Here is a 114,056-nt window from a genome sequence, read left to right as displayed (position 1 = left end):
CGGCGATCCGTCCTCGGCGCTGCTCGAGGTTCTCGACCCCGAGCAGAACGGGACCTTCAACGACCACTATCTCGAGGTCGACTACGATCTGTCCAACGTAATGTTCATCACCACCGCGAATACGCTCAATATTCCGGGGCCCCTGATGGACCGCATGGAGATCATCCGGATCGCGGGCTACACCGAGAACGAGAAGGTCGAGATCTCGCGCAAGCACCTGATCCCGAACGCGGTGTCCAAGCATGGCCTGGACTCCAAGGAGTTCTCGATCGACGACGAGGCGCTGCTGCTTCTGATCCGCCGCTACACCCGCGAAGCGGGCGTGCGTAACCTGGAGCGTGAGCTCTCTACACTGGCCCGCAAGGCGGTGAAGGAGCTGATGATCTCCAAGAAGAAGTCGGTCAAGGTCACCGAGAAGACTCTGGAAGAGTTGCTCGGCGTGCCGAAGTACCGCTTCGGCGAGATCGAGAGCGAGCCGCAGGTCGGTATCGTCACCGGCCTTGCCTGGACCGATGTCGGCGGCGAGCTGCTGACGATCGAAGGCGTCATGATGCCCGGCAAGGGCAAGATGACGGTCACGGGCAATCTGCGCGACGTCATGAAGGAGTCGATCTCCGCGGCGGCGTCCTACGTCCGCTCGCGAGCGATCAACTACGGCGTCGAGCCGCCGCTGTTCGACAAGCGCGACATCCACGTGCACGTGCCGGAAGGGGCGACGCCGAAGGATGGCCCGTCCGCAGGTGTTGCGATGGCCACCGCGATCATCTCGGTCATGACCGGCATCCCGGTCCGCCATGATGTCGCGATGACCGGCGAGATCACGCTGCGCGGCCGCGTGCTGCCGATCGGCGGCCTCAAGGAGAAGCTGCTGGCTGCGGCCCGCGGCGGCATCAAGACGGTGCTGATCCCCGAGGACAACGCCAAGGATCTCACGGAGATTTCCGATGCGATCAAGGGCGGCATGGAGATCATCCCGGTCTCGCGCCTCGATGACGTCGTCGCCAAGGCGCTGGTGAAGAAGCCTACGCCGATCGTCTGGGAAGAGGACACCAAGGTGACGGTAAAGCCGGACGGCGATGAAGCCGCCGGCGGCCTGACCGCTCACTGAGATCGCAGCTCGAAAATGATGATAAAACGGCGCCTTCGGGCGCCGTTTTTGTTTGGGGAAGGGGAGGAGGCAATGCACGTCGATGGGCAATGCCATTGCGGGAAGGTCGCGTTCGAGGCCGAGGTCGATCCGGAGGCAGTCTCGGTCTGTCACTGCACCGATTGCCAGACGCTGACCGGCTCGCCGTTCCGCGTGACGGCCATCTGCACCAAGGCCGATGTCCGCCTGACCCGTGGCTCGCCCAAAATCTACGGCAAGCGCGGCGACAACGGCCGGATGCGCTTTCAGCATTTCTGTGCCGATTGCGGTTCCCCGCTGTTCACCAGCGGCGAGGGCGACCAGGCCGACGATTGGGGCATCCGCTGGGGCTCGATCCGCCAGCGCCATGCGCTGCGGCCGGTGAGGCAGATCTGGTGCCAATCGGCAGCGGTGTGGATCGACGCCGTGCCGCTGCTGCCGGGGCGGCCGCAGGATTGAAGTTGGCTGGCCGAGCCCGCCTTCGCCGTTGGGCTTCGGCGCGGCAACCTTCGATCGCTTCGCGCTTACGACCTTGCTGTGCTGGCTTGCCGAGCCGTAGCTCGCGAAGCGAGCGAAGGCTGGTGGGCGGTCACGGATTCGAACCGCGGACCCTCTCGGTGTAAACGAGATGCTCTAACCAGCTGAGCTAACCGCCCAATGGCGCCTCTTTAGCGCCCCGGCGGGGGCCGAAGCAAGGGCCGAGCGCGCCCGACCCGGCTGCAATTGCCGGCCCGGTGAGAGCTTTCATGCCGGACACGGCCAACCCTGCAGCAGGTCCGCTGCAGGGCAATCTTTCTCGCAGCGCGATCTCGACGTAAGGCCGAGGAGCCAGCGATCATGCTGCGGGTGTCAGGCTGTCTTGGTGAACATGGTCAGGACACCGTCCACGATGTTGATCGCGACGACTTGTGCCGAGCTCAAGCCCTTGGCCTTGAGCACGGAGGCGGCCTGCGGTGTGGCGTCGATGGACTGCCGAAGCGACTGGATGTCCGTCTCGCTCGTATGCGCCACGAGTTCATCGACCTTCGCGCGCACGGCCGGCTGCAGTTCCTTGACGTCCACAACCTGTATGCTCCGGATCACCGTGCTGGATTGCGTCGACGATTGCTCCGTGTCGGATTGCGATGATGCGCCCTGTGCCTGCACCAGGGCAGGTGTTCCCAGCGAGAGAGCTGCAACGATGACGGATGCCGTGAAGCTGCGCATGGTCATGCCTTTTCCAGTTTGAGGAAGCGCGAACCTAGCGCGGAAATCTGGTTGGCATCTGATTCCGATGTGGCCGTTCGGTGAAACAATGCGGCCGCAATGCGCGCGGATGAGACGCTTGCGTCGGGTCCGGAGCCCAAAGCGCAACTCTGTTCCAGACTTTCATATTGACCGAATGCAGAAAGCAAAAGCCCCGGACGAACCGGAGCTTTGCCTTAGCGACGACCAGCAGTGGGGTGATCAGTACTTCGCCACGACGGGGCCGCCGCCCCAGTTGAAGCGATAGACCAGCTGGCTGCGAACGGCATGAACCCATTTCTCGGAATCGATCGACGCTCCAACGGACAGACCCGTTGCCGTGTCGCGGACGGCGTTCGTTGCGGTGTCGAATTCAGAGAACCGATATTCGGTCTTCCAGAACAAGCCCGGCACGATCTTCAGCGCGTGTTCTTCGCCGGCGCCGATGAACCAGCCCCTGTAGGTACGCTTGTCCATGAACACGCCGCTTGGTCTTCCGAACGGCGCAGCGTTGAGGGTGAAATCGGTACGGTCAAAGCTGGCTTCGGTATAGCCGACTGAGAAATAGGTCAGGAGGCTCGGGGTCGCCAGCCAGCCGAGCCGGCCGCCGCCCGCCCAGGCCGAGCTCATCTTCTCTTCACCCACGATCCCGAAGCGAGGCGGGCTGAGCTGGCCCTTGAGGCTGCCGATATCGTAGTCGCCGAATGCGCCGACGACGAAGGCCGCGCCCGCTGCCGCAAACTGGTAGTCGCAGCCGCCCTGCACAGTCCCGAAGAAGCCGCGGCCTCCGGTTGTTGCTGTATCGCTGAAGCGGGTTCTGGTGGGCCCATCGATGTAGGTCGTGCTGTCCTGATTCCAGAGCCCATAGCCTCCGCCGCCGCCGACGTGGCAGCCGGTCCAATTCGTGAGCGGCGTGGGGGCCGGAGGCGCCTTCAGATAGGCAGGGGACGTCACATCGGCGGCGGGGCCGCTCGAATTGAAGCGGTAGACCAACTCGCTGCGGACAGTGTGGACGTACTTCTTCGAATCCTCGGAAAAGCCGATCGGCAATCCGCTCGCCGTATCCCGGATCGGATTTGTGCCGACATTGAAGTCGGAGAAGCGGTATTCCGTTTTCCAGAAGAGACCCGGCAGGAAGCCCAGCGCATATTCGGCGCCGGAGCCGATGAACCAGCCATCGTAGGTTCGCTTGTCCTGATAGAGGCCGGCCGCAACTCCGAAGGGCGGAAAGTTCAGATTGAAGTTCGTGCGGTCGAAAGTCGCTTCGGTGTAACCCGCCGAGACATAGGTCAGCAGGCTAGGCGTCGCCAGCCAGCCGAGCCGGCCGCCGACCGCCCAGGCCGAGCTCATTTTCTCGTCGCCAACCATCGAGAAGCCGGAGGGAGTGAGCCGCCCGGTTAGACTGGCGAAATCATAATCACCGAAGGCGCCGATCACGAAGCGCTCGCTGGCCGCCGCAAACTGATAGTCGCATCCCGCCTGTACCGTCCCGAAGTACCCGCGGCCACCGGTGGTGATCGTATCGGCATTCTGAAAGCGGGGCGGACCGTCGACAAAAGTCGAATTTTCCTGATTCCACATGCCGTAGCCGCCGCCGCCCGCGACATAGCAGCCGGTCCAGTTGACGAAAGCTGCGGCGACAGCCGGTGGCTTGGCGTATTTGCGCGGAAGGTCGGCTGCCAATGCTGATCCGGAAAACGTCACCAATGCCACGAGAGCGGGCGCAACCTGCTTCATTCCAAACATTCCCATTCCACCAGACCGCGGCCAAGCGACCCCTCGCCAAGCCACAATCGACTCCTCGGACAAACATACGAAGTTTGATTCAGAATGCTATTGCAGGAAGGCTACAATCGCGGAAAGTGTGCGGCTCGCCTGTGCATATCCAGCCGCGAGCCGGGCTTTTCGCGACACCGCGTTTCTGGTGTCGGTCTCGTGGGAGCAGAGGGTGCGAGCCTTGGCCCTTCGAAGGGACCGGATGGCGTCCAGCAGAACCTCTTTGCTAGCAGAGGGTTCTGACGTTCGACGCGTGCAGTCCAGGGCTGCGGACATCGACAGCTTTCCGAAAGTCAGTCTCTGATCGGACGCGGCCCGGACGGGCCGGTACGCGCCGACGCGGCAATCCGTCGCGCGACCTCCAAGGCGCTCTCACACGTGCCTGACGTTAGGGCGCCCGCTTTTCGACCGAACAAGCTTCTATGATAGAGCAAGAATAGATGATGGAGCCTTGAATGGAACGACCCGCCGGGCACGCAGAGAACGCTGACCAGATCGCCTATTGGAACGGGCCGAGCGGGCAGCGCTGGGCCGATCGCCACGCGGCGCAGGAGAAGCTGCTCGGCCCTATTGCCGACGTGTTGATCGACCGCGCCAAGCCGAAGCCGGGCGAGCGCGTTCTGGATGTCGGCTGTGGCTCCGGCGCGACGACGTTTGCCTTCGCAAAGGCGGTGGCGCCCGATGGCTTCGCGCTCGGCCTCGACGTCTCCGAGCCGATGCTGGCGCAGGCGCGGGCGCTCGCGCCGAAGGGCCTGCCGCTCGACTTCGTGCTGGCGGATGCGACCGTTTATCCGTTCGAACCGGCGAGCTTCGATCTGCTCGCTTCACGCTTCGGCGTGATGTTCTTTGCCGATCCGATCGCGTCCTTCGCCAATCTGCGTCGCGCGCTGAAGCCGGCCGGCCGGCTCGCCTTCGCCTGCTGGCGGGAGCCGAAGGAAAATCCGTGGGCGATGGCGCCGCTGATGGCGGTCTACAAGCACGTGCCCAAGATGCCGCCGGTTGGGCCGGAGGAGCCGGGCCCGTTCGCCTTTGCTTCGGAAGAGCGCGTCATGCGCATCCTGAAAGGCGCAGGATTCGCGGACGTCGCGATGGAGCCGCACAATCTGGCGATGGACATTGCTATCGGCGGCGGGCTCGAGGCCGCCGTCGACGGCTCGCTCCAGATCGGTCCCGCCAGCCGTGCACTCCAGGGCCATCCGCCCGAGACTTATGAAGCTGCCAAGGCTTCGATCCGCGAGGCGCTCGCGCCGTTCCTGAAGGAGCAGAGCGTGGCGCTCCAGGGCGCGATCTGGATCGTGACGGCGAAGGCGGGGTAGGGCGCAGCGCTCTCCACCGTCATTGCGAGCGAAGCGAAGCAATCCAGAATCCCTCCGCGGAGACAATCTAGATTGCTTCGTCGCAACGGCTCCTCGCAATGACGATGCGGAGGCAGAGTCGCCTCACACCACATCATCCGGCGCGAGCGCGCAGCCGTTGTCGGGATGCGTCTCGACCTGGAGCGTGGTGTGGCCGATGCGGAAGGATGTCTTGAGGAGCTCCGTCGTCTGCATCAGGAATGCGTCGTCGCTGCCTGCGGGCATCACGAGATGGCAGGTCAGCGCCGTCTCGGTGGTCGAGATCGGCCAGACGTGGAGATCGTGAATCCCCGACACACCCGGTCGCGCCAGCAGGAACACCCTGATTGCGGCGAGGTCGGTACCCTTGGGCGCGGCCGCCATCGACATGTCGATGGAGCCGCGCAAGAGGCTGGTCGTGCTCCAGAGGATGGTGGCGCAGATGATGAGGCTGGTGATGGGATCGAGCCAGAGCCAGCCGGTCCAGATGATCAGCGCGGCCGAGACCACGACGCCGAGCGAGACCGCGGCGTCGGCGGCCATGTGCAGATACGCGCCTTCGATGTTGATGTCGTCCTTGCGTCCGCCAGCGAACAGCAGGGCGGTGAAACCGTTGATGAGGATGCCGATGCCGGCGACCACCATCACGGTGACGCCTGCGACCGGCTCCGGCTCGCGCAGGCGCAGGATCGCCTCCCAGCCGATCGCGCCGGTCGCGACCAGCAGGAACACCGCATTGGCCAGCGCCGCCAGGATGGTGGAGGCGCGAAAGCCGTAGGTGAAGCGGCCTTTGGGCGCGCGGCGGGCTGCGATCGAGGCGCCCCAGGCGATGACGAGGCCGAGCACGTCCGACAGGTTATGGCCGGCATCGGCGAGCAGGGCGGTGGAGTTGCCGACATAGCCGTAAACCGCCTCGGCGACGACGAGCGCGATGTTGAGCGTAATGCCGAGCGCGAACGCCTTGCCGAAATTGGCGGGTGCATGGACATGGCCGTGTCCATGACCATGATCGTGTGTATGGCCATGCGCATGCGAGTGGCCCGCATGATCATGGTCGTGATGACCGTGGTGGTCGTGGCTGCCCAAATCTAGCGCTCCGCAGACGCCGCCAAATCAGGGGCCATTGTAGGCGTTTCCTTCGCCACGTCACGGCGGAACAGCACGTAGAGCGCCGGCAGCACCAGCAGCGTCAGGACGGTCGAGGAGAGAATGCCGCCGATCACCACGGTTGCGAGCGGCCGCTGCACCTCGGCCCCGGCGCCGGTGGCGAGCGCCATCGGCACGAAGCCGAGCGAGGCGACGAGCGCCGTCATCAACACCGGGCGCAGCCGTGTCAGCGCGCCTTCGCGCACGGCCTCCGCGACCGAGCGTCCCTCGCTGCGCAGACGCTCGATGAAGGCGATGATGACGAGGCCATTGAGAACGGCAACGCCGGATAGCGCGATGAAGCCGACGCCGGCGCTGATGGATAGCGGAATGTCGCGCAGCAGCAGCGCCGCGACGCCGCCGGTCAGCGCCAGCGGCACGCCGGAGAACACCAGCGCCGCATCCGCCGCCGATCCCATGCCCATGAACAGCAGCAGGAACACCAAGAGCAGCGCCACCGGAACCACGATCGTCAGCCGCTTGGTGGCCGAGACCAACTGCTCGAACTGGCCGCCCCAGCCGATCCAGTAACCCGGCGGCAGCTTGACTTTCTCGGCAACGGCCGCCTCGGCCTCCGCGACGAAAGAGCCGAGGTCGCGCGCACGGACATTGGCCGTGACGACGATGCGCCGCTTGCCGTTCTCGCGGCTGATCTGGTTCGGCCCCGGCGTCGCATCGACGGTGGCGACCGACGACAACGGCACGTAGCGCATCTGGGCGAGGGGCGAGCTGGCCAGCGCCGTTCGAACGGCGCTGCCGGTTGCCGCCTCCTCGGCGGGCGGCAGCGGGATCGGGATCGCCCGGATCGCCTCGAGATTGCCGCGCAGGTGCTCCGGCAGGCGCACCACGATGTCGAAGCGGCGATCGCCTTCGAACAGCTTGCCGGCCGACTTGCCGCCGACCGCGATCTCGACGATGCCCTGCACCTCGGCGACGCTGAGGCCGTAGCGGGCAAGCGCCTGGCGATCGAGGCGGACGGTGAGGATCGGCAAGCCGGAGACCTGCTCGATCTTGACGTCGCTGGCGCCGCGGATGCCGCGGATCGCGGCCTCCACCTGCTTGGCGGCGCCTTGCAGGATGTCGAGATCGTCGCCGAAGATCTTGACGCCGACATCGGTGCGGACGCCGGAGATCAGCTCGTTGACGCGGAACTGGATCGGCTGGGAGATTTCGTAGGCGCTGCCGGGAATCTCGTCTGCAGCATGCTCGATGGCCTCGACCACCTCCGATTTCGACTTGCCCGGATCGGGCCATTCGGCGCGCGGCTTCAGCATGACGTAGCCATCGGTCTGCGCCGGCGACATCGGGTCGGTGGCGATCTCCGCGGTGCCGATGCGGGTGAAGAACTCCTTCACCTCCGGAATCTGCATGATGCGCTTTTCCAGCGCCTTCTGCAGGTCCAGCGACTGCGTGAGGCTGGTACCTGGAATCCGGATCGAGGCCAGCGCGACGTCGCCTTCGTCGAGACTCGGAATGAACTCGCCGCCCATGCGCGAGGCGGCGATGCCGCTCGCGGTCACGATGAGCACGGCGGACAGGGCGACGGCGAGCCGGTTATCGATGGCAAAGCGGAGCAGGGGGAGGTAGGCGCGCTTCGCCGCGCGCATGAACAGGTTTTCGTGCTCGGACACCTTCCCGGTGACGAAGATGGCGACGGCCGCCGGCACGAAGGTGATGGAGAACAGCACGGCCGCGCCCAGCGCCATCAGCACCGTCAGCGCCATCGGCGTGAACATCTTGCCCTCGACGCCGGTCAGCGTCAGCACGGGCAAATAGACCACGGCGATGATCAGCGTTCCGAACAGGCTCGGCTTGATCACCTCGCTCGACCCGCGCAGGATCGCGCGCAGCCGTTCGGGCGTCGTCAGCAGCCCGCCTTTCTCGCGCTGAGCCACCGCCAGCATGCGCAGGCAGTTCTCGACGATGATCACGGCGCCGTCGACGATGATGCCGAAGTCGATCGCCCCCAAGCTCATCAGGTTGGCGCTGACCTTGGTCTCGACCATGCCGGTGATCGTCAACGCCATGGACAGCGGAATGACGCAGGCCGTGACCAGCGCGGCGCGGAAGTTGCCGAGGATCAGGAACAGCACGGCGACCACCAGCGCCGCGCCTTCCAGCAGGTTGTTCCGGACGGTGCGGATGGTGGCTTCGACGAGATCGGTGCGGTCGTAGACGGTCCGCGTCACGACGCCCTCGGGCAGCGATTTGGTGATGTCCTCCAGACGGGCTGCGACGCGGCGGGCCACGGTACGGCTGTTCTCGCCGATCAGCAGCATGGCGGTGCCGAGCACGGTCTCCTCGCCGTTCCAGGTCGCAGCGCCCGTGCGCAAATCGCGCCCCTCGGTGACAGCAGCGACGTCCCTGATCCTGACCGGATTGCCGCCGCGCGAGCCGATGACGATGTCCTGGATTTCGCTGACAGTGCCGACCTGGCCCGGCGAGCGAACCAGATATTGCTCGCCGTTGCGCTCGATATAGCCGGCCCCGACATTGGCGTTGTTGGCGGCGAGCGCGGTCATCACGTCGCGGAAGCCGAGCCGGTAGGCCATCAGCTTGCCGGGATCCGGCAGCACGTGGAATTGCCGCTCGAAGCCGCCGATCGTGTTGACTTCGATCACGCCCGGCACGTTGCGAAGCTGCGGTCGGATGATCCAGTCCTGCGCGGTGCGCAAGTCGGTCAGCGAATAGTCGCGGTCGCCCTGCGTCTTCGCGCCCGCCTTGGCCTCGACGGTGTACATGAAGATTTCGCCGAGGCCGGTCGAGATGGGACTCATCGCGACCTCGACACCCGCCGGCAGCTGGTCTTTCACCTGCTGGATGCGCTCGCCGACGAGCTGCCGGGCGAAGTAGATGTCGGTGCCGTCCTTGAAGACGACCGTGACCTGGCTGAGGCCGTAGCGCGACAGCGAGCGGGTGTAGTCGAGCTTTGGCAAGCCGCCCATCGCAGTCTCGACCGGGAAGGTGATGCGTTGCTCGGTCTCGAGCGGCGAATAGCCGGGAGCGCGGGTGTTGATCTGGACCTGGACGTTGGTGATATCAGGCACGGCGTCGATCGGCAGGCGCTGGAAATTCCAGGCGCCAAAGGCGACGGCGCCGAGCGCGAGGACGAGGACCAGCCAGCGCTGCTGCAGCGAGACGGCGATGAGACGCTCAATCATGCTCGGCCTCACCCTTGCCCATCTCCGCCTTCACGACGAAGCTGTTCTCCGCGACGTAATGCTCGCCGGCCGAAAGCCCGGCCTTGATCTCGACATGGCGCGGATCGGAATCGCCTGTTTCGACCGGGCGCGCCTCGATCTTGTCGCCGTCCTCGCGCACGAACACGATGGTCTTGTTCTCCAGCGTCTGGATCGCGCTGCGGCGCACGGCAACCGCGACATTGCGCGCTGCGAGGATCAGCCGCGCCGTGACGAACAGGCCGGGCCGCAGCCGTCCGTCCGGATTTGGCAGCACCACGCGCGCCAGCGCGGTCTGGGTCTCGCTCGAGCCGATCGGTGCCATGTAGGAGATCGTGCCCTTGATCTCGCCGCGGCCGTCGTCGGGATCGATCAGGACCTCGTCGTTGAGGCGGACGCGGCGGAGGTCCTGCCGGTAGATCGACAGGTCGACCCAGATGGTGGAGAGGTCGGCGACCACGAAGGCCGGCTTCTGCTCGGAGGCGTATTCGCCGAGCGAGATCTGCCGCTCGATGATGGTGCCGGCAATCGGCGCCTTCAGCTCGTAGACGGTGAGGCTCTGGTTGCTCTCGATCGCGGCGAGCAGGTCGTCCTTGCCGACCTTGTCGCCGATCCGCTTCTGGATGGATTTGGCGAGGCCCGGAAAGCGCGGCGTCACCTGCACCACGGCTTCCTGGTTGGCGCGCAGGATGCCGTTGAAGGCGAGCGTGTCGGTCAACGTGGCGCTCGCGGCTTCCGCCAGCGTGACGCCCGCGGCCGCCAGCTTGACGTCGGAGATGCGGATGCGGTCGGCGCCGTGCTCGTCCTGCTCGACGCGATCGTTCGGCTTCTTATGTTCGGAATGCTCGGCGTGTTCGCCGTGCTCGGTGTGCGCGAGCTTGTCTGCTGCGAGCAGGGAATAGCCGTAAGCGCCTAGCGCGGCGGCGACGATGGCTACAAGGATGGTGGAGGACGTCTTCATCGCGCGCTCTCCCGGGCCAGCGTAAAGGGATTGCCGACAAGGCCTTCGATGATGGCCACGCCGGCGTGGAAATTCTGCAGCGCCTCCTGCTCGCGCAGCCGCGCCTGGGTGACGCTGGCCTGGGCGTCGAGCACTTCGAGCAGGGTGAAGCGGCCCTGGCCATAGCCTTGCGAAATCGCCTCGGACGCTTCGACGGCCTTGGGAATTGCGGTCTCGCGCAGCACCGCGAGCTCGCGCAGCGATCCCTGCAGCGAGTCATAGGCGCGGCCGGCGATCACGATCAGCGCGTTGCGGTTGGCCTCGCGCTCGGCTTTGGTCTTGGCGAGGCTTTCCTGGGCCGAGAGGATGTTACCCTGGTTCTGGTCGAAGACGGGGATCGGCACGGAGACGGTCAGCCGCGCCGCATCGTCGCCCGTTTCGTTGAAGTGGCGCCAGCCGGCCGCGATCCGCACGTCCGGATAGGGCCTGAGCCGCGCCAGTAGCAGCTCGGCATTACGCTGGGCGTAGACTGCGGTCCAGCGCACCAGCTGCGGATTGGCGTCGATGGCGGCAACCACGGCCTGGAACGCCGGCGGCCGCCCGGTGGTGTCGAGCCGACCGGACACCTCGCCGAATTTGGCGGCGGGATCGCCCATCAGCACCGCAAGCTCGCGCCGAGCGCTCGCCAGCGTCGCCTTGAAGCGCTCGCGGTCCGCCTTCACCAGGGCGGAGGCGACCTCGGCGCGGCCGGTCTCGGCCGGCGAGGAGGCACCGGCCTCGACACGGCGGCGCAGAAGCGGCGTCAGGCGGTCGATCGCGGCGATCTGCTCGTCGAGGATCTGGATGCGCCGCTGCGCGCCGAGCACGCTGAGAAAGGCGATCGCGGTCTCCGACAGCACCTCCAGCCTGATCGCCTTGCGCTGGATCGCGGCGACCTCGACGCCGGCTGCGCCTGCGGCAATCCGCGCCTCGCGCTTGCCGAACAGCTCGAAGGCCTGGCTGATCTGGAGCGTGGTCTCCGCCGAGCGCGTTCCGCGATATCTGCCGGAGCCGAATGAATCGTCCTGTTCGTAGGACAGTTCCGGATTGAGCAGGGCGCCCGCCTGGATATGCTGGCCGGTGGCGATGCCGACGTCGCGCTCGGCTGCCGTCAGGCGCGGGCTCGCCGCCAGCGCGCGCGACAGCGCGCTTCGCATCGTTAAAGTCTGGGCGTGAGCCGGTGCAAGCGCCGATGCTGCAATCAGCCACGCTGCCGCGCACGCGAGGCGCGCGGCCATTCCCCTGCAAAACATAAAATCGACCTGTGAAGGATGAACCTAATGGGCGCGCCGCGCCCGACCAATCCGTTCAGGCAATAGGTCTGGGAGGGGGAGAGTCGGTATCGGGCACAATTCCGGCGAGGCGGGGGGCCTGTTGCGGGCTCGGTGCCGACACGAGCGCGATCGCCGCGGTCGATGGTGCCGGCTGTGCCACGGTCAGCGAAAAGCAGCCGTGGCAATGATGTCCGCCGATGGTCTTGTGGTCGTCATGGCCGGTAGCGCCATCGAGGACCGCGGCGATCTCCGAACCGCCGCGGGGCGTGGTGACGTCGATGTCGTGCGCGCCGTGCAGAGCGCCCGCGAGCAGATAGACCGCCGCGATCAGCACGGACAGCAGCCCGCGCGGAAAACGCGAGCGGCGGGATCCTGAGGGCTGACGGTTTGCGAGCACGAGTTCACTCTGGTTGCAGTCTGTGCCCGGCCTAGCATGGGTGCGGGAACAGTGTCGACCCGCAACATTGTTACGTCCCTGGAACAATTGCCGCAGCAGTGCATGCACTGCCAGCGCCTCTCACTGGCGGATAATGACGTGCCGATGCGGCGCCATGGTTTCGAACGCGGGGGCCGGAGCGTCGCTGCCATCGTCACCTTCCATGGTGATGACCGCCCGAGAGCTCGCTTCCATCGCCCGTTCCAGCCATTTGATGGCTTCGTCGATCCATTGGTCGTGGTGCTCGGGGTCGGCGAGGGCCTTCTCCCGGAATGCATTCGCCTGATGCAGGCACGCCGTTCTGCGGTCCACGCGCCTCTCCTGATCCGGAGGTTCCGCCCCGATCGCATCATTGATGATACCGGATCCGGCGTCGTTAACATACGACAGGAGGAAACCTGCCGGCCGCAACGCGGAAAGGCCCCAGCCGGACGAGCCGGCTGAGGCCTCATGTGCTCACAATCTCTATCCCTAGGACTTGGACAGACAACCCGCATCCTCCAAGTTCGTTCCATACGATCTGTCCAATTTGGAACGTTCCTCATACCTCGCGATTAGCGAGAGAAGAAACTGAGGAGGACGGACAATGGACGGACTGATTTATCTGATCGGCTTGATCGTCGTCATCATGGCGATCCTGTCGTTCTTCGGCCTGCGCTGAGAGCGCCGCGATGACGGTCGAGACTCTGATGCGGGAAGAGGTCATGGAAGGCGGCTTGGCAGTTGAGGCGCCTCGAACCATCCAGTGGAGCTCGGTGTTCGCGGGCGCGCTTGCTGCGAGTGCAATGTCGTTCATCCTGATCGGTTTTGGTGTCGCGGTCGGCCTCGGTGTCAGTTCGGCCTCGCCGAGCTGGCGCGATGCGTCGGCGGCGCTGGCGCTACTCTCCGGGCTCTATCTGATCATCCAGGCGATCGTCAGTTTTGGATTTGGCGGTTACGTCGCCGGCCGGACCACCCGGTCCGAGCCCGCGCTCGCAACGATCGAGGATGACGGCGAGCGGCGGGACGGGCTTCACGGGTTGACCGCCTGGGCGCTGGCAGTCCTGGCCGGCGCCGCGCTGCTGGCCCTTCTCGGCGCTGCCGCGATCGACCGTTCCCCGATGCGCAGCTCGGCGAGCAACACCTCGGCCGCCGAGCCCCTGTTGAGCTATGAGCTCGACAAGCTGTTCCGCGCGCCGCGCCGCGCTCCGAACACCGACCTAAGGGAAGCGCGCGCCGAAGCCGGACGTATCCTGATGACGTCGTCCAGCCACAGCGGCGTCGCCGCCGATGACCGGACGTACCTCGTGCAGCAGGTCGCCGCGGTCACGGGACTGGCGGCCCCCGACGCCGAAAAGCGCGTTGACGCCCTGATCGCAGACGCGAAGACGGCGATCAACCGCGCGCGGCGCAACTCGATCATCGTGGCGTTCTCGGTCGCAGCCGCGACCCTGATCGGCGCCGCAGTGGCCTGGGCCGCGGCGGTTGCCGGCGGACGCCATCGCGATGGAGAGCCGTTGCCGAACTGGATGGCGAGCGCCAACCGCTTCCACCGCAACCCGCGCGCAATGCCGGTGCCGTAGGCCCCTCAACCAAATGGAAATGGCCGGGCGCAAGCCCGGCCATATTCGACGTCTTCAGGAAGCGTCAGGCCTTCTCTTCCCAGATCATCGCCAGATGTACGATGGTCTGCACCGCCTTCTCCATGTCCTGCCGGCTGACCCATTCGAGCCGCGAATGGAACGCGTGCTCGCCGGCAAAGATGTTGGGGCAGGGCAGGCCCATGAAGGACAGGCGCGAGCCGTCGGTGCCGCCGCGGATCGCGGTGCGCATCGGGCGCAGGCCGGCGCGGCGGATCGCCTCGATGGCGTATTCGAGCACGTGCGGGTGACGATCGATCACCTGCTTCATGTTGCGGTACTGCTCCTCGACCTCGAACGTGTAGGTCGAGCGCGGGTAGTCCTTCATCACGTCCTTGACGATGCCCTCGAGCAGCGCCTCCTTCTCCTTCAGCCCTTCCTCGGTGAAATCGCGGACGATGAAGGAGAGCGTCGCCTGTTCGAGCGCGCCGTCGATGCCGATCGGATGCAGAAAACCCTGCTTGCCCGAGGTGGTCTCGGGCGAGCAGCCCTCCTTCGGCAGACGCTCGACGATGGCCGCGGCGATCTTGATGGCGTGCTCCATTTTGCCCTTGGCGTAGCCGGGATGGGCGCTGACGCCGTTGATGGTGATGGTGGCGCCGTCGGCCGAGAAGGTCTCGTCCTCGACGCAGCCGGCGCTCTCGCCGTCCATGGTGTAGCCGAAATCGGCACCCAGCTTGTTCAGGTCGACATTGTCGACGCCGCGGCCGATCTCCTCGTCCGGCGTGAACAGGATCTTGATGGTGCCGTGCTTCACGTCGGGATTGTTGATGAAGAAATGCGCGGCATCCATGATCTCGGCGATGCCGGCCTTGTTGTCGGCGCCTAATAGCGTCGTGCCGTCGGTGGTGATGATGTCGTTGCCGATCTGGTTCTTCAGCGCAGGGTGCTCATTGAAGCGGATCACCTGGCTGGTGTCGCCGGGCAGGACGATGTCGCCGCCGCGATAGTTCTTCACGATTTGCGGCTTGACGTCCTTGCCGGTGACGTCGGGCGAGGTGTCCATGTGCGAGCAGAAGCAGATCACCGGCACCTTCTTGTCGGTGTTGGCCGGGATCGTTCCGTAGACGTAGCCGTAATCGTCGAGATGCGCGTCCACAACGCCCATGGCCTTCAGCTCGGCAGCGAGCACGCGGCCGAGATCCTTCTGCTTCTCGGTCGACGGCGAGCTGGGGGATGCCGGATCGGACTGGGTGTCGATGGTGACGTAGCGCAGGAAGCGCTCGGTCACGGTATGCGAAAAGGAGAGGGAGGACATTCTGGTCAAACCGCCGGGTGTTCTTGAAGCTGGCGGTATATCAGAAAAGCGGGCCGTGATGCGGCCGCAACGGGCTCGGGGGCGGGCTTTAGCGGCCTCAGATCGCTTCCTTCAGTTCCTTCACCGGGCGGAACGCGACCTTCCTGGTGGCCTTGATGTGGATCGCTTCGCCGGTGGAAGGATTACGGCCGGTGCGGGCGGCGCGCTTGCGGACCTGGAGGATGCCGAGGCCGACGATGCGGACCCGGTCGCCCTTCTTGAGGTGCTTGGTGATCAGATCGACCATGTCGGTCAGCACGGCCTCGGCATGCTTTTTGGAGACATCCTGGCGCTCGGCAATGTCGGCGGCGAGGTGCTTGAGCGTGATCGTGGCGGGCGCGGCCGCCTTCTTCGCCGAATCCTTCTTAGCCGGATCCTTCTTAGCCATGTCTGGCCTCCTCGATCTTGCAGGTCGTCCAGAAGGGAGATGGCCCCTGACCCGCAAGTTCCCGGAGGCGTAGACGATTCGGGACCGGACTGACTACGCCCCCGGCGTTACCGAGGGCCGCGTTCGTGTGTGCCAGCAGTGGAATCCGCTGGTTTGAGCTGTGGATGCAACATCCTTGACTTCACCAGATCGGGCCTTTAAGTCCCCCCTCGTTCCGCAGACATTGCGTGTCACGCGGGAGTAGCTCAGTTGGTTAGAGCGCCGGCCTGTCACGCCGGAGGTCGCGGGTTCGAGCCCCGTCTCTCGCGCCATTTTTGGCAAATAGATCAAATAGTTGCTGTCGCGGCCAAAAGCGCCGCTTGGACTGCCGTTTCATCCCGATCGCTTCCTCCCCGCCAGAATTCGTCTATTTCGGCTTGGACTCCTCGATATGCGCGAGGATGCGCCGTGCGTCGGTGCTGCCGGCCTGCGCTGCCTTGGCCAGGAGCCGCCTGGCCGCGGCAAGGTCCCGTCGGCCGCCGATTCCGTTGGCGTTGCACCGGGCGAGATTGACCAGAGCTTCGAGTCCGCCCATCGCGGCGCCCCTCTGGTACAGCGCCCGAGCCAACTTCAGGTCTCGCCTGGCTCCCAGTCCCTTCTCGGCAAGCTCCCCCATCCTGTTGATGGCCGTCGCATCGCCGAGCTCGGCGGCCCGCTGGTACAACGCATAGGCCTTTGCGGGATCGCTGGCCGCGCCGATTCCACGCTCCTGCTGTAGGCCGAGGCTGACGAGTGCTGGCGCAATCTTCTTCTCGGCGGCCATCTCATAGTAGAAGCGCGAGCGGGCGGGATCCTTCTCGACGCCGTTGCCGTTCTCATACATCAATCCGAGCTCGTAGAGCGCGCGTGCGTTGCCGAGCTCGGATGCCGCCTTGTAGCTCGCCACCGCTCCTCCGTAATCGCGCATGGCGAACAATGAACGCCCGAGCTGGTAGTGCAGGCGGTCCACCCCTGGAGACCGCTTGACCGCCTCCGCGCACGCCGCAACCGCGCCCGCCGCCTTTGTATCGTCGCGCGTCTCGCCTTGGTCGGCGCGTCCCCTCAAATCCGCGAGCCCGGCAACGGCGTTGTCGCAGTGCTGCATGACGGCGGTATCGTCCTGGACGACTTGCTTGACGGGATGGAGATAGATCTTGTCCTTGGAAAGCTGACCATACATGTAGGGCGTCTGCTTCCGGTGCGTTGCCTGCCGAACCTCGTCGCGAACGTTGCGAAACACAAAGTTGATCTCGAGGTCGGCCTGCCGGAGGTATTTCAGCAGCGCCGCAGCGAAAGGGCTGTTGCGGCCTTCGCCTTCTTCCGCGGTCCGCCCCGGCTCCGCCGGAAAGAACACGAGCGTGTTGCGGATCGGTGCGCTTCCGGCTGAGGTCAGGGAAGAGCTGCTGCGGCGGCCATTCGGTATCGCAGGGAACGGGTTCTCCCGCATGGCATCCAGGATCACCAGACCCAGCCTGCGAGCCCGCCCTGCGGCAGCGGTCACCGCAGCCAGGGGAACGGTCTCTGCGTTGGCCGATTCAGGTGTGGCGAGATGCGCATCGACGGGGATCAGGTAACTGCCGACACCGGCAGCTGCACTGTATCCGGCAAAATAGAAGACCGCGATGTCCGCAGCGGCGGACTTCTCGGTGAAGGCGACGAGCCCCGCGCGCAGATCGTCGAGGGTCGTGTTCTTGCGCAGATCGACGTCGAAGCCGAGGCCGGCGAGACCCGCGGCAATGTCCTCGGCATCATTGACGGGAGAGCCGAGCGGCGGCGCGTTCGCGTAGCTCGCGTTTCCAATGACCAAGGCGACACGGCGGTTGGAAGCTTCTGCTTCGGCGTCGAAGAGAAGCCCGATGGCAATGAACAGTGCCAGCCAGCGCAAGATGGAGTTGCGTCCCTTAGTCGATGCCCGAACGGAGCTGCCGCCTCATCCAGTCGCGGTCGGTGAGAAAATCGAGGCCGAGCAGACCATAGTCGACGCGCAGAAACCCGTCCACTCCAGACGACACCGCCGCGGGAGTCTGCCGCGCGACCTCCTGCGCCATCACGCCGACATAGAACCTCGCATCGCCCTTGTATCGATAGCGATAGAGGCGGAGGCCAGTATCGGTCCAGCCGAGTGCCGTAATGTCCTCCTTGAGGCGGATGTCCGATGGAATGGTGACGCGGCTCGCGGCATTCGAAGCGGCAGTCGAGGCCGCTCTGCTGGCCGCGCTTGATGCAGCGCTCGAGGCTGATCGGCTGGCAGCGTTCGACGCTGCGGCTGATGCCGCCTGCGATGCCGCCCGGCTTGCTGCGCTCGACGCGGCATTGCTGACCGCAGTCGAAACGGCATTGCTGACCACGTTGCCGACGACGTTGCTGACGACGCCGCTGACCACATTGCCGACATTCTGGTTCACGCGTGCAACCACTCGCCGATATTCGCGATTGCGAACCTTTTCCTCTTCCGAGCGGGTGTAGGCGGAAACCAGCAGCCCGCGCCTGCGCGCCTCGGTCACCGCGTTGATCATGCATCCCTTGGGATTGCCCTTGGACCGGCAAAGCTGGAATTGAAGCTGGACGTAGTCGGGGTATTTTTTGATGGATCTGGCGCACGCCCCGGAATCGCCGTCGAAGCAGGCGTTCACGTCGCTGTCGTGCGCTGATTGCAGCATCAGCTCGGTGGAATTGACCGGTCGCAGGGCAAGGTCGCTGCCCGGCGGCAGGCGGTTATGGCGCGAGCTCGGATAGCGCTCGGCAAACCGGCCAACCACGCTCTTGTCGCGTGATTCCTTCAGGACATCCCATGCCTTCTCGACTGCCTCCGAATTGCCGGTGGTCGTCTCGGCCGAGGCGAGCTGATAGCTCGCCGGTGGCGGACCGGGCATGTCGATCTGCCCGGTGGCTTGGCCCGGCTTAGCCGACTTCTCGAGCGAAGCCAGCGCGACCCGGGCGCTCTCGACATGCTCGCCAAACGGATAGAGATCCAAATAGGCGCGGTAGGCCGCGAGCGACTTCTGTCGCTCGACGATCTTCCAGGCGTTCGTTTCAGCCGTCTGCAACTGCGCAATGCGCTGGTCGATTTCGGCCGTATGCGCGCTCGCCGGGAATTGCTGGGCGAAACGGCGCAAGGTCGCGATCTCGTTGGTCGAGCGGACGAACTCCCAGGCGAGCTGCTCGGCATCTGCTCCACCATCGCCGTTTGCGACGGCAGCGTCGCCGTTGAGATAGATGTCGCCCTTCGGCAGCGTCCCGTAGATTGCCGGCTCTTGTGTCCCGGTCTCCTTCCAGACTTCGTCGTGCACGATCCGGAAGAGATAGTTGATCTCGAGTTGCGGCGTTTCGACATGGCGCAGGAGCGAGCCGGAGTAGGGGCTATTCCGCCCGGCCCCGTCGCTCGCCGTCGTGCCGGCAGCGGCCGCAAAGGCAACGAGCACGTTGTCGCTCACCTCGACAGGGGCAAGACCGCGCGTGTCGGCCGCGAAAGGCGTCGGGGAACGGGATGTGCCGGACACTGGCGCGGCCGCCTTGGATGGCCGCGACGACAGCGCGCGTCCCGCGGCGGCGACCTTCGTCGTTTCGAACGGGTCGTTGCGGCAGGCGTCGAGAACCACGAGGCCGATGATCTTCGGCATCACGGAGATATCGATCAGGGTCTCGAGATTGATCGCCTCGGCATAGACATCGATCTCGGACTTGATTTCGGCATCGACCGGAATCAGCCAGTTCTTTCCGTCCATTTCGACGCCATGGCCTGCGAAGAAGATCACCGCCTTGTCGGCCGTCTTCGCCGCATTGCCGAATTCGATGAGGGCCTGCCGGAAATGATTGTAGTCGAGGTCGGCGAGGTGTCTGACGGAATATCCCAGACGACCCAGCGACGTCGCCATGTCGGCGGCGTCGTTGGCCGGGTTGATGAGATTTGGGACCTTGCGATAGTTGCTGTTGCCGACAACGAGCGCGATCCTGTCTCCGGCGGCCGCCTGCAGTATTGTCGAAACGAGCATCGACAATGCTACGCAGCTGAGAACGGCGATCCGGCGTGCCAGATCCTGCAACGTGAAGAGGGGACGCGAGCTTGCGAGAACGAAAATCCCGAAATGGGCAGGCATCGGCAGAAACTCAGAAAATGAAAAATCGCAGAAACGGGCTAAGGCGGCTTGTTCGTGGATTTTACATCAAGGGATGCTGGATGACGACATCAAAGGCCTCCGTGTTCAGGATTTCGTGAACCGGGAGTGGCGATGCTTCGACCAAGAGGCTGCACATCGCGAGCGGTGAAACCAGTCGCGCTGCGCTGGTGTTGATGGCGCAGGCGGCCGAGGCCGGCGACATCTTCGGAGACTGCGGATGACCAGGACAGTCAAGTTCGCCCGTGCGCCGATTCTGGCCCTGCCGCTGCTCGTCGCTTTGTGCAGCGTGGCCCGCTGCAATGATCCGGCCGAGTCGTCACGCGACTCCATCATCCAGAACGTTCGAGAGGACGTGCGGCGGCACATTCGGGCACGGGAAGCAGGCAAGCCTAAGAAAAGTCCGGAGCTGAGCCAGACGGCAACGCAGCGTGGTGCCACGAAGAAGCGAAACCGCTCGACGGTGGAGTAGTGGGATATCGGCGCGCGCCCTGCGTTGGGTTGCTTCTCGTATCCGGGCGTGTTGCTCGGCGTGCAGCGCGGCCTGGGAAAGTGTTGCAAATGAGCATCAGCTGGGCGCGCTTGATGGAGCCGAACCCCCAATTCAGCCAATCAGGTGAAGACGCCGCGGGTGCTTTGCAAATAAATTCGGCGCCTGAAGCTTGCGGGAATTTACCTCCCGCCAAGGCTCGGGGCTGAACCAGCAGGGGGCTGATCGAATACTATGAGGGCAGGAATTTTCCGCCGCGGCTTTGTCGTGGCCGTACCTTTTTTGCTTAGTCTGTTTGCGACGCGACCGGTCTCCGCACAGGAGGTCAATGTTCCGCAGCAAGTCATCAACAACACCGTTCAGAACATCATCCAGAACGTCCGCGACCAGATTCAGCATCGCAGGGTCGTTACTCCTCCTGGAATGCTGCGCTTCAGCGGCGAGGAGTCGGATTTCGACCGTCGTGATCCGTTCGCCGCAAGGGGTGTCAGCAATCCGTTCGGTGCCCTGGCCTACGCCAAGGCTCCGGCACTTGCAGCGCCGCCCCCGGCGACCTGGCTTTACGGCGCGAACCTCGTCGGCAGTGGCGACAGTGCGCAATCGAGCGGGGTCCAGGTCAGCGTTGCGACGGTGACCGGCGCAGTCGATGTGACCAAGATCGGTATCTTCACTGCAACCGACGCGCTGACCTTCATCGGGACTGGCTCCCATTCGTGGGCGCACACCTTCACGAATGGTGGACTGACGACCGATGGTTCAATTCCATCGACTTCCGGCACCCTGTCGTATCTCAACGGCGGTTTCTCGACTGACTTCACCGCGCTTGCGAGCTGGACTCGCACCACATCCAATCTTCCCCTTGCCGCGACCGCGGACGGCAGCGGCATCGCCTATACCTGGAACGGCCAATACCGGTTCGACTTCCCCTATACCGTGTGGTTCGAGCCGACGGTCGGCGTAACCTATTCGGAGGGCTATACCGCCAATTTCGGCAGCAAGACGGGCGATTCAACCGAATTTCACGGTGGCATGCGCGCCGGCTTCGAGACGGACTGGCTGGGCTTTAAGATCCAGCCGTCGATCTCGGGTCAGTACTACAGGATCGTCGACGCGAGCGGCGCCGGCGCCGTTGGAGGTGCGGTCCCCGTTGCGGCCGGCGTGATCGGTACCAATGGTCTTCGCGGTTCCGCAAAGGTCAACGTGCTCTGGACGCCGCAGCTGTCGTCCTACCTCGAAGTTCATGGCAGCAGCATCACCTTGCCGGACCCCCTGCTGCCTGGGGTTGGTGGATTCGGAACCTCGATCGCGGGTACTCAGGCCGGCCTTCGCTATACCTGGTAGAGTGATCTCGAAGACGGATGCCCGCCGTGCCCGGCGGGCATCTTCTTGCGCTCCTCTCGCGCCTGGCGGAGGCAACATCCCCCGCGGCGCCGTCGCATGGGTGAAACCGAACGAAAAGGCCGCCTGAAGGCGGCCGTTTGGTATCAAACCGGACCTTTTCGGTTCTTCAGCGAATCTCGGACGTGCCCGCGCTGGTCACCACCACCGGCTTGCCGGCCTTGATGACTTGGGTGGACTGGGCGGTCTGGCTGTAATCGGCATGGGTGCGGGCCGCAATCCCGAAGCCGGCCACGGCAATGCCGGCCACCAGCGCCACCACCACGATCTTCAGGTGGGTCGCACGATCAGCAGAATGAATTGAGTGGTTCATCTGAGCCTCTCGACGGGCTTTGCCGTCGTCTACGGGCTCATCTTCTAAGCGCCGTCTGTTTCCGGATGGTTTCGCGGGTTCCGCAAAATGGTTTCATCTCGCCCGGCCGGCAAGTTTCATTCGGACGGCCGCGCTGGGCTGGTCTGGGGCGCCGTTTGGCCGCCTGATCGTCTTTCGGTGATCGCCGCCGAAGCCCGCTGATGTTGCAGCAACATACGGAAATATTGGAGCATTTCTAAGAGTCCTTCTAAGAAGCATTCAATTAGGGAATTCCCGCGCCCTCACATAAGCGTCATCGCGAGCGCATGCCGTTCCGGGGACAGGCGGCATGACGCATCGAAACATGCAGCTTTGGGGTGGCGCGTTGAACAGTCTTGGAATGCTGCGGTCGGCCGTGTTGGCGACCGCATCCGCTTGGGTTTTGATGCCTCAGGCATCGCTTGCACAATCTTCCGCGCAGAGTGGCGCGCAGAACATTCCGCCGGTGACGGTCACGGCGCCGGAAGCGCGCCGCCGCACCGCGGCGACGCCTCAGCGCCGCGCGACGCGGATCTCGGCGCAGACCCCTGCCTCGAACAGGCCGCAGCCACGGCGCGACGTCGGCTTCGTCGAGACGCCGCGCGGGCCGGTGAATGGCTATGTCGCCGGCCGCAGCTCGTCGGGCACCAAGACCAACACGCCGATCATGGAGACGCCGCAGGCGGTGTCCGTCATCGGTGCCGAGCAGATCCGCGACCAGAAGCCGAACAAGCTCGACGAGGTTCTGCGCTACACCGCCGGCGTGCGGGCAGGGACTTTCGGTACGGACACGCGCAACGATTGGTGGCTGATCCGCGGCTTCAAGTCCGAGGACATTGGGCTGTTCCTCGACGGCATGCAGCTGTTCTACACGTCCTATGCGAGCTGGAAGCTGCAGACGCCCAACATGGAGCGTGTGGAGGTGCTGCGCGGTCCGTCGGCGGTGCTGTATGGCGGATCGAGCCCGAGCGGCATCGTCAACGTCATCAGCAAGATGCCGCCGGCCGAACCGATCCGTTACATCGAGACCGGCGTCAACAATTTCGGCAACGCCTATGTCAGCTTCGACATGGGCGGTCCGGTTGCGACCAGTCCTGATAACGGCAAGCTGTTCGCGCGCGTGGTCGGCCAGGTCCAGAACGGCGGCACGCAGGTCAACTTTATATCTGACAACAACTACTTCATCGCGCCGTCCGTCACGTGGAAGCCCGATGCCGACACGACCTTCACGGTGCTGGCGTCGGCCTCGAAGCAGGATACCCGCGGCATCAACTTCCTGCCCTATCAGGGCACGGTGACCAGCGCGCCGTTCGGCAAGATCCCGACCAGCTTCTTCGTCGGCGATCCCAGTGTCGATAAGTTCACGCGCGAGCAGGAGATGCTCGGCTACCAGTTCGAGCGTCATCTCACCGACGATGTGACGTTCCGTCAGAACGCGCGCTTTGCGCATGTCGACATCACCTATCGCGGCTATGTCGGCAACGGCTGGGACAACATCAACACGGCGACGATGGGCCGCTATAACTGGTATGCGAAAAACACCGCGAATCAGGCCAATCTCGACAACCAGCTGGAGTATCGTTTCAACACCGGCGCCGTCAGGCACACGATGCTGTTCGGTGTCGATCTGCGGGGCTATCAAATCGACGATTACCAGGCCTTCGGGTTCGGTGTGCCCTCGATCAACGTCTTCAATCCGGCCTACGGAGGAGCTGAGGTTCCGCTACCCGGCTCGCCGTTCCGCAACTTCCTCATCACGCAGAAACAGGCTGGTACTTACGTTCAGGACCAGATGAAGCTCGGCAATTTCACGCTGGTGCTGAGCGGCCGCAATGACTGGGTCGAGACGACGCAGGAAGCCCGGGACACCGGCGCCACCGTCGCCAGCCGCGACGACAGCAGGTTCAGCGGCCGCGCCGGGTTGATCTACAATTTCGACAACGGCATCTCGCCTTACGTCTCCTATTCAACGAGCTACAATCCAATCATCGGCCTTAATGCGTCGAACCAGCTTTTCCTGCCGGAGACCGGTAAGCAGGCCGAAATCGGCGTGAAGGTCGCGCCGGTCGGATTCGACGGCTATTTCACCGTTTCGGCGTTCGACCTTGTCCGTCAGAATGTCCCGACAACGGTGCCGGGCAGCGTTCCGCTCCTGCAGAACCAGACTGGCGAGGTGACCTCGCGCGGCATCGAGCTCGAGGCGGTGGCCAATGCCACGAAGGAGCTGAAGTTCATCGGTGCCTTCACGGCCTATAATCTCTTTGTGAGCAAGGATCTCGATCCGACGCTCGTCGGCAAGACGCCGACCAACACGCCCGAACTCCTGGTGTCCGGCTGGGCCGACTACACCTTCAAGGACGGACCGCTCGCGGGCTTCGGCTTCGGCGGCGGCGTACGTTACATCGGCTCGTCCTGGGCCGATCCCGCCAACACGCTCGAGGTTCCCGCGGTCGTGCTCGGCGATCTCGCGCTCCACTATGAATGGCAGAACTGGCGGACGGCGCTGAACGTGATCAACCTGACCGACAAGATCTATGTCGCAAGCTGCGCGTCGTCCACGTCCTGCTTCTACGGCGACCGTCGGCGCGTCACCGCCAGCGTCTCCTACAAATGGTGAGGACAGGCGAGGGCAGGGCCGGAAGGCTCTGGGACGAAGCGCAACCGATCGTGACGTTCGCTCGGCTCCACCTGGGCGTCCGCTGATCTGCGGTTACGATGAGCTCGCGGGCCATGCCCCCCGGCCCAAAGCTCATCCGGGCGCGGCGCGAGCGACCGGCAGGTCGCCGCCGCGCCCGCGACCGGCTTGGAGCCAATCGCGGGCACATTCGCCGGACGAGCCCTGGTCCTGTGATGACGCATGGCTCCTCCGATTACTCTGAGCTGTGGACAGGTCTTTCCTGCACCTGAGGCGGCCGCACCAGCATGGGTGTCCTGGCCGCGCCGATCGGCAAATCGGTCGCCGCGATAACGGGGGGAAGTTGCCCCTGCGGCGCTGCGCTGCCGCACCAAAAACCGGAGCATTCGGTCGATTAGCGCGCAGCGAATAGCTGGCTCGGCCCGAGCGCCGCAATCTCAGAACGGCTGACCTGCGAGACCGTGGCAGCCCTTGCTGGGTGGGGCGATCTGCTCCATACCAGCCGCGGGGTGATTCCGGGATTTTCACCGTTCTGGGGGCGGCAAAGGGCCTGAAAAGAGCGTGTCTTGCGCCCATTGGTGCACTGCGCTAAGGCTCAGAATAATTCCAAATCGGACGAATCCGTGGCTGTCCCGAGGCTGCGGGAAAAGGGCTCGCCAATGAGCGGCATTCTGCAGAACTATCTTCCACTCGTCGTCTTTATAGGGGTAGCGGGCCTGATCGGCCTCGTGCTGCTGATCGCGCCGTTCATCGTGGCGTTCCAGCAGCCGGATCCCGAAAAGCTGTCGGCCTATGAGTGCGGCTTCAACGCCTTCGACGACGCCCGCATGAAGTTCGACGTCCGCTTCTATCTCGTCGCCATCCTCTTCATCATCTTCGATCTCGAGGTGGCGTTTCTGTTTCCCTGGGCGGTGGCGTTCGGCAAGCTTGGCGCGACCGGCTTCTGGTCCATGGTGGTGTTCCTCGCCGTGCTGACGGTCGGGTTCGCCTATGAATGGAAGAAAGGGGCCCTCGAATGGGATTGAACCCGTCTACACAGTCCGCAGGTCCGGTGATCGCACCGGCCCCGAAGGGCATTCTGGATCCTTCGACCGGCAAGCCGGTCGGGGCCAATGATCCGTTCTTCCTCGAGGTCAATTCCGAGCTGTCCGACAAGGGCTTCTTCGTGGCCGCGACCGACGACCTCATCACCTGGGCGCGTACCGGCTCTTTGATGTGGATGACCTTCGGTCTCGCCTGCTGCGCGGTCGAGATGATGCAGGTCTCGATGCCGCGCTACGACGTCGAGCGCTTCGGCTTCGCCCCGCGTGCCTCGCCGCGTCAGTCCGACGTGATGATCGTGGCGGGAACGCTGACCAACAAGATGGCGCCGGCGCTGCGCAAGGTCTACGACCAGATGCCCGAGCCGCGCTACGTCATCTCGATGGGCTCCTGCGCCAATGGCGGCGGCTACTATCACTATTCCTACTCGGTCGTGCGCGGCTGCGACCGCATCGTGCCGATCGACATCTACGTGCCGGGCTGCCCGCCCACGGCGGAGGCGCTGCTCTACGGCGTGCTGCTGCTGCAGAAGAAGATCCGGCGCACCGGCACCATCGAACGCTAAGGTTTTACGTCATGGACGACGCCAAGCTCGACGCCCTGGGGCAGACGATCGTTAGCGCGCTTCCGGGCGCCGCGACCGGTCACTCGTTGGCCTTCAACCAGCTCACCGTGGACGTCGAGGCCGCCAGGATCGTCGAGGTGGTCAAGTACCTCCGCGATGACCCGAACTGCCGGTTCGTCAACATCACCGACATCACGGCGGTGGACTACCCGGATCGCGAGAAGCGCTTCGACGTCATCTATCACTTCCTGTCGCCGACCTTGAACGCGCGCATCCGGCTCAAGGCGCAAGCCGACGAGACCACGCAGGTGCCCTCGCTGATCGACGTCTTCCCCGGCGCGGACTGGTTCGAGCGCGAAGCCTACGACCTCTACGGCGTGTTCTTCGTCGGCCATCCCGACATGCGCCGCATCCTCACCGACTACGGCTTCGAGGGCCATCCGCTGCGCAAGGATTTCCCGCTCACCGGCTTCGTCGAGGTCCGCTACGACGACCAGGAGAAGCGGGTGGTGTACGAGCCGGTCCGGCTCAACCAGGAATTCCGCAAGTTCGACTTTTTGTCTCCTTGGGAAGGTGCCGACTATCCGGTGCTTCCGGGCGATGAAAAAGCGGGGCCGAAGGTCTGATCATGAACGAGCAACCGCAGAATCTTCGTAACTTCACGATCAACTTTGGTCCGCAGCATCCTGCGGCGCACGGCGTGCTGCGCCTCGTGCTGGAGCTGGACGGCGAAGTGGTAGAGCGCGTCGATCCGCATATCGGCCTGCTTCACCGCGGCACCGAGAAGCTGATCGAGCAGAAGACGTACTTGCAGGCGATCCCTTATTTCGACCGGCTCGACTACGTCGCGCCGATGAATCAGGAGCACGCCTTCTGCCTCGCCGCCGAAAAGCTGCTCGGCATCGAGGTGCCGCGCCGCGGCCAGCTGATCCGCGTGCTCTATTGCGAGATCGGCCGCATCCTCTCGCATCTGCTCAACGTCACCACGCAGGCGATGGACGTCGGCGCGCTGACCCCGCCGCTGTGGGGCTTCGAAGAGCGCGAGAAGCTGATGGTGTTCTACGAGCGCGCCTCGGGCAGCCGCATGCATGCGGCCTATTTCCGTATCGGCGGCGTGCACCAGGACCTGCCGCAGAAGCTGGTCGACGACATCGAGGCCTGGTGCGATCCGTTCCTCAAGGTTGTGGACGATCTCGACCGTCTGCTCACCGCCAATCGCATCTTCAAGCAGCGCAACGTCGACATCGGCGTGGTGCCGCTCAAGGAAGCCTGGGAATGGGGTTTCTCGGGTGTGATGGTGCGCGGCTCGGGCGCGGCCTGGGACTTGCGCAAGTCGCAGCCCTATGAGTGCTACGCCGAGATGGATTTCGACATTCCGATCGGCAAGAACGGCGACTGCTACGATCGCTATTTGATCCGCATGGAAGAGATGCGCCAGTCCGTGCACATCATGAAACAGTGCATCCAGAAGCTGAACGCGCCTGACGGCAAGGGCCCGGTCGTCGTCGAAGACAACAAGGTCGCGCCGCCGCGCCGTGGCGAGATGAAGCGCTCGATGGAAGCGCTGATCCACCACTTCAAGCTCTACACCGAAGGCGTCCACGTGCCGGCCGGCGAGGTCTATGCTGCGGTCGAGGCGCCCAAGGGCGAGTTCGGCGTCTATCTCGTCGCCGACGGCACCAACAAGCCCTACAAGTGCAAGATCCGCGCGCCGGGCTTTGCGCATCTGCAGGCCATGGACCACATCTGCCGCGGCCATCTGCTGGCCGACGTGTCGGCGATCCTAGGATCGCTCGACATCGTGTTCGGAGAGGTCGATCGGTGATGGCGCAGGCGCCAATCCAGTTTGACCGTGCCTCGGGGGCCCTTGAAGGGGCCAACCTGTGGGAGCGGACGGCTGCCTTGGCGCTGGTGACGGGATCGAAGATCTCTTCGCACTTCTCGCATATGGGCTACATCGCCTGCGCGAATTTGCTGCGCAAGACGCTACCCGAGCGCAACATCGCGATCAGGCTCAATCCCGACGCGGTGTTCGAATTCCCTTACGGCGACGGCTATTGGAGCAAGCTGCTCAACCGCTCCTACATTTACGAGGACGAGCTCGAGCTCTTGTTCGCCGATTCCATCGACGTCGACTACACGCTGCTCGATTGCGGCGCCAATTACGGTTATTGGTCGGTGCTGGTCTCGAGCAAGCCGTTCGGCGCGCACAAGGCGATCGCGATCGAGCCGTCGGGCCAGAACTATTCGAAGCTCGCCAACAATGCCCGCATCAACGCTGGCCGCTTCGAGACCATGAAATGCGCCATCGGCGCGGCGCGCGGCACCGCGCGTCTGTCGGGCACCAAGCACGAAGCCTTCAGCATCGCCGGCGATCAGTCGGCGGGCGGCGAAGAGGTGCCGGTGATCGCGCTCGACAATTTGATCGAGGACGGCAAGGTTGCGGCCACCGGCAAGTACCTGATCAAGCTCGACGTCGAAGGCGTCGAGATCGAGGCGATCAAGGGCGGCGTCCGCCTGCTGCAGACCGACAGCGTCATCATGTGCGAGGAGCACGGCAGCGACCGCTCGCACGCCGTGTCGCGCTTCATCCTCGAACAGACCCCGCTGAAGCTGATCGTGTTCGATCCGCGCAGCAACCGCATGGAAACCGTGACCGAGCTGTCGATCCTCGACCGCATCAAGGTCTCGACCCACGTCGGCTACAACGTTTTCGGCACCGCAAGCGCATTCTGGCAGGACAGGATCGAGGCCATGAACGCCAAGAACCTGGGTACCAAAAATCTGAATGCCAAGAATCTGAATGCCAAGACCGCGCGCCGCATGCAGTGAGAGATTGAAGAGATGTCCGTTCGCCGATTAGCACCGAAGGAAGTCCAACCCGCGAGCTTTGCGTTCACGGAGGAGAACCTCGCATTCGCCCGGCAGCAGATCGCGAAATATCCCGAAGGCCGTCAGGCCTCCGCCGTCATCGCCATCCTCTGGCGCGCGCAGGAGCAGAACGAGGGCTGGGTGTCGGAGGCCGCGATCCGCGTCATCGCCGACATGCTCGACATGCCCTATATCCGCGTGCTGGAGGTCGCGACCTTCTACACCATGTTCCAGCTCGCCCCCGTCGGCAAGAAGGCCCACGTCCAGGTCTGCGGCACCACCCCGTGCCGGCTGCGCGGCGCCGAGGATCTGATCCACGTCTGCGAGCACCGCATCCATCACGAGCCCTTCCATCTCTCCAAGGACGGCAATTTCAGCTGGGAGGAGGTGGAGTGCCTGGGCGCCTGCGTGAACGCGCCGATGGTGCTGATCGGCAAGGACACCTATGAGGACCTGACCAAGGAAAGCTTCGGCAAGGTGCTCGATGGCTTCGCTTCGGGCAATCCGCCCAAGCCCGGTCCGCAGAACGGCCGCCAATTCTCGGCGCCGATCACCGGACCGACCACGCTCAAGGAGATCACCTGATGCGTGATCTCGCCATAACCGGAGGGACCGCGGCCGTGAAGAAATGGGGCTTCGTCGCCATGCACGCCGCGATCGCGGCTGCCTTCATGTTCCTGCTGCAGCGTTACTTCATGAACGCCTCGCAGGAGACCAGTCTGCTCTGGGCGCTGTTCTTCGCCGTCAGCGCCGCCGGACTTGCCTACAAGCAGTCCATTCGTTGATCGGAAAGCACTGATATGCTCGAGGACAAGGACCGCATCTTCAAGAACCTCTACGGCCTCCATGATTGGGGGCTGGAGGGTGCGCGGCGTCGTGGCGCCTGGGACGGCACCAAGAACATCATCGACAAGGGCCGCGACTGGATCATCAACGAGATGAAGGCCTCAGGGCTCCGCGGCCGCGGCGGCGCAGGCTTCCCGACCGGTCTCAAATGGTCCTTCATGCCGAAGGAGTCCACCGACGGCCGTCCCAGCTATCTCGTCGTCAACGCCGACGAATCCGAGCCCGGCACCTGCAAGGACCGCGAGATCATGCGGCATGATCCGCATCTGTTGGTCGAGGGCTGCCTGATCGCGAGCTTCGCGATGAACGCGCATGCCTGCTACATCTATGTCCGCGGCGAGTTCATCCGCGAGCGCGAGCGCCTTCAGGCCGCGATCGACCAGGCCTATGAAGCCAAGCTGATCGGCAAGGACAATCTCAACGGCTGGCCGTTCGACCTCTACGTCGCCCACGGCGCCGGCGCCTATATCTGCGGCGAGGAGACCGCGCTGCTCGAAAGCCTCGAAGGCAAGAAGGGTCAGCCGCGGCTGAAGCCGCCGTTCCCGGCGAATGTCGGTCTGTTCGGCTGCCCGACCACCGTCAACAACGTCGAATCCATCGCCGTTGCGCCCGATATCCTGCGCCGCGGCGCGGCGTGGTTCGCCGGCATCGGCCGCCCGAACAATGTCGGCACCAAGCTGTTCTGCATCTCCGGCCATGTCGAGCGGCCCTGCAACGTCGAAGAGGCCATGGGCATCCCGTTCCGTGAGCTGATCGAGAAGCATTGCGGCGGCATTCGCGGCGGCTGGGACAACCTCAAGGCCGTGATCCCCGGCGGCTCGTCGGTGCGCATGGTGCCGGCCGAGCAGATCATCGACACGCCGATGGATTTCGATAGCCTGAGCAAGCTGCGCTCGGGCCTCGGCACCGCCGCGGTGATCGTGATGGACAAGTCGACCGACCTGATCCGTGCGATCGCCCGCATCTCCTATTTCTACAAGCACGAGAGCTGCGGCCAGTGCACGCCGTGCCGCGAGGGCACGGGCTGGATGTGGCGCGTCCTGACCCGCATGGCCGAAGGCCGTGCCCACAAGCGCGAGATCGACATGCTGCTCGAGGTCACCAAGCAGGTCGAGGGCCACACCATCTGCGCGCTCGGCGACGCCGCCGCCTGGCCGATCCAGGGCCTGATCACGCACTTCCGCCACGAGATCGAAGCGCGCATCGACCAATATTCGCACAAGGCCGATGTCGATGACATCGGGGTCCGCGATCCCGTGAACATGGTCGCGGCGGAGTAAGAGACATGACCAAGCTCATCATCGACGGCAAAGAGATCGATGTCCCCGCCGAGTACACGCTGCTTCAGGCGTGCGAGGCGGCCGGCGCCGAGATTCCGCGCTTCTGCTATCACGAGCGGCTGTCGATCGCCGGCAATTGCCGGATGTGTCTCGTCGAGGTGAAGGGCGGCCCGAAGCCGGTCGCGAGCTGCGCCTGGGGCGTGCGCGACTGCCGTCCGGGCCCCAAGGGCGAGCCGCCCGAGATTTCGACGCGTTCGCCGATGGTGAAGAAGGCACGCGAAGGCGTGATGGAATTCCTTCTGATCAACCATCCGCTGGATTGCCCGATCTGCGACCAGGGCGGCGAGTGCGACCTGCAGGACCAGGCGATGGGCTATGGTGTCGACACCAGCCGCTTCGCCGAGAACAAGCGCGCGGTCGAGGACAAATATCTCGGCGCGCTGGTCAAGACCTCCATGAACCGCTGCATCCAGTGCACGCGCTGCGTCCGCTTCTCGGCGGAAGTCGCCGGCGCGCCCGAGATGGGCGCCACCGGCCGCGGCGAGGACATGGAGATCACGACCTATCTGGAGCACGCGCTGACGTCCGAATTGCAGGGCAACCTCGTCGACATCTGCCCGGTCGGCGCGCTGACCTCGAAGCCCTATGCCTTCGCGGCGCGCCCGTGGGAGCTCGGCAAGACCCAGTCGATCGACGTCATGGACGGCGTCGGTTCTGCGATCCGCGTCGACACCCGCGGCCGCGAGGTGATGAGGATCCTGCCGCGCATCAACGAGGCCGTGAACGAGGAGTGGATCTCCGACAAGACCCGGCACGTGGTCGATGGCCTCCGCACCCAGCGTCTCGACCGGCCCTATATCCGCGAGGCCGGCAAGCTGCGCGCAGCGAGCTGGACCGAAGCCTTCGCTGCGATCGCCGCCAAGGCGGCGCGCACCGACGGCAAGCGCATCGGCGCGATCGCAGGCGATCTCGCCGGCGTTGAGGAGATGTTCGCGCTGAAGGACCTGCTCGGCAAATACGGTTCGAGCAATCTGGCGGTGCAGGGCGGCGACGCCTTCGATCCCGCGCTCGGCCGCGGCTCCTACATCTTCAATCCGACGCTCGCCGGCGTCGAGCAGGCGGACGCGCTGCTCATCATCGGCGCGAACCCGCGGAAAGAGGCGGCCGTGTTCAACGCCCGCATCCGCAAGCGTTGGCGCGCCGGCGGCTTCAAGGTCGGCGTGATCGGTGCCAAGGCCGACCTGACCTATGATTTCGACCACCTCGGTGCCGGTACCGAGACGCTGGCCGAGCTCGCGGCCGGCAAGCATTCCTTCATGGACGTGCTGAAGAACGCTGAGAATCCGATCATCCTGGTCGGTGCGGGCGCGGCCGCCCGTCACGACGGCGCCGCCATTCTCGCCGCCAGCGCCAAGCTCGCGCTCGATGTCGGCGCAGTCAAGGACGGCTGGAATGGTTTTGGCGTGCTGCACGAGACCGCCTCGCGCGTCGGCGCGCTGGATATCGGCTTTGCCGCAACCGGCGGCGGCCTCAACGCCGCGCAGATGACGACGTTCGGCACGCTCGACCTGCTATTCCTGCTCGGGGCCGACGAGATCAAGGCGCCGGACGGCACCTTCGTCGTCTATATCGGCACCCATGGCGATCGCGGCGCACATCGCGCCGACGTCATCCTGCCGGCGGCCGCCTACACCGAGAAGTCCGCGATCTACGTCAACACCGAAGGCCGCGTGCAGATGACGGGCCGCGCCGCGTTCCCGCCGGGCGAGGCCCGCGAGGACTGGGCGATCATCCGCGCACTGTCGGAAGCGCTCGGCAAGAAGCTCGGCTATGACTCGCTTCAAGCCCTGCGCCAGGCGGCGTTCAAGGCCGTGCCGCATCTGATCCGTCTCGACCAGATCGAGGCCGGCTCGGCCGACCAGATCAAGAAGCTGGCGGGGAAGGGCGGCTCGCCCGAGAAGGCGCCGTTCAAGCCTCTGGTCGAGGACTTCTATTTGACCAACCCAATCGCGCGTGCGTCCGCCGTGATGGCGGAATGCTCGCGCCTCGCCTCCGGGCAGATGCTGACCGCAGCGGAGTGAGCGTGATCTGATGGAATTCTTCGAAAGCGCATTCTGGACCGGGTTCCTCTGGCCGCTGATCATCATGGTCGCGCAGAGCGTCCTCGTGCTCGTCGTCCTGCTGGTCGCGATCGCCTACATCCTGCTCGCCGACCGCAAGATCTGGGCGGCGGTGCAGATCCGGCGCGGCCCGAACGTCGTCGGCCCGTGGGGCCTGCTGCAATCCTTCGCCGACCTGCTCAAGTTCGTGCTGAAGGAGCCGATCATCCCGGCCGGCGCCAACAAGGGCGTGTTTCTGCTGGCGCCGCTGGTATCGTGCGTGCTCGCACTCGCCGCCTGGGCCGTGATCCCGACCAATCTCGGCTGGGTGATCGCCGACATCAATGTCGGCGTCCTCTTCATCTTCGCGATCTCGTCGCTGTCGATCTACGGCATCATCATGGCCGGCTGGTCGTCGAACTCGAAGTATCCGTTCCTCGCCGCGCTGCGCTCGGCCGCGCAGATGGTGTCGTACGAAGTCTCGATCGGCTTCGTCATCATCACCGTGCTGCTCTGCGCCGGCACGCTGAACCTGACGGCGGTGGTCGAGGCCCAGCACGCGCGCGGTCTCGCCAGCCTGATCGGGCTGCCGCAGCTGACGATCCTGAATTGGTACGTCTGGCCGTTGTTCCCGATGTTCGTGGTGTTCTACGTCTCGGCGCTGGCGGAAACCAACCGTCCGCCCTTCGACCTCGTCGAAGCCGAATCCGAGCTCGTCGCCGGCTTCATGGTCGAGTACGGCTCGACGCCGTACCTCTTGTTCATGCTCGGTGAGTATGTCGCAATCGTCACGATGTGCGCGCTGGCGACGATCCTGTTCCTCGGAGGCTGGCTGCCGCCGGTGGACCTGCCGCCCTTCAACTGGGTGCCGGGGATCATCTGGTTCTCGCTGAAACTGTTCTTCATGTTCTTCCTGTTCGCGATGGCGAAGGCGATCGTGCCGCGCTACCGCTACGATCAATTGATGCGCCTCGGCTGGAAGGTGTTCCTGCCGCTGTCGCTGGCGATGGTGATCGTGGTGGCCGGCGTGCTGCATTTCGCCGGCATCGCGCCGAAGTGAGGGCCGTCATGGGTATCAACGTCAACGCCACTGCACGCTCGCTTCTGCTGTCGGAATTCGTCTCGGCGTTCTTCCTCGCCATGCGTTATTTCTTTCAGCCGAAGCCGACGCTGAACTATCCGTTCGAGAAGGGCCCGATCTCGCCCCGCTTCCGCGGCGAGCACGCGCTGCGCCGCTATCCGAACGGCGAAGAGCGCTGCATTGCCTGCAAGCTGTGCGAGGCGGTCTGCCCGGCGCAGGCCATCACCATCGAGGCCGGCCCGCGCCGCAACGACGGCACCCGCCGCACCGTGCGCTACGACATCGACATGGTGAAGTGCATCTATTGCGGCCTCTGCCAGGAGGCCTGTCCGGTCGATGCCATCGTTGAAGGCCCGAACTTCGAGTTCGCGACCGAGACCCGCGAGGAGCTCTATTATGACAAGGCCAAGCTGCTCGCCAACGGCGACCGCTGGGAACGCGAGATCGCCAAGGCGATCGAGCTCGACGCGCCGTACCGGTGAGGTGAGGGCATGATCCTTCCCGCACTGTTCTTTTATCTCTTCGCCGGCGTCTGCGTCGCCTCGGCCGTGATGGTGATTGTCTCGCGCAATCCCGTGCACTCCGTGCTGTACCTGATCCTGGCCTTCGTCAACGCCTCCGGCCTGTTCGTGCTGATGGGCGCCGAGTTCCTCGGCATGATGCTGATCGTCGTCTATGTCGGCGCGGTCGCGGTGCTGTTCCTGTTCGTGATCATGATGCTCGATGTCGACTTCCTCGAGCTGCGCGAGGGCTTCATCGAGTACCTGCCGGTCGGCCTCGTGATCGGCGGCATCTTCATGTTCGAGTTGCTGCTCACCGTCGGCTTCTGGGTCATCAATCCCGGCGTCTCCAAGACGATCACGGCAGCGATCCCGGCCAACGTCAGCAACACCGAGGCGCTCGGTCTCGTGCTCTATACGAAGTACATCCACTACTTCCAGCTCTCGGGCATGGTGCTCCTGGTCGCCATGATCGGCGCCATCGTGCTGACGCTGCGCCACAAGGAGAAGGTCAAGCGGCAGGACATCAACGTTCAGAACGCGCGCACGCCCGACATCGCGATGGCGGTGCGCAAGGTGGCGCCGGGGCAGGGGCTCTCGGACGCGGATGCGGCGGAGTGGGTGAAATGACGATCGGGCTCGGACACTATCTGGCGGTCGGCGCGATCCTGTTCACGCTCGGCATCCTCGGCATCTTCCTGAACCGCAAGAACATCATCGTCATCCTGATGTCGATCGAGCTGATCCTGCTCTCGGTCAACATCAACCTCGTGGCGTTCTCGAGCTTCCTCGGCGACATCGTCGGCCAGGTCTTCGCGCTGCTGGTGCTGACGGTCGCGGCTGCCGAAGCTGCGATCGGTCTCGCCATCCTGGTGGTCTATTTCCGCAATCGCGGCTCGATCGCGGTTGAGGACGTCAATCTGATGAAGGGCTGAGCGCATGATCCGGAAAAGTGGGTACCGGTTTTCCGACCAGATCATGCGGAAAGAGTAAGTCATGGTTCAGGCAATTGTCTTTCTGCCTCTGCTGGGCGCCATTCTGGCTGGCCTGATCGCGCTGTTCGGCGCGCATGCCCGCAACCCCTCGGGCGACGAGCTCGATCATCACGGCGGCCACGGCCATGGCGCGCATGCCCATGCGTCCGACAAGATCAACGAGGATGCCTCCGTCATCCACGAGAGCCATCACGACGACGCTCACGATGATCACGGCCATGGCCCGACCGAGCCGCCGGCGGCGGGCTCGCGCGCGGCCGAGCTGATCACCACCGGGCTGCTGTTCGTCTCGGCAGCCTTGTCCTGGATGACGCTGGTCGACGTCGGCTTCATGCATCACGACTACAGGATCCAGTTGCTGCCCTGGATCTTCTCCGGCGATCTCCAGGTCTGGTGGACGCTGCGCGTCGATACGCTCACCGCCGTAATGCTGGTGGTGGTGACGACCGTGTCCTCGCTCGTGCACCTCTATTCCATCGGCTACATGGACGAGGACCCGAACCGGCCGCGCTTCTTCGGGTATCTCTCGCTGTTCACCTTCGCCATGCTGATGCTGGTGACGGCCGACAATCTGGTGCAGCTGTTCTTCGGCTGGGAAGGCGTGGGTCTCGCCAGCTATCTGCTGATCGGCTTCTGGTACCAGAAGCCCTCGGCCAACGCTGCCGCCATCAAGGCCTTCGTGGTCAACCGCGTCGGCGACTTCGGCTTCGCGCTCGGTATCTTCGCGGTCTTCATGCTGGTCGGCTCGACCGATTTCGAGACCATCTTCCACGCCGCGCCCGGCCTCACCGGCAAGACAATCAACTTCCTCGGCTGGCATGCCGACGCGCTGACCCTGACCTGTCTGCTGCTGTTCATGGGCGCGATGGGCAAGTCGGCGCAGTTCCTGCTGCACACCTGGTTGCCGGACGCAATGGAAGGTCCGACCCCGGTCTCGGCGCTGATCCACGCCGCGACCATGGTCACTGCCGGCGTCTTCATGGTGGCGCGCCTGTCGCCGCTGTTCGAGCTCGCCCCGAACGCGCAGGCCGTCGTGATGTTCTTCGGCGCCACCACCGCGTTTTTCGCGGCGACCATCGGCCTCGTCCAGAACGACATCAAGCGCATCGTCGCCTATTCGACCTGTTCGCAGCTCGGCTACATGTTCGTGGCGATGGGAGCAGGCGCCTATTCGGTCGGCATGTTCCATTTGTTCACGCATGCCTTCTTCAAGGCGCTGCTGTTCTTGGGCTCCGGCTCGGTGATCTACGCGATGCACCACGAGCAGGACATCCGCAACATGGGCGGCCTCTGGAAGAAGATTCCCTACACCTATGCGGTGATGGTGGTCGGCACGCTGGCGCTGACCGGCTTCCCGCTCACCGCCGGCTACTTCTCCAAGGACGCGATCATCGAGTCCGCCTACGCCTCCCACAATCCGTTCGCCGTGTACGGCTTCCTGATGACGATCGTCGCCGCCGGCCTGACCTCGTTCTACTCCTGGCGCCTGATCTTCAAGACCTTCCACGGCGAGCCGCATGACGAGCATCATTACGAGGCCGCGCATGAGGCTCCGCTCTGGATCCTGATCCCGATCGGCGTGCTCGCGGTCGGCTCGTTCGTCGCGGGCCTGCCGTTCAAGGAGCTGTTCGCCGGCCACGGGGTCGAGGAGTTCTTCCGCGAGTCCGTGAAGATGAACCCGCACATCATCGAGGAGATGCACCACATCCCTCAGACCATCGCCTTCCTGCCGACGGTGATGATGGTGCTGGGCTTCCTCGTCTCGTACCTGTTCTACATCCGCCGGCCCTACCTGCCGGTCGAGCTCGCGAACACGCAGCCGATGCTGTACCAGTTCCTGCTCAACAAATGGTACTTCGACGAGCTGTACGACATCATCTTCGTCCGTCCGGCGAAGTGGATCGGCTACCAGCTCTGGAAGAAGGGCGACGGCTTCATCATCGACGGCTTCGGCCCCGACGGCGTCTCGGCCCGCGTGCTGGACGTCACCCGCAACGTCGTCAAGATCCAGACCGGCTATCTCTATCACTATGCATTCGCCATGCTGATCGGCGCTGCCGGCCTGATCACCTGGTTCATGTTCGGCTTTGGAGGCCAGTAAATGACAACCTGGCCCATTCTTTCGGTCACGACGTTCCTGCCCCTGGTCGGCGCGCTGATCGTCTATCTGAGCCGCGGTGACGACGAGGCGGCGCGGCGCAATTCGCGCTGGATCGCGCTCTGGACCACGCTGATCACCTTCGCGGTGTCGGTGATCCTGGTCATGCGCTTCGACCCCAGCAACCCCGACTTCCAGTTCGTCGAGAAGGCGAACTGGCTCGCCACCGGCATCACCTACCACATGGGCGTCGACGGCATCTCGCTGCCGCTCGTGATCCTCACCACCGCCGTGATGCCGTTCTGCATCGTCGCGAGCTGGAAGGCGATCACCAACCGCGTCCGCGAATACATGATGGCGTTCCTGATTCTGGAAACGCTCATGATCGGCACCTTCTCGGCGCTCGATCTCGTGCTGTTCTACCTGTTCTTCGAGGGCGGCCTGATCCCGATGTTCCTGATCATCGGCGTCTGGGGCGGTCCGCGCCGGGTCTATGCCTCGTTCAAGTTCTTCCTCTACACGCTGCTCGGCTCGGTCCTGATGCTGCTCGCCATCATGGCGCTGTATTGGAACGGCGGCACCACCGACATCCCGACCCTGATGCACACCGCCGTGCCGCGGTCGTTGCAGACCTGGGCGTGGCTCGCCTTCTTCGCCTCCTTTGCGGTGAAGATGCCGATGTGGCCGGTGCACACCTGGCTTCCGGACGCGCACGTCGAAGCGCCGACTGCGGGCTCCGTGGTCCTGGCCGCGATCCTCCTGAAGATGGGCGGCTACGGCTTCCTGCGCTTCTCGCTGCCGATGTTCCCGCTGGCCTCGCACGACTTCGCGCCGCTGGTGTTCACGCTCTCGGCCATCGCCATCATCTACACCTCGCTGGTGGCGCTGATGCAGGAGGACATGAAGAAGCTGATCGCGTACTCCTCGGTCGCGCATATGGGCTTCGTCACCATGGGCATCTTCGCCGGCACCATGCAGGGCGTCGCCGGCGGCGTGTTCCAGATGATCTCGCACGGCATCGTCTCCGGCGCGCTGTTCCTCTGCGTCGGCGTCGTCTACGACCGCCTGCACACCCGCGAGATCGCGGCCTATGGCGGCCTCGTCAACCGGATGCCGCTCTATGCGATGACCTTCATGGTGTTCACCATGGCCAATGTCGGTCTGCCCGGCACGAGCGGCTTCGTCGGCGAGTTCATGACGCTGCTCGGCACCTTCAAGGTCTCGATCCCGACCGCGTTCTTCGCCAGCTTCGGCGTGATCCTCTCGGCGGCCTATGCACTATGGCTCTATCGCAAGGTCGTGTTCGGAGCGCTGGTCAAGCCGCAGCTGGCGAGCATGAAGGATCTCACCTTGCGGGAGTGCGTCATTCTATTCCCGATGATCGCGCTGACGATCCTGTTCGGCGTCTATCCGAAGCCGGTGCTCGACATGTCGGCCGCTTCGGTCCAGCAACTCGTCAACAATTACAATACCGCCGTGACGGCCGTGAAGGCCGCCGCACTGCTCCAGTGATCGGGCAGGTCAGGATATCGCCATGAGCTTTTCGACTGCAGGTTATCAACTGGCGCCGGTGCTGCCCGAGCTCGTGCTCGCGGTCGGCGCGATGGCGCTTCTGATGCTCGGCGCCTATCGCGGGCAGGAGACGACCAAAACCGTCACCTCTCTGGCGGTGGTGCTTCTGATCGTGGTCGGTGCGCTCGTCTACATGCAGCCCGCGGGCAAACAGGTGACGTTCGGTGGCAGCTTTATCGTCGACGACTTCGCCCGCTTCATGAAGATCCTGGCCCTGATCGGCTCGGCCGTGACGCTGATCCTGTCGACCGAGTTCCTGTCCGACCCCTCGCGCCGGATTTTCGAATACGCCATCCTCGTGCTGCTCTCGACGCTCGGCATGATGGTGCTGATCTCGGCCGGCGACCTGATCTCGCTCTATCTCGGCCTCGAATTGATGTCGCTGGCGCTCTACGTCGTGGCGGCCTCGAACCGCGACAACGCCAAGTCGACCGAAGCCGGCCTGAAGTACTTCGTGCTCGGCGCGCTGTCCTCGGGCATGCTGCTGTACGGCGCCTCGCTGGTCTATGGCTTCACCGGCACGGTGAGCTTCACCGGCATCGCCGCGGCCGCGACGGTCTCGAATGTCGGCCTGGTGTTCGGCCTCGTCTTCCTGCTCGTCGGCCTCTGCTTCAAGGTCTCGGCCGTGCCGTTCCACATGTGGACGCCTGACGTCTACGAGGGCGCGCCGACCCCGGTCACCGCCTTCTTCGCGTCGGCGCCGAAGGTCGCCGCGCTCGCAGTCTTCACCCGCGTGACGCTCACCGCATTCCCCGGCATCGTCTCGCAATGGCAGCAGATCCTGGTGTTCGTGTCGATCGCCTCGATGGCGCTCGGCTCCTTCGCCGCGATCGGCCAGAGCAACATCAAGCGCCTGATGGCCTATTCGTCGATCGGTCACATGGGCTTTGCGCTGGTCGGCCTTGCCTCCGGCACGGTGGAAGGCGCGCAGGGCGTGTTGATGTACATCGTGATCTATGTCGCGATGACGCTCGGCTCGTTCTCGATCATTCTCGCCATGAAGCGCAACGGCCAGGCTGTGGAGCAGATCAGCGATTTCGCCGGCCTGTCGCGCACCAATCCGCTGCTCGCCTTCATGTTCGCGATGCTGCTGTTCTCGCTCGCCGGCATTCCGCCGCTCGCCGGCTTCTTCGCCAAATGGTACGTCTTCGTCGCCGCCATCAAGGCGAACCTGTTCACGCTCGCCGTCATCGGCGTGCTGACCAGCGTGGTCGGCGCCTACTATTATCTCGCGATCGTCAAGACGATGTATTTCGACGAGCCGGCCGGCCGGGTCGATCCGGTGCGCATCGAGGTGCGGACGGTGCTGGCGGTCGCTGGCCTGTTCAATCTGCTGTTTGCGCTGTTCGCGGGGCCCGTGGTGAGCGTCGCCTCCGCCGCGGCAAAGTCGTTGTTCTAGGATGACCTTCGCGCTCGGTCCTCGCGCATCGGCTGCGGGCTACAGGCTCGCGGCGTTCGAACGGACCGGCTCGACCAATACCGAGGCGATCGAACACGCCAGGGCCGGCGAGCGCGGCCCGATGTGGTTCGTCACGTCCGAGCAGACCGCCGGCCGCGGCCGGCGCCAGCGCGCCTGGATCGCGCCGCGCGGCAATCTCGCCGCCAGCATCCTCGAAGTTATGGACGTCGCCCCCGCCGTCGCCGCCACGCTCGGCTTTGCCGCAGGGCTGGCCGAGGAGGCGGCGCTGGAGAAGGTGAGCCTCGAGGCCGCGCTCCGTCTCGGCGAGGGCCGGCCCCACTACGCCCTGAAATGGCCGAATGACGTGCTTGCCGGCGGCAAGAAGCTGGTCGGCATTGGCCTCGAGGCCGAGGCCGTCGGTGGCGGCCTTGCCGTCGTGGTCGGCATCGGGACCAATGTGGTCGCCGCGCCCGAGGGCACCCCGACGCCCGCGGTGTCGCTGGCCGCCCTCGGCGTCCAGATCAGCGCCGAGGAGCTATTCATGGCGCTGTCGGATGCCTGGGTCGAGTTCCGCGGCATCTGGGACAATGGCCGCGGCTTTGCCGAGATCCGCAGGCTCTGGCTGGAGCGCGCCGCCGGCCTCGGCGAAAAGGTTGCCATCCACACGGGAACCATGACGCTGGAAGGTATTTTCGACACGATCGACGACACCGGCTGCCTGATCGTCCGCACCGCGGAGGGCCGCCTCGTTCAGGTGGCGGCCGGCGAGGTGTTCTTCGGGCCCGTCGCCTCGGTGGGAGCAGCGTGATGGCAAGGCCGGACGAATTGGTGTTTGCGCCGCTCGGCGGCGTCGGCGAGATCGGCATGAACCTGTCGATCTACGGCCTCGGCAACCGTCACCAGCGCGCCTGGCTTGCGGTCGATCTCGGCGTCTCCTTCGGCGATGAGGAGCATCTGCCCGGCATCGACCTGATCATGCCCGACACCTCCTTCCTGGAGAAGGAGCGCAAGAACCTGATGGGCCTCGTGCTGACCCACGCCCATGAGGATCATTTCGGCGCCATCATCGACCTCTGGCCGAAGCTGAAATGCCCGATCTACGCCACCAGGTTCAGCGCCGCGCTGTTCGAGGCCAAATGCGCCGCCGAGCGCAACGCGCCCGAGATTCCGGTCACCGTGGTGCCTTCAGGCGGCCGTGTCGATATCGGTCCGTTCAACGTCGAGTTCATTCCGGTCGCGCATTCCATTCCGGAAGCGCATGCGCTGGCGATCCACACCGACGCCGGCATCGTGCTGCACACCGGCGACTGGAAGATCGACCCGACCCCGACGCTTGGAGCCGGGACCGACGAGAAGCGGCTGCGCGAATTGGGCGAGCAGGGCGTGCTCGCCTTGATCGGCGATTCCACCAATGCCGTGCGCGACGGCCGTTCGCCCTCCGAGGCCGAGGTCGCCCGAACCATCATCGACCTCGTCAAATCCGCCAAGGGCCGTGTCGCGGTGACGACGTTCGCCTCCAACGTCGCCCGCGTCAAAGCGGTGGCTGACGCCGCGAGGGCCGCCGACCGCGAGGTCGTCGTGGTCGGCCGCGCCATGGAGCGCGTGGTGCAGGTCGCGCGCGAGACCGGCTATCTCGAGGGCGTGCAGAACTTCCGCTCGCCCGAGGTCTACGGCCACCTGCCGCAGGACAAGGTGCTGGCGCTGTGCACGGGCAGCCAGGGCGAGCCGCGCGCCGCGCTGGCCCGCATTGCCAACGACGACCATCCTGAAATCACGCTGAACCGCGGCGACAGCGTCATCTTCTCCTCGCGCACCATTCCCGGCAACGAGAAGGCGGTCGGCTCGATCATCAACAATCTGGTGCTGCAGGGCGTCGAGGTCATCACCGACCGCGACGCGCTGGTCCACGTCTCCGGCCATCCCCGCCGTGACGAGCTGCGCGATATGATCTCCTGGGTGAAGCCGCAGATCCTGATCCCGGTCCACGGCGAGGCCCTGCACCTGCATGAGCACGCTAAGCTCGCCCGCGCCGCCGGCGTGCCGCGCGTGCTGGTCTGCCGCAATGGCGACCTCGTCAAGCTCGGCCCCGGCGATCCCGGCATCGTCGGCGAGGTGCCATCGGGGCGTCTCTACAAGGACGGCACGATCCTGGAAGACTCCAAGTCCCGTGCCGTCGTGGAGCGGCGCCGCATGGGCTTTTCCGGCTGCGCCTTCGTCGCCATCGCCATGACCGCGCAGGGTGAGCTCGCCGGTGATCCCGAGCTCGATCTGGTCGGCATCCCCGAGAAGAACAGGGCGGGCGAGGCCTTCGACGACATCGTCTTCGATGCCGTGATGTCGACCATCGAAGGCCTGCCGAGGGCGCGCCGGCGCGATCCGGACGCCTTGGCCGAGTCGGTGCGACGCGCTGTCCGGGCCGTGATCAACGAACATTGGGGCAAAAAGCCCCCCTGTCTGGTACATGTACTGACGGTTTAGGGAGGGGAACATGTTGGGCCGGCTCAACCATGTCGCGATCGCGACCAAGGACGCGGTCAAGGCCGCGAAGATCTACGGTGCGGCCTTCGGCGCCCAGATTTCCGAGGCCGTGCCGCTGCCCGAGCACGGCGTCACCACCGTGTTCGCGACCCTGCCCAACACCAAGATCGAGTTCATCGAGCCGCTCGGCGAGGCCTCGCCGATCGCGAAGTTCATCGAGCGCAATCCCGACGGCGGCATCCATCACGTCTGCTACGAGGTCGTCGACATCATCGCCTCGCGCGACACGCTGGTGAAGGAGGGCGCGAGGGTGCTCGGCGACGGCGTGCCGAAGATCGGCGCCCACGGCAAGCCGGTGCTGTTCCTGCACCCCAAGGATTTTTCCGGCGCCCTCGTCGAGATCGAGCAGGCATAGGGCCGCGTCATGGCCATCCAGATTTCAACCTGGCTCGCGATCTATTTCGTGCTCTGGTGGGTCATGCTGTTCGTGACGCTGCCGTTCGGCGTGCGCAGCCAGCACGAGGACGGTGTTGGCGCGCCCGGCACCGACCCCGGTGCTCCCATCCTCACCCGCATGGGGCACAAGCTGATCTGGACCACGATCATCTCGGCAATCGTGTTCGGCATTGGCCTTGCGGCCTATCATGCCGGCTATCTCTCGATCGAGCGCCTGTCGAAGATGATGGGAATGCCGTTTTAAGTTTTGATTGGCGTTGTTATGGGGTCACAAATGACATTTCAGCGTATCGTCATTGCGCTTCTGGTGCTGATCGTCGCAGGGCTCGGCGCCATCGGCTATTTCGAATGGCGGATGGCGGCGCAGGTGCGCACCCTGAAGGCGTTCGTCGAGGGCTATGTCTTCAACGAGGCCGTGCTGGCCTGCGAGCAGGCCAAAAGCTCCACGCCGTTCAAGTGGAACGGCGGCAAGAGCACCTCGGTGATCGGCCTGAATTCGGTCAAGACGGACAAATACACGGTCAGCGCCAGCTACACGCTGGTCGCGGATAGCGTCTATTGCGACTACGATCCGATCAAGAGAAAGGCCGACATCGGCTCCAGCTTCCTGGAGCGGGAGACTTTCTAGCTAGATCGCGCGGCGCTGCCGGCCGGCGAAGAGACCGTAAACGAACAGCACGATGATCGCGCCGACCACGGCACCGATCAGGCCCGCACCCTCGCCAGGGCGATACCAGCCCAGCGCTTGCCCAAGATACGAAGCGACGAAGGCGCCGACGATGCCGAGGATGGTCGTCAGGATGAACCCTGAAGGTTCGTTGTCGCCCGGCATGATGAACTTGGCGATCACGCCGGCGAGAAAGCCAATGATGATGGTCCAGAGAATGCTCATTAGTACACCTTTTCTGAGTTGAGCCGTTGCAGCTAGGCGTTGGGCAGACGTCCATCCGGCGTGTATTTGTCGATGGCTGTCGGAAGCTCGCGGGATAGCCGTGTGATGATCTCCTCCTGGGAAAGCCCGGTCTGCTGCGCGAGCTTCTCAAGGACGTCGCTGCCGATGGCCTGCTGGAGCTCCGGCGGGGAGATCTCCTTGTTGGGGCCCGGCTTCACCCATGAATCGGCGATCTCGCCCTGCCCATTCTGGTTGAATCTCTCGAGGAGCTCGCCAATCCCGCCGTTCAGCAGGCCCCCGATCCCGCCCGCGCCGAGCATGCCGCCGAGCACGCCTCCGAGCGGTTGCTGGCCGCCCGCGGACGAGCCGGCGCCGGCGCCTTTCAGCAGCTCCGCCAGCTTGTCGCGGTTCTGATATCCGGCGATGGCCAGCATCGCCAGCAGGGCAGTCATGGATGGCATTCCGCGGCTCATCGCTAGCTCCTTTTAGAAGGTCAGAAACCCAAAACCGTCTCAGCTTGCTTGGGTTCCTCAATCGCCCAATCGGAGCTCGCGACCAAGCGTCCCAGCTTGGCCGCCACCAAAGCACCGGGTGGCAGACAACGTACATTGTGGCTACGATCCGATGAAAAGAATGGCCGGATCGGCTCGAGCTTGCCAGCATCGAGAGTAGCGATCCGGCCCAGACATGGGATGGGATCGCAATGACCGGGGACCGGGCAGGGGACTATCGGATTTTGCACGAGGCGGACTTGCGGGACTATCTCGCGGGCTTGCCTGATATCGCCGCGCTCCTTGGCGGCGAGGCGTCCTCCTGGGCGATCACCGAGGTGGGCGACGGCAACCTCAACCTCGTCTTCATCGTCAAGGGCGCACGCGGCGGCATCGCCGTGAAGCAGGCGCTGCCTTACGTCCGCCTCGTCGGCGAGAGCTGGCCCCTGCCGCTGTCGCGCGCCCATTACGAATATCTGGCGCTGTCGCGCCAGGCCCAGCTCGCGCCCGGCCTGGTGCCGGCCGTGCTGCATCACAACGAGGCGCTGGCGCTGACGGTGATGGAGCTGCTCGAGCCCCACATCATCATGCGAAAGGGCCTGGTCGCGGCAACGCGCTATCCGCGTTTCGTCGACGATATCACCACCTTCATGGCGCAGACGCTGTTCTTCACCTCCGACCTCGCGCTGTCAGCGGCCGAGAAGAAGGAGGCCATCGCGGCCTTTGCCTGCAACCATGCGCTCTGCAAGATCACCGAGGACCTGATCTTCACCGATCCCTACCGCATCGCCGAGCAGAACCGCTGGACCGCGCCCCATCTCGACGGCCTCGCCGCGAACCTGCGCGAGGACTTGGAGCTGCATGTCGCGGTCTCCCGGCTGAAGCTGAAATTCATGGCGAGCCCGGAAGCGCTGATCCATGGCGACCTCCACACCGGCTCGATCATGGTCACGGACGGCCAGACCCGGGTGATCGATCCGGAATTCGCATTCTATGGTCCGATGGGCTTCGACATCGGCGCCGTGCTGGCCAATCTCCTGATGGCCTATTTCGCTTCCGCCGGCCACGAGCGCGCGCCGGGCGAACGGGCGGCATTCGAGGCCTGGGTGCTGGAGACGGTCGAGCAGGTCTGGACCGAGTTCGCCCGAAAGTTCCTCGATCTCTGGCGGGCGGGAGGCACCGGCGATGCCTATCCGGTCTCGCTTTTCGCCGGCGAGCAGGGTGCCGTGCGGCTGGAAGCCGAGCGAAAAAGTTACGTGCAACGCCTGTTCGCCGACGCTGTCGGCTTCGCAGCCGCAAAAATCATCCGCCGCATCTTCGGCCTCGCCCACAACATCGATTTCGAGCTGATCGAGGACCCGCGCACGCGGGCGGTCAGCGAAGCCCGTGCCGTGCGGCTGGCGAGGGCGATGATGGTGGAGACGGCGTCGTTCCGGACCATCGCGGATGTGACGAATGCCGCGCGAAAACTGCGGGACTGGATGCCGGAATTGTCGGGCTGAACCGGCCTCATGAGGAGCCCGCCCACGCTCCGTGATTGCGAGATGAGAGATCGTCCCCGGAACGTTAGTAAAGCCGCATCGGCAGCAGGACGCCGTCCGCGCCGGCCAGCAAACCCCAGGTCTCGTTGGCCGCGACCTCGAACTCCCGGCTCGCTGCCGCTCCGCCGTCCACCTTGAGGGTGACCTTGTACCTGCCGGGCGGCAGATCGAGCTTCTGGCTGTCCGGCAATTCGCCTGCGGCACCGTCAGAGTTCGCCAGTTCTTCGCCGGCGTGCGCCGCCAGATTGACGGCCTGGTCGGCGACGGTGATCACCGCCGCTTCATCCGTCTTGTTGCCGAGCATCAGCCTCACTTGCCCGGGCTTCGGCAGGAGGCCGACGGTCGCCGAGGCGAGCTTGCGCCTCGACAGCTCGGCAATTGTCTTGTCGTCCTGACGTGAGAGCCGGAGCAGGACCGGTCCCTCTCTCGTCAGGAACGTGATCACGGCCCGGTCCGGCTCTTCGACGGCACCTTCTTTCTCCGTCCAGCCACGCTTGCCGAGTGCGTCGCGATAGAAGCCGAGCACAGAAGCGAAATCGCGCGGCGTCTCGGCGTAGATCGACTGGATCTGCGGCGAATCTTTCGCCGTCGCGAGGGCCCAGCCTTCGGGCAGCGGCAGGCCGGTATGCTCGGAGAGCTTGGCTTCGAAACGTGCTCCCGCACCGCGTGCCATCATCCCGACGGGGATGCTGAGCAGTCGTTCGACGAAATTGTGCAGAGTGTCATGGCTCCGGACCGCCCACCAGCTCTGGTCGACATTGTCGTTCGCGCCGGAGGTGCGACTCCAGCCTAATCGGATAGCGTCTGTCGCGCTGTCTCCACCGAGGCCGGCCGCGACCGGGCGCGCCAGCACGGCCGTAGTGGCGACCAGACCCGTGGCGAGCAGGGCACCTAGCGTTCGGCGATGCATTTTTGCGCCGTCCCTTGGGGCTCAGATAATGATCCTGAGCTTGGTCGCGTCGATCAGGAAAAATGTTCATCGATCCTGGTCGTCGATGACGCACCGCGTCAATGCCCCGCCGAAAGACTGCCTCAGGAACCGGCATCATTTGCCGTCAAAACGAAGCTTGCTTTCGGCAGGCGACGAATGATCAAATCACTCATCGGAATACGCCTGCGTCGGGGGGACACATGATGTTCAAGACCATCGCGATCGTTGCCGGTTTGGGACTGGCGCTCGCCGCCACAGCCGAGGCGCAGACACCGCGCAAGGGCGGAACCATCCGCATGACGGCGCCCTACGGCTCGAGCTTCACCAGCCTCGACATTCACACCACGCAGCGCGCCCAGGACGAGATCTACGCCAAGGCCCTGCACCGTTCGCTCTACATCTGGAATTCGGCGGAAGGAAAGCCAGTGCTGGAGCTCGCCAAGGAGGACGTGGTCTCGGGCGGAGGCCTCGTTCACACCTTCAAGCTGCGCGACGACGCCTATTTCCACAGCGGCCGCAAGATGACGGCCGACGACATCATCTGGTCCTACAACCGCATCATGGACGGCAGCAAAGCCTATCCCGGCGCGCGTTACGTCCGCGTCATCGAGGGCGCGGCAGCAGTGGAGAAGGGCCAGGCCAAGGAGATCTCCGGCCTGAAGAAGATCGACGACTTTACCATCGAGATGAAGCTGACCGAGAAGGTTGATCCCGGCTTCTACTTCTTCACCGCGCTGACCTCGATCTATCCCGCCGACGAGGCCGCCAAGGAAAGCTTCATCCAGAAGCCGATCGGTCTCGGTCCGTTCAAGTTCGTGGAGCACGTGCCGGGATCGCGCATCGTCCTGGAGCGCTGGGACCGGTTCTACAAGCCCGGCAAGCCCTATGCCGACAAGATCGTGGTGTCGGTGATGGGCGAAGCCGCGGCGCGCGACGTCGCCTTCCGCAACAAGGAGATCGACACCTCGGTGTTGGGACCTGCGCAGTACGTCGCCTACCAATCCGACGCCGACCTCAAGGGCACCATCGTCGAGGTCGCCGAGGTGTTCACGCGCTACATGGGCATGAATCCCGCGGTCAAGCCGTTCTCCGACAAGCGCGTGAGGCAGGCGATCAATTACGCCATCGATACCGATTTGATCATCAACAAGCTGGTCAAGGGCAAGGCCTACCGCGCCACCAGCTGGCTGCCGCTGACCTCGCCGGCCTACGACAAGGCGATGAAGCCTTACCCCTTCGATCCCGCCAAGGCCAAGCAATTGCTCACCGAGGCGGGCTACGCATCCGGCTTCGAGTTCGAATGGACCACCAGCCAGAATGAAAGCTGGGGCCTGCCGATCGTCTCGGCCGTCATTCCGATGCTGGACAAGGTCGGGATCAAGGCCAAGGTCAAGCAGGTCGAAACCGCGGTGCTGGCGGAGGTGGTCCGCACCGGCGATTACCAGGCCTTCATCTACTCCCAGGCGAGCGGCCCGGATCCTCAGGCCGCGCTCAAATGCTTCCATTCGGCGACGCCGCAGGCGGCCTGTAACTACACGACCTACAAAAATCCCGACTTCGACAAGATCCTCGATGAAGCCGGACAGGCCGACGATCCCACAAAGCGCATCCAGTTGCTGCAGAAGGCCAATGCGCTGCTCTACGAGGAGGCGCCGGTCTGGTTCTTCAACTACAACAAGGCGGTCATGGCGGTGCAGCCCTGGCTGAAGGGAATTCAGCTCAACGCGACGGAGCTGACCCACCAGAACGTCGAGGACCTCTGGGTCGACGAGACCTCGCCCGCGAAGTGACACGCGCGCTCCCTCCAGCGCGACGGGCGAGGGAGGGAGCCGGGAAAAGTTGAGATGCTCGCGTTCCTGATCCGCCGCGTCCTGCAGACCATTCCGACCGTGCTCGCCGTGGTGCTGCTGGTGTTCGTGCTGTTCAGCGTCGTTCCCGGCAGCATCGTCTCGAGCATGAGCGACGACAGCGATCCGCAAGTCGAGCTGCGCATGAAGAAGCAGCTCGGCCTCGATCAGCCCGTCTATATGCGTTTCGGCACCTATATCGCTGGGCTCGCGACCGGCGATTTCGGAACCTCGTTCCGGACCCGTGAGCCTGTCACGACCATGATCGCCAAGCGGGCCTGGCCGACGCTGCAGCTGATCTTCGCATCCATGGCATTGGCGATACTGCTCGGCGTGCCGCTCGGCTTCGTGGCGGCCTTGCGGCCGGGCAGCCTCGTCGACACCGTCTCGATGATGCTGGCGGTGTCCGGCCTGTCATTGGCCAAGTTCTGGCTCGGGCTGCTCTTGATGTACCTGTTCGCGCTCAAGCTCGGCTGGCTGCCGAGTTTCGGCTACGGTGACGGCAGCCTCAAATACCTGATCCTGCCCGCCGTGACGCTTGGCGTCTCGCCGATGGCGCTGCTGGCGCGGACGACGCGCGCCGCGGTGCTCGAGATCATGACCGCGGATTTCGTCCGCACCGCGCGCTCGAAGGGCATGAGCGAGACCAGGGTCGTCAAGTGGCACGTGATGCGCAACGCGCTCGTCCTCATCCTCACGACCATGGGCCTGCAGTTCGGCGCACTGATGGGGCAGGCGGTTGTGGTCGAGAAACTGTTCTCCTGGCCGGGCATCGGCTCGCTGCTGGTCGACAGCGTGCTCCAGCGCGACATTCCCGCCGTCCAGGGCTCCATCCTCGTCGTGGTGATGTTCTTTCTCGCGATCAATCTGTTGATCGACATGCTCTACGGCGTGATCGATCCCAGGATCAGATACGCATGAAGCTGCGCGCCAATCTCGTCATCGGCGGGTCGTTGTTCGCGCTGGCGATCGTGGTCGGTCTGCTCGCGCCATGGCTGGCGCACACCGATCCCGTCATGGACGCCAACCTCATGAATGCGGAGGAGCCGCCGAGCTGGACCTGGTGGTTCGGCACCGACGCGCAGGGCCGCGACATCTATTCCCGTGTCCTCTACGGCGCGCGCGTCTCGCTGACGGTCGGCATCGTCTCCCAGCTCATCAACAGCGTCATCGGCGTGGCGCTCGGCCTCAGCGCCGGCTATTTCGGCGGCTGGTGGGACGATGTCGTCAACGCCCTGACCAATCTCATGCTCGCGATCCCCTCGCTGATCTTCGCGCTCGCCATCATGGCCGTGCTCGGTCCCGGGCTGACCAGCCTCTTGATCGCGCTCGGGCTGACCAACTGGTCGTTCACTTGCCGCCTGGCACGGGCCTCGGCGCTGTCGCTGCGGAGCCAGGGCTATGTGCAGGCGGCCACCGTGCTCGGCTACGGTGATATCCGCATCATGATCACGCAGCTCCTGCCGAACATGCTGGGGCCGATCGTCGTCATCGGCACGCTGGGCATGGGCAGCGCGGTCCTGTCCGAAGCCGCATTGTCGTTCCTGGGCCTCGGCGTCCGCCCGCCCTTTCCGAGCTGGGGCAGCATGCTGTCGGAGGCGCGCGAGCAGATCACGACGGCGCCGTGGCTTTCGATTTTCCCCGGCCTTGCGATCTTCCTGACCGTGCTCGGGCTCAATCTGCTCGGCGATGGACTGCGCGACATCCTCGATCCGCAATCGCGGAGCCGGCGCACATGACAGGCAGCCCGCTGCTCGAGGTCGAGAATCTGCGCATCGATCTCGATGACGGATCGAGGCGGGTTGCGGCGGCCGAAGGCATTTCATTCCGCATCGACCGCGGCGAGACGTTCGGCCTCGTCGGCGAGTCCGGTTGCGGCAAGAGCATCACGGCGCTCGCCTTGATCGGCCTGCTGCGGCCGCCGCTGTCGATCGGCGGCGGTGTCATCCGGTTCGACGGACGGGAGATCCAGCACCTGTCCGCGGTGAGGCAACGGCAGCTGCGCGGCAATCGCATTGCCATGATCTTCCAGGAGCCGATGACGGCGCTGAACCCGGTCTCGCCGGTGGGGCGGCAGATCGCCGAGATGTTCGTGCTGCACAAGGGCAAGAGCTGGCGGGAGGCCAACCAGCTGGCTGTCGAGGCGCTCGCGAGCGTCCGCGTCCCCGCGCCGGAGCGGCGCGTGAAGGACTATCCGCACCAGCTGTCGGGCGGGATGCGCCAGCGCGTGATGATCGCGATTGCGCTAGCCTGCGGTCCGGACCTCTTGATCGCCGACGAGCCGACCACCGCGCTCGACGTCACCGTGCAGGCGGAGATCATCGAGCTGATGCGCAATCTGTGCGCCGAGCGCGGAACGGCGATCCTGATGATCAGCCACGATCTCGGCCTTGTTGCCAATGTCTGCCGCCGCGTCGCCGTCATGTATGCCGGCCGCATCGTCGAGGAGCGCGGCTCGGCCGACATCTTCCGAGCGCCCTCACATCCCTATACGCAGGGCCTCGTCGACTCACTGCCGCGGCTCGGCAGCCGTGCTGCACTCGGCCGCAGCAGGCTGAAGGAGATCGCGGGCGTCGTGCCGGCGATCACGCGCTTCCCCGATGGCTGCCGGTTCAATCCGCGTTGCGCGCAGGCGACGGATATTTGCCGAACCACCGCGCCGCAGACGGATGGGCTGGAGGCGGGCGGTTTCGTCCGGTGTCACCACCATGCATGAGCCAAAGGGGAGAGCGGATGACGATGTGATCCTCAGCGTGGAGGATCTCGCCGTTCACTTTCCGCTCGGCGGCGGCCTCCTGGGCCGCGGCCGTCGGCTGCTCCGCGCCGTCGACGGCGTCGATCTCAGGCTGAAGCGCGGCGAATGCCTCGGCCTCGTCGGCGAGTCCGGCTCGGGCAAGTCGACGGTCGCGCTCTCGATCCTCGGCCTGCTGACGCCGACGCGCGGCCGCATCGTGCTGGACGGGCAGGTCGTCACGAACCGGCAATCCGGTGACCGGAAGGCGCTCGCCCGCATCGTGCAGATCGTGTTCCAGGATCCCTACGCCTCGCTCAATCCGCGCCAGACCGTTCGCCGTACACTCGAAGATCCCCTGCGCGTGCACGGTGTGACCGCGAAAAGCGAGATCGAGGACCGCCTCGCGACGATGCTCAGGCACGTCGGCCTGCGCCCCGAGCAGGCCGACCGCTATCCGCATGAGTTCTCCGGCGGCCAGCGCCAGCGCATAGGGATCGCCCGCGCCCTGATCCTCAACCCGAAGATCGTCATCTGCGACGAGCCTGTCTCGGCGCTCGACGTCTCGATCCGCGCCCAGATCATCAACCTGCTGCTGGAGCTGAAGGAGACGCTCGGCCTGTCCTACATCATGATCAGCCATGACCTCGGCGTCGTCGAGCACATGAGCGACCGCGTCGCCGTGATGTATCTCGGCCGCATCGTCGAGAACGGCCATTGGCGCGAGATTTTCGAGCGCCCGGCACACCCGTACACGCAGGCCCTGATCGCGGCCATCCCCGATCCTCTGCGCCATGCGCCGCTGGCGACGACCGGCGGCGACCTGCCCAATCCGCTCAACCCGCCGAACGGCTGCGCCTTCAGCCCGCGCTGCCGTTACGCCGAGGCGGTGTGCCGGAGCGAGCCGGGACCGGCGCTGGGGACGCGGGCGGATGGGCATGCGGTGCGGTGCTGGCGGAGTGAGGAGATTGCGGGGCGGATGGCGTTAGTCTCGACCGAGGGCTGATGCGCCGAAGGCGCGTCTGGGCACACGCAAGGTAGCCAATCCGATCATAACAGAACAGAATGCCGGACCTCATCGGATGATGGACGAGACCGTGATGGATTCGCCGCAAGCAGGACCCTTTGCGCCGTTCGAATGGATGCTCGCTGCACGCTATCTACGTGCCCGTCGCAAAGAGGGGTTTGTCTCAGTCATCGCGGGGTTTTCGTTTCTGGGAATCTTGCTCGGGGTCGCCACGCTGATCATCGTCATGGCGGTGATGAACGGTTTTCGCACCGAACTTTTGGGCAAGATCCTCGGGTTCAACGGGCATATTGTGGCGCAGCCACTGGAGACCCCTCTGACGGACTGGAAAGATGTCGCCGAACGCATCGGCCAGGTGCAGGGTGTTCGGTTGGTGGTACCGGTTGTTGACGGCCCGGCACTGGCATCGTCGTCAAACGCTTCCGGCGTTTTGGTGCGCGGCATTCGGGCGGCGGATCTCGTTCAGCTTCCCTCGATAGCCAATGACATCAAGGAGGGCTCACTTGAACATTTTGACGAGAGCCAGGGCGTCGCCATCGGCCAGGGTCTTGCCGATCAACTCTCGGTCCATGCCGGTGACCATATCACGCTCGTTGCGCAACGCGGCGCAGTCACGCCCATGGGCATGATGCCGCGCGTCAAGAAATATCGAGTCGCGGCTGTCTTCGAGATTGGGATGTCCGAATACGACGCGGGCGTCATCTTCAGGCCGCTCGCAGAAGCGCAGGCCTTTTTCAACCGCAATCAGGACGTGACCGCGATCGAGGTTTTCACGGCCAATCCCGATCGGATCGACCTGTTTCGCAAGACGGTAGCGGAAGCGGCTGGTCGACCAATCTTCCTCGTTGACTGGTGACAGCGCAATACGACGTTCTTCAACGCGCTCGAGGTCCAACGAAATGTGATGTTCCTCATCCTCAGCCTGATCGTTTTGGTGGCCGCGCTGAACATCGTGTCCGGTCTGATCATGCTGGTGACGGACAAGGGCAGCGACATCGCGATCCTCAGGACCATGGGCGCCTCACGGGGCGCGATCATGCGGACGTTCATGATCACCGGCGCTTCGATCGGCGTGGCCGGAACGCTGGTCGGCTTCGGCGTCGGGCTTCTCGTCTGCAGGAATATCGAAGCGGTCCGGCAATTGATGTCCTGGCTGACGCGTACCGAGTTGTTCCCGCCAAAGCTTTATTTTCTGTCAGAACTGCCGGCGGAGATCGATCCCGTGGAATCCGCAGCGGTCGTGATCATGGCGCTGACCCTGTCATTCCTCGCAACGCTCTATCCATCGTGGCGAGCTGCGCGGCTCGACCCCGTCGAGGCTCTGCGACAGCGGGGCTAGTCACGGCAACGACGCGCGGAGGCTATACTAGTGACTGCGAGAGCCCCGAGCGAGTTCCTTACTTCCCCTCTAGGACGCTCCGAAGGGCCTTGAGGAGATAATCGGGCCTCCACGATTTTCCGACATTGACGGCGTCGCGCAATACTGGAGCGCGTTGGAGATCGGCGGCAACGTAGCCGCTGGCAAGAATGAACGGTACGGACATCGCCTGGAGCGCTTGCGCGACGGGGGTGACCCATTCGCCAGCGAGGTTGACGTCGAGGATGGCCGCGTCGGGCCGGTCAGCCTTGAGCAGCTTCAAAGCGCCATCAATGTCTGGGACGGGACCGATCACCTGGTATCCGGCAGCCCTCAACTGGGTGTCGAGCTCCAATGCGATGAGGTACTCATCTTCGACGACCAAGATTCGGGGAGCATCGTGCACAATGTGTCCCCGGGGGTTCAAGACTCCACAGGCGCGGTGATGTGAACCCTTAAACCGGTTGGCTCATACTTCAGTTCCACGGCGCCGCGTAAGCCCTGCACGGCGCTGAGCTCGATCAGCCTGGAGCCGAATCCGGAGCGAGTTGGCGAAGTAGCGGGTGGGCCGTTTTCCTCTCGCCAGTCGATGTGCAGGAAGGTCTTGCCCTGCTCTTCCGACGTGCGCCAGCTCAGGTGGACGAGCCCTCCAGAGTTGGAGAACGCTCCATATTTCAAAGCATTGGTGGCGAGTTCATGCAGAATGAGGCTCATCGGCACGACTTGCCGTGGGCTGAGGCGAACTGCTGGCCCGGCGATCAGCCGGTATCGCTCCGGACCGGCGGCCTTCAACGACTGCTCCACCAGAACACCCAGATCGGCTTCGGCGCTGCCGGCCAGGGCGAGGGTCTCGGCTTCGGCCACAGCTTGGAGCCGCCCCAAGAAGGCATCGCGGTACTCCTTGGCTGACCGGCCTTCCACATCGGTCTGATTGGCAAGAGAGCGAATGATCCCGAGGAGGTTCTTCATCCGATGGCGCGTTTCGGCGAGAAGAATGTCTTTTTGCGCCTCGCTGTGGCGCCTGTCGGTCACGTCCTCGAACAGGATCAAGATGCTGGTGCTGTTATTGTCGGGGTGAACGAGGCGACGCGCACTGACCAGCATTGTGCGCGGACCGATGGTCGGGAAGTCGGCTTTTACCTCGTATCCGACGACGGCGGTAGAACGGGGGATGATCTCGCCAACAAGGCGCCTGAGTTCGGGTATGTCCCACTGACCGTCGCCAAGGTTGAACAGGCTGCGCCCGACTGTGTCATCCCGAGCCACCCTGAAGGTTTCGTAGAACCCGCGATTGGCCGTAAGGACACAACCGCTCTGGTCAAGCACCAGCAACGGCTCCTCCAGGGTATCAACGATCCCTTGCGCCTGGACATGCTCGCTGCGCAGAAGCCGGTACAAGTCTTCGAGGTTCATTTCGGCCCTCACCCGAGGAGGTTTCGACTAGGCTAATATGGCGTGCGGTCGTTCACAACGGAATTGGGTTGGTCTGCTGGTGCCAGATGCTAATCTAAGGCACCCACCGAGTTCCCGCCGTTGCGGGGCGGGTTTATGAGTACGCGCCCTAGACGGTCATCGCGATTTTTCTCTTTACGGGTAGGGCGTTGAGTTGAACGGAAGTCCCGGGCCTCGGCACGCAACCTTCGGCTCCGTCAACTCCCGACGCCGCCGACCAGACGCGGGCGGTGATTTGCGAGCGGTTTCGCCGCGGGCAGGGCGCGTAGCCACACGCGAAAACTGACCACCTCCGGACAATCTGCCGTGCCTTCTGGCGCAACCAGCCAATCACCCGCGCCTGATCCCTCATCGATCCGTTCACAGCGATAGCCGGGATGGTGGCTCACGCCGCGACCGATCAAGAGGTCCACCTTTCCCTCGACGAGCTCATGCAGGCCGGCGGGCTGCAGCACGCTCAAGCCGATCTCCGCATGTGCGCTGCGAAACGCCGCAAGCTGGAGGCGGCGCAGGTCGTGACTTCCGTGCACCCCCACTTGCAGCAGCACCGTGCCTGACGGCTTCAATTGCGAGGTCGCCTCCGCAATGTGGCGAAAGCCTTCCGAGATCCCGGGCAGATACGCCCGGCCGGCCTCGGTGAGGATGAGCTGCTTATGCAGCCGCTCGAACAGCTGCACGCCGAGGCGCGCCTCCAGCGCTTTCACCTGCTGCCCCACGGCCGCGGGCGTGACGTGCAGCTCGTGCGCGGCCAGCTTGAAGCTGAGATGGCGCGCGGCGGCCTCGAAGGCGCGGAGCGCGTTGAGCGGGGGAAGGGCGTAGGTCATCGCAATTGCACTTTGACACCGATAGGCCGCGTCCTTGCAATAGATTTTCTTGCGCTGAACCGCAGCAATGATGCTTTGCGCTAGCGTGATGCCGCCGGATACGCTTGACGCGCAAAATCTGGAGAAACGTCATGTCGCCAGCTCACATCGTCAGCCACAATCCCGCAACGGTTCACCCGCCCGCCGGCGGCTACTGCATGGGCCTGGAGCTGAAGCAGCATCGCCGACTGCTGTTCATCAGCGGCCAGGTCCCTCAAAATTCCGACGGCACCGTGCCCGACGGCTTCGAGGCGCAATGCGAGCAGGCCTGGCGCAATGTCAGGGAGGTGCTGGCCGCGGCAGGTCTCGGAGTCGAGCACCTGGTCAAGGTCACCACGTTCCTGACGGACCGCAGTCAAGTCGTCGCCAACCGCGCCATTCGCCGCGCGGTGCTCGGGGAGCATCAGCCGGCGCTGACGGTCGTGGTGGTCGAGACCGTCGACAGCAAATGGCTGCTGGAGATCGAGGCGATCGCCGCGGAATGAAGCGGTCGTCGATGTTGCAATGAGCCAATCATATCAGGTGTCCAATGGCTGAGATTCATCCGTTCTACCAGACGCATCGCCGCGCGATGGAGGCCGCCATGCGCGAGCGAATAGACCTTGCCGAACCGATGCTCCGCGAGCGCGCGCATCTCTCCGATATCGACGCAATCAGGCAGCAAGTGATGGACGAATTCGAGATCGTCCTCACCCAGATGCCCTATGTCGGCGGCGCGGGAAGCCGCATGAGCGATTTCTTCATGCGCCTGACCGGCTTCATGGCCATCAGCCGGGTGCTGCGGCGCCACGGCGTGCCGGTGCCCGTGATCGGGGAGATCGAGCGGGAAACCTACAAGGCGCAACTGCTGACGATGCCCGAAGCCGAGCGTCTCGCCGCGGGGCGTCAGTTCATGTCGCCGGAAAACCAGGGCTTGATGCGTGAGCAGGCGGCAAGGAGCGTTACCCGAGCTCACCAAGCGGAGTTTCCAGAAGATTTCGTCTACGAGTTCGTCGAGCCGGGTCCGCAGGACAGCTTCGAATTCGGCATCGACTACAAGGCCTGCGGCTTCTGCAAGCTCGCGGCGCGCCGCGGCGACACCGAGATCCTGCCGACCATCTGCGGCCTCGACTTCGTCGCCTACGCCACGCGAGGCATCCGCCTGGAACGGACCCAGACGCTGGCCGGCGGCGCCAGCCACTGCAATTTCCGCTTCTCGCGATTGCCATCAAACGCGAAGGCCGAGTGCTAGGCCGTATTCCTTCTGCCGCTACATCGTCATTGCGAGCGCAGCGAAGCAATCCAGAAATGCAGCCGCGGAAAGACTCTGGATTGCTTCGCTGCGCTCGCAGTGACGGGGGTGCACCGGCCTTTCGAAGCCGGCTGCCGATGATGACATCATACCCCTGTTTTGCCCGACGGAGCAAATCGGCTTCGTAAAATCCGCAAGTTTACGACGCCCGTCGGCAAGTCATTGATTCCGTTGGCGCCGGCTACTGTGCATGGGGTTGTTTTCGCACTTTTGTCTTGCCGGCCGTCTATTCCGCCGCTTTCTCCCTCAAGCGCTGCGCATAGACGTTGATGACCAGCGCCGCCAGGAGGATCAGGCCGCGGATCAGGATCTTCAGGAAGCTGTCGATGTTGACGTGGTCGAGGCCGTTATTGAGCACACCGAGGACGAAAAGCCCGACGATGGTGTTGCCAATGCCGCCGCGGCCGCCGAAGAGGCTGGTGCCGCCGACCACGACCGCGGCGATGGAATCGAGCAGGTAGGTGTCGAACTCGTTCTGCTGCGCACTGCCGAAATGGGCGACGCCGAGCATGCCGCCGAGGCCCGAGCACACCGCCGAGATCACCATGACCGCACCGAGGATCAGCTTGACGTTGAGGCCCGAATATTCGGCCGCCTCGCGATTGCCCCCGACCATGTAGACGTAGCGGCCGAAGCGCGTGTAGGTCAGCACCAGATGGCCGCCGAGCAGCATGATGGCGGCGACGATGACGATCCAGGGGATGCCGCCGATCGAGCCGGAGCCGAGCGTCGTGATCAGGCTCGGCACCTTGTAGGCGATCTGGCCGCGCACCAGCAGCGCGGAGATGCCGGCGGCGATCTGCATCATCGCCAGCGTCATGATGAAGGAGGGGATGCCGATCACGGTCAGCCCCACCGCGTTGACGAGACCGAGCAGGGCGCAGAGCAGGAGCGACAGGATGATCGCGACGGCGCCGGGCAGGGGGATGTTGGCGATGTTGACGTAGGATTCCTGCAGCGTGAAGTAGGCGACCGCAATGCCCGTGACGTTGGCGATGCTGGCGACCGACAGGTCGATTTCGGCGCAGAGGATCACGAAGGTGAGGCCGACGGCGATGATGCCCGTCACCGACACCTGGGTCAGGATGTTGCCGAGATTGTCGAGCGTCGCGAAGGAGGGGCTGGCGAAGGCGAAGAAGGCGGTGAGGAAGATCAGCGTCAGGAACGGGGCGATGTTGCGCATCTGCGAGCGCAGGAAGGGCGCAAGGCCCCGTGCCCGTTGTCCTGTCGCCAAAGCCGTCTCGCTGCTCATGTGCTTCTCCGTCACGCCGCTTCCAGCAGGCGGTCCTTGCTGACCGGCTCGTTCTTGAATTCACGCACCAATGCGCCGCGCTTGAGCACGAGGATGCGGTCGGCCAGCGACAGCACCGTTTCCGGCTCGGTCGACAGCACGATGATCGCGAGCCCCTTCGTTCTGAGGTCGCGCACGATGTTGATGACGTCGTTCTTGGCGCCGACATCCATGCCGCGGGTCGGCTCGCACAGCACCAGCAGCTTGGGCGGATAGGTCAGCCATTTCGCCAGCGCGACCTTCTGCTGGTTGCCGCCCGAGAGCATGCCGAGATCGAGACCGACCACTGGCGGCCTGATCTGCAGCTGCTCGACCTGGCGCTTGGCGATGTCGCGCTCCTGCGCCGGCTTGAGCAGCAGCGAGGAGATGCGGTCGAGAATGCTGATCGAGATGTTCTTGTAGACCGGCTCCTGGTGGAACAGCATGTCGCGCCGGCTCTCCGGCACCAGCGCCACGCCGGCGCGGCGCGCCGCCGCCGTGCTGGCGAACGTTTTCGTCACGCCTTCGACTGCAAGCGTCCCGCCGTCCGGCTTCAGCTTGCCGAACAGGACGCGCGACAGCTCCTGCTGGCCGCAACCCATGAAGCCATAGATGCCGAGCACCTCGCCGGCGCGGGCCTCGAACGAGACGTCCTGAAGGCTGCGGGACAGCGACAGCTGATCGACCCTAAGAATCACCTTGCTGTCGCTCGGTTGCGGCAGCATCAGATCGTCGGTGTAGCTATGCTCGAGCGCCTCGCCGCCGCGGCCGATCATGGCCTCGATCAGCGCGCCCTTGCTGGTCGCGGCGCTCGCCGTCTCCGCAACCTTGCGGCCGTTGCGGAACACGGTCACCGTGTCGGACACCAGCAAGATGTCCTCGATGAAATGCGAGATGAAGACGATGGCAGTGCCTTGCTCGCGCAGCCGCCGGAGCGTTGTGAACAGGCGCTCGACCTCGGGCGGGGAGAGGGCGGAGGTCGGCTCGTCCAGGATGACGATGCGCGCGCCGGAGAACAGCACGCGCGCGATCTCGATCAACTGCTGCAGCCCGATCGGAAGGTCGCCGAGCCGTGCCATCGGATCGACGTCGATGCCGAAGCGGGCGAGCTGCTCGCCCGCCTCGCGCGCCATCCGCCGCCATTGCACGAGGCCGAAGGCGTTGGTCGGCTGGTTGCCGAGGAAGACGTTCTCCGCGACCGTCAGGTCGGGCGCGACGCTGAGCTCCTGGTGCACCATGGCGATGCCGGCGGCGTGCGCATCGCGCGCCGAGCGAAAATGCATCTCCTGGCCGTCGACGAGGAAGCGGCCGGAGAACTCGGTGTGCACGCCGGCGATGATTTTCATCAGCGTGCTCTTGCCGGCGCCGTTCTCGCCGACGAGACCATGGATCTCGCCGGGATAGAGCGCGAAGTCGACACCACGAAGCGCTTCGACGCCGCCGAAGCTCTTCGTGATGCCCTGCAGTTCCAGGATGGGCTGTTGTCCCACGCTCATGAAGGATCTGGAGGCTCAGATCAGGAAGTGATCCTGCATCCACTGCATCCCGGCCGCATTCGCCTTGGTCACGACCGGACCGTCGGTGACGACGTTCTTCGGGATGCCCTGTCCGCTCTTCTCGCCGCCGACCACGGCGGAGACGCCCGCGACGATCGCGCCGCCATGGATGCGGCAGGACGGATTGCGGACGGTCGCGAACATGCGGCCTTCGCTGACCGCCTGGATCGCCGGCGGCATGGCGTCGACCCCGCCGATCAGGATGTTGGTGCGATTGCGCGCCTTCATGATGTTGGCGGCGGCCAGCGCCATGTCGTCATTGTGGAAGAAGGCCGCATCGATCTGCGGGTATTTGGTCAGATAGGTCTCCCAGAGACGGGCGGTCTTCGAGACGTCCCAATCGGCCGGCTGGGTGTCCAGCACTTCGATGCCCGGGAATTGCTTGACGACCGAGTTGAAGCCCTTGGCGCGGCCCTGCGCACCGGTGTGGCCGAGCGCGCCCTGCGTCATGATGATCTTGCCCTTGCCGCCCATGGCGTTGCACAGCGCCTGTGTCACCGAAGCGCCCATGAACTCGTTGTCGGGAGCGAGGAAGGAATGGACGTTGATCTGATCGAGCGGCGCGATCAGCGTGTCCATGTCGATCACAGGCGTGCCGGCATCGATCATCTTCTGCACCGGCTGGGTGAGGGTGCCGATGCCGAAGGCCTGGATCGCGACGAAGTCCCATTTCTGCGAGGCCATGTTGTCGATCGCCGCGCGCTGCTTCACCGCATCGAGCTGCCCGTCGAACCAGGTCACCTCGACATTGAACAGCTTGCCCCAGAATTCCGCCGCCTGCTTGCCTTGCGCGCACCAGGTGGCCTGGAGGCCGGCGTTGGAGAACGCCGCCTTCAACGGCTTCTCGCTGCGTCCGACTGCGGCCAGTGCGGGGTTTATGCCCATGCTGCCGAGGATGGCAGCTCCGGCGCCGGCGGCCGCAGCCGCCTGAAGAAGATCGCGCCTGGTCGTCGAGAAATCTTTCGTCCCGGACATCGCTCGCTCCCATATATTTTGTCGTCGGCGCGTCATTGGTAGCGCTACCGATCTCCGAAAGTCTCTCACAAGAGTTGTTCGCACTCAATCTGCATTCAGCCGCAGCGTCGTCGCAGCCCGTGCGTTGGTGCAGCGCAAAGCGTCAGGTGGCCGCGGCGGCGAATGCGTCGATCTCGGCGAGCAATGTATCCCAGGACTGCGCGATCTCGGGCGTCCATTCATCGCCGAGCAGATCGCGGAGCGCATCCCTGATGACGGCGAAGAACGCGATGAACAGCTCGCGTGGCGTGCCATAGGCGTCGTGCGAGGCGACCTCGCACGCGATTAGCCGGAAATGCCCGCGGCGCTCGCCGGCGAAGTCGAGAATCGCCTCGATCGTCAGCGCCAGCATCGACCCCTTCACGAGGTCACCGCCGTCCGTGCGGAACATCGCCTGCGTTTCCGGATGGAGATCGAACAGACGTCGATAGACGAACGGCGTGAGGTCGGCGCAGCGCGAGGCCGCACGTTCGAAGCTGTCGTGGATGGGATGAAAGGCCGCGTTCATCGACAGTTCAGCCGCGCGGGCAAAAAAAGAGCGGGGCCCTGGCCCCGCTCAAAAATTGTGTCGACCCTATTATCCCCGATCTTAAGATTTGATCTTGATTGACGGGGCGACGCTGCGTTTTGCGCGCCAGGGGCTCCTCCCGAGACTTGGACCACCAGGCCTCGACCTCGCGGTCAGCGCCTGAGCAAGAGGGATGCTAGATCAACTTTTCTCACTTGTCATCATTTTCGGCAACGAATGTTCAAAATAGGAGCAACTGACGAAACGTTCGGGCTTCTGCCTACCTAAACATATGACAGATATAAGAAATTTGTGGATGGCCGGGCAGGTTTCCCTGCCTCAGATACCGGCCGGGCTCGGGCGTAGGGCGGTCCGGCCACAGCTTTCGAGCAATTTGCGCGGGACCAAGCGGGCGGCGGAACTGGCCTCGACTCGGCTGCGCCCGAGTGATTAGTTAGCGCACGAACGAATGGTCCGGCGGATGCGCGCACGCCTGCAAAAATTTCTGCCTCTGGTCCTGCTCGCCCTGGTGATGCAGGTGCTGGCGCCGATCGCCGCCTGTCTCGCGGCCGGCCAGGCTGCGGCCGATTCGTTCTCTGCAGGCGTCATCTGCCACAGCGCAAGTGAGCAGGGCGGCCCGGTCGACGAGACCGGGACACCGGCCGCAAAAGCTGGCGCATGTGCGCTTTGTTGCCTCGCGCACGCTGACGCCTCGCTTGACGCGCCGCCCCATGCGGCGTTCTCAACTCCCGTCCGCCCCATCGCCCGCATCGTCTGGCACGTGGCGAACGCGCCCGTCCTCGCCGCCATCGACGGTTCGAGCGCTTGGGCGCGCGCTCCCCCTCGCATTTCCTGATCCGCGAAACCTTCAGCTCCGCGCCGGCTTCGGCCGTGCCGGGATCGCTATGCACCGGCTCTCTGCCGGCATCAGGAATGACCTCATGCCTCGTACAGGCTTCTTTCGACTGCTTTCCGCACGCAAAATTCTGCTTGCCTCAGCTTCTGCCCTTGTTGTGCCATCCAACGCAATCGCGGAGGAAAACCGACGCGAGCTTCCTCCCGTCACAGTCGACGCGCCGCGGGAGAAACGGGCCTCTCCAGCCCGCGCACAGCGAACCGCCGCGCGATCAACGCGGGCCCGCGCGCCCGCAACTGCGCGTCCGCAACCGACGGCAGCTTCCGAAGGGGGCCTCGGTCCTGGTGCCCTGACGGTTCTCACCGCCCAGCAGGCACTGAGCGAGATCAACCAGACGCCGGGCGGCGTAGCGCTGGTCGCAGCGGAGGCCTACCGGAATTCGACTCCCGCCAGCACGATCAAGGATGTCCTGGACTACGTTCCCGGCGTGTTTGCGCAGCCGAAATGGGGCGACGACACCCGGCTTTCGATCCGCGGATCCGGCCTGTCGCGCAATTTCCATCTGCGCGGCGTGCAGCTTTACATGGACGGCATCCCGATCAATACGGCGGACGGCTACGGCGATTTCCAGGAGATCGACCCGACCGCCTACAAATACGTCGAGGTGTACAAGGGCGCGAACGCGCTGCAGTTCGGAGCCAATTCGCTGGGAGGCGCCGTCAACTTCGTGACGCCATCGGGACGCGACCGATTTCCGAATGGAGTCTCGCTCGACGTGGGAGCCTTCGGCTTCAGGCGACTGCAGGCCAATGCAGGAGGCGCCAACGGGCCGTGGGATGGTTTCGTCACCGCATCAACGCAGGCCACGGACGGCTTCCGCGATCACAGCTTCGGCTCGGGCAACCGCGTGAGCGGCAATGTTGGCTACCAGTTCTCGCCGGATTTCGAGACGCGATTCTATCTTAACGCCAACGAGGTGCGGCAGCGCATTCCAGGAACCGTCACCAAGGCGTCTGCCTTGACCAATCCGGAGGCCGCGGCTCCGGCGAACGTTGCGCTGGACCAGCAGCGCAACATCGACACGATCAGGCTGGCAAACAAGACGACGATCCGATTCGACGACACCAGGTTGGAGTTCGGCGCTTTCGGCGTCGACCGGCACCTCATGCATCCGATCTTCCAGTGGCTCGATTATCGCTACAAGGATTATGGCGGCTTCGCGAAGGTTACGGACGACCGCATCATCGGCGGTTACCGCAACAGGCTGGTTGCGGGCGTCAACCTGTTGAACGGCAGCATCGACAACCAGCAGTTCGCCAACATTGCCGGACAGAAGGGGGCATTGCTGTCGTCGTCGATCGATCGCTCGGAGAACACCTCGGTTTACGTGGAGGACAGCTTCTACTTTCTGCCGAATGTCGCCGCGATCGCCGGCACGCAATTCCTGCATGCGACCCGCAATCGGCAGGACCGGTTTCTCAGCGACGGCGACCAGTCGGGAGCAACCCGCTTTGATCTGTGGTCGCCGAAGGCGGGCCTGCTGTGGCAGATCGACCCGACGTGGCAGGCCTTCGCCAATGTTTCGCGGAGCGCCGAAGTGCCGAGCTTCGGCGAGAGCGCGCGCGGTCCTGGCATTCCGACGATTCCGTTCACCAGCATCCGCCCGCAGATTGCGACGACCTACGAGATCGGGACCCGCATGCGACGGCCCGACTATTCGTGGGAGTTGACCGCCTATCGCGCCGATATCCGCGATGAGCTGCTGTGCCTGTACAGCGCGTTCGGCAATTGCAACGTGACCAATGCCGACCGAACCTTCCACCAGGGCGTCGAGGCTGGGGCAGGGGCAGCAATCTTCCGCCACCTCTTCGTGACAGGAGGCGCGCCCGACAAGGTGTGGCTCAACCTCGCCTATACTTACAACGATTTTCGCTTCGACAGCGATACGGAGTTCGGCAACAACCAGCTGCCCGGCGCGCCGCGTCACTATTTGCGCGCCGAGTTGCTCTACAAGCATCCGACCGGGTTCTATGCTGGTCCGAACGTCGAATGGGTGCCGCAGGCCTATTTCGTCGACAGTATGAACACGTTGACGACGGAGCCGTATGCACTGCTCGGATTGAAAGCGGGCTTCGACAATGGCGGACCGTTCTCCGCCTATATCGAGGGTCGAAACCTCACCAACAGGACCTACATTGCCAGCGCCAGTATCATCGATCGCGCCACGGCGACGTCGGCGTTGTTCGAGCCAGGCGCCGGCCGGGCGGTCTACACCGGAATGAGATATCGATGGTAAGCGCACTGGGGCTGCCGAGACCACCACGACCGATCCAATCAGATCAAAACCGAGGGAACCAAATGAACAGGATCAAGCTATCACTTCTGGCGGCCGCCATGCTGCTCGGCACCAGCGCGGCAGTCGCAGCCGACGACGTCAAGGCCGGCGATCTCGTCATCTCGCAGGCCTGGAGCCGGGCGACGCCGGGCGGCGCCAAGGTCGCCGGCGGCTATCTGACCATCGAAAACAAGGGGAGCGCCGCCGACAGGTTGGTCAGCGTGTCCGCCGATATCGCAGGCAAGGCCGAGATTCACGAGATGGCCATGGACAACGGCGTGATGAAGATGCGCGCGCTCGACAAGGGACTGGCGATCGAGCCCGGCAAGACCGTGAAGCTCGCGCCCGGCGGCAATCATTTGATGCTTCAGGAGCTGAAGGGGCCGTTCAAGCAGGGCGACAAGGTGCCGGTGACGCTTCAGTTCGAGAAGGCCGGAAAGATCACCGTTGCGCTCGACGTCCAGGGCGTCGGCGCGCAAGCACCGGGCGGTGGGGGGCACTCGGGTCACATGGACATGAAGAAAATGCCGGATCATTCGGGAATGAAGATGAAATGAGACTGTTCTGGACTCTCGGGAGACCGAATATGTCGAAGCGATGCTGCCTGATTCTGATTGCCGCGGTCGCCGCATCACCAGTGGCGGCGCATGTCTCTCTCGAGACCAAGCACGCCACAATCGGCGCGTCCTACAAGGCGGTGTTCACCGTGCCGCATGGCTGCGCGGGCTCGCCGACGGTGAAGCTCCGCGTGCAGATTCCGGAAGGGGTCATCGCGGTGAAGCCGATGCCGAAGGCCGGCTGGACCATCGACGTCGTCGAGGGCAAATATGCGGGGGAATACGACTATCACGGCAACAAGCTCTCGTCCGGCGTCAAGGAGGTGGCGTGGTCCGGCGGTAAGCTGGCGGACAAGAACTATGACGAGTTCATCATGCAGACGGTGCTGACCGACAAGCTCAAGGCGAACACGACCTTGTACTTCCCAGTGGTTCAGGAATGCGAGACCGGCGTTCGTCGCTGGATCGAGATCCCAACCGAGGGGTCAAGCCATTCGCATGAGGGCAAGTCGCCGGCGCCTGGCGTCAAGCTCCTGCCGAAACCCTGATGCGCCTCCTCGCAGCGCTCGCGACGCTGCTCTTCGCTGCGGGCTTCGCGAGCGGTGCGCTCGCGCATGCGGCGCTGATCTCGGTCGAGCCGGCGAGCGGCAGCACGCTCGCGACCGCGCCCAAGGTGGTGGAGCTGCGGTTCAACGAACCGGTAACGCCGGGCGCGATCCGGCTGATCGACGGGACGGGCAGGGCGCGGGACGAGACGCGCGTCAGTGCGTCCGGCGACACGATTTCGATCCAGATGCCGGCGGATCTGCCTGAGGGGACCGCGGTCGTCAGCTATCGCGTGGTCTCGCAGGATGGCCATCCGATCGTGGGATCGGTGATGTTTTCAGTCGGCATGCCGTCGGAGACGAAGCCGTCCGCGAGTACTGACCATTGGTTGGCCGCGCTGATCTGGCTGGCGCGCGTTGGCCTCTATCTCGGTCTGTTCGTAGGCGTCGGCGGTGTGTGGTTTGCGCGCTGGATATCATGGTCTCTGGCCGGCATGACCGTGCCGCGCATGGCGCTCGCGGTCGGCCTTTCCAGCGCGGTGGTGTCGCTCGGTGCGCTGGGTCTCGATCTCCTCGGCCTGCCGCCGGCGGCGCTCGCGACGGCCGCGCCTTGGAAGGTCGCGGTGGCAACCAGTGCCGGCCGCGCGTTTCTAGTTGCTGCCGCCGCGATGCTGTTCGCCTTGCTGGCGCTCCGCAGCGCATGGTCTTCGCGGGCTCTTGCGATCATTGCCATGGTCGGCGTGGGCCTGTCGCTCGCCATGAGCGGGCATGCCGCAACGGCGCCGCCTCGAATGATGATGCGCCCGGCGATGTTTCTTCACGGCCTGTGCGTTGCGCTATGGATCGGCGCTCTTGCTCCGCTCGCGGCTTTGCTGTCGAAGCCGACGCCGGCAACACTCGCCGTCGTGAAGCGCTTCTCGGGCATCGCCATGCCGGCGGTCGGCGTGCTGGCATTGACGGGCCTCGCCCTTGCGATTGTTCAGCTCGAAAAAGTTTCGGCGTTGGTCGAGACCCGCTATGGCCTCATCCTCTCGATCAAGCTCGGCCTGGTTCTCATGCTGCTCGCACTTGCGGCGCTCAACCGCTTCCGCCTCACTCCGGCACTCGCCCGCGATCGTGGAGCCCAGACCATCTTCAAGCGCTCGATCCTCCTCGAATGCGTGATCGCCCTCGCCATCTTTGCCGTCGTCGCCGGCTGGCGCTTCACGCCGCCGCCGCGAACGATCATTCCGGAGACGCCGTTGGCGATCCACATCCACGGCGACAAGGCGATGTTCCAGGTGCTGGTGTCACCTGGAAAGGTCGGCAAGGACGATTTCGTGCTCCAGCTCATGACCGGCGAGGGGACGCCCCTGGCGGCCAAAGAGGTGACGTTGACCCTCAGTCTGCCCGAGCGTGGCATCGAGCCGATGGAACGGGTCGCCTTGCTCGGGCCGGATGGCTACTGGCACGTGCGCAGGGTCGAGCTGCCCTTCGCCGGCCGCTGGCGTGTGCGGATCGAGGCGCTTGTGAGCGATTTCGAGAAGATCACGCTGGCGGATGAACTCGAGGTGCCGCCGCCCTAGGCTTACCGGCTTTGCTGAGCACGGTGCTCCTGAAGTCAAACCTGAAGGCAACGGAAAAATGACAGGTATTTCGCCGCGTTAGCGGCTTTTCTTCATTCCCGTCTTGTGTTTTCGCTCCCAATCCGGTTTCACTGCAGGCGATCACTGATTCCCAGAGTATTACCATGCGGTTGTCGCGGTTCTTTCTGCCCATCCTGAAGGAAAATCCGAAAGAGGCGGAGATCGTCTCGCATCGGCTGATGCTGCGTGCCGGCATGATCCGGCAGGAGGCGGCGGGCATCTATGCCTGGCTGCCGCTCGGCTTTCGCGTGCTGAAGAAGATCGAGCAGATCGTGCGCGAGGAGCAGAATCGCTCCGGCGCGATCGAGGTCTTGATGCCGACGCTCCAGCTCGCCGACCTCTGGCGCGAGAGCGGCCGCTACGACGCCTACGGCCCGGAGATGCTGCGCATCGCCGACCGCCACAAGCGCGAGCTGCTGTACGGACCGACCAACGAGGAAATGATCACCGAGATCTTCCGCGCCTATGTGAAGTCCTACAAGAACCTGCCGCTCAATCTCTATCATATCCAATGGAAATTCCGCGACGAGCAGCGTCCGCGTTTCGGCGTGATGCGCGGCCGCGAGTTCCTGATGAAGGATGCCTATTCCTTCGACCTCAACGAGGCCGCGGCGCGCGTCGCCTACAACAAGATGTTCGTCGCATACTTGCGCACCTTCGCGCGGATGGGGCTGAAGGCGATCCCGATGCACGCCGAGACCGGCCCGATCGGCGGCGATCTCAGCCACGAGTTCATCGTGCTCGCCGAGACCGGCGAATCCGGCGTGTTCATCAATCGCGATGTGCTGGACCTGCCGGTGCCGGGCGAGGACGTGGATTATGAGAGCGACCTGACGCCGATCATCAAGCAATGGACCTCGCTCTATGCGGCGACCGAAGACGTCCACGATGCCGCGCGGTTCGAGCAGGAGGTGCCCGTGGACAAGCGGGTGAACACCCGCGGCATCGAGGTCGGCCAGATCTTCTATTTCGGCACCAAATATTCCGAGCCGATGAAGGCGCTCGTGGCGGGGCCTGATGGTGTCGACGTGCCGATCCATGGCGGCTCGTACGGCGTCGGCGTCTCGCGCCTGCTAGGTGCCATCATCGAGGCTTGCCATGACGATGCCGGCATCAAATGGCCGGAAGCGGTGGCACCGTTCCGCGTCTCGATCCTCAATCTGAAGCAGGGCGATGCGGCCGTTGATGGCGCCTGCGAGAAGCTCTATGCCGAGCTCACGGCCAAGGGCGTCGACGTGCTCTATGACGACACCGATCAACGCGCCGGTGCCAAATTCGCCGCCGCCGACCTGATCGGCATCCCCTGGCAGATCATGATCGGGCCGAAGGGGCTCGCCGACGGCAAGGTCGAGATCAAGCGGCGCAGCGACGGCGCGCGCGAGACCATGTCGCCTGCCGACGCGGTCGCAAGACTTGTGGGCTGAGAAGGCTGATCGGCTGAATATTGTTCATCGCGCGATATCGCGGCCGCCAATCCGGCCACAATTGACCCCGAATCATGGGATTATCGAGCGATGGATGAGACTATGACCGAAACCGTGCAAACCGCGCCTTTCGCGCCCTTCGAGTGGATGCTGTCGGCGCGCTATTTGCGGGCGCGCCGGAAGGAAGGATTCATCTCGGTCATCGCCGGGTTCTCCTTTCTCGGCATCATGCTCGGCGTTGCGACGCTGATCATCGTCATGGCCGTGATGAACGGCTTCCGCAAGGAGCTGCTCGACAAGATCCTGGGCCTCAACGGCCACATCCTGGTCCAGCCCCTGGAATCGCCGCTGACCGACTGGAAGGACGTTGCCGACCGCCTCAGCCAGGTCGAGGGCATCCGGCTCGCGGCGCCGGTGGTTGACGGTCAGGCGCTGGCGTCATCGCCTTGGAACGCCTCGGGCGTCCTGGTGCGCGGCATCCGCTCCGACGATCTCAACAACCTCACCTCGATCGCCAAGAACATCAAGCAGGGCTCGCTCGAGGGGTTTGACGAAGGGCAGGGCGTTGCGATCGGCCGGCGCCTCGCCGATCAGCTTTCGCTGCATGCCGGCGACAGCATCACGCTGGTGGCGCCGAAGGGCGCAGTGACGCCCATGGGAACGACGCCGCGCATAAAACCGTACAAGATCGTCGCGGTGTTCGAGATCGGTATGTCCGAATACGATCTCGGCTTCGTGTTCATGCCGCTTGCCGAGGCGCAGGCCTATTTCAACCGCAGCAACGACGTCACCTCGATCGAGGTGTTCACGACCAACCCCGACAGGATCGACGCCTTCCGCAAGGCGGTGACGGAGGCGGCGGGCCGGCCGATCTTCCTGGTCGATTGGCGGCAGCGCAACTCGACCTTCTTCAACGCGCTCCAGGTCGAACGCAACGTGATGTTCCTGATCCTGACCATGATCGTGCTGGTTGCCGCGCTCAACATCGTCTCCGGCCTGATCATGCTGGTGAAGGACAAGGGCAGCGACATCGCGATCCTGCGCACCATGGGCGCCTCGCAGGGATCGATCATGCGGATATTCCTGATCACGGGCGCTTCGATCGGCGTGGTCGGCACGCTGGTCGGCTTCTGCGTCGGCCTCGTGATCTGCGTCAACATCGAATCGATCCGGCAATTCCTCTCCTGGCTGACCTCGACCGAGCTGTTCTCGCCGGAGCTCTACTTCCTGTCGAAACTGCCCGCCGAGATCGACGTCGGCGAGACCACGGCCGTCGTCATCATGGCGCTGACGCTGTCGTTCCTGGCGACGCTCTATCCGTCGTGGCGCGCCGCGCGCCTCGATCCCGTCGAAGCGCTCCGGTACGAGTGAGGGACTGATGGAGCAGCAGCAGGGGGCAGAAGATGTACCGGTCATTTATCTCCACGAGATAAAGCGGCAGTACTTGCAGGGCGAGGTGCCGCTGACGATCCTCGACGGCGCCAAGCTGGCGCTGTGGGCCGGCCAGTCCGTCGCCCTGGTGGCGCCGTCGGGCTCGGGCAAGTCGACGCTGCTGCACATCGCGGGGCTGCTGGAAGCCCCCGATTCCGGCGAGGTCTATGTCTCGGGCGCACCGACTTCGCAACTGCCCGACATCGAGCGCACCCAGCTGCGCCGCACCGATATCGGCTTCGTCTACCAGTCGCACCGGCTGCTGCCGGAGTTCTCGGCGCTCGAGAACGTCATGCTGCCGCAGATGATCCGCGGCCTGAAGAAGTCCGAGACCGTCAAGCGTGCCAAGGAGATCCTCGGCTATCTCGGCCTCGGCGACCGCATCACCCATCGTCCGGCTGAGTTGTCCGGCGGCGAGCAGCAGCGCGTCGCCATCGCCCGTGCAGTAGCCAACGCGCCGCGCGTGCTGTTTGCGGACGAGCCGACCGGCAATCTCGACCCCGGCACCGCCGAGCACGTGTTCCAGGCCTTGATGCAGCTGGTCAAGGCGACGCGCGTGTCGATGCTGATCGCGACCCACAACATGGAGCTCGCCGGCCGCATGGACCGGCGGGTCTCGCTGTCGAACGGCCAGGTGGTCGAGCTCGACTAAAGAGCTCGAAAACAACCCCATGCACAGTAGCCAAGTGCTTGGTGAGACTTCCGAAAAAAATCGAAGACGGCGGTCCGTCGCCGCCTCACAATTCAGGGCCTGATCACCGTCAATTTGAACGGTCCGCCATTGGCGGCAGCATGCGCCACGGCTTCGTTGGCGTGGTCGAGATCGAAGGTCTCTGTCTCGTACTCTTCCAGCCGCAGCAGCCCGGCACGCACCAGTGCGATCAGGCGGCTGGCCGCATCGGGCGGATACATCCAGACGCCGTGGATGCTGATGCAGTTGCGCATGATCCAGGGGTAGGGCAGCTCGAGGCCCGGCCCGCCCGCCATGCCGACGCCACCCATCAGCACGACGCGTCCGTAAGCGCGGACCGTCATGACTGCCGCGCGCACGACAGTCGGGCTCACCGAGGGCGGCATGATGTCGAAGACGCAGTCGATCGGCCCCGGTGCGGCGCGCTTCATCGTCTCACGGTCGTCGTCCTCGTCACCCGAGAGCTTGACCGGCTTCACCCGCGCCCCGAAGCGGCGGACGAGGTCGGCGAGGATCCGTTCGTTGCGGCCCGGCGCGACCACGCAGGCTGCGCCCATCGCCAGCGCGACGGAGACGGCGGCGCTGCCGAAATTGCCGGTGGCGCCGCTCACCAGCACGGTCTCGCCCGGGCGAAGGTTTGCCGCAAGGAAGCCGCCATAGGGCACCAGCAGCGTGCCCAGCGCGCACCATTGTGTCGCCTGCTCGGACGTGATCGGGCCGAGGGGTTTGACGTTCTCGGTCGGCACCCGCATCTGCTCGGCGAAGGAGCCGTGGCGAAAGTGCTGTTGCAGGCGCATGCCGCCGGGTCCCGCGGCGGTCAGGCCCTGCAGGGCGATATCCGGCGCCGCGGCGTCATCGCGCGAGCGCACTGTCGGATCGCAGAACACCCAGTTGCCGACGGCAAGCCTGGTCGCGTCCGGACCGATCGCGCGCACGCGGCCGATGCCGCCTGGGCCTGGAATGATTGGCAGGTCGAGCGCGTAGTTGCGCGTCCCGTCGAAGACCTCGTTCATGTAGGACAGCACGCGCGTCGCGACGACGTCGACGATGACCTCGCCGGTGCCGAGCACCGGTTCGGGGACAGTCTCGATCGCCAGCGGCGAGCCGAAGGATTTGAGTACGGCAGCTTTCATGATGTTCACCTCGAGGTCGGGTGAAGTCCGTATGCGCTGCCCTGGCGGAAGTCAGGAAGGCCTGGTATTATCCTAGTATTTCATAGGCCCTCCATCGCCGGGACACCCGCCATGGTCGATCCACGCCGCGTTGAATTCGGGGACTTCCTGAGGTCCCGCCGCGAAAAGCTGTCGCCGAAGGCGGTCGGGCTTCCGGTGGGCCGGCGCCGGCGCACCGCGGGGCTGCGCCGCGAGGAGGTTGCGCAGCTCGCCGGCATCGGCGTCGACTGGTACATCCGTCTCGAGCAGGGCCGCACGGTCAGCCCGTCCGTGACCACCGTGGATGCGCTGGCCCGGGCCCTCCGTCTCAGCAAGGCCGAGCACGCCCACCTCAAGGCGCTGGCGCGCGAGCCCGCAAGGAGCCCCTTCACCCGCGAGATCGTGCCTCCGCCCATTCGTCGCATGATCGAGAGCCTGCATCAGCCGGCCTACATCACCGGCCGGCGCTGGGACGTGCTGGCCTGGAACGATGCGGCCGAGGAGGTGTTCGGGTTCGGGCGATTGCCGGAGCAGGATCGCAACACGCTGCTTCTTATGTTGACGAACAAGCAGACGCGAAAATCCTATGGCGCCGGCTGGACCGACGTAGCCAAGGCGATGGTGGCGATGTTTCGCGCCAATCACGACGTCTGGGCCGGCGATCCCGCCTTCACGGAGCTGCTGACGCGGCTGCGCGAGAGCAGTCCGGAATTCGTCGAATGGTGGGAGGCGCACGACGTTCGCAGCACCATCTCGGGCCGCAAGACCATGAACCATCCGACCAAGGGCGTGCTGCACTTCGAGCACACCAGCTTCCAGGCCAATGACGATCCCGCGTTGAAGCTCGTGATCTATACGCCGGTCTAAGCCCGCCGTTGTTGAAGACACTTGACCACCTGCATCGCGCGCTGGGCCGAGCAGGACCCGAGAGGCGTCTTGATGCTGAGCCGCCCCTCGCGCCGGGAACCGAAGGCCCCACCTACAGTTACTGTCTCATCATTGTGCAGGTGGAGCGAGGGACGTGTTCGGGGTTGACCGATGACGACAGCGACCGGGGGATCCTCGGCCGACCGCAACGCCGTCTTGGCCACCCTCGGCGATCATATTCGAGAGATCGGCAGCCCCGACGATCTCGCCTATGCGGCGGCCGAGCTGCTTGGCCGCAGCCTCAATGTCAGCCGGGCAGGTTACGGCACCGTCGACACCTCCGCCGAGACCATCACGATCGCGCGCGACTGGAATGCGCCTGGGATCTTGAGCCTGGCCGGCGTGCTGCGCTTTCGCGACTATGGCAGCTATATCGAAGACTTGAAGCGGGGCGAGACGGTCGTCTGCGCCGATGCTGAAAAGGACGCTCGCGTCGGCGACCGCGCCCGAGCTCTCGAGGCGATCTCGGCGCGCGCATTCGTCAACATGCCGATTTCCGAGCCCGATGGGGTCGTGGCGCTGCTCTACCTCAACAATGCCACGCCGCGCGAATGGACCCCGGCGGAGCTCGAGCTCATCCGCGAGGTTGCCGAACGCACCCGCACCGCCGTTGAACGTCGCCGCGCCGAGAGCGCGGTGCGCGAGAACGAAGCGCGACTCCTCTTCCTGGACGCTCTCAACAAGGAAACGGCCAAGACGCGCGATGCAGACGGCGTCATGGCAGTGACGACGCGAATGGTCGGTGAGTATCTCGGCGTCTCCAACTGCGCCTATGCCGACATGGATCCCGATCAGGACGGCTTCACCATCCGCGGGGATTGGGCTGCCCCCGGTGCGATGCACATAGTGGGGCACTACAGCCTTGCCGACTTCGGCGAGAAGGCGGTGCGAGAGCTGGGCGCCGGCCGCCCCCTCATCATCAACGACAATCTGAAGGAGATCGCCCCCGAGGAAGCCGCCACCTTCCAGCGCATCGGCATCGGTTCGACGATCTGCATGCCCTTGGTGAAGGAGGGGCGCCTGACCGCCTTGATGGCCATTCATCACCGTGGCCCGCATCTTTGGACGCCGCGCGAACTTGCCTTGCTCACCGAGGTGACGGAGCGATCATGGGCGCACATCGAGCGCGTCCGATCGGAGCAGGCGGCGCGCGAAGCTGCCGAGCGGCTCGTCCTCGCCAACAAGGCCGCCGGAATCGGCACCTGGGACTACGATCCGGTCAACGACATTCTTCGATGGGATAACCGCTGCAAGGAGGTGTTCGGTCTCTCACCGAATGCCGAGGTCAGCTATGAGGGCTCATTCCTGAAAGGCATTCATCCCGACGACAGGCAGCGCGCTCATGAGGCCGTCTCGACCGCGTTACAGCCCAATTCTCCGGGAAGCTACAACATCGAATACCGGACCGTCGGCATCGAGGATGGCGTCGAGCGCTGGATCGCCGCAACGGGCCACACGATCTTTTCTGACGGCCACGCCACGCGATTCATCGGGACCGTGCTGGATATATCCGCGCAAAAGAAGACCGAGCGTCATCTGAGGATCCTCAACGACACGGGGGCATCAGTTGCCCGCGAACGCGATCTCGAGAGGATCGTGCAGATCGTGACGGATGCCGGCGTCGAGCTGACGGGCGCCCAGTTCGGAGCCTTCTTCTACAACGTCCTGGCCGCGGACGGCGGCAGCTACATGCTGTATTCGCTGTCCGGCGTGCCGCGATCCGCTTTCGAAAACTTCCCGATGCCGCGCGCCACCGCCGTGTTCGAGCCGACCTTCAAGGGCACGGGCGTGGTGAGGTCGGACGACATCCTGCAAGACCCGCGCTATGGCAAGAATGCGCCGCGGAAAGGCATGCCCGAGGGCCATCTTCCGGTCCGGTCCTATCTGGCGGTCCCCGTGATCTCGCGCAGCGGCGAGGTGCTCGGTGGGCTTTTCTTCGGTCATGCGGAGGTCGGTCGATTCCACGAGGAGCACGAATCCGCATTGCTCGGCATTGCCGGCCATGCCGCGACGGCCATTGACAATGCCCAGCTGCTGACCAGGCTCGAAGCGCTCAATGCCGAGCTGGAGCAACGTGTCGCCGACGAGATCGCCGAGCGCATGAAGGCCGAGGAGCAATTGCGGCAATCGCAGAAGATGGAAGCCGTCGGGCAATTGACCGGGGGGATCGCCCACGACTTCAACAACATGCTGGCCGTCATCCTCGGCAGCTTGAATCTCGCCAAACGGCGGCTCGGCAAGGGCGAGCTCAACATTGACCGCTTCTTGGATAGTGCAACGGATGGTGCGAACCGTGCCGCCACGTTGACGCAAAGATTGTTGGCGTTCTCGCGGCAGCAGCCTCTTGCGCCCGAGGTCGTGGACATCAACAAGATGGTCGGTGAGATGAGTGAGCTGCTCGAGCGCTCGCTCGGCGAGCTCGTCCGTCTCGAGACGGTCCTCGCGGCTGGCCTTTGGCGCGTCAAGGCAGACCCTGCCCAGCTCGAAAGCGTTCTCGTCAATCTTGCTGTCAATGCACGCGATGCCATGCCGAAGGGTGGCAGGCTGACGATCGAAACCGCCAACGCCTCGATAGATTGGAAATATGCCCGCGAATACGCGCTGCAGCCCGGGCAGTACGTGCTCATTGCGGTGACGGACAACGGCACGGGCATTGCGGCGGACGTGCTGGGAAAGGTCTTCGATCCGTTCTTTACGACCAAGGTCGTCGGCAAGGGGACTGGGCTCGGCCTCAGCCAGGTCTACGGCTTCGTGCGGCAGTCGGGCGGCCATGTCAAAATCTATTCGGAGGTGGACGTCGGCACGACCGTGAAGATCTATCTTCCACGCTTCGCGGGCGAGGAGCCTGTCTCAACCCCGTCGCACGGCGTGCTGCATCCCGGTGCAAGTCCGCAGAGCGAGACCATCCTCGTCGTCGAGGACGACGAGCGGGTCCGCGGCATCTCGTCCGAAAGCCTGCGCGAGCTTGGCTATACCGTCGTCGAGGCCGCCAGCGCCCGGGAGGCGATCGGCAAAATCGAAGGCGGTTTCGTTCCGGATCTGCTGTTCACCGACGTCGTCATGCCCGACATGACCGGTGCCGAACTCGCGGCCGAGCTGTCGAGACGATACCCGGATCTGAAAGTGCTGTTCACCACCGGCTACACGCGCAACGCGATCGTCCATAATGGCGTGCTCGATGCCGGCAAGCATTTGCTGTCCAAGCCCTTTGCGATCGAAGACCTGGCCGCCAAGGTCCGCTCCCTGCTCGATGAGGGTTGAATGAATGTTGCGTGTTGAATCGCCCGCCCGGGGCGATGTCCGACGTCATTTCAAGGCGACGGAGCGGGCCGAGGGTTTGTGCTGACGGTCAGTTGGGGGGCGGGCGTCCAAGGGCTCTCGGGCCAATGAACTGCCTGCCAGGGAGCCGCTTTCCCAGGCGTCGTCGGCCAGGAGCTTGTCGGGCCCGGCGTCGGCAATGCGCAGGATGCCTTGAGCCGAGCCCATTGTGACGGCAGGCCCGCCAGGTCGAGCTCGAATGTCATGATGTCCGTCTTGTCGTCCGCGATCGGCGTGCTTTCGCGGACATGCAGGGAGCGGGAGGCCAGTATCGCCTTGACCATGTCGGGGTCGATGTTGCTGCGCCAGACCTCGTGCTTGCCGGTCCGCACCGGAGATCCTCCGGCCGTCTTCTCCTTGTCGGCATCCGCCGTGATCAGGATCGTGCTCTTGCCGGTGGCCGTTTCGTCGACCTCGGCCGCAAATGTCAGCGGTGCGCCCTTGCTGCTTTCGCAAGACAGGCGCAGCTCCATCGTTCGGAACGCGGAGCCGTTCGCCTTCTTGGCGGTCGCGATCTTGCGGATGAACGGCCGGGCCTCTTTCTCCAGCGACCAGTTTGTCTCAGCGAGCGGTCGCGTGTCGATGCCGAAACCGTGGAGCTCGGATCGCGTCAGCACGTGCAGGCTTTCGAATTTCACCGTCCGGATCAGCGAATCGAGCTCGCGACCAATTCCCATCGCGGCGATGAACGCGGCGCGATCGCGGTCGGCGGCAAGGAGCCGGCGGCGCCTGTATTCCGCGACTGCCGCCGGATCGGGCCGTCCGTCGAAGGCAAGCACCAGCTTGGAATTATGGACCGCTATTGCGGCGTCGGGGGCGACCTCGCGCGATGCCGCCCCCAGAAACAGGTATGCGCAGGCCGAGTTGCACATGGCGCGGGTCGTGGTGAGCTCGGCCTCGACCTCGCCGCTTGCGTTCTTGAGCTTCAGGCAGGCGGCATCCACCTGCGTGCCCGCGGCGCAGGCGGTCGCGATCGTCCGGCCGACCCTGGCAATCGCCTTGCGGCTGCGCAGCAACCGCGCGATCGCGTAAGACTGCTCGACGTTGCCGCCTGGCGAATGGAGATAGATCGGACGCTGCAGGTCCTTGACCGCGGCGAGGAAGCGGCGAATGCGCAGCGCAGCCTCCCGATCGATTTCGCCCTCGATGGCAATCCAGCGATCGCAGCCCGGGCCACATGCATCGGGTGGCCCCTTGGCGAGATAGATCGTCAGCCTGGAGGCGAAGCCGGCTTTCTCGACCGGCGTTGCTTCGGCACGCAAAGTGCCCGGAAGCAGAAGCAAGGCAAGGAGGAGCAGGATACGGACATGCATGCAGCAAGCGACCACGCACGGCGAGGAAGAGGTTCGACCCTATATGAGAAACGCCGTTATCACAACTTTTGATGGGCCGGCCGGTGCACGCTTATTTCGTTCACCGGCCACCGCCAGCAACGCATCCATGCGCGGCGTGCTATCGTCCGTCAGTCAAGATCACGTCAGACGATCGATGATTTGCAACAGTCGATCGCAGGACGCCTCAATTCGTTTGAGCGGAGACGTTGCCACGCCGAGCAAAAGTCCCGGGCGCACTGGTCCGTTCGACGCATACCAGAGCGACAGCGGCGTAGGCGCAAGTCCCATCCGTGCTGCTTCCCTGGCGATGGCCAGGTCGGGTGCTCCGTCCGCCAATTGCAGCACCGCCGCCAACCCGGCAAGCGCAATGTTCGCAGTGCGCGCGCGAAGGTACTTCAGCAATGCATCGCCTTGTGCAGCGTAAACCCGCTTCGTGCGCCGAAGATGCCGCAGATAATGGCCCTCGCGCATGAAGTCGGCCATCGCGCGCTGCACCGCCGGCCCAGGCGCGGGCGCAAGGCACGCAGCAGCTTCGGCAAATTGCGACGCCAGGGCGGCCGGTGCGACGACAAAGCCCAGCCGCAGGGCAGGCGTCACCGTCTTGCTGAAAGAGCCGATGTGAATGACGCGGCCGGCGCGGTCGAGCGATGCGAGCGCCGGCGTCGCCCGGCCCTTGAGCTGAAGCTCGCTGAGATAGTCATCCTCGATCACCCATGCCTTGCTTTGCGCTGCCCAGTCGAGCAGCCGTGAGCGCCGCACAAGCGACAATGTGGAGCCGAGCGGCGCCTGCTGGCCCGGTGTCACGACCACCAGTGCCGCATCAGGAGCATGTTTCATGCCGTAATCGACATCGATGCCGTCCGCATCAACGGGGATCGGCGCAACCGACAATCGCGCGAGCGCGAGACCCTGCCGGGTAAAGGGAAAGCCAGGGTCCTCCATCCAGGCCTTCTTCTGCTCGAGTCCGAGGACGCGGAGCGCCAAGCCAAGGCCGCCGCTGAAACCGGCAGTGACGATGATCTGGGACGGCGCGCATTCGATCCCGCGCGCCAGCGCGAGGTAGGCCGCGATCTCGCGCCGCAACGCCAGCTCGCCGCGTGGATCCGGGTAGATCGCCGGTGCGCTCACCTCCGCCCGAACTGCCTGCGCGCGCATCCGCGCCAGCAATGTCCCGGGAAGGGTCTCCTGCGCAGGCACGCCCATCTGGAAGATCGCGGGCCCCGCCGTCAGCTCCTGGTACATCTCCATGAACGAGCCGGGCGACGGGGCGCTGTCCCGCCTTACTGGGAACGGGGGCCTGTCGGCGACATGGGTTCCAGTCGCGCGGCTTGCGACGATCAGTTGGGCGGATGAGAGCTTTTCGTACGCCACCCGTACGGTGCCGCGGGCGACGCCGAGTTGGGCGGCGAGATCCTGCCAGGAGGGCAGGCGTGCGCCGGGGGCGAGAACGCCGCTTTCGATCGCGGTCCTGATCCCCTTGTGGATCTGCTCGGCCAGCGGCGTCTTTGCAGATCGATCGAGCTCCAGATGCAGCGGCCTCGTCATGCCTGCGTGGTACACGAGTTTTGTACGTTCTTGGTGCTTTTTTGTGGACCAGTGCAGGGGCACCTAAGGGGGCAAGAGGGAGGGTTCATCCCCCGATCATCAAGGAGCAGGCAGATGAGCGAACGGCTCAACTACAATCACGTCGCACCGGCAGGTATGAAGGCGCTGGGCGGTGTCTACGGCTACGTCATGCAGAGCGGACTTCCCGCGACGCTTGTCACCCTGGTCTATCTTCGCGTGTCGCAGATCAACAATTGCGCCTACTGCCTCGACATGCATACACGCGACCTGCTGAAGAGCGGCGTGAAAATCGAAAAGATCGCGCTGGTCCAGGCCTGGGCCGAGGCGGGCCATCTTTTCGACGAGCGCGAGCGTGCGGCTCTCGCATGGGCCGAGACGATCACCCGCGTCGCCGAGACCAACGTCCCGGATGAGGCCTATCAAGCCGTTCGCAAAGTCTTCAGCGAGCGCGAGCTGGTCGATCTCACGATCGCGATCAGCCTGATGAATGCGTACAATCGCATGTCGATCAGCTTTCGAAATACGCCGCAGGCCGCGCTCGAGGAGGCCGCCTGACCCGAAGGGAATCAGCCGAAACAGAAAGCAGGAACCTGAAAATGACGAGAGTGATCTCCGGCGTCAAAATTCCCGACAGCCAACTGGCTCGCGAGGCCGCCGAGCTGGTGCGCAGTTACGAAGACGAGATGTTGTTCAACCATTCCGTTCGCGTCTACGTCTTCGGCGCGATGACGGGATTGCGCCAGAAGCTGAACTTTGATTCCGAGCTTCTCTATGTCGCGGCCCTGTTTCACGACCTCGGCCTCGTCGATCACTACCATACCGCGACCAAGCGGTTTGAAGTCGACGGTGCCGATGCAGCGCGCGAGTTTCTGCGGGCACGCGGCATCGCTGATTCCCAGGCCGATCTGGTGTGGGAGGCCATCGCCCTGCACACCACGCCCGGCATTCCGCAATATATGAGACCGGAAATCGCGCTCACCAACGCAGGCGTTCTGGTGGATGTGGTGGGCATCGGGTATGATCATTACACACCGGAGCAGCGCGAGCAGGTGATCTCGGCGTTCCCGCGCGGTGACTTCAAGAACGAGTTCGTGAAGGTACAGACCTGCTCGGCGCTGAAGAAACCGCAGACGACGTTCGGGACGGTCAACTTCGACTACATCGCAGATCACGATCCGAGCTTCCAAAGGCCGAACGCGTGCACGCGGATCCGCAATGCGCCCTGGCAAAGCTGAGCAGACGCAGCGCGCTCATCGCAGGGCTATGGCATTTGAGAGCTGTTCAGCCGTTCCTGCGACCATCCTTCGAGATGTCCGCTTCAGGCGGGCTTTTCAGGTGAAAGACGGTGTGTGAGGCTGCAGCTTCCAAAAGGCACTGTCGCTGATTGGCCTCATCACGCAGACGACTCTGATCGCGTATGGGGTGTCGCTTTGTCCGGCGAAGTACGCGCGGAGGCGAGCTAGCGATTGACGCGCCCACGAATGTGATGAAAGCGAGCGAAAAGATGGCGACAATTTGGATGAGGAACTTATTCGCATTCGCCTCTATCACGCGAATGTGCGCGCGACGATGTTGCGCGCGCATGCAGCTTGTCTCGCCTCGTCAACATTGAAACTGCTGCAAAACCCCTTGTTTGATAGGGTGTCCGCGATGCTCGATTAACATTCGTTAATGAGCAAAGTCCTTTCGATCACACTGTGGCGCCGCGGCTACAGCAATTCCGTCGATCGCTGTTATGACGACCCACGGCCGGGGGGCCCACTACTGAAGAAACTGGAACGGGAATCAAATGAAGAAGAATTTGTTGCTTGCAGCTGTCAGCCTGGTCGCGCTTGGTGCGACTGCGCCGGCACTTGCGGCTGATCTCGCGGCACGGCCCTACACCAAAGCACCGCCCGCGGCGATCGCTGCGGTGTATGACTGGAGCGGCTTCTACATCGGTATCAACGGCGGCGGCGGTTCGGCTGACACGTCGTGGGATCTGGTCGGCTTCGGTCCGGAAGGCTCCCACAATTCGACCGGCGGCACCGTCGGTGGCCAGATCGGTTACCGCTTTCAGTCCGGCCAGTTCGTGTTCGGTCTCGAGGGCCAGGGCAACTGGGCCGACTTCTCGGGTGACAACATCAGCGCAATCACCGGTTTGCGGAACCGGACGCGCGTCGATGCGTTCGGTCTGATCACAGGCCAGGTTGGCTATGCCTGGAACAACGTCCTGCTCTACGCGAAGGGCGGTGCGGCGGTCGTCAGCAACAAGTACGACGTCTACAGCGTCGTGACGGGTGCGAATCTCGACCGGGCCGACGAGACCCGCTGGGGTGCCACGGTTGGCGCGGGCCTGGAGTTTGGTTTTGCTCCGAACTGGACGGTCGGCGTCGAGTACAACCACATCTTCCTCGGCGACCACAACGTCACCTTCGCCAGTGGCGCTGTCGAACGCATCGGGCAGGACATCGACATGGGTCTCGTCCGCCTGAACTACAAGTTCGGCGGCCCGATGATCGGCCGTTACTGAGACTGACCGCTCCACGTGAGTGGCTGACGAAAGCCCCGGCCTCGGCCGGGGCTTTTTTGCTGTTTGTCTTCAGCGAGTTAACCATCTCCTTTCGGCGGCTTCCGGATCGCTTGACTCCATAGAACGAAATGAGAACAATGTTCTTCATACGTTCCAACAAGGGAGCCGGCCATGTTCAGGGTTTTCGTGGAAGAAGCCGCCGCACTGGCGTCCATCACGCTGTTCGTCGGGATGATCGCGATCTGGGCCCAGGTCATTCCGCAGCTGTAGGCCGGCTTTCTCCGACCTCTTGGGGAAAAGCGGGACGACGCGCCCAAGCGGCCGCTCCGGCGTGGACTCTCAAGCTGTGAGACCCCACCATTGAGAGGCGAGTCGGCCGCGAGTGCATGATGCCTTGAGGCGCCGGAGACCGCTCCATCTCATCTGCAAGAGGCCGTCACGCGACCATGCCGAGCGCCGGATTTGTTCACCTTCACGTTCACTCGGCCTATTCGCTGCTCAAGGGCTCGATCAAGATCGCCAAGCTCGCCGAGCTTGCCAAGAAGGACCACCAGCCGGCGCTGGCGCTGACCGACACCGACAATCTGTTCGGCGCGCTGGAGTTCTCCGACAAGATGGCGAGCTCCGGCATCCAGCCGATCGTCGGCTGCGAGCTCGCCATCGATTTCGGCGATCAGGATCCCAACGCGCGCAACGCGATGGGACCCTCGCGCGTGGTGTTGCTCGCCGCGCAGGAGCGCGGTTATCGCAGCCTGATGCGGCTGAACTCGCGCGCGTTTCTGGAATCGCCGGACAGCCATGCTCCGTTCATCAAGCTCGACTGGCTCGAGGGCGAGACCGAGGGCCTGATCGCGCTGACGGGCGGGCCGGACGGGCCGATCTCACTGGCGCTCGCCGGCGGCATGGCCGAGCTCGCCGGGGCGCGGTGCGAGCGTCTGGCTGCTCTGTTCGGCGACCGTCTCTACATCGAATTGCAGCGCCACAACGCCGAGAAGGAGCGGCGCGTCGAAGGCGGCCTGATCGACATCGCCTACGCCAAGGGGCTGCCGCTGGTTGCGACCAACGAGCCATATTTCGCGACCACCGACGATTACGAAGCGCATGATGCGCTGCTCTGCATCGCCGGCGGCCGGCTGATCGCCGAGACCGACCGTGTGCAGCTGACGCCGGATCATCGCTTCAAGACGCGCGCCGAGATGGCGGTGCTGTTCGCCGACATTCCGGAGGCGCTGGCCTCGACGGTGGAGATCGCCGAGCGCTGCTCGTTCCGGCCGATGACGCGCAAGCCGATCCTGCCGTTCTTCACCGTCGGCGCCGCGGCGAGCTCGGACGCAGCCGCGGTCGAGGCGGCCGAGCTGAAGCGGCAGGCGGAGGAGGGGCTCGCCAATCGTCTGCGCGTGCACGGCCTCTCTCAGGGCACGACGGAAGAAGACTATAACAAGCGCCTGGCGTTCGAGCTCGACGTCATCATGCGCATGAAGTACGCGGGCTACTTCCTGATCGTGTCCGACTTCATCAAATGGGCCAAGGCTCACGGCATTCCGGTCGGGCCGGGCCGCGGCTCCGGCGCAGGCTCGCTGGTGGCGTGGGCGCTCACGATCACCGACCTCGACCCGATCAAGTTCGGCCTGCTGTTCGAGCGCTTCCTCAATCCGGAACGCGTCTCGATGCCGGACTTCGACATCGACTTCTGCCAGGACCGCCGCGGCGAGGTGATCAGTTACGTGCAGCAGCGCTACGGCCGCGACCAGGTCGCGCAGATCATCACCTTCGGTACGCTGCAGGCGCGCGGCGTGCTGCGCGACGTCGGCCGCGTGCTGCAGATGCCCTACGGCCAGGTCGACAAGCTGACCAAGCTGGTGCCGCAGAATCCGGCGGCGCCGGTGACGCTGGCGGCCGCGATCGAGAGCGAGCCGAAGCTGCAGGCGTTCCGCGACGAAGATCCCGTGGTGGCGCGCGCCTTCGACATCGCCCAGCGTCTCGAAGGCCTGACCCGCCACGCCTCGACCCACGCGGCCGGCATCGTGATCGGCGATCGCCCCTTGAGCGAGCTCGTGCCGCTCTACCGCGATCCCAAATCCGACATGCCGGTGACCCAGTTCAACATGAAATGGGTCGAGCCGGCGGGCCTCGTGAAGTTTGACTTCCTCGGCCTGAAGACGCTCACCGTGCTCGACGCCGCCTGCAAGCTGCTCAAGCCGCGCGGCATCGATGTCGATCTCGCCACGCTGCCGATCGACGATGCCGAGAGCTATCAGATGCTGGCGCGCGGCGACGTGGTCGGTGTGTTCCAGGTTGAAAGCCAGGGCATGCGGCGGGCGCTGATCGACATGCGCCCCGACCGTTTCGAGGACATCATCGCGCTGGTCGCGCTCTATCGGCCGGGCCCGATGGCGAACATCCCGACCTATTGCGCGCGCAAGCACGGCGACGAGGAGCCGGAATATCTGCACCCCGTGCTGGAGCCGATCCTGAAGGAGACCTTCGGCGTCATCATCTACCAGGAGCAGGTGATGCAGATCGCGCAGGTGATGTCGGGCTATTCGCTCGGCGACGCCGACCTGCTCCGCCGCGCCATGGGCAAGAAGATCCGCGCCGAGATGGACAAGCAGCGCGACATCTTCGTCGCGGGGGCGGTGAAGAACGGCGTGCCGAAGGGGCAGGCCGAGACCATCTTCGAGCTGCTCGCGAAATTCGCCGACTACGGCTTCAACAAGAGCCACGCGGCGGCCTATGCGCTGGTGTCCTACCACACCGCATACATGAAGGCGCATTATCCGGTGGAGTTCATCGCCGCGTCCATGACGCTCGATCTGAACAACACCGACAAGCTCTCCGAATTCCGCTCCGAGGCGCAGCGCCTCGGCATCAAGGTCGAGCCGCCGAACATCAACCGGTCGGGCGCGACCTTCGAGGTCGGCGAGAACACGATCTACTACGCGCTCGCCGCGCTCAAGGGCGTCGGCATCCAGGCGATCGAGCAGATCATCGCGGAGCGCACCCGGGGCGGCCTGTTCACCTCGCTCGCCGATTTCGCCGCGCGCGTCTCGCCGCGCGCGATCAACAAGCGCATCATCGAAAGTCTCGCCGCCGCCGGCGCCTTCGACACGCTGGAGCCGAACCGGGCGCGCGTCTTTGCCGGTGCGGATGCGATCCTCGCCGCCTGCCAGCGCGCGCATGAAGCTGCGACCATCGGCCAGAACGACATGTTCGGCATGTCGGCGGATGCGCCGACCATCATGCTGCCGCAGGTCGAGCCATGGCTGCCGGCCGAGCGGCTGCGCCGCGAATACGACGCGATCGGCTTCTTCCTCTCGGGACATCCGCTCGACGATTACGCGACCGTGCTGAAGCGGCTGCGGGTGCAGAGCTGGGCCGAGTTCTCGCGCGCCGTGAAGACCGGCGCCACCGCCGGCAAGGTTGCCGCGACCGTGGTCTCGCGCATGGAGCGGCGTACCAAGACCGGCAACAAGATGGGCATCATGGGGCTGTCCGATCCCACCGGCCATTTCGAGGCGGTGCTGTTCTCGGAAGGCCTTGCGCAATATCGCGACGTGCTGGAGCCGGGCGCGGCCGTGCTGCTGCAACTCGGGGCCGAGCTTCAGGGCGAGGACGTCCGCGCCCGCGTGCTGCATGCCGAGCCGCTCGATGATGCTGCGGCGAAGACGCAGAAGGGGCTGCGCATCTTCCTGCGCGACACCAAGCCGCTGGACTCGATTGCCAAGCGTCTCGCCGGGCCCGAGATGGCGGCTTCCAACGGCGGCGCGCCGAAGGTCGGCAGTCCGGGCATCGCACCGCGCGGAAACGGCGACGGCGAGGTCTCGCTGGTGCTGATGCTCGACCTCGAGACCGAGGTGGAGATGAAGCTGCCCGGCCGCTTCAAGGTCTCGCCGCAGATCGCCGGCGCGATCAAGGCGGTGGCAGGCGTCGTCGACGTGCAGCAGCTTTAGCTTCTCCGCCACGCGTTCCGGTTTTTGCAAAGTCGTCACAACTGCATCGGTTGCAACCCTGCGCTGATTCCGACTAGCATGTCCCGGGGAATGGAATGGGGCGTGTGATGCTGCGACAGGTTGCGTTGTTGCTGGCCGTTTGTGCCATGCTGACGGGGTGCGTCAGCAATCAGGTTGGGACGGACTTTGCGTCGGTGTCGAAAAAGGTTGGTCCTCCGCGCGCGGGGCACGCGCGTGTGGTGTTCCTGCAGGATAAGAGGAGCGGCCTGAGCATGGCTATTTGCGCCTGCGAGGTGAAGCTCGACGGTGCGCCGCTCGGAAAAGTCGTGGCCGGAAAATACGCCTATGCCGATCGGCCTGCCGGGCGTCACGACGTGCTGCTCACCGAGCTGATGTTTCCGGGCGAGACCAAGCGCGAGATCGTCATGGAGGCAGGCCGGACGCATTTCTACCTGATCAAGAGCAGCCCCCGGCACGATGCGGCCATGGGCGGCGCCGTGCTCGGCGGTTTGGCCGGACTTGCGGTCGTGTCCGTCGCGACGGCGGGCGAGGCCAATCTCGGTCCGGGCGAGCTCGTCGCGCTGGATGAGGCAACCGCGCGGACGAAGCTCGCGGAGCTGGAAGCCGTCGAGTAGGGCGCGCGGTACGACGACGTGCCTCTGATCGCGCTGGCGCAGGGGCTCTTTGGCGGGTTGATCTCGAATGCATGCAGGCGGACGCATGTTCGTGCAATCGTCGCGCGGAATGACCGGCCTTTCGGCTTGCAGCATAGCGCGCGGTGCAGCAATCATCGGTTGCATCAACTAACATTTGTTTTTTCTTCATATCGGCGCACCTATCTTCGCGACGCTTCATTCGTCCACTGACCCGAGGAGACGTCACATGTGCGACAAGTGTTCTGACACTCTGCATCACCAATCTCTGCGCCAAGCCTCTCTGCGCCAAGACATCGCGCCGTCGCGGCGATCGGCGATGCTGTTTGGCGCCGCCGCGTTCGGCATGACCTTCGCCGGTGGAGCTTTCGCCAGTGGCGCCTTGGCCAAGGACGCCAAGCAGCCGCCAAAGCCGCAGAACGTGCTGTCGCCCGACGCGTCGCTGAAGCGGCTGATGGAAGGCAATGGGCGCTACGTCGCCGGCGTGTCGCGACGTCACGATTTCAAGCACGAGCGCGAGGCGCTGGCCGGCGGACAGAATCCGTTCGCGGCCGTGCTGAGCTGCGCCGACTCGCGCATCGCACCGGAATATGCGTTCGATGCGGGGCGCGGCGACCTCTTCGTCTGTCGCGTCGCCGGAAATTTTGCCGGCACCGAGACCATCGCAAGCATGGAATATGCGGTGGCGGTGCTGAACACACCGCTGATCCTCGTGCTCGGCCATGATGCCTGCGGCGCGGTCGACGCGACGCTGAAGGCGATCAAGGACAATACGTCGCCGCCGGGGCACATTCCCTCGTTGGTCGATGCGATCGCGCCCGCCGCAAAGGCGGCGATGCAGCAGGGCGGGGACGTGCTCAACAAGGCGATCCGGCAGAACGTGGTCGACAACATCGCCAAGCTGAAGACGGCTGCGCCGATCCTCAATGCGGCCGCGGAGCAGGGCAAGCTGAAGGTTGTCGGCGGCATCTACCGGCTAACCACGGGCACGGTCGATCTGATCGCCCAGGGCTGAACGGGCCGAGGAGCCTTGTGCCGCAGTGCGGTCGCGAGGCTTGCAGGCCTCACGTGGAGGTTCGAGGTTTGACGTGAGGTTTGGCGTGGAGGTTTGAGTTGGGCGGCGGCGCCATGCCGCCGCCTCAATCCGCGCTTTTCGTTCAAGTGCCATTCAGCTGGCCGCGCGCCTGATATGCGGTATATGCGGTGGCTACCTCAACGACAAAAGCAGGCACAAGCCATGCGTGGGACGCTCAAAGTCTTCCTCTGCCTTCTCCTGCCGATGGCGATCCTTGCCGCAGGCGCGCCGCATCAGGCGCGTGCCCAGCAGCAGGAAAAGCGTATCGCGCTCGTGGTCGGCAATGGCGCCTACGCCAAATCGCCGCTGGCGACCACCGCGAACGATGCCGGCCTGATCGCGCAGACGCTACAGGCGGCCGGCTTCGACGTGGTCGGCGCGCGCGATCTCGACGGCGACACGCTGCGCAAGAGCTTGCGCGATTTCATCCAGAAGGCCCAGGCGTCGGGCCCGGGCACCGTCGCGATGATCTATCTTGCCGGCTACGGCGTGCAGCTCGCCGGCGAGAACTATTTCATCCCGGTCGATTCCAACATCAGCCGCGACACCGACATACCGACCGAGGCCCTGCGCATCAGCGACTATGCGCGCCAGCTCGCCTCGATTCCGCTCAAGGCCAATATCGTCGTGCTCGACGCAGCCCGTGCGCAGCCCTTCATCGAGGGCGGTCAGCCGATCGCGAGCGGTCTGGCGCTGGTCGAGCCCGAGGCGAACATGCTGATCGCCTTCAATGCCGCGCCCGGCACGGTGGCGCCGGAGGAGCCGGGGCCCTACGGCATCTATGCGCAGTCGCTCGCCGAGATGATCCGCACCGGCGGCCTGCCGCTGCCCGAGGTGTTCGACCGCGTCCGCCTGCGCGTCAACGAGGCCTCCAAGGGCGCGCAGGTGCCCTGGAACGAGCAGAAGATCTCGGCGCCATTCTCGTTCTTCGAGCGCGCGCCCGATGCGCCGCCGCCGCAGGCTGCGCCCGACCAGGTCGCCGCGATCCGCGGCAAGCCGATCCGCGATCTCGGGGTGCAGGACGCCTATGCCGCCGCGCTCGAGCGCGACACGCTGGCGGCCTATGAAGAGTTTCTCGCGGCCTATCCGAACGATCCCCTCGCCAAGCGCGTGATGGCGATCGTTGCCGCGCGCCGCGAAGCCATCACCTGGCGGCGGACCTACCGGACCGACACGCCGGAGGCCTATTGGTCGTATCTGCGCCGCTATCCGCGCGGGCCGCATGCGGCGGATGCGCGGCGCCGCCTTGCGATCCTCACCGCGCCGCCCGAGCCGCCGCCGACCTTCGCGATGATCGACTACGACGTGCCACCACCGCCGCCGGAGGAGGTGGTCTATGTCGATCGCCCGGTGCTGTATTTCAGCGATCCCGATTTCGGCTTCGCGCCGCCACCGCCGCCGCCGGTCTATTATCTGCCGCCGCCGCCGCCGGATTTCGTCGTGCTGCCGCCGCCGCTGCCCGTGGTCGGCCTGTTCGTGCTGCCGCAGCCGGTGTTCGTGCCGATCCCGGTGTTCGTGAGGCCGCCGGTCTATGTCGCGCCGCCGCCGAACAACATCATCTACCAGAACATCCACAACACCACGGTCATCAACACCGTCATCAACCGCCCGCCGGCGCCGCCGCCGGCCGCGGGGCCGGCGCTCGGATCTGGGATCGGACCTGGCAATCTGGCGCCGGCGGTTGCCGGCCGCGCCACGCCGGCAGGACCGGCCGTGCCGCAGGCGGTCGTTCAGCGCGCCGCCCTGATCCAGCAGGGCAAGGCGCCGATGCCGCCGAGCGCGACCATCCAGCCGACGGCGAGGCCAGGTATCCCGACACCAGCTCCGGCCAATGTCGCGCCTGGCACGACAGCGCCGCCGCCCGCCGGCGCCAAGCTGCCGCAGGCCAATATTGTGCCGCCGCCGGGAGCTCCCGGCAGCCCGCCAGCCGGAGCGGCGCCCGGAGCTGGGACGCCGGGAGGCACACCAAGTCCGACCGCAAACGCTCCCGCCGGCAGTGCCGCTACAACCCCGCAAGCGCTGGCTCCGACCAAGCCGCCGCCGGCCAATACGCTGCCGGTGCCGGGATCTCCGGGCAGCCCGCCGGCCGGAGCGCCGCCCGCGACGGGGACGCCCGGCGGCACGCCCAGTCCGAGCGCGAACGCTCCCGCCGGCAACGCCGCGGCAACCCCGCAAGCGCTGGCCCCGACCAAGCTGCCGCCGGCCAATACGCTGCCCGTGCCCGGCACCCCCGGCGGGCCGCCGCCGGCCAGGGCAGGGGCTGTGCCCGGGACCGTCCCACCCCCTGGCAAGCCCGCCGCGACCGCCACGGCGCCGAGCGGCAACGTTCCGCCGGCGCAGCCGAACGCGGCAACGACGCCCAATCCCCCGCCGGCTTCCGGAACCGCGGCGAGCCCGTCCGCGGCCCTGCCCAGGCCGCCGGGGACAACGACCCCGCCTGTGCCTGACCTGCGCGGCAGGCCGGGCGGGCCCCAGCCGGGCGCTTTGCCGCCGCCGAGCGCGGCCACCGGCAAGCCCGCGGCCCCGACTGCGGTCAAACCCGTGACACCTCCGCCGCCGCCTGTAGCGGCGCGGACACCGTCCGGAGTTCAGGGTCATCGGCCCGCGCCACCGCCGCCGCAGGCCGCCAGGCCCGCCGCTCCGCCGCCGCCTCCTCAGGCTCTGGCAAGGCCGACGCCGCCGCCTCCGCCGCGCGTTGCGCCACCTCCGCCGCCGCGAGCGGCGCCTCCGCCCGTGGCCGTGGCACGGCCGGCGCCGCCGCCACCTGTTGCCCGGCCGGCGCCGCCTCCGCCTCCGCCAGTAATGGCGCGGCCGGCACCACCTCCGCCGCCGGTTGCGCGGCCAGCGCCGCCGCCGCCGCCACCTCCGGTCGCCCGACCGGCGCCGCCACCTCCGGTCGCCCGACCGGCGCCGCCGCCGATGGCCGCCGCGCCGCATGCGCCGCCGCGGCCGGCCGGACCGCCACCGAAGAGCTGCCCCCCGGGCCAGCCCAGGTGTTAGGAGGCGCGAGGGGCAGGGGATGCCGGGATGCGACAGCAGCCTAGAGGCGTCCCCAAAGGCCGTTATTTCCTTGCTTCTGGCCGAAATGGCGCTATATAGCGCGCCATCTCACACGGAAACATGGCTCACAAGGCCGTCCGGTGGCAACCGGGGCGTGAACGCTCCGTTTTGCTCACACGTTTCCGGAGGAACCAACCGGAGAATTAGAACGATGGCACTGCCCGATTTCACTATGCGTCAGCTGCTCGAAGCTGGCGTGCACTTTGGTCACCAGTCTCACCGCTGGAATCCGAAAATGGCTCCGTTCATTTTCGGCACCCGCAACAACATCCACATCGTCGACCTCGCCCAGACCGTGCCGATGCTGCACCAGGCCCTCCAGGCCGTCAGCGACACGGTGGCCAAGGGCGGCCGCATCCTGTTCGTCGGCACCAAGCGCCAAGCGCAGGACGGCGTTGCCGACGCGGCCAAGCGCTGCGCGCAGTATTTCGTCAATTCGCGCTGGCTCGGCGGCACGCTGACCAACTGGAAGACGATCTCGGCTTCCATCAAGCGCCTGCGTCACCTCGACGACGTGCTCTCGGGCGGCGAAGCCAATTCCTACACGAAGAAGGAGCGCCTGACGCTGCAGCGCGAGCGCGACAAGCTCGACCGCTCGCTCGGCGGCATCAAGGACATGGGCGGTCTGCCCGACCTGATCTTCGTGATCGACACCAACAAGGAAGACATCGCGATCCAGGAAGCCCAGCGGCTCAACATCCCGGTCGCCGCGATCGTCGACACCAATTCGGACCCGAAGGGCATCACCTATGTGGTGCCGGGCAATGACGACGCCGGCCGCGCCATCTCGCTGTACTGCGATCTCGTCGCGCGTGCGGCGATCGACGGCATCTCGCGCGCGCAGGGCGATTCGGGCATCGACGTCGGCGCCTCGGCCCAGCCGGTCGCCGAAGAGCTGCCGGCGGCGTCCTCGAGCGGCTTCCAGGGCCTTGCGGGTCCCCGCGGCACTGCCGACGACCTCAAGAAGCTCCCGGGCGTGTCGGGCGCGATCGAGAAGAAGTTCAACGACCTCGGCATCTTCCACTATTGGCAGCTCGCCGAGCTCGACCACGACACCGCGCACACGATCGGCGAAGAAGTCGGTCTGCCGAGCCGTGCGGATGCCTGGGTGGCCAAGGCCAAGGCGCTGACCGCGGAAGCGGAATAGTTAAAAAGAGCGATGGGTTGGCCGGATAGGATCCGGCCACCATTTCAGTTGACGCGAATTCCTGAGATGGACCGCGGCGGGGCGATTCGATGCCGCGCCGCGGCAAACCGGCAGGCACAAAGGATTTTCAACGATGGCAACGATCACAGCTGCGATGGTCAAGGACCTGCGCGAATCGACCGGCGCGGGCATGATGGACTGCAAGGCCGCGCTCACCGAAAACGACGGCAACATGGAAGCGGCGCAGGACTGGCTGCGCAAGAAGGGCCTGTCCAAGGCCGCCAAGAAGTCGGGCCGCGTCGCCGCCGAGGGCCTGATCGGCGCGCTCACCAAGGGCACCAAGGGCGTCGTGGTCGAGGTCAACTCCGAGACCGACTTCGTTGCGCGCAACGGCCAGTTCCAGGGCCTGGTCAAGATGATCGCCCAGGTCGCGTTCGACGTCGGAGCGGACGTCGAGAAGATCAAGGCCGCCAAGGTCGGCGACGTCACGATCGAAACCGCCATCAATGATGCGATCGCCACCATCGGCGAGAACATGACGCTCCGCCGCGCCGCCGCGCTCGAGGTGAGCCAGGGCGTTGTCTCGCACTACGTCCATGGTGCCGTCATCGACGGCGCCGGCAAGATGGGCGTGATCGTGGCGCTGGAATCGCCGGGCAAGGCCGATGAGCTCGCAGCGCTCGGCCGTCAGATCGCGATGCACATTGCGGCCGCCAACCCGCTGGCGCTCGATCCGTCCGGCCTCGATCCGGCCGTGGTCAAGCGCGAGAAGGACGTACTGGCCGACAAGTACCGTCAGCAGGGCAAGCCCGAGAACGTGATCGAGAAGATCGTCGAGTCCGGCCTCAAGACCTACTACAAGGAAGTCTGCCTGCTCGAGCAGGCCTTCATCCACGACACCGGCAAGTCGGTGGCGCAGGCGGTGAAGGAGGCCGAGGGCAAGGTCGGCGGGGCTGTGAAAATCGCGGGCTTTGTGCGCTATGCTCTCGGCGAGGGAATCGAGAAGCAGGAAAGCGACTTCGCGGCCGAGGTCGCCGCGGCCAGCGGCAAGAAGTAAGCGCCGGAAGTTCCTTCCGGCGTGCCGCCGGAAGCGGCGCCCGGACAAGGAAAGTGCTCATGACTGATCCGGTCTATCGTCGCGTCGTGATCAAGCTGTCCGGCGAGTATCTCGCGGGACGGCAAGGCTTTGGCATCGATCAGCCGACCGTCGACCGGGTTGCGGACGATCTGATCGCGGCCCGCCATCTCGGCACTGAGGTCGCGGTCGTGATCGGTGGCGGCAACATGGTCCGCGGCGTCGAGGTCTCATCCCGCGGGGTGTCGCGCACCACCGGCGACACCATGGGCATGCTCGCCACCATGATGAATTGCCTCGCGCTGGAAGCGGCGATCGAGCGCAAGGGAACGCCGGCGCGGACCCTGTCGGCCTTCGTCATGCCCGAGATTTCCGAGCTGTTCACCCGCACTGCGGCACACAAATACCTGGCCGAGGGCCGCATCGTGCTGCTCGGCGGCGGGACCGGCAATCCGTTCTTCACCACCGACACGACCGCGGTACTGCGGGCCGCCGAGATCGGCGCGCAGGCGGTCCTGAAGGCGACGAATGTCGACGGGGTCTACTCGGCCGATCCGAAGCAGGATCCGACCGCGACGCGGTTCGACCGCCTGACGCATTCGCAGGCGATCGAGGGCGGTTACAAGGTGATGGATGCGACCGCCTTCGCGCTTGCCCGCGAGACATCGCTGCCTATCATCGTATTCTCGATCGCGGAGCCGGGCTCGATCGGCGCGATTCTGCGTGGCGTCGGCCACGGAACCATCGTCGCCGGCTGACGGCTCATCTGGCGCGCCGAACGGACGGTGCGGAGCGGTCGCCGGGATTTTGAAGGAGAAACGTGATGGCCACGGGTAATTTCGATCTCAACGAAGTGAAGCGTCGCATGCAGGGCGCCGTCGCCTCGCTCAAGCACGAGCTCGGCGGCCTGCGCACGGGACGCGCCTCCGCCTCGATGCTCGATCCGGTGCAGGTCGAGGCCTATGGCAGCCACATGCCGCTCAACCAGCTCGCCACCGTCAGCGTGCCGGAGCCACGGCTGATCTCGGTGCAGGTCTGGGACAAGTCGATGGTCAAGGCCGTCGAGAAGGCGATCGTCGATTCCAATCTCGGCCTGTCGCCCGCGACCGAGGGCCAGGTGCTGCGCCTGCGCATTCCCGAGCTCAACGAGGAGCGCCGCAAGGAGCTGGTGAAGGTCGCGCACAAATATGCCGAAGCCGCCAAGGTCGCCGCGCGCCATGTCCGCCGCGACGGTCTCGACGTGCTCAAGAAGCTCGAGAAGAATCACGAGATGTCGGAGGACGACCAGAAGCGTCACGCCGACGAGGTGCAGAAGGCGACCGACGGCACCATCGCCGAGATCGACCAGTTGCTGGCCGCCAAGGAAAAAGAAATCCTCACCGTTTAAGGCACCGCCTTCATGTCCAACGCCGCCGCGCCCGCAACCGAAGGACCCGACAGGTCCGAGGCGCCTGCGCATGTCGCCATCATCATGGACGGCAACGGGCGTTGGGCGGCCGCGCGCGGTCTGCCGCGTGCGGAAGGGCATCGCCGCGGCGTCGACGCGCTGCGCCGCGTGGTGCGCGCCTCGCACGAGCTCGGGATCCGCTATCTCACCATCTTCTCGTTCTCGTCGGAGAACTGGTCGCGCCCGGCGAGCGAGATCGGCGACCTGTTCGGCCTGCTGCGGCGCTTCATCCGCAACGACCTGGCGAGCCTGCATCGCGACGGCGTCAAGGTCCGCATCATCGGCGAGCGCGAGGGGCTCGAGAGCGACATCTGCGCCTTGCTGAACGAGGCCGAGGAGCTGACGCGCGACAACACGCGCCTGACGCTCGTCGTCGCCTTCAACTACGGCTCGCGGCAGGAGATCGCGAAAGCGGCGCAGAAGCTGGCCCGCGAGGTCGCGGAGGGCAGGCGGGATCCTGCCACGATCGACGCCGAGACGCTTGGCGCGCATCTCGACGCGCCCGACATCCCCGACCCCGACCTCATCATCCGCACCAGCGGCGAGCAGCGCCTGTCGAACTTCCTGATGTGGCAGGCCGCCTATAGCGAGCTCGTGTTCGTGCCGATCCATTGGCCCGACTTCGACAAGGCGGCGCTGGAAAGCGCGATCGCCGAATTTGCCAGGCGCGAGCGCCGTTTCGGCGGCCTGGTTGCGAAGACCGCCTCGTGAACGAACCCGATCCTGCATCGGCGGGCGCCAAGCCTGCCCCGAGCAATCTGGTGATGCGGGTCCTCGCAGCGCTGGTGCTGGCGCCGCTGGCCATCGCGATCGCCTATGCCGGTGGCTGGTTGTGGGCGCTTCTCGTCACCCTGGTCTCGATCGGGCTGTTCGCGGAATGGCTGATGGTGGTGGGCGCAGCATCGGCCGCGCTGACCGGGGCAGGGACGGTCGTGATCGCCATGATGGGAGCCTCCGTCGCTTTCGGCGCGCTCAAGACCTCCGTCGTCACCGGCCTCATTGGCGGTGCCATCGTGACGCTGATCGCCCGGGGCAAGTTCTTGTGGGCGGCGAGCGGGTTTGCCTATGCGGCGGCGGCGCTGCTGGCCTCGATCCTGGTGCGCAAGGATCTCGTCAACGGCTTCTCCGCGCTGATGTTCGTGCTGCTCGTGGTGTGGGCGACCGACATCGGCGGCTATTTCGCCGGACGCAGCATCGGCGGCCCGAAATTATGGCCACGCGTGAGCCCGAAAAAGACCTGGGCCGGCGCGCTCGGCGGCTTTGCGGCGAGCCTTGCGGTCGCGGCCGGCTTCGCCGCCTGCGGGATCGGAAAGCTGGTTCCGCTGCTGCTCGTCGGCGCCGTCCTGTCGGTGGTGTCGCAGCTCGGCGATCTCTTCGAATCCGCCGTGAAGCGGCGCTTCGGTGTCAAGGATTCCAGTCACTTAATTCCCGGCCATGGCGGGCTTATGGACCGCCTGGACGGTTTTGTCGCCGCCATCCTGGCGGCCTGGTTTATCGGCTTTTTCCGCCATGGTGTGCATAGCGCCGGAAGCGGTCTTATGGTTTGGTGAGGATATGAGCGCCGTTCCCTTGCGTAACAACAGGCTTGCTGCGTCCGACATTCGCAGCGTCACGGTCCTCGGTGCCACCGGCTCGATCGGCGACAGCACGATGGATCTCTTGCGCGCCTCGCCCGAGCGCTACCGTGTCGAGGCGCTGACGGCGAACGGCAATGTCGCAGCGCTCGCCAAGCTCGCCAAGGAATTCAACGCGCGCTATGTCGCGATCGCCGACACCTCCAAGCTCGCCGAGCTCAAGGCTGCGCTCGCGGGCACCAGTACCGAATGCGGCGCCGGCGAAAGCGCGGTGATCGAGGCCGGCGCGCGTCCGGCCGACTGGGTGATGGCGGCGGTCAGCGGCGCTGCCGGGCTGAAGCCGGCGCTCGCCGCGGTCGATCGCGGCGCGCATGTCGCGCTCGCCAACAAGGAGTGCCTGGTCTGCGCCGGCGACTTCTTCATGCAGCGCGCGGCAAAAGCCGGCGCCTGCATCCTGCCGGCCGATTCCGAGCACAACGCGCTGTTCCAGGCGCTAAGCTCAGGCAATCGCGACGAGCTCGTCCGCGTTATCATCACCGCCTCCGGCGGCCCGTTCCGGACCTGGAAGCCCTCAGACATCGAGCAGGCGACGCTCGAGCAGGCCCTGAAGCATCCGAACTGGAGCATGGGCCAGAAGATCACGATCGATTCGGCCTCCATGATGAACAAGGGGCTCGAGGTGATCGAGGCGTCCTATCTGTTCGCGCTCTCGCCGGACGAGATCGACGTGCTGGTTCATCCGCAGTCGATCATCCACGGCATGGTCGAGTTTTCCGACCGCTCGGTGGTGGCCCAGCTCGGTGCGCCCGACATGAGGACGCCGATCGCCCATTGCCTCGGCTGGCCCGATCGAATCAAGGGCCCGGCGGCCAAGCTCGACCTTGCCAAGATCGGCCAGCTGACCTTCGAAGCGCCGGACTTCGAGCGCTTCCCCGGACTGCGGCTGGCCTACGAATCGCTCCGGACCGGGAAGGGCGCGACCACCGTCTACAATGCCGCCAACGAGGTCGCGGTGGCCGCCTTCATCGGCGGCAAGATCCGGTTCGGGGCGATTGCCCGGCTGGTCGAGGCGACCCTCGAGGATTGGATCAAAGGCGGCAACCAGGCGCCCCTGACCTCCGCAGACGATGCAATCTCTGTTGACCATGTTGCGCGAAATAGGGCTGCCGCCCTATTGCCTCAAATTGCCTTAAAGGCATCCTAGTTGGTTCGGGACCAGGGCCTTGCGGCGCTGGGTGAGGGAATTCGATGATCGACTTTTTCGTCCATAGTTTCAATACTTTGAGCCATGGGCTCCTCGGCTACGCGGTTCCCTTCCTGTTCGTCCTGACCATTGTCGTGTTCTTCCACGAGCTCGGCCATTTCCTGGTCGCGCGCTGGGCGGGCGTACGCGTGTTAACCTTTTCGCTCGGCTTCGGCCCCGAGCTGGTCGGCTTCAACGACCGCCATGGCACCCGCTGGAAGATCTCGGCGATCCCGCTCGGCGGCTACGTCAAGTTCTTCGGCGACGAGAGCGAGGCCTCGACCCCGTCGGCCCAGACGCTGGCGGCTATGTCGGCCGAGGAGCGCGCCGGCAGCTTCCACCACAAGAAGGTTGGTCCCCGGGCGGCGATCGTCGCGGCCGGACCAATCGCCAATTTCATCCTGGGCGCGCTGATCTTCGCCGGAATGGCGCTCTATTACGGCAAGCCCAGCACGATCGCCCGGGTCGACGGTGTCGTCGCCAACGGCGCGGCGGCTGCCGCCGGCTTCAAGGTGGGCGACGTCGTCATCCAGATCGACGGCAAGCCGATCGAGAGCTTTGCCGACATGCAGCGAATCGTTGCGATGAACGCCGGTTCGGCTCTTACCTTCCAGGTGAAGCGTGACGGCGCCGTCGTCTCGCTGACCGCCACCCCGGCGCTGCTGGAGCGCAAGGACCCGTTCGGCAACAGCCACCGTCTCGGCGTTCTCGGCATCGAGCACAAGTCGCAGGCCGGGGAGGCCTCGACTACCCCGGTCGGCGTCGGCGAAGCGCTCAAGATCGGAGTCGAGCAGGTCTGGTTCATCATCACCAGCACCTTCAAGTTCCTGGGCTCGCTGTTCGTCGGCCAGGGCAATCCGAACGAGGTCAGCGGCGTCCTGGGAATCGCGAAAATGTCGGGGCAGGCGGCCAGCGCCGGGTTCCAGTTCGTGATCAATCTCTGCGCGGTGCTGTCGGTGTCGATCGGCCTTTTGAACCTGTTCCCGATCCCGCTGCTCGATGGCGGCCACCTGATGTTCTATGCGGCCGAGGTGGTCCGGGGCCGGCCTTTGTCCGAGCGGACCCAGGAAATGGGGTTCCGAATCGGGCTTGGCCTGGTGCTGATGTTGATGGTGTTTGCGACCTACAACGACATCCTGCGGATGGCAGCTTCCTGATAGGGGCTTTTTTGTGGCGTTGCTGTTGAGCAACGTCTTGGAATGAAATTGAAATTACGGCGCTTTCGGCCGTTTGCGGCGTCGGCGAAATTGGCTACAAGCGGCCTGAACTTGGGGAATCTCCGGACCGGCGTTGGGGTTGGGTCTGGCAGGGAATGATAAGGGCGCGTTGCGCGATGAAGTTTGGACTGCGACTCCGGGGGGGCTTGCTCGCGACCCTGATCTTGTTCGGCGCGCCGGTGGTTGCCCCGGTTGGGGCTGTTTTCGTGTCTTCGTCTGCGCTCGCCCAGACCGTTCAGTCGATTTCCGTCGAAGGGAATCGCCGCGTCGAGGTGGAGACGATCCGCTCCTATTTCAAGCCGGGTCCCGGCGGCCGGCTGGATCAGGCCGCCATCGACGACGGCCTCAAGGCGTTGATCGAGACCGGCCTGTTCCAGGACGTCAGGATCAACCGCGGTTCCGGCGGCCAGCTCATCGTCTCCGTGGTGGAAAACCCGGTGATCGGCCGTATCGCCTTCGAGGGCAACAAGAAGATCAAGGACGAGCAGCTCACTGCTGAAGTCCAGTCCAAGGCCCGCGGCACCTTCTCCCGCGCCATGGTGCAGTCGGACACGCTCCGTATCGCCGAAATCTATCGCCGCTCCGGCCGCTACGACGTGCGCGTCACGCCCGAGATCATCGAGCAGCCGAACAACCGCGTCGACCTGATCTTCACGGTCGAGGAGGGCGTCAAGACCGGCGTCCGGTCGATCGAGTTCGTCGGCAACAATGCCTTCTCGTCCTACCGCCTCCGCGACGTGATCAAGACGCGCGAGACGAATCTGCTGAGCTTCCTCGGCAGCGGTGACGTCTACGATCCCGATCGCGTCGAAGCCGATCGCGACCTGATCCGCCGATTCTACCTCAAGAACGGCTTCGCCGACGTGCAGGTCGTCGCGGCGCTGACCGAATACGATCCGGAGAAGAAGGGCTTCAACGTCACCTTCAAGATCGAGGAAGGTCAGCAATACCGTGTCGGCGCGGTGGATTTCCGCAGCAGCATTCCGAACTTCGATCCGAGCTCGATGCGCGCCTATTCGCGCCTCAATGTCGGCTCGCTCTACAACGTCGAATTGGTCGAGAAGTCGGTCGAGGAGATGCAGATCGAAGCCTCCCGCCGCGGCTATGCCTTTGCCGTGGTCCGGCCCGGCGGCGACCGCAACTTCGAAGCGCACACAGTGTCCGTCGTGTTCAACATCGACGAGGGCCCGCGCACCTATATCGAGCGCATCAACCTGCGCGGCAACACCCGCACGCGCGACTACGTGATCCGCCGCGAGTTCGACATCTCGGAAGGCGACGCCTACAACCGCGCGCTGGTCGACCGTGCCGAGCGGCGCCTGAAGAACCTCGACTATTTCAAGAGCGTGAAGATCACGACCGAGCCGGGCTCGTCGAGTGACCGCGTCATCCTGATCGTCGACATGGAAGAAAAGTCGACCGGCGACTTCTCGGTCTCGGGCGGTTACTCCACCACCGACGGCGCGCTGGCAGAAGTCTCGATCTCCGAACGCAACCTGCTCGGTCGCGGCCTGTTCGCCAAGGCCGCGGTGACCTATGGCCAGTATGCGCGCGGCTATTCGCTGTCGTTCGTCGAGCCGTATCTGCTCGACTACCGCGTCGCGCTCGGCCTCGACCTCTATCAGCGTGAGCAGAAGTCCAACAGCTACATCTCCTACGGCACCAAGACGCTCGGCTTCTCGCCGCGCCTCGGCTTCTCCTTGCGCGAAGATCTCTCGCTCCAGGTGCGCTACTCGATCTACCGGCAGGAGATCACGCTGCCGAGCTACTTGGCCAACTGTAACAACAACATCTTCGATCCCAACTACAATCCGAGCCCGGCCTTCATTGCGGCCGGCAACCCGCCCAGTCCCGCGAACACCTCGCCGCTTGGTTGCTACAACGATGGCGAAGCCTCGCTGCCGGTGCGCAAGGAGCTCGCCAACGGCAAGACTCTGACCTCGGCGGTCGGCTACACGCTGACCTACAACACGCTGGACAACAACAAGAACCCGACCGACGGTCTGCTCGTCGACTTCCGGCAGGACTTCGCCGGCGTCGGCGGCGATGTCTCCTATCTGAAGTCGGTCGTCGACGCGAAGTACTACACTCCGCTCGTGTCCGATATCGTCGGCCTCGTCCGCCTGCAAGGCGGCATGCTGAACAAGATCGGCAGCGATCTGCGTATGCTCGACCACTTCCAGATGGGCCCGAACCTCGTCCGCGGCTTTGCCCCGAACGGCATCGGTCCGCGCGACTTGAACCCGTTCGGCACGCAGGATGCGCTCGGCGGCACCCAATACTGGGGTGCTTCGTTCGAACTGCAGATGCCGTTCTGGTTCCTACCCAAGGAAGTGGGTCTGAAGGGCGCGGTGTATGCCGACGCCGGCGGCCTCTACGACTACAAGGGACCGACGAGCTGGACCACCACCAACGAGATCAACGCGCCGGGCTGTATCCCGTCGACCATCAATCCCTCGAGCACGGGAACCTGCACCGGTCTCGTCTATGACGACAGCAAGGTCGTCCGCTCGTCGGTCGGTGTCGGCGTGATCTGGCAGTCGCCGTTCGGACCGCTGCGCTTCGACTACGCCGTGCCGCTCAGCAAGGGCAAGTACGACCGCACGCAGGAATTCCGGTTCGGCGGCGGCACCACGTTCTAGTTCGATCAGCACGGCACGATCCCGATCACCGGAGGCGGTTTCCGAAAGGGATCGTGCCGATCCAAGACATGAGGCATGATGCGGCCTGACCGCTTCATGCCGAAGCCGGACCGCGACGGGGTGGAATGGCGCAGCCGACCTTCTTCACAAAGCCGCCTGCCGCAGCGTTGGCCGACATTGCCACGCTGACCAAGGCGCAGCTGGTCGATCCCGCGAGGGGCGGCCACGTCATCACGGGCCTTGCTTCGCTCGACGAAGCGGGCCCGATGCATCTGGCGTTCTTCGACAACCTCAAATACGCCGATCAGCTCAGGGCGACCAAGGCGGGGGCCTGTCTGGTCAGTCCGCGCTTCGAGGCCGAGGTGCCCGAACATGTGGCCGTGCTGCGGGTGGCGCAGCCATTCCGCGCCTTCGTCCGGATCGCGCGGGAATGGCACGCCGACGCGCTGCGGCCGCAATCCTGGGTCGGCAACGACGGTATCGCGCCATCGGCCATCATCGATCCCACGGCCCGGCTCGAGGACGGCGTGGTCGTCGACCCCCTGGCCGTGATCGGCCCGGACGTCGAGATCGGCAGTGGCACTGTGATTGGCGTCGGGGCGGTGATCGGTCCCGGCGTCAAGATCGGCCGGGATTGCAATGTCGGCGCCCGGACCGCTATCCAGTGCGCCCTGATCGGCAACAACGTGCTGATCCATCCCGGCTGCTCGATCGGCCAGGACGGCTACGGCTTCATCTTCTTCGGCCCGGAGGGCCATCTGAAGGTGCCGCAGACCGGGCGCGTGCTGATCCAGAACGACGTCGAGGTCGGGGCCAACACCACGATCGACCGGGGGTCCTTGCGTGACACCGTGATCGGCGAGGGGACCAAAATCGACAATCAGGTCCAGATCGGCCACAATGTGACGATCGGCCGGCACTGCCTGCTCGCGGCCCAGATCGGGCTCGCCGGCAGCCTGACCGTCGGCGACAACGTGGCGCTCGGAGCGAAGGTTGGCATCAACAATCACCTCAAGATCGGCGACGGGGCGCAGGTGACGGCGATGAGCGCGGTCAAGGACGACATCCCGCCGGGCGGCCGCTGGGGCGGGCACTTCGCCAAGCCGACCAAGCAATGGTTCAAGGAGATCATCGCGGTGGAGCGGCTGGTACGCGACAGCAAGGCCGATCCGAAGGACGAGGGACGGGAATGACGGCGGAATCACCTGTTAAGTTCGAGCTGGTGGACATCAACGCGATCCTCCAGACACTGCCGCACCGCTTTCCGATGCTGCTGATCGACCGCGTGATCAACATCCGCGCCGATTACAGCGGCATCGGCATCAAGAACGTCACCTTCAACGAGCCGGCGTTCCAGGGACATTTCCCCGAGCGTCCGGTTTATCCCGGTGTCATGATGATCGAGGCGATGGCGCAGACCGCGGGCGTGATCGGCATCAAGTCGGTCGAGGGCACCGAGAAGCCGCGGGCGGTCTATTTCCTCACCATCGACAAGTGCAAGTTTCGCAAGCCGGTGCTGCCGGGCGATACGATCGAGTATCACATGCGCTCGCTCGGCCGCCGCAAGACCATGTGGTGGTTTCACGGCGATGCAAAGGTCAACGGTCAGGTCGTTGCCGAAGCCGACGTCGGCGCCATGTTGACCGATTGAGCGGCACTGGGCTCAGGTGCAATCGTAGCGGCCGCCGGCCGCCTCCCGCCTGATCGTCCGGTTGAAGAACTGGCCCATGGAGGGCGCGACGAGGAGGCGTTCGACCGTATCGGCCGTCACGCCGCAATAGCGGTGATAGGCGCCGTTGCTCGCGACGATCAGGTCCTGCTGCGCGCGATCGTAACAGACCCGCTGAAGCACCGTGCTGCGGGTGATGTCCCGGCACTCGAATGTCCGGAGATCGACCAGGCGGTGTTCGCCGGTCTCGACCGCCTCCGACACGATCGGAGTATCCGCGAGCTGCGCCAGCAGAAGGATCAGGGCCCTGACCACGATCGTTGAAGCTCCGCATGAACCTGACGACGGGACGGGAAGGCCGCCTCATCCGGCACTTGAAACACGGCGAGATGATACGTCACTGGACAGATCGGGCATAGTCGCGCTAACCAGCCGAAAACCGAGCGACTTCAATACATAACCCGACCTTCTTGACGAGTAAGATTGGCTTGATGAGCAAGATTGATCCCACCGCGCGGATCGCGGACGGCGCCGTGATCGGCGAGGGCACCGAGATCGGACCCTATTGCATCATCGGCCCGAACGTCGTCATCGGCACGAACTGCAAGCTGATCGGGCATGTGCACATCACGGCGCAGACCACGATCGGCGACGGCTGCACCATCTATCCGTTCGCTTCGCTGGGCACGCCGCCGCAATCGCTCAGCTATCGTGGCGAGCTGACGCAGCTCAGGATCGGCGCGGGCTGCACCATCCGCGAATCCGTCACCATGAACGCGGGTACCGTCGCTGGCGGGGGCGTCACCTCGGTTGGCGACCGCGGCTATTTCATGAACTGCAGCCACGTCGGCCACGACTGCCATCTCGGCAACGACGTGATCTTCGCGACCTCGGCAACGCTCGGCGGCCATTGCGAGATCGGCGACTTCGTCTTCATCGGCGGGCTGTCCGCCGTGCATCAGTTCACCCGTATCGGACCGCAGGTCATGGTCGGCGGCGTGTGTGGCGTGCGCGACGACATCATTCCGTTCGGTCTCGTCAACGGCCAATATGCCGTGCTCGAGGGCCTCAATCTGATCGGCATGAAGCGTCGCAAGTTCACCAAGCAGCGGCTTGCCACCGTGCGCGCGTTCTACCAGAAGCTATTCCATGGCGCCGGCACCTTCGCCGAGCGGCTGGAGGCGGCGCGGCCGCTCGCGGGCGAGGACCCCGCGATCGCCGAAATTCTCGACTTCATCGGCAAGGGCAAGCGCCCGCTCTGTCTTCCCGCCATCGCGAAGTGATCTTGAAATGATCTTGGAGTGATCTTGGGATGGCCGCGGGCACGACATCGGCGGCTTTGCAGGTTTCGTCACCGGTCGGCATCGTCGCCGGCGGCGGTGCCATGCCGTTTGCGGTCGCCGAGTCGCTCGCCGCGCACGGCATCACGCCGGTGCTGTTTCCGCTGCGCGGCGCCTGCGATCCCCAGCGGGTGGAGAAGTATCGGCATCGCTGGATCTCCGTCGGCCAGCTCGGACGCGCGATGCGGCTGTTCCGCGAGGAGGGCTGCCGCGACCTGATCTTCATCGGCACGTTGGTGCGGCCTTCGCTGTCCGAGATCCGGTTCGACTTCACGACGCTGCGCCTGCTCGGCAACGTCATCCGCGCCTTCCGTGGCGGCGACGATCATTTGCTGTCGGGTGTGGGCCGCATCCTCGAGCAGGACGGCTTCCGGATGGTCGGCATCAAGGACGTCGCGCCGGATCTCCTGATGCCCGAGGGCTGCATCAGCCGCGCCTGGCCGAGCGATGCCAGCAAGGCCGATACCGACCGGGGCCGGGCGGTGCTGACCGCACTCGGCCCGTTCGACATCGGCCAGGCCGTGGTCGTGATCGATGGCCACGTGGTGGCGGTCGAGGACATCGAGGGCACCGACGCGCTGCTCGCCCGCGTCGCGCGGCTGCGCGAGGAGGGCCGCATCCGCGCCGCTACCGGACGCGGCGTGCTGGTGAAGGCGCCGAAGAGCGGCCAGGACCTGCGCTTCGACCTGCCGACGATCGGTCCGCGCACCATCGAGGGCGTCGCGGCTGCCGGCCTTGCCGGCATCGCCGTCATCGCGGGCAACACCATCGCCGCCGAGCCGCAGGCGATGATCGCGCTTGCCGATGCCAAATATCTCTTCGTCATCGGCCTGCCCGCGTGATGTCGCGTGATCCCAAGCGCAAGATCTTCCTGATCGCGACGGAGGAATCCGGCGACAGGCTCGGCAGCGCCTTGATGAAGGTGCTGCGCCAGCGCCTCGGCGACGGCGTGCAGTTCGTCGGCGTCGGCGGCCGCACCATGGCGCGCGAGGGCCTGGAATCGCTGTTTCCGATCGAGGAGCTCTCGATCGTCGGGTTTGCCGCGGTGCTGCAGCAATTGCCGAAGATCCTGCGGCTGATCCGGCAGACCGCCGACGCAGTGACCGAGGCCGCGCCCGACGTGCTCGTCATCATCGACAGCCCCGACTTCACCCATCGCGTCGCCCGCCGCGTGCGCGCGCGCAATCCCGCGATCCCGATCGTCGACTACGTCTCGCCGCAGCTCTGGGCATGGCGGCCAGGACGGGCGCGGACCATGCTCGGCTATGTCGACCACGTGCTCGGCCTGCTGCCGTTCGAGCCCGAGGAATACCGCAAGCTCGGCGGCCCGCCCTGCAGCTATGTCGGCCATCCCCTGATTGAGCAATTGGGCTCGCTGCGGCCGAGTGCGGAGGAGCAGGCGCGCCGCGACAGTGAGCCGCCGGTGCTGCTGGTGCTGCCCGGCAGCCGCCGCAGCGAGGTCAGGCATCATCTCGACGTGTTCGGCGCAACGCTCGGTCGCTTAAGGGGTGAGGGCTGTGCGTTCGAACTGATGCTGCCGACCATGCCGCATCTCGAAGCCACCATCCGCGAAGGCATCGCGAGCTGGCCGGTCAAGCCTCAGATCGTGATCGGCGAGAACGAGCGGCGTGCGGCCTTCCGCATCGCTCACGCCGCGCTGGCGAAATCCGGCACGGTGACGCTCGAGCTCGCGCTGTCGGGCATTCCGATGGTGACGGCCTATCGCGTCGGCGCGATCGAGGCGTTCATCCTGCGACGCGCGATCCGTGTCTCCTCGGTGATCCTTGCCAATCTCGTGATCGGCAAGGATGTCATTCCCGAGTATTTGCAGGAGGAATGCACGCCGGAGAAGCTGTCGCCGGCGCTTCGGGACGTGCTGACGGAGTCTCCGCTGCGCCGGCAGCAGGTCGAGGCCTTCGCCAGGCTCGATCAGATCATGTCGACCGGCAACACATCGCCGAGCGTGCTCGCCGCCGACATCGTGCTCGCAACGATGCGCCAGGGTCGGCGAACGAGCCAGGGTGTTTCATAGAAGCCTGCTTGAGCTGCCCCCTCCAAAGCGTGAGCTGCCCTCCAAAGAGCAGACGCCAAGAAACGCAACAGCGAAGGCGTGAGTTACGCTAAAGCGACGTGGATCACTCCTGTTGCGAAGGCAGACTAAAGTGAAACGCCGCCCCCCGTGGTTCATTGGCACCAGTCCAAAGTCGTCCTCCGTGCGCCTCGATGATCGATTGGCAAATCGACAAGCCCATGCCGGTTCCGTCCGGCTTGGTGGTGTAGAAGGGCTCGAACAGGCGGTCAACGATTGCGACGTCAAGTCCAGGTCCGGTATCCCGTACGGCGACAACAACGAGATTTGAAGCATCTGCAGCCGTGCTGATCCGCAGCTCTCGTCCGCCAACGTCGACACAGTTCATTGCCTCGATCGCGTTGAGGATCAAATTGAGAACCACCTGTTGCAGCTGAACGCGATAGCCCTTCACGAGCGGCAAGCCCGGAGCGAGGTCGGTCTGGATCGAGACATCATGTTTGAGCAGCTCGCTACGGGCGATGGTGATCACGTCCAGGATTGCACCATTGACATCGACGCTCTCCTTCGGCGCCGGAGCTTTCTTGATCAAGGAACGGATCCAACTGATGATCTCGCCGCCTCGCTTGGCTTCTGTGACGATGGATACGAGCGCCTGCTGTGCCTTTTCGAAATTCGGAGATTGTGTTCCTAGCCAGTTCAGTGCGGCCTCTGCGTTGCAGAGCACCGCGGTGATTGGTTGGCTTAGTTCGTGTGTCACCGAAGCCGTGACCTGGCCCATTGCCGCCGCGCGATTGGCGTGTGTTAGTTCAGCTTGCATCTCGCGGAACGTCTCGGCGGTTCGCTTGCGTTCGGTGATGTCGCGGCTCAGACAAATGATTCGTGACTGTCCGACTTCGCAGAACTCGCGCATACGAACTTCGACGGGAAACACAGTGCCATCCTTTCGGCAATAGCGCCTCTCGAGCGTAGCGATGCCGCCGGCCTTGAGACGCTCGCGGTTGCGACGCCAAGTCGCTTCATCCATCTCCAGATCGAACAAGGCCGCAGTTGCCCCAACCAGTTCGGTCCGGCTGTAGCCGAGACTTTCGCAGGCATTCCGATTCACATCGAGAACGTGACCATCTTCACTGTGCAGCATGAACGTATCGGTCGCGTGGTCCACGAAGGTACGGAAACGGGCCTCGCTCTCGATCAGCGCCTGTTCGGCGCGCTTGCGCTCCGTGATGTGGCGCCCCACACCTCGGTAACCCACGAAGTTCCCTGTCTTGTCAAAGATGGGCAGCCCAGAGACGGAAATATAGCGCTTGCCGCCGTCGGGCATCGGCCGCGCGAGCTCGAAATCGCGAAACGGGAGGTGAGCGTCGAGTATCTCCCGGTGTTTGCGCCAGCCATCTGCGTCAGGTTCGAGATACGGGACCTCCCATCGTGTCCTGCCGATCTCGGAGACCGGCGGCTCGGGAAGCGTCTCGGCGAACTCTTGGCGGATGAAGCGATGCTCCGCGTCCGTTTCCCAGTACACATCGAAGGAGAATTGCACCAGCGTGCGAAAGCGCTCCTCGCTCTCGCGCAGTGCCTCCTCGGGGCGCTTGCTCTCATTCGAATCGAGGGCGACCGACGGCACTTCAATCGCATGTTGCATGATCATCTCTTGCTCACGCGTCATGGATCAATCGACAGATTTCTCATGCCGGATCGCGTCTCCCGGAGCCGGTCAAGATCGATCGGGAATATGCCTTTGGCGACTATACTCCCGTATACAGGGCTTCTCTATAGCGACGTGGCTGTGACGACCCCGAGCCGGAACAACGCGAGCTAAAACCCGGTTCCATCAACGTATGCGTGTGAGGTGGGCCCTGTTTCTGGCTCGCGGGTGGCCGACGCTCATTTGCAAAGTAACGACGCGGCCATCGATCCGCTGATTGGAGTGAAACGGGCTAAACTTGCTTCCGCGAGTTCTTCGCTTGTTGAACTGAAGCGGATTTCTCGAACTTGAGAAGCTGGCGCCTGCGCTGTCCGCGCTGCTGACGGATTCGCCGCTCCGTCATCAGTTCGTGTCGACCGGCAACAAAGCGCCGAGCGTGCTCGCCGCCGACATCGTGCTCGTAACAATGCGGAAGAGTAGGCGAACGAGCTAAGGCGCGTACTCATGAACGTCCGAACCCGTCGAGGCGGGCCCGACACATGGACGGGAGGGCAAGGACGTTCGTGGTGAGCTCTTAACCAGTGTTTCTGACCGCCTCAGCCAGAATGGCGTAAAGCTGCTGCCGGCTGAATTCCTTTGGCAGCTCCCTCTCTGCTGTACTCGGCGACACCCTCCGCGCGATGGGACGGGCGCAGGCGGCCGACGACGGTCTCAGCTTCGGGGCCGGCCTTATCTGGGGCTGCGCGGTGGGCGGCTTGTGGCCGCGCTTCAGGCCCAGACGGTTCAGCATACCGCATACCGCGTTACGACTGCAGCCGAGATGGCGCGCAATCTGCGCCGCGCTCTGCCCCGCGGACCAGAGCCTTTTGAGAAGCGCTATGTCTTTCGCATCCCAGCCCATGAGAGATAGTATAACGGCGACTGCCAGACACCGGCTAGTCTAGTCTTCGTCCGGCTCGCGCACGACCGCCGGTTCGTCGGCATCATCTTGCTCATCCTCGTCTTCGTCCTCCTCGTCTTCATCCTCCTCGTCTTCATCGGGATCCCTGGGTGGCATCACGATGCGCATCCGCATGAGCAGTTTCCTGGCTGTGGTGGAAAATGCTTCGGAGGTGTGTTGCTTCATGGCATTGTGCTCCTCGAAAATTAGCGCAGTCGCCAGATTCTTGGCCGGCATATGCCGGTGCCGGGGCGCGACCGCCGCAAACGCGATGCAGGTCGGATAGACTGCACGATCAGCGGGCGGCGGGCCATGCAACAGGCAGCGTTTTCGGCTACTTGATGCCCGAGGACCCATTGGGCTCTAAGTTCACCAAAACCTCGCCGGCAGCGATTTCAGGAACTCCAAGATCGAGGTCGGGTAGACTGGCTTGAACAAATGCCAGTATCTTGGCGTTCGCTGCGTTGGCGCTTTCGCGGTCGTCAAATATCATCACCGCGATACCGACACCGTCGCCCGCATCCAGCACATGGTAAGATTTGAATCCCCGCGATTGTCTTAGGATCTCACCGACGCCGCTCTTGGCGCGACGAGCGGCGTCGGCGACCGAACGAACCTTACTGTACTTGCGAATGACCATGTACATGGGGCCACCACGCGCCATACGCTCCTTCGCATCAAAGCATTTCGGTCCCGCTCGGACTAGTGCCAACTTCCGGGATGGGCCACAGCGTCCGGCTGGCGGACCGCAACGCGCCTGTCCAATGAGCCGTCCTCGCCCGAAGCGGCGAGGTGCTGAGGCTCAGGAGCCCTCGAACTTGAACGATACGTTGAGCTTGGCGCGATAGGCCTCAACTTTTCCCTTGTCATCCAGTTGCATATCTAGCTTGACGACCTCTGCAATGCGGAGATCTCGGAGAGATTTAGCAGCTTGCTCGACTGCGTTAGCGGCCGCCTTCTCCCATGAGTCGCTGCTGGTACCGACCAGTTCAATGACCTTGTAGACGCTATCGGGCATGTTCGTCCTCCCAATCGCTAGGAGCAGGAAGTCTAGCACTGGGATCTCGACGCTGATACATCTCGGGATGCCGCGGAAAGGGTCCGATTGGCTGTCACTTTCCTGTTCGACCCAAAAGAAGAACTCGGGTCGTCCTGTCGGAAATTATGTTCGCATTTTCAGCCCGAACGAACGTGGACAGGTATCTTCTTCGCGCTCTCCGGCTTCCGAGTATAATTTTGCGCGCCTAAGTCGTCATTGCCGCCAAGGTTCCGATCCATGAAGCGATGGCACCGCGTAAGCATCAGCAGCTTGGTGATTGCCCTGAGTCTGGTGTGTGCCGGGGCCCTGGTGGTCAATCAATCGCACGTGCCATCAGAAGCCATAGCCTCATCGGTCACACGTACTCCGGAGCTTATTGAGCGTGCGTGGCACCTGCCCGTGGCAGCAACATTTGAAGGACACGTTGTTTGGCAGTCAAATGGCTCTCGCTGCGGACCTGCCGCTGTTGCAAATGCGTATCGGTCCCTTGGCGAGGCGGCAAGGACGGAAGGCAAGGTGTTGGCCGGGACGTGGAGTTGCTGGACAGGCGTATGCATTATGGGGCTCACGCTTGACGAACTGGCCAACGTCGCCCAGTCCAACACCAGCCGGAAAGTTACTGTCTTGCGTGATCTCAGCGAAAACCAGTTTCTGGAGCATCTCCGTCGCTCCAACGATCCGCGGCGACGCTACATCGTGAATTTCGATCGCGCTCATATTTTTGGTGCTGGTAGTGGACACCATTCCCCAATTGGAGGCTATTTCGAAGCCGAAGACCTCGTTTTCGTGCTCGATGTCAATTTCGATTTCCAGCCGTGGCTAGTCGAACGGAAGCGGCTGTTCGACGCTGTAAATACGTTTGACGGCGATAAGAAGAGGGGACTGCTCTTCATAGAGTGACATCCCGCTCCATGTCGCCTCGTGACCCTTAGCCGGATCATTTGAGGCAGTTGGGATGTCGTCAATCGGCGGTGGACAGAACGCGGGGGGCCGTCTTGCCTCGACTGGCGCTTGTGCGCCCTATGACGGCCCGCCACTTGCCCCCGGGGTCTCGCTCCACGCGTACACTGAGCGCGACATACTGACCCCGGGAGGACATTTGGGCGGCAACCAGGCGGACGACACGCTAACCCGGGACCGCATGCGACCCGTGAATTGGCCACTTCCGGCGCCCGCGCAACTCGCCGTAGACGCAGAGCAGGCCGAGTGTTCTATTTCGGAGTGCCGGTCTGGCTACCCGAACCCGTGGTCTGCTCACTTCCCGGTCGGCCCGGAGGATGCGCCGAAGCGGCCGGCTTGTCTTGATCGGCCACGTATCCGGACTCTCCGGAGTTGCGGGTCTTGATCCCTTTGTCCGCATCGCGCTGCATCTGCTCGTTGGGCTGGCCAGCCTTGAGCTCCCGGTCCACGTCGCGCTTCATCTCTTCCTTGGTTTGCTCACTGGGTGCAGCCTTTTGCTGTTGGGCCGTTGCTTGGAAGGTCATTGCGCTTCCGGCAACTACAATCAATGCGAGAATTGCTGTTCGCATGCTTCTCCTCCACGGCTTGCTCCGGCCCCTAAACGCGCGAACCTCCCAAGGTTTCCTAGTTCCAATCACTATTGTCGAACGTCACGTAGGGCTAAGCAAAGGGCACTCGAACGGTCTTATGCGCACCGGCCTAGGCGAGTCCGCCATCAACCCTGAAACACTGGCTGGTGATGCGCTGGCTTTCGTCGGAGGCGAGGAACAGTGCCATATTGGCAATGTGTTCGGGCGTTACCGCATCGGGCACCGCCTGGCGCGAGCGTATCTCGGCGATGACCCGATCGTCCGGATACCATAGCCGGCGCTGGCGCTCGGTGATGACCATGCCCGGCGCGATCGCGTTGACGCGAATGCGGTCGGGACCGACCGACCGCGCCAGCGAGTTGGTGAAGCCGACGATCGCCGCTTTCGCCGCGGCATAGACCGGCAGCGCCGGCGCGCCGCGCATCCAGGCGATCGAGGACATGTTGATGATCGAGCCGCCGCCGCGCGCCTGCATCTGCGGAACCACCGCTTGCGCGGCGAAGAAGACGTGCTTGAGATTGACGCCGATCATCCAGTCGAACTCGGACGGCGTGACCTCGGCGAGAACCTGGCGCTGATCGTTGGCGGCGTTGTTGACGAGAACGGCGGCGTCGCCAAGCGAGCGGCGGGCCTCTGCCATCGCGCTGCGCAGCGCATCGATGTCGAGCAGATCGCAGGGCACGAACAGCGGCGCAGGCCCGGACGAGGCCGCTATTTCCCGCACCAGGGCTTCGCCGGCGTCCTTATCGATGTCGAAGAAGGCGACCCGGGCGCCTTGGCCCGCGAAGGCCCGGACGAAGGCGGCGCCGATGCCGCTGGCGCCTCCGGTGATCAGCACCACGCTGCCGGCTAGGCTGGAATAGGTCGTCTTCGTCATGCGATCAGGCGCTCCGTCTCGGGGTCGAACAGGCAAATGCGGCGGGTGTCGAGCGCGAAGGCGGCGGACGCGCCGGGCGCGGGGCGGATATCCGGCGAGACTCGTGCCATCGCGGGCTCGCCGCCGAGCCGCAGGAGCACCATCGTCTCGGCACCGGTGGGCTCGACCAGCTCCACCGGCGCCTCGATGAGGACAGGCGCTTCGCTGGAAAACGTGCGGCTCCCCTCAGCGATGCATTCCGGCCTGATTCCGAACACCACCTCGCGCCCGACAAAGGGTGCTGCGGCGTCGTACCCCGTAAGGCGCAGACGAAGCTCGTCGGGCCGTCCCGCGCCGATCACGACGACCGGACCGTCATTTTCGGCCTCGAGCCGCGCCGGCATGGTGTTCATCGGCGGCGAGCCCATGAAGCGTGCGACGAACAGATTGGCGGGATAGCGGTACACGGTGTCGGGATCGGCGAATTGCTGCACGCTGCCCTGATGCATCACGGCGATCCGCGTCGCCATCGTCATCGCCTCGATCTGGTCGTGGGTGACATAGACGATGGTGGCGCCGATGCGCTGATGCAGGCGCTTGATCTCCATCCGCATCTCGACGCGCAGCTTGGCATCGAGATTGGAGAGCGGTTCGTCGAACAGGAAGAGCAGGGGATTGCGCACCAGCGCGCGTCCCATCGCCACTCGCTGGCGCTGGCCGCCGGACAATTGCGAGGGCTTGCGGCCGAGCAGCGGCTCGATCTGGAGCAGTTTTGCGACGTTGCCGACCGCAGCGTCCTGCTCGGCTTTGGGAACG

At 64.6% G+C, this 114,056-nt stretch carries 103 protein-coding genes, 2 tRNA genes and 2 pseudogenes (2 of these 107 cut by a window edge); 71 read left to right on the top strand and 36 right to left on the bottom strand.

The genetic code is table 11. The annotated features are described in order from the left end of the window. Positions 1–1,108 carry the 3' portion of an endopeptidase La gene (gene lon, locus I6F36_RS01620; protein ID WP_036010279.1) on the top strand. It extends 1,316 nt beyond the left edge of the window, so only the last 1,108 of its 2,424 coding nucleotides appear in the window; its start codon lies beyond the left edge, outside the window; it ends in the stop codon at positions 1,106–1,108. 72 nt (positions 1,109–1,180) lie between these two features. Further along, entirely contained in the window at positions 1,181–1,585 is a 405-nt protein-coding gene (locus I6F36_RS01615; RefSeq protein ID WP_057029456.1) for a GFA family protein, read from the top strand. A 120-nt stretch (positions 1,586–1,705) separates the two neighbouring features. Here the strand turns inward: I6F36_RS01615 and I6F36_RS01610 are convergent. The 3 genes from I6F36_RS01610 to I6F36_RS01600 all read right to left on the bottom strand — a co-directional run bounded on the left by I6F36_RS01610 (position 1,706) and on the right by I6F36_RS01600 (position 4,087). After that, positions 1,706–1,782, bottom strand: a tRNA-Val gene (locus I6F36_RS01610). Positions 1,783–1,975: 193 nt separating this feature from the next. Further along, on the bottom strand, positions 1,976–2,338 hold the full coding sequence (locus tag I6F36_RS01605) for a hypothetical protein (protein WP_225156938.1): 363 nt from the start codon (positions 2,336–2,338) through the stop codon (positions 1,976–1,978). Between the two features lie 234 nt (positions 2,339–2,572). Beyond that, positions 2,573–4,087 carry an outer membrane protein gene (locus I6F36_RS01600; protein ID WP_225156937.1) on the bottom strand — a complete coding sequence of 505 codons (1,515 nt, stop codon included), beginning with the start codon at positions 4,085–4,087 and terminating at the stop codon, positions 2,573–2,575. Between the two features lie 494 nt (positions 4,088–4,581). Here I6F36_RS01600 and I6F36_RS01595 point away from each other — a divergent pair, with 494 nt between their 5' ends. Continuing rightward, entirely contained in the window at positions 4,582–5,442 is an 861-nt protein-coding gene (locus tag I6F36_RS01595) for a class I SAM-dependent methyltransferase (protein ID WP_225125153.1), read from the top strand. 123 nt (positions 5,443–5,565) lie between these two features. Here I6F36_RS01595 and I6F36_RS01590 read toward each other — a convergent pair whose 3' ends face one another. The 6 genes from I6F36_RS01590 to I6F36_RS01565 form a co-directional block, all read right to left on the bottom strand. Beyond that, positions 5,566–6,546 carry a cation diffusion facilitator family transporter gene (locus I6F36_RS01590; protein WP_225156936.1) on the bottom strand — a complete coding sequence of 327 codons (981 nt, stop codon included), beginning with the start codon at positions 6,544–6,546 and terminating at the stop codon, positions 5,566–5,568. Positions 6,547–6,548: 2 nt separating this feature from the next. Continuing rightward, a complete protein-coding gene (locus I6F36_RS01585; RefSeq protein ID WP_225170933.1) occupies positions 6,549–9,767 on the bottom strand; it encodes an efflux RND transporter permease subunit in 3,219 nt (1,072 codons plus the stop codon). Continuing rightward, entirely contained in the window at positions 9,760–10,746 is a 987-nt protein-coding gene (ihpB, locus tag I6F36_RS01580) for a divalent metal ion exporter adaptor subunit IhpB (protein WP_225125155.1), read from the bottom strand. The genes I6F36_RS01585 and ihpB overlap by 8 nt, the downstream gene beginning before the upstream one ends. Further along, on the bottom strand, positions 10,743–12,017 hold the full coding sequence (ihpA, locus tag I6F36_RS01575; protein ID WP_225125156.1) for a divalent metal ion exporter subunit IhpA: 1,275 nt from the start codon (positions 12,015–12,017) through the stop codon (positions 10,743–10,745). Before ihpA ends, ihpB begins: the two co-directional genes overlap by 4 nt. 55 nt (positions 12,018–12,072) lie before the next feature. Continuing rightward, on the bottom strand, positions 12,073–12,435 hold the full coding sequence (locus I6F36_RS01570) for a hypothetical protein (RefSeq protein ID WP_225125157.1): 363 nt from the start codon (positions 12,433–12,435) through the stop codon (positions 12,073–12,075). A 120-nt stretch (positions 12,436–12,555) separates the two neighbouring features. Further along, positions 12,556–12,786, bottom strand: coding sequence for a hypothetical protein (locus I6F36_RS01565; protein WP_225125158.1), 231 nt, complete (start codon positions 12,784–12,786; stop codon positions 12,556–12,558). A 359-nt stretch (positions 12,787–13,145) separates the two neighbouring features. Here I6F36_RS01565 and I6F36_RS01560 point away from each other — a divergent pair, with 359 nt between their 5' ends. Continuing rightward, positions 13,146–14,036, top strand: coding sequence for a hypothetical protein (locus tag I6F36_RS01560; RefSeq protein ID WP_036010217.1), 891 nt, complete (start codon positions 13,146–13,148; stop codon positions 14,034–14,036). Between the two features lie 64 nt (positions 14,037–14,100). Here the strand turns inward: I6F36_RS01560 and pepT are convergent, their stop codons facing one another. Further along, entirely contained in the window at positions 14,101–15,351 is a 1,251-nt protein-coding gene (pepT, locus tag I6F36_RS01555) for a peptidase T (protein WP_225170932.1), read from the bottom strand. A gap of 97 nt (positions 15,352–15,448) precedes the next feature. Next, positions 15,449–15,778, bottom strand: a complete 330-nt coding sequence (locus I6F36_RS01550) for an HU family DNA-binding protein (protein WP_036010212.1) — start codon at positions 15,776–15,778, stop codon at positions 15,449–15,451. 234 nt (positions 15,779–16,012) lie between these two features. On the opposite strand from I6F36_RS01550, the gene I6F36_RS01545 reads away from it, so the two are divergent. Then, positions 16,013–16,089, top strand: a tRNA-Asp gene (locus tag I6F36_RS01545). Between the two features lie 95 nt (positions 16,090–16,184). Here I6F36_RS01545 and I6F36_RS01540 read toward each other — a convergent pair. Next, entirely contained in the window at positions 16,185–17,681 is a 1,497-nt protein-coding gene (locus I6F36_RS01540; RefSeq protein WP_225170931.1) for a caspase family protein, read from the bottom strand. Positions 17,682–17,697: 16 nt separating this feature from the next. Next, entirely contained in the window at positions 17,698–19,788 is a 2,091-nt protein-coding gene (locus I6F36_RS01535; protein ID WP_225170930.1) for a caspase family protein, read from the bottom strand. 343 nt (positions 19,789–20,131) lie between these two features. Between I6F36_RS01535 and I6F36_RS01530 the strand changes: the two genes are divergently transcribed. Beyond that, entirely contained in the window at positions 20,132–20,383 is a 252-nt protein-coding gene (locus I6F36_RS01530) for a hypothetical protein (RefSeq protein WP_225113098.1), read from the top strand. A gap of 252 nt (positions 20,384–20,635) precedes the next feature. Next, positions 20,636–21,742, top strand: coding sequence for an autotransporter outer membrane beta-barrel domain-containing protein (locus I6F36_RS01525; RefSeq protein ID WP_225170929.1), 1,107 nt, complete (start codon positions 20,636–20,638; stop codon positions 21,740–21,742). Positions 21,743–21,908: 166 nt separating this feature from the next. Here the strand turns inward: I6F36_RS01525 and I6F36_RS01520 are convergent, their stop codons facing one another. Then, complete coding sequence (locus tag I6F36_RS01520) at positions 21,909–22,112, bottom strand: hypothetical protein (RefSeq protein ID WP_036010204.1); 204 nt, start codon at positions 22,110–22,112, stop codon at positions 21,909–21,911. A gap of 379 nt (positions 22,113–22,491) precedes the next feature. Between I6F36_RS01520 and I6F36_RS01515 the strand changes: the two genes are divergently transcribed. From I6F36_RS01515 to I6F36_RS01410, 22 genes are all read left to right on the top strand, one after another. Continuing rightward, positions 22,492–24,747, top strand: a complete 2,256-nt coding sequence (locus I6F36_RS01515; protein ID WP_225171081.1) for a TonB-dependent siderophore receptor — start codon at positions 22,492–22,494, stop codon at positions 24,745–24,747. 677 nt (positions 24,748–25,424) lie between these two features. Then, positions 25,425–25,790 (top strand): NADH-quinone oxidoreductase subunit A, encoded by a 366-nt coding sequence (locus I6F36_RS01510; RefSeq protein ID WP_008136158.1) that lies wholly within the window; start codon positions 25,425–25,427, stop codon positions 25,788–25,790. Beyond that, a complete protein-coding gene (locus I6F36_RS01505; RefSeq protein ID WP_225143511.1) occupies positions 25,787–26,371 on the top strand; it encodes an NADH-quinone oxidoreductase subunit B family protein in 585 nt (194 codons plus the stop codon). Before I6F36_RS01510 ends, I6F36_RS01505 begins: the two co-directional genes overlap by 4 nt. Before the next feature lie 11 nt (positions 26,372–26,382). Beyond that, positions 26,383–26,997, top strand: a complete 615-nt coding sequence (locus tag I6F36_RS01500; protein WP_057029443.1) for an NADH-quinone oxidoreductase subunit C — start codon at positions 26,383–26,385, stop codon at positions 26,995–26,997. Positions 26,998–26,999: 2 nt separating this feature from the next. Next, on the top strand, positions 27,000–28,196 hold the full coding sequence (locus I6F36_RS01495; RefSeq protein ID WP_036025346.1) for an NADH-quinone oxidoreductase subunit D: 1,197 nt from the start codon (positions 27,000–27,002) through the stop codon (positions 28,194–28,196). Next, positions 28,196–29,203, top strand: coding sequence for an FkbM family methyltransferase (locus I6F36_RS01490; protein WP_225170928.1), 1,008 nt, complete (start codon positions 28,196–28,198; stop codon positions 29,201–29,203). Before I6F36_RS01495 ends, I6F36_RS01490 begins: the two co-directional genes overlap by 1 nt. A gap of 12 nt (positions 29,204–29,215) precedes the next feature. After that, positions 29,216–29,827: an NADH-quinone oxidoreductase subunit NuoE gene (gene nuoE / locus I6F36_RS01485; RefSeq protein ID WP_225125163.1), complete on the top strand. Its 612-nt coding sequence runs from the start codon at positions 29,216–29,218 to the stop codon at positions 29,825–29,827. Further along, positions 29,827–30,027, top strand: a complete 201-nt coding sequence (locus tag I6F36_RS01480; RefSeq protein WP_225125164.1) for a hypothetical protein — start codon at positions 29,827–29,829, stop codon at positions 30,025–30,027. Before nuoE ends, I6F36_RS01480 begins: the two co-directional genes overlap by 1 nt. A 15-nt stretch (positions 30,028–30,042) precedes the next feature. Next, positions 30,043–31,368, top strand: coding sequence for an NADH-quinone oxidoreductase subunit NuoF (gene nuoF / locus I6F36_RS01475; protein WP_036025343.1), 1,326 nt, complete (start codon positions 30,043–30,045; stop codon positions 31,366–31,368). Positions 31,369–31,373: 5 nt separating this feature from the next. After that, a complete protein-coding gene (nuoG, locus tag I6F36_RS01470) occupies positions 31,374–33,449 on the top strand; it encodes an NADH-quinone oxidoreductase subunit NuoG (RefSeq protein ID WP_225125165.1) in 2,076 nt (691 codons plus the stop codon). A gap of 10 nt (positions 33,450–33,459) precedes the next feature. Further along, a complete protein-coding gene (nuoH, locus tag I6F36_RS01465) occupies positions 33,460–34,527 on the top strand; it encodes an NADH-quinone oxidoreductase subunit NuoH (RefSeq protein WP_085969087.1) in 1,068 nt (355 codons plus the stop codon). A gap of 14 nt (positions 34,528–34,541) precedes the next feature. Continuing rightward, positions 34,542–35,030: an NADH-quinone oxidoreductase subunit NuoI gene (nuoI, locus tag I6F36_RS01460; protein ID WP_027550624.1), complete on the top strand. Its 489-nt coding sequence runs from the start codon at positions 34,542–34,544 to the stop codon at positions 35,028–35,030. Between the two features lie 9 nt (positions 35,031–35,039). After that, on the top strand, positions 35,040–35,678 hold the full coding sequence (locus tag I6F36_RS01455) for an NADH-quinone oxidoreductase subunit J (protein ID WP_036010173.1): 639 nt from the start codon (positions 35,040–35,042) through the stop codon (positions 35,676–35,678). Beyond that, complete coding sequence (gene nuoK, locus I6F36_RS01450) at positions 35,675–35,983, top strand: NADH-quinone oxidoreductase subunit NuoK (protein ID WP_036010170.1); 309 nt, start codon at positions 35,675–35,677, stop codon at positions 35,981–35,983. Before I6F36_RS01455 ends, nuoK begins: the two co-directional genes overlap by 4 nt. Positions 35,984–36,044: 61 nt before the next feature. Further along, positions 36,045–38,144 (top strand): NADH-quinone oxidoreductase subunit L, encoded by a 2,100-nt coding sequence (gene nuoL / locus I6F36_RS01445; protein WP_225125166.1) that lies wholly within the window; start codon positions 36,045–36,047, stop codon positions 38,142–38,144. Further along, a complete protein-coding gene (locus I6F36_RS01440) occupies positions 38,145–39,653 on the top strand; it encodes an NADH-quinone oxidoreductase subunit M (RefSeq protein WP_036025336.1) in 1,509 nt (502 codons plus the stop codon). A 22-nt stretch (positions 39,654–39,675) separates the two neighbouring features. Then, positions 39,676–41,112, top strand: coding sequence for an NADH-quinone oxidoreductase subunit NuoN (gene nuoN, locus I6F36_RS01435; protein ID WP_036010161.1), 1,437 nt, complete (start codon positions 39,676–39,678; stop codon positions 41,110–41,112). A gap of 1 nt (position 41,113) precedes the next feature. Beyond that, complete coding sequence (locus I6F36_RS01430; RefSeq protein WP_225170927.1) at positions 41,114–41,920, top strand: biotin--[acetyl-CoA-carboxylase] ligase; 807 nt, start codon at positions 41,114–41,116, stop codon at positions 41,918–41,920. Beyond that, on the top strand, positions 41,920–43,590 hold the full coding sequence (locus I6F36_RS01425) for a ribonuclease J (RefSeq protein ID WP_225170926.1): 1,671 nt from the start codon (positions 41,920–41,922) through the stop codon (positions 43,588–43,590). Before I6F36_RS01430 ends, I6F36_RS01425 begins: the two co-directional genes overlap by 1 nt. Before the next feature lie 10 nt (positions 43,591–43,600). Further along, positions 43,601–44,005: a methylmalonyl-CoA epimerase gene (mce, locus tag I6F36_RS01420; RefSeq protein WP_036010154.1), complete on the top strand. Its 405-nt coding sequence runs from the start codon at positions 43,601–43,603 to the stop codon at positions 44,003–44,005. A gap of 9 nt (positions 44,006–44,014) precedes the next feature. Beyond that, entirely contained in the window at positions 44,015–44,290 is a 276-nt protein-coding gene (locus I6F36_RS01415) for a DUF1467 family protein (protein ID WP_025036606.1), read from the top strand. A gap of 30 nt (positions 44,291–44,320) precedes the next feature. Next, positions 44,321–44,674: a hypothetical protein gene (locus I6F36_RS01410; RefSeq protein WP_036010150.1), complete on the top strand. Its 354-nt coding sequence runs from the start codon at positions 44,321–44,323 to the stop codon at positions 44,672–44,674. Here the strand turns inward: I6F36_RS01410 and I6F36_RS01405 are convergent, their stop codons facing one another. Continuing rightward, the gene (locus I6F36_RS01405; RefSeq protein WP_024341246.1) at positions 44,675–44,938 is read right to left on the bottom strand and encodes a GlsB/YeaQ/YmgE family stress response membrane protein; all 264 of its coding nucleotides are present in this window, start codon (positions 44,936–44,938) and stop codon (positions 44,675–44,677) included. Positions 44,939–44,970: 32 nt separating this feature from the next. After that, entirely contained in the window at positions 44,971–45,411 is a 441-nt protein-coding gene (locus I6F36_RS01400) for a YidB family protein (protein ID WP_225170925.1), read from the bottom strand. Positions 45,412–45,641: 230 nt separating this feature from the next. On the opposite strand from I6F36_RS01400, the gene mtnK reads away from it, so the two are divergent. After that, on the top strand, positions 45,642–46,931 hold the full coding sequence (gene mtnK, locus I6F36_RS01395; protein ID WP_225125168.1) for an S-methyl-5-thioribose kinase: 1,290 nt from the start codon (positions 45,642–45,644) through the stop codon (positions 46,929–46,931). Positions 46,932–46,995: 64 nt separating this feature from the next. On the opposite strand, the gene I6F36_RS01390 is transcribed toward mtnK, so the two are convergent. Continuing rightward, positions 46,996–47,880 carry a hypothetical protein gene (locus I6F36_RS01390; RefSeq protein WP_225170924.1) on the bottom strand — a complete coding sequence of 295 codons (885 nt, stop codon included), beginning with the start codon at positions 47,878–47,880 and terminating at the stop codon, positions 46,996–46,998. A 224-nt stretch (positions 47,881–48,104) separates the two neighbouring features. Here I6F36_RS01390 and I6F36_RS01385 point away from each other — a divergent pair, with 224 nt between their 5' ends. The 6 genes and pseudogenes from I6F36_RS01385 (at position 48,105) to I6F36_RS01360 (ending at position 54,845) form a co-directional block, all read left to right on the top strand. Further along, positions 48,105–49,691, top strand: a complete 1,587-nt coding sequence (locus I6F36_RS01385) for an ABC transporter substrate-binding protein (RefSeq protein ID WP_057029468.1) — start codon at positions 48,105–48,107, stop codon at positions 49,689–49,691. Between the two features lie 54 nt (positions 49,692–49,745). After that, positions 49,746–50,669 (top strand): ABC transporter permease, encoded by a 924-nt coding sequence (locus I6F36_RS01380; RefSeq protein WP_225170923.1) that lies wholly within the window; start codon positions 49,746–49,748, stop codon positions 50,667–50,669. After that, entirely contained in the window at positions 50,666–51,487 is an 822-nt protein-coding gene (locus tag I6F36_RS01375) for an ABC transporter permease (RefSeq protein ID WP_036010134.1), read from the top strand. Before I6F36_RS01380 ends, I6F36_RS01375 begins: the two co-directional genes overlap by 4 nt. Next, positions 51,484–52,464 carry an ABC transporter ATP-binding protein gene (locus tag I6F36_RS01370; protein WP_225170922.1) on the top strand — a complete coding sequence of 327 codons (981 nt, stop codon included), beginning with the start codon at positions 51,484–51,486 and terminating at the stop codon, positions 52,462–52,464. The genes I6F36_RS01375 and I6F36_RS01370 overlap by 4 nt, the downstream gene beginning before the upstream one ends. Further along, positions 52,457–53,485: an ABC transporter ATP-binding protein gene (locus I6F36_RS01365; protein ID WP_225113109.1), complete on the top strand. Its 1,029-nt coding sequence runs from the start codon at positions 52,457–52,459 to the stop codon at positions 53,483–53,485. The genes I6F36_RS01370 and I6F36_RS01365 overlap by 8 nt, the downstream gene beginning before the upstream one ends. Before the next feature lie 79 nt (positions 53,486–53,564). Next, a pseudogene (locus tag I6F36_RS01360) lies at positions 53,565–54,845 on the top strand (lipoprotein-releasing ABC transporter permease subunit). Positions 54,846–54,903: 58 nt separating this feature from the next. Here the strand turns inward: I6F36_RS01360 and I6F36_RS01355 are convergent. The 3 genes from I6F36_RS01355 to I6F36_RS01345 form a co-directional block, all read right to left on the bottom strand. Next, the gene (locus I6F36_RS01355; protein ID WP_249786997.1) at positions 54,904–55,248 is read right to left on the bottom strand and encodes a response regulator; all 345 of its coding nucleotides are present in this window, start codon (positions 55,246–55,248) and stop codon (positions 54,904–54,906) included. A gap of 38 nt (positions 55,249–55,286) precedes the next feature. Continuing rightward, positions 55,287–56,276, bottom strand: a complete 990-nt coding sequence (locus tag I6F36_RS01350; RefSeq protein WP_225143325.1) for a sensor histidine kinase — start codon at positions 56,274–56,276, stop codon at positions 55,287–55,289. Positions 56,277–56,512: 236 nt separating this feature from the next. Then, the gene (locus I6F36_RS01345; protein ID WP_225143327.1) at positions 56,513–57,139 is read right to left on the bottom strand and encodes a LysR family transcriptional regulator; all 627 of its coding nucleotides are present in this window, start codon (positions 57,137–57,139) and stop codon (positions 56,513–56,515) included. A 131-nt stretch (positions 57,140–57,270) separates the two neighbouring features. On the opposite strand from I6F36_RS01345, the gene I6F36_RS01340 reads away from it, so the two are divergent. Then, positions 57,271–57,663 carry a RidA family protein gene (locus tag I6F36_RS01340; protein WP_225156922.1) on the top strand — a complete coding sequence of 131 codons (393 nt, stop codon included), beginning with the start codon at positions 57,271–57,273 and terminating at the stop codon, positions 57,661–57,663. A gap of 44 nt (positions 57,664–57,707) precedes the next feature. Next, positions 57,708–58,409: an L-2-amino-thiazoline-4-carboxylic acid hydrolase gene (locus tag I6F36_RS01335; protein ID WP_225170921.1), complete on the top strand. Its 702-nt coding sequence runs from the start codon at positions 57,708–57,710 to the stop codon at positions 58,407–58,409. Positions 58,410–58,695: 286 nt separating this feature from the next. Here I6F36_RS01335 and I6F36_RS01330 read toward each other — a convergent pair whose 3' ends face one another. The 4 genes from I6F36_RS01330 to I6F36_RS01315 form a co-directional block, all read right to left on the bottom strand. Next, entirely contained in the window at positions 58,696–59,721 is a 1,026-nt protein-coding gene (locus I6F36_RS01330; RefSeq protein ID WP_225125179.1) for an ABC transporter permease, read from the bottom strand. A gap of 11 nt (positions 59,722–59,732) precedes the next feature. After that, the gene (locus I6F36_RS01325; protein ID WP_225170920.1) at positions 59,733–61,235 is read right to left on the bottom strand and encodes a sugar ABC transporter ATP-binding protein; all 1,503 of its coding nucleotides are present in this window, start codon (positions 61,233–61,235) and stop codon (positions 59,733–59,735) included. Positions 61,236–61,250: 15 nt separating this feature from the next. Continuing rightward, positions 61,251–62,270, bottom strand: coding sequence for a sugar ABC transporter substrate-binding protein (locus I6F36_RS01320; protein WP_036010114.1), 1,020 nt, complete (start codon positions 62,268–62,270; stop codon positions 61,251–61,253). Positions 62,271–62,412: 142 nt separating this feature from the next. Continuing rightward, entirely contained in the window at positions 62,413–62,817 is a 405-nt protein-coding gene (locus tag I6F36_RS01315; protein ID WP_225170919.1) for a globin, read from the bottom strand. Between the two features lie 481 nt (positions 62,818–63,298). Between I6F36_RS01315 and I6F36_RS01310 the strand changes: the two genes are divergently transcribed. The 8 genes from I6F36_RS01310 to I6F36_RS01275 all read left to right on the top strand — a co-directional run bounded on the left by I6F36_RS01310 (position 63,299) and on the right by I6F36_RS01275 (position 72,242). After that, positions 63,299–63,673 carry a DUF2946 family protein gene (locus tag I6F36_RS01310; RefSeq protein WP_225170918.1) on the top strand — a complete coding sequence of 125 codons (375 nt, stop codon included), beginning with the start codon at positions 63,299–63,301 and terminating at the stop codon, positions 63,671–63,673. A gap of 85 nt (positions 63,674–63,758) precedes the next feature. After that, positions 63,759–65,969, top strand: a complete 2,211-nt coding sequence (locus I6F36_RS01305; RefSeq protein ID WP_225170917.1) for a TonB-dependent receptor — start codon at positions 63,759–63,761, stop codon at positions 65,967–65,969. Positions 65,970–66,031: 62 nt separating this feature from the next. Next, positions 66,032–66,565: a copper chaperone PCu(A)C gene (locus tag I6F36_RS01300; RefSeq protein WP_225125182.1), complete on the top strand. Its 534-nt coding sequence runs from the start codon at positions 66,032–66,034 to the stop codon at positions 66,563–66,565. A gap of 29 nt (positions 66,566–66,594) precedes the next feature. Continuing rightward, positions 66,595–67,113: a YcnI family protein gene (locus I6F36_RS01295; protein ID WP_036010104.1), complete on the top strand. Its 519-nt coding sequence runs from the start codon at positions 66,595–66,597 to the stop codon at positions 67,111–67,113. Continuing rightward, the gene (locus I6F36_RS01290; protein ID WP_225170916.1) at positions 67,113–68,675 is read left to right on the top strand and encodes a copper resistance CopC/CopD family protein; all 1,563 of its coding nucleotides are present in this window, start codon (positions 67,113–67,115) and stop codon (positions 68,673–68,675) included. Before I6F36_RS01295 ends, I6F36_RS01290 begins: the two co-directional genes overlap by 1 nt. 164 nt (positions 68,676–68,839) lie before the next feature. Continuing rightward, positions 68,840–70,159: a proline--tRNA ligase gene (proS, locus tag I6F36_RS01285; protein WP_225170915.1), complete on the top strand. Its 1,320-nt coding sequence runs from the start codon at positions 68,840–68,842 to the stop codon at positions 70,157–70,159. Positions 70,160–70,249: 90 nt separating this feature from the next. Continuing rightward, positions 70,250–71,530, top strand: coding sequence for a lipoprotein-releasing ABC transporter permease subunit (locus I6F36_RS01280; protein WP_036010095.1), 1,281 nt, complete (start codon positions 70,250–70,252; stop codon positions 71,528–71,530). Positions 71,531–71,537: 7 nt separating this feature from the next. Next, positions 71,538–72,242 carry an ABC transporter ATP-binding protein gene (locus tag I6F36_RS01275; protein ID WP_109143602.1) on the top strand — a complete coding sequence of 235 codons (705 nt, stop codon included), beginning with the start codon at positions 71,538–71,540 and terminating at the stop codon, positions 72,240–72,242. Positions 72,243–72,334: 92 nt separating this feature from the next. Here I6F36_RS01275 and I6F36_RS01270 read toward each other — a convergent pair whose 3' ends face one another. After that, positions 72,335–73,414: a zinc-binding alcohol dehydrogenase family protein gene (locus I6F36_RS01270; protein ID WP_192893193.1), complete on the bottom strand. Its 1,080-nt coding sequence runs from the start codon at positions 73,412–73,414 to the stop codon at positions 72,335–72,337. Between the two features lie 111 nt (positions 73,415–73,525). Here I6F36_RS01270 and I6F36_RS01265 point away from each other — a divergent pair, with 111 nt between their 5' ends. Both I6F36_RS01265 and I6F36_RS01260 read left to right on the top strand, forming a co-directional pair. Beyond that, a complete protein-coding gene (locus I6F36_RS01265; protein ID WP_109143604.1) occupies positions 73,526–74,299 on the top strand; it encodes a helix-turn-helix transcriptional regulator in 774 nt (257 codons plus the stop codon). A 171-nt stretch (positions 74,300–74,470) separates the two neighbouring features. Further along, the gene (locus tag I6F36_RS01260; RefSeq protein ID WP_225170914.1) at positions 74,471–77,620 is read left to right on the top strand and encodes a GAF domain-containing protein; all 3,150 of its coding nucleotides are present in this window, start codon (positions 74,471–74,473) and stop codon (positions 77,618–77,620) included. Between the two features lie 50 nt (positions 77,621–77,670). On the opposite strand, the gene I6F36_RS01255 is transcribed toward I6F36_RS01260, so the two are convergent. Together I6F36_RS01255 and I6F36_RS01250 are read right to left on the bottom strand one after the other, a co-directional pair. Beyond that, positions 77,671–78,990: a hypothetical protein gene (locus I6F36_RS01255; protein ID WP_225125187.1), complete on the bottom strand. Its 1,320-nt coding sequence runs from the start codon at positions 78,988–78,990 to the stop codon at positions 77,671–77,673. 159 nt (positions 78,991–79,149) lie between these two features. Then, positions 79,150–80,556 carry a PLP-dependent aminotransferase family protein gene (locus I6F36_RS01250; protein WP_225125339.1) on the bottom strand — a complete coding sequence of 469 codons (1,407 nt, stop codon included), beginning with the start codon at positions 80,554–80,556 and terminating at the stop codon, positions 79,150–79,152. A gap of 114 nt (positions 80,557–80,670) precedes the next feature. Here I6F36_RS01250 and I6F36_RS01245 point away from each other — a divergent pair, with 114 nt between their 5' ends. The 18 genes from I6F36_RS01245 to fabZ all read left to right on the top strand — a co-directional run bounded on the left by I6F36_RS01245 (position 80,671) and on the right by fabZ (position 103,823). Beyond that, a complete protein-coding gene (locus I6F36_RS01245; RefSeq protein WP_036025271.1) occupies positions 80,671–81,132 on the top strand; it encodes a carboxymuconolactone decarboxylase family protein in 462 nt (153 codons plus the stop codon). A gap of 41 nt (positions 81,133–81,173) precedes the next feature. After that, positions 81,174–81,812, top strand: a complete 639-nt coding sequence (locus I6F36_RS01240) for an HD domain-containing protein (RefSeq protein ID WP_225170913.1) — start codon at positions 81,174–81,176, stop codon at positions 81,810–81,812. 554 nt (positions 81,813–82,366) lie between these two features. Continuing rightward, on the top strand, positions 82,367–83,089 hold the full coding sequence (locus I6F36_RS01235) for an outer membrane protein (protein ID WP_225124086.1): 723 nt from the start codon (positions 82,367–82,369) through the stop codon (positions 83,087–83,089). A gap of 446 nt (positions 83,090–83,535) precedes the next feature. Beyond that, complete coding sequence (gene dnaE / locus I6F36_RS01230; RefSeq protein ID WP_225125189.1) at positions 83,536–87,039, top strand: DNA polymerase III subunit alpha; 3,504 nt, start codon at positions 83,536–83,538, stop codon at positions 87,037–87,039. A 272-nt stretch (positions 87,040–87,311) separates the two neighbouring features. After that, positions 87,312–87,674 carry a DUF2846 domain-containing protein gene (locus tag I6F36_RS01225; protein ID WP_036010067.1) on the top strand — a complete coding sequence of 121 codons (363 nt, stop codon included), beginning with the start codon at positions 87,312–87,314 and terminating at the stop codon, positions 87,672–87,674. A gap of 247 nt (positions 87,675–87,921) precedes the next feature. Next, positions 87,922–88,707: a carbonic anhydrase gene (locus I6F36_RS01220; protein ID WP_225170912.1), complete on the top strand. Its 786-nt coding sequence runs from the start codon at positions 87,922–87,924 to the stop codon at positions 88,705–88,707. Positions 88,708–88,929: 222 nt separating this feature from the next. Next, entirely contained in the window at positions 88,930–91,767 is a 2,838-nt protein-coding gene (locus tag I6F36_RS01215) for a caspase family protein (RefSeq protein ID WP_225170911.1), read from the top strand. 211 nt (positions 91,768–91,978) lie between these two features. After that, on the top strand, positions 91,979–92,974 hold the full coding sequence (locus tag I6F36_RS01210; RefSeq protein WP_036010040.1) for a 30S ribosomal protein S2: 996 nt from the start codon (positions 91,979–91,981) through the stop codon (positions 92,972–92,974). A 133-nt stretch (positions 92,975–93,107) separates the two neighbouring features. Beyond that, complete coding sequence (gene tsf / locus I6F36_RS01205; RefSeq protein ID WP_225112543.1) at positions 93,108–94,031, top strand: translation elongation factor Ts; 924 nt, start codon at positions 93,108–93,110, stop codon at positions 94,029–94,031. 59 nt (positions 94,032–94,090) lie between these two features. Further along, positions 94,091–94,807: a UMP kinase gene (gene pyrH / locus I6F36_RS01200; protein WP_036010035.1), complete on the top strand. Its 717-nt coding sequence runs from the start codon at positions 94,091–94,093 to the stop codon at positions 94,805–94,807. A 65-nt stretch (positions 94,808–94,872) separates the two neighbouring features. Beyond that, a complete protein-coding gene (frr, locus tag I6F36_RS01195; RefSeq protein ID WP_025036556.1) occupies positions 94,873–95,436 on the top strand; it encodes a ribosome recycling factor in 564 nt (187 codons plus the stop codon). A gap of 12 nt (positions 95,437–95,448) precedes the next feature. Beyond that, positions 95,449–96,207 (top strand): isoprenyl transferase, encoded by a 759-nt coding sequence (locus tag I6F36_RS01190; protein WP_036010029.1) that lies wholly within the window; start codon positions 95,449–95,451, stop codon positions 96,205–96,207. Then, positions 96,204–97,046 carry a phosphatidate cytidylyltransferase gene (locus I6F36_RS01185; protein ID WP_036010026.1) on the top strand — a complete coding sequence of 281 codons (843 nt, stop codon included), beginning with the start codon at positions 96,204–96,206 and terminating at the stop codon, positions 97,044–97,046. The genes I6F36_RS01190 and I6F36_RS01185 overlap by 4 nt, the downstream gene beginning before the upstream one ends. 4 nt (positions 97,047–97,050) lie before the next feature. After that, the gene (gene dxr, locus I6F36_RS01180; protein WP_225125195.1) at positions 97,051–98,274 is read left to right on the top strand and encodes a 1-deoxy-D-xylulose-5-phosphate reductoisomerase; all 1,224 of its coding nucleotides are present in this window, start codon (positions 97,051–97,053) and stop codon (positions 98,272–98,274) included. Between the two features lie 44 nt (positions 98,275–98,318). Then, entirely contained in the window at positions 98,319–99,470 is a 1,152-nt protein-coding gene (gene rseP / locus I6F36_RS01175) for an RIP metalloprotease RseP (protein WP_036010021.1), read from the top strand. 176 nt (positions 99,471–99,646) lie between these two features. Next, on the top strand, positions 99,647–102,172 hold the full coding sequence (gene bamA / locus I6F36_RS01170; protein WP_225170910.1) for an outer membrane protein assembly factor BamA: 2,526 nt from the start codon (positions 99,647–99,649) through the stop codon (positions 102,170–102,172). Between the two features lie 125 nt (positions 102,173–102,297). Then, positions 102,298–103,365 (top strand): UDP-3-O-(3-hydroxymyristoyl)glucosamine N-acyltransferase, encoded by a 1,068-nt coding sequence (gene lpxD, locus I6F36_RS01165; protein ID WP_225170909.1) that lies wholly within the window; start codon positions 102,298–102,300, stop codon positions 103,363–103,365. Further along, the gene (gene fabZ / locus I6F36_RS01160; RefSeq protein WP_036010015.1) at positions 103,362–103,823 is read left to right on the top strand and encodes a 3-hydroxyacyl-ACP dehydratase FabZ; all 462 of its coding nucleotides are present in this window, start codon (positions 103,362–103,364) and stop codon (positions 103,821–103,823) included. Before lpxD ends, fabZ begins: the two co-directional genes overlap by 4 nt. A gap of 12 nt (positions 103,824–103,835) precedes the next feature. Here fabZ and I6F36_RS01155 read toward each other — a convergent pair whose 3' ends face one another. Then, positions 103,836–104,156 carry a KTSC domain-containing protein gene (locus I6F36_RS01155; protein WP_225140032.1) on the bottom strand — a complete coding sequence of 107 codons (321 nt, stop codon included), beginning with the start codon at positions 104,154–104,156 and terminating at the stop codon, positions 103,836–103,838. Between the two features lie 176 nt (positions 104,157–104,332). On the opposite strand from I6F36_RS01155, the gene lpxA reads away from it, so the two are divergent. Genes lpxA through lpxB form a run of 3 tightly spaced genes read left to right on the top strand, consistent with a single transcriptional unit; the run spans position 104,333 to position 107,213 of the window. Beyond that, the gene (lpxA, locus tag I6F36_RS01150; protein WP_225170908.1) at positions 104,333–105,124 is read left to right on the top strand and encodes an acyl-ACP--UDP-N-acetylglucosamine O-acyltransferase; all 792 of its coding nucleotides are present in this window, start codon (positions 104,333–104,335) and stop codon (positions 105,122–105,124) included. 29 nt (positions 105,125–105,153) lie between these two features. Next, positions 105,154–106,023 carry an LpxI family protein gene (locus I6F36_RS01145; RefSeq protein ID WP_036038899.1) on the top strand — a complete coding sequence of 290 codons (870 nt, stop codon included), beginning with the start codon at positions 105,154–105,156 and terminating at the stop codon, positions 106,021–106,023. After that, positions 106,023–107,213 carry a lipid-A-disaccharide synthase gene (gene lpxB / locus I6F36_RS01140; RefSeq protein WP_225170907.1) on the top strand — a complete coding sequence of 397 codons (1,191 nt, stop codon included), beginning with the start codon at positions 106,023–106,025 and terminating at the stop codon, positions 107,211–107,213. Before I6F36_RS01145 ends, lpxB begins: the two co-directional genes overlap by 1 nt. Positions 107,214–107,316: 103 nt before the next feature. Here the strand turns inward: lpxB and I6F36_RS01135 are convergent, their stop codons facing one another. Next, the gene (locus I6F36_RS01135) at positions 107,317–108,876 is read right to left on the bottom strand and encodes a PAS domain-containing sensor histidine kinase (protein ID WP_225170906.1); all 1,560 of its coding nucleotides are present in this window, start codon (positions 108,874–108,876) and stop codon (positions 107,317–107,319) included. A 328-nt stretch (positions 108,877–109,204) separates the two neighbouring features. On the opposite strand from I6F36_RS01135, the pseudogene I6F36_RS01130 reads away from it, so the two are divergent. Further along, positions 109,205–109,348 (top strand): annotated as a pseudogene (locus I6F36_RS01130) (lipid-A-disaccharide synthase); the annotation flags it as partial. Positions 109,349–109,429: 81 nt separating this feature from the next. Here the strand turns inward: I6F36_RS01130 and I6F36_RS01125 are convergent. The 4 genes from I6F36_RS01125 to I6F36_RS01110 all read right to left on the bottom strand — a co-directional run bounded on the left by I6F36_RS01125 (position 109,430) and on the right by I6F36_RS01110 (position 110,813). Then, the gene (locus tag I6F36_RS01125) at positions 109,430–109,756 is read right to left on the bottom strand and encodes a GcrA family cell cycle regulator (RefSeq protein WP_036010004.1); all 327 of its coding nucleotides are present in this window, start codon (positions 109,754–109,756) and stop codon (positions 109,430–109,432) included. Positions 109,757–109,795: 39 nt separating this feature from the next. Next, a complete protein-coding gene (locus I6F36_RS01120; RefSeq protein ID WP_036025247.1) occupies positions 109,796–109,981 on the bottom strand; it encodes a hypothetical protein in 186 nt (61 codons plus the stop codon). A 148-nt stretch (positions 109,982–110,129) separates the two neighbouring features. Continuing rightward, entirely contained in the window at positions 110,130–110,441 is a 312-nt protein-coding gene (locus I6F36_RS01115; RefSeq protein ID WP_057030484.1) for a hypothetical protein, read from the bottom strand. Positions 110,442–110,597: 156 nt separating this feature from the next. Beyond that, on the bottom strand, positions 110,598–110,813 hold the full coding sequence (locus I6F36_RS01110; RefSeq protein WP_035699963.1) for a dodecin family protein: 216 nt from the start codon (positions 110,811–110,813) through the stop codon (positions 110,598–110,600). 258 nt (positions 110,814–111,071) lie between these two features. Between I6F36_RS01110 and I6F36_RS01105 the strand changes: the two genes are divergently transcribed. Further along, complete coding sequence (locus I6F36_RS01105; protein WP_225151750.1) at positions 111,072–111,734, top strand: phytochelatin synthase family protein; 663 nt, start codon at positions 111,072–111,074, stop codon at positions 111,732–111,734. A 311-nt stretch (positions 111,735–112,045) separates the two neighbouring features. Here the strand turns inward: I6F36_RS01105 and I6F36_RS01100 are convergent, their stop codons facing one another. From I6F36_RS01100 to I6F36_RS01090, 3 genes are all read right to left on the bottom strand, one after another. Beyond that, positions 112,046–112,363 carry a hypothetical protein gene (locus I6F36_RS01100; protein ID WP_225124099.1) on the bottom strand — a complete coding sequence of 106 codons (318 nt, stop codon included), beginning with the start codon at positions 112,361–112,363 and terminating at the stop codon, positions 112,046–112,048. A gap of 130 nt (positions 112,364–112,493) precedes the next feature. Beyond that, positions 112,494–113,261 carry an SDR family NAD(P)-dependent oxidoreductase gene (locus I6F36_RS01095; RefSeq protein WP_225170905.1) on the bottom strand — a complete coding sequence of 256 codons (768 nt, stop codon included), beginning with the start codon at positions 113,259–113,261 and terminating at the stop codon, positions 112,494–112,496. Next, positions 113,258–114,056, bottom strand: partial view of an ABC transporter ATP-binding protein gene (locus tag I6F36_RS01090; RefSeq protein ID WP_225170904.1) — the 3' portion only. It continues 311 nt past the right edge of the window; the window shows 799 of its 1,110 coding nt (coding positions 312–1,110); its start codon lies beyond the right edge, outside the window; its stop codon occupies positions 113,258–113,260. The genes I6F36_RS01095 and I6F36_RS01090 overlap by 4 nt, the downstream gene beginning before the upstream one ends.

It is taken from the genome of Bradyrhizobium sp. BRP19 (assembly GCF_020194195.1).
Lineage (GTDB): Bacteria > Pseudomonadota > Alphaproteobacteria > Rhizobiales > Xanthobacteraceae > Bradyrhizobium > Bradyrhizobium yuanmingense.
Note: the sequence above shows the minus strand (reverse complement) of the source record. Positions and strands in the feature narration are given on the sequence as shown.

Excerpts from the sequence above, each read along its gene's own strand:
- I6F36_RS01415 (WP_025036606.1), top strand. The coding sequence starts at position 44,015 with ATGGCCATCCAGATTTCAACCTGGCTCGCGATCTATTTCGTGCTCTGG.
- I6F36_RS01215 (WP_225170911.1), top strand. The coding sequence starts at position 88,930 with ATGCGTGGGACGCTCAAAGTCTTCCTCTGCCTTCTCCTGCCGATGGCG.
- nuoL (WP_225125166.1), top strand. The coding sequence starts at position 36,045 with ATGGTTCAGGCAATTGTCTTTCTGCCTCTGCTGGGCGCCATTCTGGCT.
- nuoK (WP_036010170.1), top strand. The coding sequence starts at position 35,675 with ATGACGATCGGGCTCGGACACTATCTGGCGGTCGGCGCGATCCTGTTC.
- I6F36_RS01365 (WP_225113109.1), top strand. The coding sequence starts at position 52,457 with ATGCATGAGCCAAAGGGGAGAGCGGATGACGATGTGATCCTCAGCGTG.
- frr (WP_025036556.1), top strand. The coding sequence starts at position 94,873 with ATGGCCACGGGTAATTTCGATCTCAACGAAGTGAAGCGTCGCATGCAG.
- I6F36_RS01595 (WP_225125153.1), top strand. The coding sequence starts at position 4,582 with ATGGAACGACCCGCCGGGCACGCAGAGAACGCTGACCAGATCGCCTAT.
- I6F36_RS01135 (WP_225170906.1), bottom strand. The coding sequence starts at position 108,876 with ATGACGCGTGAGCAAGAGATGATCATGCAACATGCGATTGAAGTGCCG.
- I6F36_RS01585 (WP_225170933.1), bottom strand. The coding sequence starts at position 9,767 with ATGATTGAGCGTCTCATCGCCGTCTCGCTGCAGCAGCGCTGGCTGGTC.
- I6F36_RS01500 (WP_057029443.1), top strand. The coding sequence starts at position 26,383 with ATGGACGACGCCAAGCTCGACGCCCTGGGGCAGACGATCGTTAGCGCG.
- I6F36_RS01105 (WP_225151750.1), top strand. The coding sequence starts at position 111,072 with ATGAAGCGATGGCACCGCGTAAGCATCAGCAGCTTGGTGATTGCCCTG.
- ihpB (WP_225125155.1), bottom strand. The coding sequence starts at position 10,746 with ATGAAGACGTCCTCCACCATCCTTGTAGCCATCGTCGCCGCCGCGCTA.
- nuoN (WP_036010161.1), top strand. The coding sequence starts at position 39,676 with ATGAGCTTTTCGACTGCAGGTTATCAACTGGCGCCGGTGCTGCCCGAG.
- nuoE (WP_225125163.1), top strand. The coding sequence starts at position 29,216 with ATGTCCGTTCGCCGATTAGCACCGAAGGAAGTCCAACCCGCGAGCTTT.
- I6F36_RS01100 (WP_225124099.1), bottom strand. The coding sequence starts at position 112,363 with ATGCGAACAGCAATTCTCGCATTGATTGTAGTTGCCGGAAGCGCAATG.
- I6F36_RS01550 (WP_036010212.1), bottom strand. The coding sequence starts at position 15,778 with ATGGCTAAGAAGGATCCGGCTAAGAAGGATTCGGCGAAGAAGGCGGCC.
- I6F36_RS01115 (WP_057030484.1), bottom strand. The coding sequence starts at position 110,441 with ATGTACATGGTCATTCGCAAGTACAGTAAGGTTCGTTCGGTCGCCGAC.
- I6F36_RS01495 (WP_036025346.1), top strand. The coding sequence starts at position 27,000 with ATGAACGAGCAACCGCAGAATCTTCGTAACTTCACGATCAACTTTGGT.
- I6F36_RS01295 (WP_036010104.1), top strand. The coding sequence starts at position 66,595 with ATGTCGAAGCGATGCTGCCTGATTCTGATTGCCGCGGTCGCCGCATCA.
- pyrH (WP_036010035.1), top strand. The coding sequence starts at position 94,091 with ATGACTGATCCGGTCTATCGTCGCGTCGTGATCAAGCTGTCCGGCGAG.
- nuoG (WP_225125165.1), top strand. The coding sequence starts at position 31,374 with ATGACCAAGCTCATCATCGACGGCAAAGAGATCGATGTCCCCGCCGAG.
- I6F36_RS01305 (WP_225170917.1), top strand. The coding sequence starts at position 63,759 with ATGCCTCGTACAGGCTTCTTTCGACTGCTTTCCGCACGCAAAATTCTG.
- I6F36_RS01250 (WP_225125339.1), bottom strand. The coding sequence starts at position 80,556 with ATGACGAGGCCGCTGCATCTGGAGCTCGATCGATCTGCAAAGACGCCG.
- dxr (WP_225125195.1), top strand. The coding sequence starts at position 97,051 with ATGAGCGCCGTTCCCTTGCGTAACAACAGGCTTGCTGCGTCCGACATT.
- tsf (WP_225112543.1), top strand. The coding sequence starts at position 93,108 with ATGGCAACGATCACAGCTGCGATGGTCAAGGACCTGCGCGAATCGACC.
- I6F36_RS01615 (WP_057029456.1), top strand. The coding sequence starts at position 1,181 with ATGCACGTCGATGGGCAATGCCATTGCGGGAAGGTCGCGTTCGAGGCC.
- I6F36_RS01275 (WP_109143602.1), top strand. The coding sequence starts at position 71,538 with ATGGAGCAGCAGCAGGGGGCAGAAGATGTACCGGTCATTTATCTCCAC.
- I6F36_RS01280 (WP_036010095.1), top strand. The coding sequence starts at position 70,250 with ATGGATGAGACTATGACCGAAACCGTGCAAACCGCGCCTTTCGCGCCC.
- I6F36_RS01480 (WP_225125164.1), top strand. The coding sequence starts at position 29,827 with ATGCGTGATCTCGCCATAACCGGAGGGACCGCGGCCGTGAAGAAATGG.
- I6F36_RS01220 (WP_225170912.1), top strand. The coding sequence starts at position 87,922 with ATGTGCGACAAGTGTTCTGACACTCTGCATCACCAATCTCTGCGCCAA.
- I6F36_RS01345 (WP_225143327.1), bottom strand. The coding sequence starts at position 57,139 with ATGACCTACGCCCTTCCCCCGCTCAACGCGCTCCGCGCCTTCGAGGCC.
- I6F36_RS01425 (WP_225170926.1), top strand. The coding sequence starts at position 41,920 with ATGGCAAGGCCGGACGAATTGGTGTTTGCGCCGCTCGGCGGCGTCGGC.
- I6F36_RS01145 (WP_036038899.1), top strand. The coding sequence starts at position 105,154 with ATGGCCGCGGGCACGACATCGGCGGCTTTGCAGGTTTCGTCACCGGTC.
- I6F36_RS01095 (WP_225170905.1), bottom strand. The coding sequence starts at position 113,261 with ATGACGAAGACGACCTATTCCAGCCTAGCCGGCAGCGTGGTGCTGATC.
- I6F36_RS01490 (WP_225170928.1), top strand. The coding sequence starts at position 28,196 with ATGGCGCAGGCGCCAATCCAGTTTGACCGTGCCTCGGGGGCCCTTGAA.
- I6F36_RS01600 (WP_225156937.1), bottom strand. The coding sequence starts at position 4,087 with ATGAAGCAGGTTGCGCCCGCTCTCGTGGCATTGGTGACGTTTTCCGGA.
- I6F36_RS01370 (WP_225170922.1), top strand. The coding sequence starts at position 51,484 with ATGACAGGCAGCCCGCTGCTCGAGGTCGAGAATCTGCGCATCGATCTC.
- pepT (WP_225170932.1), bottom strand. The coding sequence starts at position 15,351 with ATGTCCTCCCTCTCCTTTTCGCATACCGTGACCGAGCGCTTCCTGCGC.
- I6F36_RS01310 (WP_225170918.1), top strand. The coding sequence starts at position 63,299 with ATGCGCGCACGCCTGCAAAAATTTCTGCCTCTGGTCCTGCTCGCCCTG.
- I6F36_RS01400 (WP_225170925.1), bottom strand. The coding sequence starts at position 45,411 with ATGAGCCGCGGAATGCCATCCATGACTGCCCTGCTGGCGATGCTGGCC.
- I6F36_RS01350 (WP_225143325.1), bottom strand. The coding sequence starts at position 56,276 with ATGAACCTCGAAGACTTGTACCGGCTTCTGCGCAGCGAGCATGTCCAG.
- I6F36_RS01340 (WP_225156922.1), top strand. The coding sequence starts at position 57,271 with ATGTCGCCAGCTCACATCGTCAGCCACAATCCCGCAACGGTTCACCCG.
- I6F36_RS01380 (WP_225170923.1), top strand. The coding sequence starts at position 49,746 with ATGCTCGCGTTCCTGATCCGCCGCGTCCTGCAGACCATTCCGACCGTG.
- I6F36_RS01410 (WP_036010150.1), top strand. The coding sequence starts at position 44,321 with ATGACATTTCAGCGTATCGTCATTGCGCTTCTGGTGCTGATCGTCGCA.
- I6F36_RS01330 (WP_225125179.1), bottom strand. The coding sequence starts at position 59,721 with ATGAGCAGCGAGACGGCTTTGGCGACAGGACAACGGGCACGGGGCCTT.
- I6F36_RS01385 (WP_057029468.1), top strand. The coding sequence starts at position 48,105 with ATGTTCAAGACCATCGCGATCGTTGCCGGTTTGGGACTGGCGCTCGCC.
- I6F36_RS01125 (WP_036010004.1), bottom strand. The coding sequence starts at position 109,756 with ATGGGCTGGGATGCGAAAGACATAGCGCTTCTCAAAAGGCTCTGGTCC.
- I6F36_RS01525 (WP_225170929.1), top strand. The coding sequence starts at position 20,636 with ATGAGGGCAGGAATTTTCCGCCGCGGCTTTGTCGTGGCCGTACCTTTT.
- mce (WP_036010154.1), top strand. The coding sequence starts at position 43,601 with ATGTTGGGCCGGCTCAACCATGTCGCGATCGCGACCAAGGACGCGGTC.
- mtnK (WP_225125168.1), top strand. The coding sequence starts at position 45,642 with ATGACCGGGGACCGGGCAGGGGACTATCGGATTTTGCACGAGGCGGAC.
- I6F36_RS01260 (WP_225170914.1), top strand. The coding sequence starts at position 74,471 with ATGACGACAGCGACCGGGGGATCCTCGGCCGACCGCAACGCCGTCTTG.
- I6F36_RS01605 (WP_225156938.1), bottom strand. The coding sequence starts at position 2,338 with ATGACCATGCGCAGCTTCACGGCATCCGTCATCGTTGCAGCTCTCTCG.
- I6F36_RS01560 (WP_036010217.1), top strand. The coding sequence starts at position 13,146 with ATGACGGTCGAGACTCTGATGCGGGAAGAGGTCATGGAAGGCGGCTTG.
- lpxB (WP_225170907.1), top strand. The coding sequence starts at position 106,023 with ATGTCGCGTGATCCCAAGCGCAAGATCTTCCTGATCGCGACGGAGGAA.
- I6F36_RS01530 (WP_225113098.1), top strand. The coding sequence starts at position 20,132 with ATGACCAGGACAGTCAAGTTCGCCCGTGCGCCGATTCTGGCCCTGCCG.
- I6F36_RS01240 (WP_225170913.1), top strand. The coding sequence starts at position 81,174 with ATGACGAGAGTGATCTCCGGCGTCAAAATTCCCGACAGCCAACTGGCT.
- ihpA (WP_225125156.1), bottom strand. The coding sequence starts at position 12,017 with ATGTTTTGCAGGGGAATGGCCGCGCGCCTCGCGTGCGCGGCAGCGTGG.
- I6F36_RS01225 (WP_036010067.1), top strand. The coding sequence starts at position 87,312 with ATGGCTATTTGCGCCTGCGAGGTGAAGCTCGACGGTGCGCCGCTCGGA.
- proS (WP_225170915.1), top strand. The coding sequence starts at position 68,840 with ATGCGGTTGTCGCGGTTCTTTCTGCCCATCCTGAAGGAAAATCCGAAA.
- I6F36_RS01515 (WP_225171081.1), top strand. The coding sequence starts at position 22,492 with ATGCTGCGGTCGGCCGTGTTGGCGACCGCATCCGCTTGGGTTTTGATG.
- I6F36_RS01430 (WP_225170927.1), top strand. The coding sequence starts at position 41,114 with ATGACCTTCGCGCTCGGTCCTCGCGCATCGGCTGCGGGCTACAGGCTC.
- nuoH (WP_085969087.1), top strand. The coding sequence starts at position 33,460 with ATGGAATTCTTCGAAAGCGCATTCTGGACCGGGTTCCTCTGGCCGCTG.
- I6F36_RS01440 (WP_036025336.1), top strand. The coding sequence starts at position 38,145 with ATGACAACCTGGCCCATTCTTTCGGTCACGACGTTCCTGCCCCTGGTC.
- I6F36_RS01320 (WP_036010114.1), bottom strand. The coding sequence starts at position 62,270 with ATGTCCGGGACGAAAGATTTCTCGACGACCAGGCGCGATCTTCTTCAG.
- I6F36_RS01255 (WP_225125187.1), bottom strand. The coding sequence starts at position 78,990 with ATGCATGTCCGTATCCTGCTCCTCCTTGCCTTGCTTCTGCTTCCGGGC.
- bamA (WP_225170910.1), top strand. The coding sequence starts at position 99,647 with ATGAAGTTTGGACTGCGACTCCGGGGGGGCTTGCTCGCGACCCTGATC.
- lpxD (WP_225170909.1), top strand. The coding sequence starts at position 102,298 with ATGGCGCAGCCGACCTTCTTCACAAAGCCGCCTGCCGCAGCGTTGGCC.
- I6F36_RS01455 (WP_036010173.1), top strand. The coding sequence starts at position 35,040 with ATGATCCTTCCCGCACTGTTCTTTTATCTCTTCGCCGGCGTCTGCGTC.
- I6F36_RS01190 (WP_036010029.1), top strand. The coding sequence starts at position 95,449 with ATGTCCAACGCCGCCGCGCCCGCAACCGAAGGACCCGACAGGTCCGAG.
- fabZ (WP_036010015.1), top strand. The coding sequence starts at position 103,362 with ATGACGGCGGAATCACCTGTTAAGTTCGAGCTGGTGGACATCAACGCG.
- I6F36_RS01510 (WP_008136158.1), top strand. The coding sequence starts at position 25,425 with ATGAGCGGCATTCTGCAGAACTATCTTCCACTCGTCGTCTTTATAGGG.
- nuoF (WP_036025343.1), top strand. The coding sequence starts at position 30,043 with ATGCTCGAGGACAAGGACCGCATCTTCAAGAACCTCTACGGCCTCCAT.
- I6F36_RS01290 (WP_225170916.1), top strand. The coding sequence starts at position 67,113 with ATGCGCCTCCTCGCAGCGCTCGCGACGCTGCTCTTCGCTGCGGGCTTC.
- rseP (WP_036010021.1), top strand. The coding sequence starts at position 98,319 with ATGATCGACTTTTTCGTCCATAGTTTCAATACTTTGAGCCATGGGCTC.
- I6F36_RS01325 (WP_225170920.1), bottom strand. The coding sequence starts at position 61,235 with ATGAGCGTGGGACAACAGCCCATCCTGGAACTGCAGGGCATCACGAAG.
- I6F36_RS01535 (WP_225170930.1), bottom strand. The coding sequence starts at position 19,788 with ATGCTCGTTTCGACAATACTGCAGGCGGCCGCCGGAGACAGGATCGCG.
- I6F36_RS01390 (WP_225170924.1), bottom strand. The coding sequence starts at position 47,880 with ATGCATCGCCGAACGCTAGGTGCCCTGCTCGCCACGGGTCTGGTCGCC.
- lpxA (WP_225170908.1), top strand. The coding sequence starts at position 104,333 with ATGAGCAAGATTGATCCCACCGCGCGGATCGCGGACGGCGCCGTGATC.
- I6F36_RS01110 (WP_035699963.1), bottom strand. The coding sequence starts at position 110,813 with ATGCCCGATAGCGTCTACAAGGTCATTGAACTGGTCGGTACCAGCAGC.
- I6F36_RS01270 (WP_192893193.1), bottom strand. The coding sequence starts at position 73,414 with ATGAAAGCTGCCGTACTCAAATCCTTCGGCTCGCCGCTGGCGATCGAG.
- I6F36_RS01405 (WP_024341246.1), bottom strand. The coding sequence starts at position 44,938 with ATGAGCATTCTCTGGACCATCATCATTGGCTTTCTCGCCGGCGTGATC.
- I6F36_RS01245 (WP_036025271.1), top strand. The coding sequence starts at position 80,671 with ATGAGCGAACGGCTCAACTACAATCACGTCGCACCGGCAGGTATGAAG.
- I6F36_RS01520 (WP_036010204.1), bottom strand. The coding sequence starts at position 22,112 with ATGAACCACTCAATTCATTCTGCTGATCGTGCGACCCACCTGAAGATC.
- I6F36_RS01375 (WP_036010134.1), top strand. The coding sequence starts at position 50,666 with ATGAAGCTGCGCGCCAATCTCGTCATCGGCGGGTCGTTGTTCGCGCTG.
- I6F36_RS01265 (WP_109143604.1), top strand. The coding sequence starts at position 73,526 with ATGGTCGATCCACGCCGCGTTGAATTCGGGGACTTCCTGAGGTCCCGC.
- I6F36_RS01210 (WP_036010040.1), top strand. The coding sequence starts at position 91,979 with ATGGCACTGCCCGATTTCACTATGCGTCAGCTGCTCGAAGCTGGCGTG.
- I6F36_RS01300 (WP_225125182.1), top strand. The coding sequence starts at position 66,032 with ATGAACAGGATCAAGCTATCACTTCTGGCGGCCGCCATGCTGCTCGGC.
- I6F36_RS01235 (WP_225124086.1), top strand. The coding sequence starts at position 82,367 with ATGAAGAAGAATTTGTTGCTTGCAGCTGTCAGCCTGGTCGCGCTTGGT.
- I6F36_RS01120 (WP_036025247.1), bottom strand. The coding sequence starts at position 109,981 with ATGAAGCAACACACCTCCGAAGCATTTTCCACCACAGCCAGGAAACTG.
- I6F36_RS01315 (WP_225170919.1), bottom strand. The coding sequence starts at position 62,817 with ATGAACGCGGCCTTTCATCCCATCCACGACAGCTTCGAACGTGCGGCC.
- I6F36_RS01335 (WP_225170921.1), top strand. The coding sequence starts at position 57,708 with ATGGCTGAGATTCATCCGTTCTACCAGACGCATCGCCGCGCGATGGAG.
- dnaE (WP_225125189.1), top strand. The coding sequence starts at position 83,536 with ATGCCGAGCGCCGGATTTGTTCACCTTCACGTTCACTCGGCCTATTCG.